Annotated in this window: 80 protein-coding genes (1 of these 80 cut by a window edge); 44 read left to right on the forward strand and 36 right to left on the reverse strand. The window is 55.3% G+C overall.

The window, feature by feature from the left end; translation table 11 throughout:
- The 4 genes from VFO10_RS04145 to VFO10_RS04160 all read left to right on the forward strand — a co-directional run.
- Positions 1 to 240 carry the 3' end of an FAD-dependent oxidoreductase gene (locus VFO10_RS04145; RefSeq protein ID WP_325137413.1) on the forward strand. Its footprint begins 453 nt before the window's first position, so 240 of the gene's 693 nt are visible here — the last part of the coding sequence; its start codon lies off the left edge, out of view; it ends in the stop codon at positions 238 to 240.
- 9 nt (positions 241 to 249) lie between these two features.
- Positions 250 to 2145 carry an exodeoxyribonuclease VII large subunit gene (gene xseA / locus VFO10_RS04150; protein ID WP_325137414.1) on the forward strand — a complete coding sequence of 632 codons (1896 nt, stop codon included), beginning with the start codon at positions 250 to 252 and terminating at the stop codon, positions 2143 to 2145.
- Positions 2142 to 2354, forward strand: a complete 213-nt coding sequence (gene xseB / locus VFO10_RS04155) for an exodeoxyribonuclease VII small subunit (protein WP_141735340.1) — start codon at positions 2142 to 2144, stop codon at positions 2352 to 2354. The genes xseA and xseB overlap by 4 nt, the downstream gene beginning before the upstream one ends.
- Before the next feature lie 185 nt (positions 2355 to 2539).
- Complete coding sequence (locus VFO10_RS04160; protein WP_325137415.1) at positions 2540 to 4132, forward strand: glycoside hydrolase family 44 protein; 1593 nt, start codon at positions 2540 to 2542, stop codon at positions 4130 to 4132.
- 1 nt (position 4133) lies between these two features.
- Here VFO10_RS04160 and VFO10_RS04165 read toward each other — a convergent pair whose 3' ends face one another.
- Positions 4134 to 5165, reverse strand: a complete 1032-nt coding sequence (locus tag VFO10_RS04165) for an acyltransferase family protein (RefSeq protein WP_325137416.1) — start codon at positions 5163 to 5165, stop codon at positions 4134 to 4136.
- A gap of 449 nt (positions 5166 to 5614) precedes the next feature.
- Between VFO10_RS04165 and VFO10_RS04170 the strand changes: the two genes are divergently transcribed.
- The 4 genes from VFO10_RS04170 (at position 5615) to VFO10_RS04185 (ending at position 10968) form a co-directional block, all read left to right on the forward strand.
- Positions 5615 to 6181, forward strand: coding sequence for an HdeD family acid-resistance protein (locus tag VFO10_RS04170; protein WP_325137417.1), 567 nt, complete (start codon positions 5615 to 5617; stop codon positions 6179 to 6181).
- Between the two features lie 119 nt (positions 6182 to 6300).
- Complete coding sequence (locus tag VFO10_RS04175) at positions 6301 to 7785, forward strand: sigma-54 dependent transcriptional regulator (RefSeq protein ID WP_325137418.1); 1485 nt, start codon at positions 6301 to 6303, stop codon at positions 7783 to 7785.
- Positions 7782 to 8093 (forward strand): hypothetical protein, encoded by a 312-nt coding sequence (locus tag VFO10_RS04180; protein ID WP_325137419.1) that lies wholly within the window; start codon positions 7782 to 7784, stop codon positions 8091 to 8093. Before VFO10_RS04175 ends, VFO10_RS04180 begins: the two co-directional genes overlap by 4 nt.
- Positions 8080 to 10968 (forward strand): ATP-binding protein, encoded by a 2889-nt coding sequence (locus VFO10_RS04185; RefSeq protein ID WP_325137420.1) that lies wholly within the window; start codon positions 8080 to 8082, stop codon positions 10966 to 10968. The genes VFO10_RS04180 and VFO10_RS04185 overlap by 14 nt, the downstream gene beginning before the upstream one ends.
- Here the strand turns inward: VFO10_RS04185 and VFO10_RS04190 are convergent.
- Positions 10965 to 11513, reverse strand: a complete 549-nt coding sequence (locus VFO10_RS04190; protein ID WP_325137421.1) for a hypothetical protein — start codon at positions 11511 to 11513, stop codon at positions 10965 to 10967. The two genes, VFO10_RS04185 and VFO10_RS04190, sit on opposite strands and share 4 nt — an antisense overlap.
- Complete coding sequence (locus tag VFO10_RS04195) at positions 11510 to 12484, reverse strand: hypothetical protein (RefSeq protein ID WP_325137422.1); 975 nt, start codon at positions 12482 to 12484, stop codon at positions 11510 to 11512. Before VFO10_RS04195 ends, VFO10_RS04190 begins: the two co-directional genes overlap by 4 nt.
- A gap of 222 nt (positions 12485 to 12706) precedes the next feature.
- Here VFO10_RS04195 and VFO10_RS04200 point away from each other — a divergent pair, with 222 nt between their 5' ends.
- Positions 12707 to 13213 carry a DUF1993 domain-containing protein gene (locus VFO10_RS04200; protein WP_325137423.1) on the forward strand — a complete coding sequence of 169 codons (507 nt, stop codon included), beginning with the start codon at positions 12707 to 12709 and terminating at the stop codon, positions 13211 to 13213.
- A 34-nt stretch (positions 13214 to 13247) separates the two neighbouring features.
- Here the strand turns inward: VFO10_RS04200 and VFO10_RS04205 are convergent, their stop codons facing one another.
- From VFO10_RS04205 to VFO10_RS04215, 3 genes are all read right to left on the reverse strand, one after another.
- Positions 13248 to 14099 (reverse strand): glycoside hydrolase family 16 protein, encoded by an 852-nt coding sequence (locus VFO10_RS04205; protein ID WP_325137424.1) that lies wholly within the window; start codon positions 14097 to 14099, stop codon positions 13248 to 13250.
- 275 nt (positions 14100 to 14374) lie between these two features.
- Positions 14375 to 15730, reverse strand: coding sequence for a DNA recombination protein RmuC (gene rmuC, locus VFO10_RS04210; RefSeq protein WP_325137425.1), 1356 nt, complete (start codon positions 15728 to 15730; stop codon positions 14375 to 14377).
- Positions 15731 to 15739: 9 nt separating this feature from the next.
- Positions 15740 to 17083, reverse strand: coding sequence for a UDP-glucose/GDP-mannose dehydrogenase family protein (locus tag VFO10_RS04215; RefSeq protein ID WP_325137426.1), 1344 nt, complete (start codon positions 17081 to 17083; stop codon positions 15740 to 15742).
- A gap of 231 nt (positions 17084 to 17314) precedes the next feature.
- Here VFO10_RS04215 and VFO10_RS04220 point away from each other — a divergent pair, with 231 nt between their 5' ends.
- The 4 genes from VFO10_RS04220 (at position 17315) to VFO10_RS04235 (ending at position 21598) form a co-directional block, all read left to right on the forward strand.
- On the forward strand, positions 17315 to 18196 hold the full coding sequence (locus VFO10_RS04220) for a GGDEF domain-containing protein (protein ID WP_325137427.1): 882 nt from the start codon (positions 17315 to 17317) through the stop codon (positions 18194 to 18196).
- 19 nt (positions 18197 to 18215) lie between these two features.
- A complete protein-coding gene (locus VFO10_RS04225) occupies positions 18216 to 18773 on the forward strand; it encodes a hypothetical protein (protein ID WP_325137428.1) in 558 nt (185 codons plus the stop codon).
- A 136-nt stretch (positions 18774 to 18909) separates the two neighbouring features.
- On the forward strand, positions 18910 to 19359 hold the full coding sequence (locus tag VFO10_RS04230) for a hypothetical protein (protein ID WP_325137429.1): 450 nt from the start codon (positions 18910 to 18912) through the stop codon (positions 19357 to 19359).
- A 40-nt stretch (positions 19360 to 19399) separates the two neighbouring features.
- Positions 19400 to 21598 (forward strand): hypothetical protein, encoded by a 2199-nt coding sequence (locus tag VFO10_RS04235; protein WP_325137430.1) that lies wholly within the window; start codon positions 19400 to 19402, stop codon positions 21596 to 21598.
- Between the two features lie 16 nt (positions 21599 to 21614).
- Here VFO10_RS04235 and VFO10_RS04240 read toward each other — a convergent pair whose 3' ends face one another.
- Positions 21615 to 22010, reverse strand: coding sequence for a hypothetical protein (locus VFO10_RS04240; RefSeq protein ID WP_325137431.1), 396 nt, complete (start codon positions 22008 to 22010; stop codon positions 21615 to 21617).
- A gap of 20 nt (positions 22011 to 22030) precedes the next feature.
- Positions 22031 to 22402 (reverse strand): hypothetical protein, encoded by a 372-nt coding sequence (locus VFO10_RS04245; RefSeq protein ID WP_325137432.1) that lies wholly within the window; start codon positions 22400 to 22402, stop codon positions 22031 to 22033.
- A gap of 205 nt (positions 22403 to 22607) precedes the next feature.
- Between VFO10_RS04245 and VFO10_RS04250 the strand changes: the two genes are divergently transcribed.
- A complete protein-coding gene (locus VFO10_RS04250) occupies positions 22608 to 22973 on the forward strand; it encodes a hypothetical protein (protein WP_325137433.1) in 366 nt (121 codons plus the stop codon).
- Between the two features lie 3 nt (positions 22974 to 22976).
- Here the strand turns inward: VFO10_RS04250 and VFO10_RS04255 are convergent, their stop codons facing one another.
- Together VFO10_RS04255 and rpoZ are read right to left on the reverse strand one after the other, a co-directional pair.
- Positions 22977 to 24017 carry an LNS2 domain-containing protein gene (locus VFO10_RS04255; protein ID WP_325137434.1) on the reverse strand — a complete coding sequence of 347 codons (1041 nt, stop codon included), beginning with the start codon at positions 24015 to 24017 and terminating at the stop codon, positions 22977 to 22979.
- 243 nt (positions 24018 to 24260) lie between these two features.
- Positions 24261 to 24512, reverse strand: a complete 252-nt coding sequence (gene rpoZ / locus VFO10_RS04260) for a DNA-directed RNA polymerase subunit omega (protein ID WP_325137435.1) — start codon at positions 24510 to 24512, stop codon at positions 24261 to 24263.
- A 190-nt stretch (positions 24513 to 24702) separates the two neighbouring features.
- On the opposite strand from rpoZ, the gene VFO10_RS04265 reads away from it, so the two are divergent.
- From VFO10_RS04265 to VFO10_RS04290, 6 genes are read left to right on the forward strand one after another with little or no spacing between them, the layout of a single operon-like run.
- Positions 24703 to 26343 carry a tetratricopeptide repeat protein gene (locus VFO10_RS04265; protein WP_325137436.1) on the forward strand — a complete coding sequence of 547 codons (1641 nt, stop codon included), beginning with the start codon at positions 24703 to 24705 and terminating at the stop codon, positions 26341 to 26343.
- A gap of 18 nt (positions 26344 to 26361) precedes the next feature.
- Positions 26362 to 26841 carry a hypothetical protein gene (locus VFO10_RS04270; protein ID WP_325137437.1) on the forward strand — a complete coding sequence of 160 codons (480 nt, stop codon included), beginning with the start codon at positions 26362 to 26364 and terminating at the stop codon, positions 26839 to 26841.
- Between the two features lie 3 nt (positions 26842 to 26844).
- Positions 26845 to 27147, forward strand: a complete 303-nt coding sequence (locus VFO10_RS04275; RefSeq protein WP_325137438.1) for a hypothetical protein — start codon at positions 26845 to 26847, stop codon at positions 27145 to 27147.
- Positions 27148 to 27150: 3 nt separating this feature from the next.
- Positions 27151 to 28677 carry an NAD(P)H-hydrate epimerase gene (locus VFO10_RS04280; RefSeq protein WP_325137439.1) on the forward strand — a complete coding sequence of 509 codons (1527 nt, stop codon included), beginning with the start codon at positions 27151 to 27153 and terminating at the stop codon, positions 28675 to 28677.
- A gap of 10 nt (positions 28678 to 28687) precedes the next feature.
- A complete protein-coding gene (locus tag VFO10_RS04285) occupies positions 28688 to 29218 on the forward strand; it encodes a gamma carbonic anhydrase family protein (protein WP_325137440.1) in 531 nt (176 codons plus the stop codon).
- Entirely contained in the window at positions 29215 to 29742 is a 528-nt protein-coding gene (locus VFO10_RS04290) for a rhodanese-like domain-containing protein (protein ID WP_325137441.1), read from the forward strand. The genes VFO10_RS04285 and VFO10_RS04290 overlap by 4 nt, the downstream gene beginning before the upstream one ends.
- Here VFO10_RS04290 and VFO10_RS04295 read toward each other — a convergent pair whose 3' ends face one another.
- From VFO10_RS04295 to VFO10_RS04315, 5 genes are all read right to left on the reverse strand, one after another.
- Positions 29743 to 30333, reverse strand: a complete 591-nt coding sequence (locus VFO10_RS04295; RefSeq protein ID WP_325137442.1) for a hypothetical protein — start codon at positions 30331 to 30333, stop codon at positions 29743 to 29745. It abuts the gene before it with no gap.
- Positions 30334 to 30556: 223 nt separating this feature from the next.
- Positions 30557 to 31324 (reverse strand): DUF4360 domain-containing protein, encoded by a 768-nt coding sequence (locus VFO10_RS04300; protein WP_325137443.1) that lies wholly within the window; start codon positions 31322 to 31324, stop codon positions 30557 to 30559.
- Positions 31325 to 31420: 96 nt separating this feature from the next.
- Positions 31421 to 33904, reverse strand: a complete 2484-nt coding sequence (locus VFO10_RS04305; RefSeq protein WP_325137444.1) for an excinuclease ABC subunit UvrA — start codon at positions 33902 to 33904, stop codon at positions 31421 to 31423.
- A gap of 5 nt (positions 33905 to 33909) precedes the next feature.
- Positions 33910 to 34872 carry a 4-hydroxythreonine-4-phosphate dehydrogenase PdxA gene (pdxA, locus tag VFO10_RS04310; protein ID WP_325137445.1) on the reverse strand — a complete coding sequence of 321 codons (963 nt, stop codon included), beginning with the start codon at positions 34870 to 34872 and terminating at the stop codon, positions 33910 to 33912.
- Positions 34866 to 35720, reverse strand: coding sequence for an HAD-IIA family hydrolase (locus tag VFO10_RS04315; RefSeq protein ID WP_325137446.1), 855 nt, complete (start codon positions 35718 to 35720; stop codon positions 34866 to 34868). Before VFO10_RS04315 ends, pdxA begins: the two co-directional genes overlap by 7 nt.
- Before the next feature lie 70 nt (positions 35721 to 35790).
- On the opposite strand from VFO10_RS04315, the gene folK reads away from it, so the two are divergent.
- The gene (folK, locus tag VFO10_RS04320; RefSeq protein ID WP_325137447.1) at positions 35791 to 36267 is read left to right on the forward strand and encodes a 2-amino-4-hydroxy-6-hydroxymethyldihydropteridine diphosphokinase; all 477 of its coding nucleotides are present in this window, start codon (positions 35791 to 35793) and stop codon (positions 36265 to 36267) included.
- 63 nt (positions 36268 to 36330) lie between these two features.
- Here the strand turns inward: folK and VFO10_RS04325 are convergent, their stop codons facing one another.
- Positions 36331 to 36768 carry an HU family DNA-binding protein gene (locus tag VFO10_RS04325; protein WP_325137448.1) on the reverse strand — a complete coding sequence of 146 codons (438 nt, stop codon included), beginning with the start codon at positions 36766 to 36768 and terminating at the stop codon, positions 36331 to 36333.
- Between the two features lie 276 nt (positions 36769 to 37044).
- On the opposite strand from VFO10_RS04325, the gene VFO10_RS04330 reads away from it, so the two are divergent.
- Entirely contained in the window at positions 37045 to 38220 is a 1176-nt protein-coding gene (locus VFO10_RS04330) for a tetratricopeptide repeat protein (RefSeq protein ID WP_325137449.1), read from the forward strand.
- Here VFO10_RS04330 and VFO10_RS04335 read toward each other — a convergent pair.
- Complete coding sequence (locus VFO10_RS04335) at positions 38217 to 40184, reverse strand: acetoacetate--CoA ligase (RefSeq protein ID WP_325137450.1); 1968 nt, start codon at positions 40182 to 40184, stop codon at positions 38217 to 38219. The genes VFO10_RS04330 and VFO10_RS04335 overlap by 4 nt on opposite strands.
- 95 nt (positions 40185 to 40279) lie before the next feature.
- The gene (locus VFO10_RS04340) at positions 40280 to 41071 is read right to left on the reverse strand and encodes an ImmA/IrrE family metallo-endopeptidase (RefSeq protein ID WP_325137451.1); all 792 of its coding nucleotides are present in this window, start codon (positions 41069 to 41071) and stop codon (positions 40280 to 40282) included.
- A gap of 180 nt (positions 41072 to 41251) precedes the next feature.
- Here VFO10_RS04340 and VFO10_RS04345 point away from each other — a divergent pair, with 180 nt between their 5' ends.
- The 6 genes from VFO10_RS04345 to VFO10_RS04370 all read left to right on the forward strand — a co-directional run bounded on the left by VFO10_RS04345 (position 41252) and on the right by VFO10_RS04370 (position 47500).
- On the forward strand, positions 41252 to 41581 hold the full coding sequence (locus VFO10_RS04345) for a PilZ domain-containing protein (RefSeq protein WP_325137452.1): 330 nt from the start codon (positions 41252 to 41254) through the stop codon (positions 41579 to 41581).
- Positions 41582 to 41779: 198 nt separating this feature from the next.
- Positions 41780 to 42061, forward strand: a complete 282-nt coding sequence (locus VFO10_RS04350; protein ID WP_325137453.1) for a hypothetical protein — start codon at positions 41780 to 41782, stop codon at positions 42059 to 42061.
- Between the two features lie 111 nt (positions 42062 to 42172).
- Positions 42173 to 43288 (forward strand): hypothetical protein, encoded by a 1116-nt coding sequence (locus VFO10_RS04355; protein ID WP_325137454.1) that lies wholly within the window; start codon positions 42173 to 42175, stop codon positions 43286 to 43288.
- 12 nt (positions 43289 to 43300) lie between these two features.
- The gene (locus VFO10_RS04360) at positions 43301 to 44026 is read left to right on the forward strand and encodes an ABC transporter ATP-binding protein (RefSeq protein WP_325137455.1); all 726 of its coding nucleotides are present in this window, start codon (positions 43301 to 43303) and stop codon (positions 44024 to 44026) included.
- A complete protein-coding gene (locus tag VFO10_RS04365; protein ID WP_325137456.1) occupies positions 44023 to 45765 on the forward strand; it encodes an ABC transporter ATP-binding protein in 1743 nt (580 codons plus the stop codon). Before VFO10_RS04360 ends, VFO10_RS04365 begins: the two co-directional genes overlap by 4 nt.
- Positions 45737 to 47500 carry an ABC transporter ATP-binding protein gene (locus VFO10_RS04370; RefSeq protein WP_325137457.1) on the forward strand — a complete coding sequence of 588 codons (1764 nt, stop codon included), beginning with the start codon at positions 45737 to 45739 and terminating at the stop codon, positions 47498 to 47500. The genes VFO10_RS04365 and VFO10_RS04370 overlap by 29 nt, the downstream gene beginning before the upstream one ends.
- Before the next feature lie 45 nt (positions 47501 to 47545).
- On the opposite strand, the gene VFO10_RS04375 is transcribed toward VFO10_RS04370, so the two are convergent.
- From VFO10_RS04375 to VFO10_RS04425, 11 genes are all read right to left on the reverse strand, one after another.
- Complete coding sequence (locus tag VFO10_RS04375) at positions 47546 to 49300, reverse strand: HEAT repeat domain-containing protein (protein WP_325137458.1); 1755 nt, start codon at positions 49298 to 49300, stop codon at positions 47546 to 47548.
- 17 nt (positions 49301 to 49317) lie between these two features.
- A complete protein-coding gene (locus tag VFO10_RS04380) occupies positions 49318 to 51588 on the reverse strand; it encodes a hypothetical protein (protein WP_325137459.1) in 2271 nt (756 codons plus the stop codon).
- Between the two features lie 263 nt (positions 51589 to 51851).
- The gene (locus VFO10_RS04385; RefSeq protein ID WP_325137460.1) at positions 51852 to 53846 is read right to left on the reverse strand and encodes a carboxy terminal-processing peptidase; all 1995 of its coding nucleotides are present in this window, start codon (positions 53844 to 53846) and stop codon (positions 51852 to 51854) included.
- A gap of 361 nt (positions 53847 to 54207) precedes the next feature.
- Positions 54208 to 55164 carry a hypothetical protein gene (locus VFO10_RS04390; RefSeq protein ID WP_325137461.1) on the reverse strand — a complete coding sequence of 319 codons (957 nt, stop codon included), beginning with the start codon at positions 55162 to 55164 and terminating at the stop codon, positions 54208 to 54210.
- 183 nt (positions 55165 to 55347) lie between these two features.
- Positions 55348 to 56793, reverse strand: coding sequence for an MlaD family protein (locus VFO10_RS04395; RefSeq protein ID WP_325137462.1), 1446 nt, complete (start codon positions 56791 to 56793; stop codon positions 55348 to 55350).
- A 164-nt stretch (positions 56794 to 56957) separates the two neighbouring features.
- Positions 56958 to 57707 carry an ABC transporter ATP-binding protein gene (locus tag VFO10_RS04400; protein ID WP_325137463.1) on the reverse strand — a complete coding sequence of 250 codons (750 nt, stop codon included), beginning with the start codon at positions 57705 to 57707 and terminating at the stop codon, positions 56958 to 56960.
- Positions 57704 to 58513 (reverse strand): ABC transporter permease, encoded by an 810-nt coding sequence (locus VFO10_RS04405; protein WP_325137464.1) that lies wholly within the window; start codon positions 58511 to 58513, stop codon positions 57704 to 57706. The genes VFO10_RS04400 and VFO10_RS04405 overlap by 4 nt, the downstream gene beginning before the upstream one ends.
- A 99-nt stretch (positions 58514 to 58612) precedes the next feature.
- On the reverse strand, positions 58613 to 59737 hold the full coding sequence (locus VFO10_RS04410) for an ArsA family ATPase (RefSeq protein ID WP_325137465.1): 1125 nt from the start codon (positions 59735 to 59737) through the stop codon (positions 58613 to 58615).
- Positions 59734 to 60621, reverse strand: coding sequence for an ArsA family ATPase (locus tag VFO10_RS04415; RefSeq protein WP_325137466.1), 888 nt, complete (start codon positions 60619 to 60621; stop codon positions 59734 to 59736). The genes VFO10_RS04410 and VFO10_RS04415 overlap by 4 nt, the downstream gene beginning before the upstream one ends.
- A gap of 92 nt (positions 60622 to 60713) precedes the next feature.
- A complete protein-coding gene (locus VFO10_RS04420; RefSeq protein WP_325137467.1) occupies positions 60714 to 60899 on the reverse strand; it encodes a twin-arginine translocase TatA/TatE family subunit in 186 nt (61 codons plus the stop codon).
- Positions 60900 to 60991: 92 nt separating this feature from the next.
- Positions 60992 to 66397 (reverse strand): protein kinase domain-containing protein, encoded by a 5406-nt coding sequence (locus VFO10_RS04425; RefSeq protein WP_325137469.1) that lies wholly within the window; start codon positions 66395 to 66397, stop codon positions 60992 to 60994.
- 178 nt (positions 66398 to 66575) lie between these two features.
- On the opposite strand from VFO10_RS04425, the gene pyk reads away from it, so the two are divergent.
- Entirely contained in the window at positions 66576 to 68060 is a 1485-nt protein-coding gene (gene pyk, locus VFO10_RS04430; RefSeq protein ID WP_325137471.1) for a pyruvate kinase, read from the forward strand.
- Here pyk and VFO10_RS04435 read toward each other — a convergent pair.
- A complete protein-coding gene (locus VFO10_RS04435; RefSeq protein ID WP_325137473.1) occupies positions 67959 to 69032 on the reverse strand; it encodes a diguanylate cyclase in 1074 nt (357 codons plus the stop codon). The genes pyk and VFO10_RS04435 overlap by 102 nt on opposite strands.
- Before the next feature lie 263 nt (positions 69033 to 69295).
- Between VFO10_RS04435 and VFO10_RS04440 the strand changes: the two genes are divergently transcribed.
- Together VFO10_RS04440 and VFO10_RS04445 are read left to right on the forward strand one after the other, a co-directional pair.
- A complete protein-coding gene (locus VFO10_RS04440) occupies positions 69296 to 71386 on the forward strand; it encodes a PBP1A family penicillin-binding protein (protein ID WP_325137474.1) in 2091 nt (696 codons plus the stop codon).
- A gap of 4 nt (positions 71387 to 71390) precedes the next feature.
- Positions 71391 to 72866, forward strand: coding sequence for an ABC transporter substrate-binding protein (locus VFO10_RS04445; protein ID WP_325137476.1), 1476 nt, complete (start codon positions 71391 to 71393; stop codon positions 72864 to 72866).
- A gap of 14 nt (positions 72867 to 72880) precedes the next feature.
- On the opposite strand, the gene VFO10_RS04450 is transcribed toward VFO10_RS04445, so the two are convergent.
- The 3 genes from VFO10_RS04450 to murI all read right to left on the reverse strand — a co-directional run bounded on the left by VFO10_RS04450 (position 72881) and on the right by murI (position 75522).
- Entirely contained in the window at positions 72881 to 73456 is a 576-nt protein-coding gene (locus VFO10_RS04450) for a hypothetical protein (RefSeq protein ID WP_325137478.1), read from the reverse strand.
- A gap of 86 nt (positions 73457 to 73542) precedes the next feature.
- Positions 73543 to 74535, reverse strand: coding sequence for a pentapeptide repeat-containing protein (locus tag VFO10_RS04455; protein ID WP_325137480.1), 993 nt, complete (start codon positions 74533 to 74535; stop codon positions 73543 to 73545).
- A 162-nt stretch (positions 74536 to 74697) separates the two neighbouring features.
- Positions 74698 to 75522: a glutamate racemase gene (gene murI / locus VFO10_RS04460; protein ID WP_325137482.1), complete on the reverse strand. Its 825-nt coding sequence runs from the start codon at positions 75520 to 75522 to the stop codon at positions 74698 to 74700.
- Between the two features lie 109 nt (positions 75523 to 75631).
- Here murI and VFO10_RS04465 point away from each other — a divergent pair, with 109 nt between their 5' ends.
- From VFO10_RS04465 to VFO10_RS04505, 9 genes are all read left to right on the forward strand, one after another.
- Positions 75632 to 76522, forward strand: a complete 891-nt coding sequence (locus VFO10_RS04465) for a glutamate--tRNA ligase family protein (protein ID WP_325137484.1) — start codon at positions 75632 to 75634, stop codon at positions 76520 to 76522.
- On the forward strand, positions 76519 to 77433 hold the full coding sequence (gene thiL / locus VFO10_RS04470) for a thiamine-phosphate kinase (protein WP_325137486.1): 915 nt from the start codon (positions 76519 to 76521) through the stop codon (positions 77431 to 77433). Before VFO10_RS04465 ends, thiL begins: the two co-directional genes overlap by 4 nt.
- Entirely contained in the window at positions 77430 to 78557 is a 1128-nt protein-coding gene (locus VFO10_RS04475) for a DUF2786 domain-containing protein (protein ID WP_325137488.1), read from the forward strand. The genes thiL and VFO10_RS04475 overlap by 4 nt, the downstream gene beginning before the upstream one ends.
- Before the next feature lie 261 nt (positions 78558 to 78818).
- Positions 78819 to 79541: a BPSS1780 family membrane protein gene (locus VFO10_RS04480; protein ID WP_325137490.1), complete on the forward strand. Its 723-nt coding sequence runs from the start codon at positions 78819 to 78821 to the stop codon at positions 79539 to 79541.
- Between the two features lie 39 nt (positions 79542 to 79580).
- Positions 79581 to 80282: a TVP38/TMEM64 family protein gene (locus VFO10_RS04485; protein ID WP_325137492.1), complete on the forward strand. Its 702-nt coding sequence runs from the start codon at positions 79581 to 79583 to the stop codon at positions 80280 to 80282.
- A gap of 89 nt (positions 80283 to 80371) precedes the next feature.
- Complete coding sequence (locus tag VFO10_RS04490) at positions 80372 to 81151, forward strand: class I SAM-dependent methyltransferase (protein ID WP_325137494.1); 780 nt, start codon at positions 80372 to 80374, stop codon at positions 81149 to 81151.
- Positions 81152 to 81264: 113 nt separating this feature from the next.
- Positions 81265 to 83214 carry a 7TM diverse intracellular signaling domain-containing protein gene (locus VFO10_RS04495; RefSeq protein WP_325137495.1) on the forward strand — a complete coding sequence of 650 codons (1950 nt, stop codon included), beginning with the start codon at positions 81265 to 81267 and terminating at the stop codon, positions 83212 to 83214.
- A 165-nt stretch (positions 83215 to 83379) separates the two neighbouring features.
- Entirely contained in the window at positions 83380 to 83997 is a 618-nt protein-coding gene (locus VFO10_RS04500; protein WP_325137497.1) for a polysaccharide biosynthesis/export family protein, read from the forward strand.
- 44 nt (positions 83998 to 84041) lie between these two features.
- Positions 84042 to 84653: a Spy/CpxP family protein refolding chaperone gene (locus VFO10_RS04505; protein ID WP_325137499.1), complete on the forward strand. Its 612-nt coding sequence runs from the start codon at positions 84042 to 84044 to the stop codon at positions 84651 to 84653.
- Between the two features lie 109 nt (positions 84654 to 84762).
- On the opposite strand, the gene ribA is transcribed toward VFO10_RS04505, so the two are convergent.
- Positions 84763 to 85431 carry a GTP cyclohydrolase II gene (ribA, locus tag VFO10_RS04510; RefSeq protein ID WP_325137501.1) on the reverse strand — a complete coding sequence of 223 codons (669 nt, stop codon included), beginning with the start codon at positions 85429 to 85431 and terminating at the stop codon, positions 84763 to 84765.
- 266 nt (positions 85432 to 85697) lie between these two features.
- Between ribA and VFO10_RS04515 the strand changes: the two genes are divergently transcribed.
- A complete protein-coding gene (locus tag VFO10_RS04515; protein WP_325137503.1) occupies positions 85698 to 86240 on the forward strand; it encodes an Hsp20/alpha crystallin family protein in 543 nt (180 codons plus the stop codon).
- A gap of 182 nt (positions 86241 to 86422) precedes the next feature.
- Positions 86423 to 88513 carry a methyl-accepting chemotaxis protein gene (locus VFO10_RS04520; protein WP_325137505.1) on the forward strand — a complete coding sequence of 697 codons (2091 nt, stop codon included), beginning with the start codon at positions 86423 to 86425 and terminating at the stop codon, positions 88511 to 88513.
- An 8-nt stretch (positions 88514 to 88521) separates the two neighbouring features.
- Here VFO10_RS04520 and rimK read toward each other — a convergent pair whose 3' ends face one another.
- Both rimK and VFO10_RS04530 read right to left on the reverse strand, forming a co-directional pair.
- Positions 88522 to 89406 (reverse strand): 30S ribosomal protein S6--L-glutamate ligase, encoded by an 885-nt coding sequence (gene rimK, locus VFO10_RS04525; protein WP_325137506.1) that lies wholly within the window; start codon positions 89404 to 89406, stop codon positions 88522 to 88524.
- Positions 89407 to 89412: 6 nt separating this feature from the next.
- Positions 89413 to 89901: an ATP-dependent zinc protease gene (locus VFO10_RS04530; RefSeq protein ID WP_325137508.1), complete on the reverse strand. Its 489-nt coding sequence runs from the start codon at positions 89899 to 89901 to the stop codon at positions 89413 to 89415.
- A gap of 225 nt (positions 89902 to 90126) precedes the next feature.
- Here VFO10_RS04530 and groES point away from each other — a divergent pair, with 225 nt between their 5' ends.
- Together groES and groL are read left to right on the forward strand one after the other, a co-directional pair.
- Complete coding sequence (gene groES, locus VFO10_RS04535; RefSeq protein WP_325137509.1) at positions 90127 to 90414, forward strand: co-chaperone GroES; 288 nt, start codon at positions 90127 to 90129, stop codon at positions 90412 to 90414.
- Positions 90415 to 90455: 41 nt separating this feature from the next.
- Positions 90456 to 92096: a chaperonin GroEL gene (groL, locus tag VFO10_RS04540; protein WP_325137510.1), complete on the forward strand. Its 1641-nt coding sequence runs from the start codon at positions 90456 to 90458 to the stop codon at positions 92094 to 92096.
- Positions 92097 to 92220: the final 124 nt, after the last annotated feature.

Raw genomic sequence — 92220 nt, forward strand, 5'->3', positions numbered from 1 at the left:
TTTTACGAAGATCTTCAGGACCTCGCGCGGCAGCATCCTGCATTCCAGCTGCAAATCTATGCGGACCAGATCTCCCAGGGACGGGCTCTTCCCGGTCGTCCTTTGGATCATCTCGATCGCTTCATCTTCGCGAAGGCCGATTATCTTTTATGCGGGCCTCCGGCCTTTATGGAAGCTGCGCGTGGCCTGCTCCTCATGCGCGGCGTGGCGCCGGAAGCCATTCATCAGGATCGTTATTAGGACTCGTCCATGAGCGTCTATTACATTACGCAGTCCCAGAGCATTCTGGTGAGCGGCAAGACCTATCCCTATCGGGAGCTGCTTCGAAACCTCGGCGGTCAATACCAGGCCCAGGACAAGAGCTGGCTTCTGCCTTTAAGCGACGACATCCTGAAAAAAGTCGACGAACTCTGCAAGGGCATCGGTGGTGGCGCGCAGAAATCCCCGCGTCCGGCCGCTCCGCCCCGCGCTCCGGCGGCCATGGCCACCAATGAACCCTTGGTGGCGGATGCAGGTTTTGAGCCTTCCGTTTCCCTTCAGGGTGATGGCGTGACCATAGCCGAGCTGATGCAAAAGATTCAGCTCGCCATCGCGCATAGTTTTCCGCGCAGCCTCTGGGTGATCGGTGAAATTCAAAATTTCCGGCAGACCGCAACCGGCTCCTATTTTCAGCTGGCTGATTTCAAAGAGGGCGCGTCGCGATCCGCAACGATGACCGTCAATGCCACGATCTGGCGAAGCCAGTGGCAGGACATGGAACGCAAACTGGGCCGTGATGCTTTGAAAGAGCTGATGGTCGATGGCCTGCGCGTCAGGATGCTGGTCGATATCTCCCTCTTCAAAGACCGGGGTCAGATCAGCCTTCAGGTGCAAGGGATTGACCCTTCATTCACCAAAGGCAGCCTCGCCCTCGCGCGGGAAAAACTGTTAAGGGAGCTTCGCAGCAAAGGGCTTGATCAGAAAAATAAGCAGCTGCCCCTGCCGGCTTTTCCCCTGCGCATTGGCCTCATCAGTGCCGATGATTCGCGCGCGAAGAGCGACTTCCTCGATCAGCTTTTGGTCTATGGCTTTCCCGGTCAGGTCCTGTTTTATCCCGCGCAGATGCAGGGTGAAAATACTCTGCGCGATGTTGTATCGGGAATCAAGGCCCTGGAAAGCAAGGGCTGCGATATGATCGTCATCACCCGGGGCGGCGGCAGCGCGGCCGATCTTCGCTGGTTTGATAGCGCGGAAATCGCCTATGCCGTGGCCGAAGCCCGCGTTCCGATCGTGGCGGCCATCGGTCACCATGAAGATGTTTGCGTCGCCGAGGAAATCAGCGCCCGCCGCGAAAAAACACCGACGGCCGCTGCTGACTTCTGCGTGCACCTGCTGCAGAAAACCCGCGAGCGCATCGACCAGCAGAGTCTGATCCTTGCGCGCACTTTGGATGAGCGCGTGCGGCTTCAGACCCAGATTCTGGCGAATTTGAAGGCCCGCCTGCACCTGGGCGCCAAACAGGTGACCCATCAGCATGAGTCCCATCTGCAGAGCGTTCGAAGTGAATTGCAGATGCGCAGCGAACGCCGTCTGATGCAATGGATGACCCAGACGCAAAACCTCGCGCAAAGCTTTTTCCAGCGCTGGCAGTTCGTTCTGCGCGAACAGTCGAGCCGCCTGCGACGCCTGAGCGAAGACCTGCATCAGAGCGAAAGACGCCTCGTCCAGTGGACCGCCCAAACCGATAACCTTGCGCAGAGTCTCTGGCAACGCTGGCAATTCGTGGCCCGTGAGCAGACGACCCGTCTGCGTCGCCTGAGCCAGGACCTGCATCAAAGGGCGAACACCCAACTGCTGCCGAAGCGCTATGAAATCGAGGATCAAAAGCGCGCCCTCGGCCTTGCGGCCCGCGAGGTGCATCAAAGGCAGCGGGAAAAACTTCTGCAGCTGGAAAAAATGATCATACAGAGTGATCCCCAACCCTGGATGGCCCAGGGCTGGACACAGCTCTTCGCCGATGGCCACCGGCTGGATCGCGCGGATCAGCTGGAACCCGGAATGAAACTGAAGGCACGCCTCCTGGATGCCCTGCTTGAATTGAAACTGGAGAGTCTGACTCGACTCGATCCGAACAAGTCTGATATAAAGAAGGAGTCCAACCCATGAAGGAATCGCAAACGTATCAAAAGATGCTCGAAGAAGTCGAAGGGCTTGTCCGTGATATCGCAGCGCCCGACCTTGATCTGGATCTTATGGTTCAGAAAGTGGAGCGGGGCTACGAGCTGATCCGCAGCATGAAGCTGCGGCTGGAAGAAACCAAAACCCGTATTGATCAGCTGCATCAGCGCTACGACGAATCGGAGGCCGGCAGCTGATTCGTGACAGCAGGGACCCTTATGGATGAGAAGCCAGGCTTATTCCTACTCCTGGTCGCATGGTTTGGCCTTCTCAGTTGTCCGACCGTGAGGGGTGCAGACGCGTGGCTTTCACGGATTTTCCCAGCTTAAGGTAGGCAACTTTATCGCTCGCTATTTGGATCGTAAACCTTAGAGGGAATCTTATGGCTTCCATGAGTCTTGCCACCATGCTTGCGGTTGCCGCGGCGACCTCGCCCGTCTCGATTCAAATCGAGGACAAGGCAGCTGGGAAACCCATCAGCGATCTGATCTATGGCCGCAATGATTTATCCTTCGGTCGCCACGATACGGACCTCACCTATCCCATCGTTCGCTTCGGCGGCAATGCCACCTCACGCTACAACTGGCAGCAGAACGCCTGGAATGCAGGGAAAGACTGGTACTTTCTGAATATCGTCTTTCCCTATCAGTCACGGGTCGGTTCCCATTCCGGAAATTTTTCCTATACCGATGCCATTATCCTGAAGCAAAGCAGTCTGGGCCAGGACACTCTGATCACCATTCCCATGATCGGCTGGGTGGCGAAAAACAGGGAAAAAAGCTGGGCCTATTCCGTAAAAAAATATGGGAAGCAGCAGGCGACCGAACAGGATCAAAGCCGTGGAGATGCCGGGAATGGCAAACTTCCCGATGGCTCCCCTTTGAAAAAAGGCTCACCCATCGATACCTCGGTGGCCGCTCCGCCTGAATTCATGGGGGAATGGGTGGAGCACAATCGTGCTCTGAGCAGGAAGTATACTCCGAAGGGACCCGGCGTTCGCTTCTATGCGCTCGATAATGAACCGATGCTCTGGCATGACACGCATCAGGATCTGCGGTATGGCGATCCCAAACTCAAAACGCCCGAAGTCGGTTACGACGAACTTTGGGATCGAACCGTGGCTTATGGAACAGCGGTGCGCAAGGCGGATCCGCAGGCGAAGATCCTGGGCCCTGCGGAATGGGGCTGGTGCAGTTATATGTCATCCGCCAGGGATCAATGCAAGTCCGGTCCCGATCGCGCGGCGCATGGTGGCAAGCCGCTGCTCGCCTGGTATCTGAAAAAAGTGTGCGAGCATCAAAAGAAAACCGGCGTGCGCCTGGTCGATTATCTCGACATTCATTACTACCCCATGACCGAAAAATCGCTGGAGGATGAATCGAGCGAAGGGCAGAAACTCCGTTTCGAAGCCACCCGCAGTCTGCATGAAAAAGGCTATAAGGATGGCAGCTGGATCGAGGATGCGATCGAACTCATTCCACGCATGAAGCAATGGATCAAGGACGAATGCCCGGACACCAAACTCGCCATCACCGAATATCGGTTTGGAGCGGCTTCTGAAGGGCTTTCCTCGACTCTCGCGAATGCCGAGGCCCTGGCCATCTTCGGTCGTGATGGTGTGGATCTCGCCACCTTCTGGGGGCATATTCCCAAAGGCTCCAAACTCGAAGGCGCCTTCGCGCTTTATTTGAATTACGATGGAAAAGGTGCGTCGGCACGGGGCGGGCTTTCCCTGCCGACGCAGTCGAGTCGCGCCACCGATATTCCCGCCTATGCGATTCGCACCAAGGATAAACTTCTGGTCTACGTCTTCAATAAGACGAAGCAGGAAGCGAATCTGGATTGGAAGGGTCTGAAGGATTGGAAAATCGAGCGTTCATTCGTCATCAACTCACGCGGTAAGCTCGGCGCTGCGAAAGCCACTGCACAGGTCGAACCCTATGCCGTGACTCTTTTTGAATGGCGCAAAAAATAAGTCAGGCGACTGCACCAAAGCGAAAGATATGCCGAAGCTGAAAGCGACGGCTGATCAAAACCATGATGACGGGAATCGCCACGCCGGCCACCGAAGCCAGGACAAGGTGAAGCGTCACATCCTGAATCTTCAGACCGTGCAATAAAATCGCCCGCATCGTGGCCGACGCCAGCGTATGAACAAGATAAATCTCAAGGGATAAGCGCCCAATCCAGGCAAGGCCTCGGGTCAAACCCCAGGACTGAGGCAGGGTCATGGCCAGAGCAAGACTGGCCGCGACACCAGGGAAGGCCCAAAGAATATTCGAACGCAAAAGCGCATCCGCTTCGGCTATTGCTCCCCAGCTCGTCACCGCAAAACCCAGACCTAAAACGGCAAGACGCGATGCGGTGGAAGCCGACCGCAGCTTTTCCACAAGCGCAGGCGTAACACCGAGCACAGCGCCCGCCGCAAACCAAACCCCATGAATACGAACCAGATCCCACATGGCCCAAAGACCGCTGCCTTCCTGCGTCAGATGCAGGATCAAAGCGATCGCGAGCAAAGCCAAGGCTGGAACACCGGCGCGGCGCAGACCGAGCCACAGAAGGCTGAGCAGCAGCAGCACGTAAAGAAACCAAAATTGCATCACAGGTTTCCAGAGTATGCCGATCATATGCGTCCAGTCATAAGACGAGGACGTATAGCGCGACATGCGGATCTGGACAAGAGTCTGCAGCACCGACCAGACAAGGTAGGGCCAGAGCAGGGTTTTGGCGCGATCTTTCAGTGCGCGATCCAAAGGTCTTTGCACAGCCTTTTCCATGAAGAAGCCGGACAGAAGAAAAAAGAGCGGCATGTGAAAGGAGTAGATCCAGGCGTCCAGAGCGTGCGACCAACCTTCCGTTGGCAGCAGCTGAACATTCTGCAGCCCTCGCAGCGCATGGCCCAGGACCACGAGAAGGATGCCCCAGCCTTTGGCGACATCAATCCACGATTCCCGCGTGGCAGCAGCGGGCTGAACTGAATTTGCGCGACCATTTTCCAATTGCATGCAACGCCTCATCACTAATGGCGTAGCGGTTGTAACCGGAGTCAGGCCTTGCTGTCAAAGCGAATCAGTACGAATGCAAAGCTGCGCGAGCGCGGATTGAATCAAAATTTTGCCGGAAAATTTGGTTTTCACGACTGTAGAAAAATTCGTGCCTGTGATGGGAAATATGGCGAATCAATTTTAACAAGCGGCTCATGGTTTTTTCTCCTCCAAACCTCAGTCTACTCGGGTTCCTGGCTTTATCCTCGGCCAGACCTGAGCGTTGTATTACAGACTTTATGCCAAGCCCCCTTCTTCCGTAATTTTGAGGACTTGCCTTTCCAGGACCGCAAAACCTGTCCGGTTTCGGGACCCACGTTCACGGAATACGAGTGATTGCGTATAGTTCGGCGGGACTCGATCCACTATGGTGAACCCAGAATAAAACCCTTTCGAAAGAGGAGCCTTTTATGGAAACACAGATCAGACAAAGCTGGGGGATGTGGCTCTGGCGTGGAATCGTGTCCCTGCTCTTCGGACTTGTGGCGCTCATTTCACCCTTCGCCACCCTTGCGTCTCTTGTCATGCTCGCGGCCGCCTTCATTTTCGTCGATGGGATTTTTGCCTTTTTTTCCCTGTTTTCTCAGCGCGGTTCACCTTTCTGGTGGACCTCGCTGCTGGAATCCTTGGTCGGCATCGTGGTGGGCCTCGCACTTTTGGTGTGGCCTGGAATTGCGCTTTTGACTTTCCTTTACTTCGTCGCCGGATGGGCTCTGGTCAGCGGCATCTTTGAAATCGTCACCGCCATTCGTCTCCGTAAAGTGATCGAACGCGAATGGGCCCTGGGCCTTGCGGGAGTGGCTTCGATTGCCTATGGCATCGCCCTTCTAGCCTTCCCGGGATTGGGACTGCTCGCCTTGAGCTGGATGCTGGGCGCATATGCTGTAATTTTCGGTCTTTTGATGATCAACACCAGCATCAACATCCGTCGCGAGCAGCACAGACTCGGCGGAATGGGTACGCCGAAACCCGTTTAATCCTGTGCAGTTAAAGCCCCTTGAAGTCTGGCCTTCCAGCAGGTTCGAACCGGTGAAAAGCAATGGACTTTCGTCCCGATTTCGGACATCCTCGCTTTCACCTGCTGGAAGGAGTTCCCATGCTGCAAAAACCTGCCATCCTTCACCTGGATGACGATCCGATTTTTCTCGATCAGGTTCGCGACATCCTGATCCCGATCGGCGTCCAACTGTCCTCGTTCACCCAGGCGCAACAGCTCTTGGAAGCCCTGCCCGCGATGGGCGAGCCCGCCGTGCTGATGCTCGATATCTATTTGGATCGCCCGGGTCCCGATGGCAAGGCTCTGGCTCAGCAACTGCGAACGCGACTCCCCCACACTTTGATCGTGATGTGTTCCGACCTGCATGATGCGTCCACCGTGCGTGACTGCATTGCCCGAGGAGCCGATGACTTCCTCTTCAAGGGCAGTGATATGGAGCAGATCCGTCGCCGCATCGAAGCGGCCATCACCGAGTATCGAAGACGCTCGGAGCAAAGGCAGAAGCAGCGTTCTCTCGCGACCATGCCGCAGGTGGTGGGCCGTACATGCCGCGAACTCTGCGAACGCATCCCGCGCATGATCAATTCCGCGCTGACCTCGGTCCATGTCTATGGCGAGACCGGAACCGGCAAGGAGGTGATCGGTGATCTCTTCGCGCATTTCGTCGGCGAGCGCCTGCCTTTCATTCGCATTCACTGCGGCGCGATTCCTGCGGGACTGATCGAAAGTGAACTCTTCGGTCACGTGAAGGGTGCTTTTACCGGGGCGCAAAATAACAAGATTGGTCTTTTCGAACAGGCCGACGGCGGCTGGGTTTTTCTGGATGAGGTGGCGACGCTCAGCGCACCCGCTCAGGTCGCTCTTTTGCGGGTCCTTGAAAATCAGGAGCTGAGGCCGGTCGGGGCCACGCAGAATAAGAAGGTGCATGTGCGGGTCCTTTCCGCCACCAATGAAAATCTGGAGCAGCTCGTTCAGGAAGGCAAATTCCGCCGTGACCTTTGGCAAAGGCTCTGTGAAGCGGTGATTACACTGCCGCCATTGCGTGAACGCATGGATGAGTTTGATGAGCTTCTGCAAAGTTTTTGTCAGACCATGCGCGGCGGGCCCTATGAAGTCAGTGCCAGCGCCGTGGAAGTTCTGAAGCATTATGATTGGTCGAACGGCAACATCCGCGAACTCCGCAACTGCCTCCGGGCCATGACCGAGCATGCCTATGGCGGCGTGATCGCGCCTTCAGCGATTCCCGCCTTTATCTGGGAGCAGGTGAATAAACCGACCAAATCCGAAGCGCTCAGCATCACGACCGATACCGGACAGCGCCGCATCGTCTTGGAATGGGGCGAGGCTGAAGAATGGACCTATGAAAAGCTGATCATGCGTCTTCTTCTGGCCCTGGTGACGGCTGAATATCAAAAGCTGGGACGCCTGACCCTAAGGCAGCTGGCCAAGAATCTTGGCATTCCGCGCTCCACACTTTCCACCAAGCTGCAGGAGCTGGTGAAGATGGGCCTGACCACGGCGCCGGAACTCAGAAGCATGGTGAATGTCATGGCGGAAACAGAAGCCCCGGAGACGCGTGGATGAGCCAGTATCCTATCCAGCCGCAGATCATTCGCACCGACGCCGGCAGTCAGTTCATTGTCGCAAGCCCCGAGACCGCGGACACCCGTGAAGCCTGGCGCAAGGCCTGGCATGACTACCTTGCGGCCATGCGGAGCCTTCGCTATCTCGCGCAGAAGGGACTGCAAAGCCCCTTTGATACGCCCGAGCAGGCGGCGCAGAAAAAGGAATCGCTCGAACGCCATTTGAAGCATCTTGAGGAATTCGAAAAGGCCGTGGTCCAGCCCCTCCTTCAGGATCTACCGCGGAGCCCGACTGATGTCAGCCCATGATATGCGTACTTTGCGCCTGTTTTTGCCGCGCCTTCCCAGGATGAACGCCGACTGGAAAGCGGATAGCTGGATCGACGAAATTTTGCAGGTGAACTGCGGCGAAACCCTCGGCAGTACGATTGAAGGCACTTCCGATCGCCGCGTGCTCGACTCCTGTTCGATCAGCCGCGAGGGGCTTTCCTATCGTCTTCAGATTAAAAAAGGCTGCGTCTTCGCCGACGGTCAGGAGATGACGGCGGAAGATATCATGGATTCCCTTCTGCGCATGGCCCAGCAGACCTTTCATCCCTCGGGGCTCGGCCGCATCGTTCGCTACAACGGCAGCGAGCTGGGTCGCAGTTTTCGCGTGCTATCCCGCTATCGTCTGGAAGTGCTTCTGAATCGGGCTGTGCCGGACTTTTTGGAAAGGCTGAGCCATCCCTCCTGCTTTCTGCATAAGAAGGCTCAGGTGAATCTGACCAGCGGCTGCTGGCAGCTCATCTCCGAAGATGCGCATGAAATTCGGCTGCACAGCAATTCCCGTTTTTCGCAGGAAGGCCTGCGCTATGATCGGGTTCTCATTCAAAAACTCGATGCCGCGCTTTGGAAGAATGAAGACTTCGACGAGGCCTTCGTCGCGATCTTTCCGGGTGATGCCTTTCCCTCGCCGGCCGGCAATATTCTGAACGGCCGCAGCACGACCATCACCAAGCACAATATGCTGCGGGCGCTGTGGCTCTCTCCGCACGCGAAAGAACCCGATCTCAGTCTGGCCCAGGCCATCACCGACTATGCGCGGCAGCGTTCGCTCTGGCGCAAAAAACCACTGCGCTCCCTCTTTGAGAATCAGAGGTTTCAGCAGGATCTTCCGCTGCGGGATCTGGTGGGTAAGCCGGCGGCCGGATCGCTCAATCTTCACTGCCTCGCGCCCGAACCGGCCCAGGCTTTCCTGGATGATTTCCGCGCGTTTTTAAAGAGTCGCTGGAGCTGGGATTTGACGATCCATCCGCAGCAGCCCGCGGATGCCTTTCTTTTCAGTCTTTTCGAAGGCAGCACCGAGGAAAGCGAAAGCACCCTGAGCACGGCCTTCACCTGCATGGATCAGCTGCATAGGCAGGTCTATGGCTCGCCGCTTCTATCGCTGAAAAAAATCGCGCAGGAGGATGAAGGATTTAGGCGGCAGACGCTCATCCATGAGCAGCTGCACAAGTTTTCGCATAGCCCGGCGCTGATTCCCCTTTATCGGACGCCGATTCTGATTCACAGCAATCGCAATATGCACCGCGATGGTGAAATTTCTCCGCTCCTGCTTTTGCATCAGGTCGGCGACAGCCTCAGGCGTGAACAGACCGATGAACTGCGTCAGGCCTCATTGAGTGCTTTGGGTTCCGCCGTCCAGATGCTGGTGCATGATGTGAAGCGGCCCTTCGCCATGCTGCAGGGTGTTTTGACTTTGATGGCGTCGCATGAGGATCCCGAACGTATTCGCGATTTGGCCAGGAACTGGCTTCCTGAAGTCAAGCGCATGGCCCATACCGTTCAGGAAATGATCAGTGACGTTCTGGAAATGGCCTCGAATCAGGAGCTGATGACCGAGCCTCTGAGCCTTTTGGATGTCGTGCATGATGCCCTCAATCTGCTGACAGCAGCGAGCAAAAGCGTGCAGCTGCGCTTTCATCCGCAGCATTCCCTGATGCTGGAAGGCGATCGCTTCCGCCTTGCCCGTGTGATTGCCAACCTTCTGAATAATGCGATCCAGGCCACGCCGGATCATGGCGTGATCACGATCAGCAGCAGCGAGGAACACGCAGGAACCCGCCGCTGGATGCGGATTCGCATTCATAACACGGGTTCTTTCATACCCCTTGATAAAAGGCAGCGCATTTTTGAAGCCTTCTTCACGGAAGGCAAGCGCCAGGGGACCGGCCTCGGTCTGGCCATTGCGCAGAAGGTCATCGTCAGTCACGGCGGTCAGATCCTTTGCGAATCGCATGAAGAGGACGGCACGACTTTTATCTTTACCGTACCGGCGTCCTATCGCTCCGATCCCAAGCATGCGCTTGAAGCAAGCGACATCAGTCACGTCTTTCATCGACTGCCGTCGGTACCCCAGCCTCCTGCAGCGCAGACCAAGGGCAAGGAGACGCTGCGCATTCTTCTGGTGGATGACGATTACCTTTACACCAGCTTCATGCGCGATGTCTGGCAGACTCTGCGCACCGAAGGTCTTGATCTGCAGCTTTTCACGGCTGAAGATGCGCGCCGTGCGACCGAGCTCGTGACCAAGGACGTCTTTGATTTGATCCTGGTTGACTATGAATTAGGCCGCGATGATGGCGTTGCCTTTCTCCCGATTCTGCGGCGGCATCAGCCTCAGGCCTTGATCGGTCTTCATTCCCATCATTCGGGCATTGAATTGCGCGAAGCGGCCCTGAAGGCGGGCGCGGATATCTTCGAACCCAAGCCTTTGACAGCTTCGCTCGCCCAGCAGCTTTTGACGAAGCTCCTTCAGCGCGAGCGCCCGCAGCGTCCCCAGCTCATTCTGGTCGAGGACGACCCTCTTTATCAGGATATGTGGCGGGATCTTTGTCCGCAGATCACCTGCTTTGCCTTTCCCGAACAGCTCCTGGCGGTCGCGCGGCAGAATCCTGAACTTCTGGCTCAGGCTCAGGCTTTGATCACGGATCGTTTCTTCGTGGGAACGGAGATGCAGGGTCTGCAGCTGGCTGAAGAGATTCACGCCACCTGGCCCGAACTGCCGATACATCTTTGCAGTCAGATCCAGGATCGCAGCAGCCTGCATCCGGCGTTTCAGGGTTTTGTGGCCAAGGATCCCGAGTCGATCCAGGCCTTTTTGAAAGCGCTGGTGGCGCCTTCTCAAACGAGTTCTTCTTAACGAATCATGCGTTCGAAAACGTCCAGCATACGGGAATCTATGACCTCGATCACGAGGGCATCAATCGAAGACTGAAAGACCAGGGGCTCTGAGGTTCCGGGAACTCCGAACAAGGTGGCCACGACCGCGCCGCTGCCATCGCCTAGAACCGGATTTTGTCCCGCAGGCATGCGGAAGGTGTAGACGGCATGGTAAAGGTCCTCGGGTGGACGGATGTCTATGTCGGCCGTGATGTTGCTCTGGGCGCCGGCACGAAAGGTCCATTGCGTGCTCTTCGCAAGGCGTTCCACAGGGACCTTCGATCCCGATTTTGCATCCGTCAGGCGGCAGCCCGCCTTGTGGATCAGCTGACCTTCCGGCTGATCCAAAAGCGGCTGGCAATAAAGGTAGGACCCGGTGATGTTGTTCGGCACATCCACCTTTTCCTCGCCATCATCCGCTGCGGTGGCCAAGGCCTGTTTTTCATTCTGGACGCGGGTGTCCGTCGTTTCCTTACAGGCCAGAAGCGCGAGAAAGATGAAGATGTGCCTGCTGTGTATGTTCACCGCTGAAATCCTATGTCTATCGTTTGAATGTTCGAGGGCATATCCACCATTCTCAACTCAATCTGCCGGCTTGCGGCATCATACTGAAACAAGTCGGTGGGGAAGGTCTGCTGATTGAAACGCAGGAAGGGTTTGCCGCCCTCCACGATCGCTTCGCTCGGCAGCGTGATGCGAGCCACGGCCTGGTCATAGATCACCCGCTTGCCGATCTTGCGGAAACTGCCGTACCAATCCGGGTCGCAGAGGGAGAGTCGCAGACCCTTCGGAAATTGTTCACGCAGACGATCCCACTGCTCGGGCTTCGCCTCGGGAAGACACCAGTCACTGACGGGTGTGATCTCGGGGCTGGCGATCAGATGAAGATAGAGCTGCCCATCAGGAAAATGCTCCTGAAGAAAAGCGCTGAGTTCCTCCTGATCCCCGAGTGGGATGTCGCCGTCGGTCATGATAGTGATGCTGGGCACGGTTTTTTTGGGGTAATCGGGATCCTTTTGCAGCTGTTCATTGAAGAACTGCATGATCTCCGATTTCAGCGTGCCATTGGTCAGTCCCTTGTTGATAATCGTCGTGCGTTCCCCATCCGTGAAAAGCTGCGAGCTGTTGTCGACCACAACAAAAGCATGATCGGCACTGGCAACTTCGAAACCAGTCTGAGTCTGGGTTTTCTTCACCTTAGCCGCTTCCTGCGAAAGGCTGAGAAGACCGAAGGGCAATTCCGTGGACATGGACATATCACTGTCTATGAAGGTGATATTGTGAATCGTGCGCTTTGTTGTCAGAATCGCTTTTTCAGGCACGATCCCGATCCAGGGCAGTACGACTTCGGTCGTGCCGGAACGTGGCGGAAGTTCCCGTTCGATGTTTTGATTCTGATAGGGTGCGGAGTCCGCAGAAGACCTTTTGGATGATCCTGTCGAAGACTCGCAGGCCAGCAAGGGCAACAGTATGCCGATTGTGAAGAACATACGCATGGAAGTCTCCTGGTCTTATGAGACTTATCGGCAGGCACGGCGGCTTGAAAAAATGATTTGTCGAAAGATTGCTTGGGGGCGGTAATGAAAGGGCTTTTTGCGGGATCTCTGGGGTTTCGGGGCGCTTCATTCTGCCGAGCGAGCGAGGCCACCCAAGGAATTTACCTTGCAGAGCTCAGCAGGGTTTGATTAGCTGAGGCGGAATCAAGCAAGGAGTTCCCCATGTTTTATGAAATGACCGTCACGCAGTTCATCAAAATGCTCAATAATCTTTCAGCCTTTATGGATAAGGCTGTGCAGTTTGCCGAAACCAAGAAGTTTGACCTGGATGTTTTGTTGAATGGTCGTTTGGCACCGGATCAGTTTAACTTCATCCGCCAGGTTCAGATTGCCTGCGATACAGCGAAAATCGGCGCATCGCGTCTGACAGGCAAGGAAGCTCCGCAGCATGCGGATACCGAGAAAACCCTGCCTGAGCTGAAGGCCCGCATTGAAAGCACGATTGAGTATCTGAAGACATTTTCGCCCAAGGATTATGTGGAAGCCGGCAGCCGTAAGGTCAGCCAGCCGCGCTGGGAAGGCAAATGGGTGACGGGCGAGGAATTCGCCACGCAGCATATGATACCCAACTTTTACTTCCACCTGACAACAGCGTACGCGATCCTGCGGCACAACGGGGTGGATGTCGGCAAGAAGGATTACCTCGGCGCCATGCCCTTCAAACAGTAATACCCGGTGGGCCTGGGCCCACCTTGTCCGCCGCTCACGGCCACACCACGCTCCCGCTGAATCCTCCGCCGATCGCAACATTCAGGATGACGTGGAACGGCTGATTCTTAAAGCTATCCCAGCTCACCTGCCGGACGTATTGCCCGTCGATGAAAATCTTGGCCCAGCCGCCGTGAAATTCGAGGCGATAGACATGCGCAACATAGGGATTCACCATATGCACCTGCGAATCGTAACGGGCCTGGCCGCAGTTGCTGCCGGTGATGAAATTGGTCATCATGCTCTGAATGGGCATGGCCTGGGGATTGATCACGTATTCAAAAATATCTATTTCCTGCGCACCCCATGTCGGCCAGCAGGACGATCCCGGATTCGGAAATTCCTGGACCTGGGAACCGAGCACCCAGAACGCCGGCCATGCTCCGGCCACGCCACCGCCGGCCCAGAACACCAGCCGGGCTTCCCAGGCGCCGTCGCTGCGATCAATCCTGGACTTCGTGCTGATGCGGCCTGATGTGAACTGTTTCGTTCGTCCATCAAAGGTCCGCGACTCCCTTTGCAGCTGAATATAGAGCGAGCCATTGGCAACCCAGAAATTGTTGCCCACTCCCTCTTCATCCACATACCATTGCTGCTCGTTATTCACCTCGGCCTGGGTACCGACCAGCACATTCCAATGCCCACGATTCAAACGGCTGCCTTCGAATTCGTCGATCCAATCCACCTGCCAGCATCCCTGACCATAGGAATCACCGATCCAGTTTTCATGCTTCACATAATCAACAGTGATCCCGGCGTAAGTGGGGCCCTCAGCGGCCTCCACCGAGGCAACTGTTCCCAGCATCGAACACGCGAATACAAAACCAAACCAATTCCGAGTCTTCATAAAAATCCCCCTCTTATGATCCTGCCTAGCATCTGTTTGTTCTTTCGTAGGAAAATTGGAAAGAGGCAACAACCTGGTAGGCATGATCACAGAAAAAAATTTCATGTAATCCATTGATACGAAATGGAAATTTTGACTTTGTTAACTTGATGAACAAATATAAATTTACGCGCGCTTCACGATAGGCTCCATGAAACCCTTGTGGCTCACGGCTTTGCTTGCTACTGAGTGGTTTGTATTTGCGACGGAACGGTATCCGCCGCAAAGGAAGGTCGTCAGATCAGTTCCTGGCTCTGCAAAAAGCGGGGCTGTTGATCAAGGATGGGGGCCTCCTTGATTTCTTTTTTCGGATCGTCCGCCTTGAGTTCCTGGAAACGACGGGCGCTGACAAGCACACGGCTCTCCACGGTTCCCACCAGGCGATTATAGGCCTGCATGGACGCACCCAGGCTGCGGCCCATATCGGTCAGATGACCGCTCAGATCGCTGATGCGCTGATACAGTTCCTTACCCAGGCGACTGATGTCCTGAGCATTTCGGGCGATATCCTCCTGACGCCAGGAGTGGGCCGCGGTCCGCAGAAGAGCGATCAGCGTGGTCGGCGTGGCAATCAAAACGCGATGATCCGCGCCCACTTCGATGAGCGAGGGATCAGCCTGCAGCGCGGCGCTGAAGAAGGCTTCACCGGGCAGAAAGAGCAGGACGAACTCCGGTGAGTTATCGAGCTGCTCCCAGTAGGATTTCTGACCCAAAAGCTGCACCTGCTTTTTCACCTGGGCGGCATGCTGCTTGTAATACTCACGCCGCTTGTCATCATCGGCGCAATCGACAGCCTCCAGATAGGACTGCAGGGGAACTTTCGCATCTATGATGATCGAGCGCTTGCCGGGCAGGCGAATGACCATATCCGGTCGCAGTTTGCCATCGCCGCTGATATTCGCCTGCTCTTCAAAATCGCAGTAAGGCAGCATACCGGCCAGCTCCACCACGCGGCGCAGCTGAAGCTCACCCCAGCGTCCGCGCGTCGTCGGCGAACGCAGAGCCGTCGCAAGGTTCGAGGCCTCCAGCTGCAGCTTTTGCTGCGTTTCGAGCAGCAGCGTGATCTGATCCTGCAGTCCGTGGTAGGCTCCCACGCGCTGTTTTTCCAGATCCTGAATGCGCTCTTCCACTTTACCCAGGGATTTGTGAATGGGTTCGATCAGCTGATCCACCGCCTGGCGGCGCAGATCGAGTTCACCGGTGGCCTTGGTTTCATGCTGCCTGAAGACGCTGTGGGCGAGCTGCAAAAAAGATTCGGAGCTTTGCCGCAGGGCATCGGCGGATAAAACCTGGAAAGACTGGCTCAAACGCTGCTCGGCTTCCTGCAGCGTTTTCAGGCGCTCTTCATAGGATGATTTCTGATACTGGAGTTCCGCCTCCTGCCGGGTGCAGCGCAGGCTGAAGTCCTGCAGTTTGCCCTGGGCGTCTTTTAAAAGGCTGGCCGTTTCCAGAAAGCGGGTCCTGTGTTCCTCCGCTTCCCGGCGTGCATAATCCAGATCCTGGGCCGCGGTGCGCAGGCGCAGAGTCTGCGCCACTCCAAATGCGGCAGCGCCTGCCGCCGCAATCAGGGACAGTATAAGCGAAACATCCATGTTGTCGTCTCAGATGGGAAGGGATCGCGAATCCGGACGCCCTACGCATTCATAATGAAATCCGCGACTGATGAGATCGTATGATTCGTACTGGTTGCGCAGATCAAAGACTGCGCGGCTGGCCATCAGCTGGCCCACCTTGTCCCAGTTCGGTCTTTTATATTCGCTCCATTCGGTCACCAAAGCCAGGGCATCGGCGCCGCGCAGGGCATCATAGGCGCTCTCTGCATAGGTCAGGCGCTCATGCTCACCAAATTCCTTGGCAAAGTTCGACTGCCCCTGGGGATCGTGGCCCACAACAAAGGCGCCCGCATCCAAAAGGCGTTTGATCAGGACCGTGGCCGGTGATTCCCGCACATCATCGGTGCCTGGTTTGAAGCTCAGGCCCCAGATCGCCACGCGGCGGCCGGCGAGATCGCGGAAGTGATGGGCGATTTTTTGGAAGACGAGATTCTTCTGACGTTCGTTGGCTTCGGTCACAGCGTTCAGAACTTTCATTTCCACGCCGTTGGCCGCCGAAGTTTTCAGAAGAGCCGAAACGTCCTTCGGAAAGCACGATCCACCGTAACCAGGACCGGCATAAAGGAATTTGCGGCCGATGCGTGCATCCGCGCCGATGCCGAGGCGAACCTTATCAATGTTCGCACCCAGGCGCTCGCAGAGCAGGGCCATTTCATTCATGAAGCTGATCCGCGTGGCCAGCATCGCATTCGCACCATATTTGGTCAGCTCGCTGGAGCGGCGATCCATAAGAAGGAGCTTGCCCTGATCATCGAGGATGAAGGGACGATAAAGATCGCGGAATGAAGTTTCCGCCGTGTAATCGTTAAGGCCGACGACCACGCGATCGGGCTTCATGAAGTCGGCGATCGCATCGCCTTCTTTCAGGAATTCGGGATTGGAAGCCACCACGACCTGATGCTTCGCCTGGCGCTTGTCGAGTTCGCGATCGATGATTTCCTCGACGATATCGCAGGTGCCGACGGGAACGGTCGATTTCACGACGACGACCATGTCCTTGCTGATCAGCCGACCCAGGGATTCGGCCACGGCCTTCACATATTTCAAATCCGCGGAGCCGTCTTCACCTTCCGGCGTTCCCACCGCGATGAATACCATTTCGGCCTGAGCCAAAGGTCCGGCAAGGTCCGTCGTGAACTGCAGGCGATCATGCTCCACGTTCCGGCGAATGATGTTTTCCAGTCCGGGTTCGAAAATAGGACATACGCCGTCCTTCAGAAGGCGGATCTTTTGCTCGCTCAAATCAACGCAAGTCACATCGTGACCAACTTCTGCCAGACAGGTTCCCGTCACCAAACCGACATAGCCTGTTCCGACCATCACCACGCGCATGGGCTACCTCAACTCAATAAAATATCCAATCTTCCTTAATTACTAGACGCATTTCACCAAGGCAAGGCCGACTTGCATATCCCGCCAAGGCTGCCTCTAACCCCCCGACTTTACACCAGCGGTCTGAGGAGAAAGGGGCGCCGGATTGCGCCCTTATCCCCATCCGTGTTATCCTCGAAGCAAGACCGCAACCTTGTGCAATGACGCCTAACCATCGAGTGTTCCACTACAATGGCAGACGATAAAACCATAATTGCTGACCCCGGATCGAGCATCTTCAATCCACCCAAGAAGTCGGCTGCCTGTCTTGTCCAATACAGCGGCACCAACCTGGGGAAACGCTACGTTCTTGACCAGAAGGAAATGGTGGTTGGCCGGGCGCCAACGGTCGAGATCGTGGTCAACGAGCAAAGCGTGTCGCGCAGCCATGCCCAGTGCCTGCAGCAGGGCGACGAGATTTACGTCGCGGACCTCGGCAGCTCCAACGGCACCTATGTCAATGACAAGAAAATCAGCACCCGCCAGGTGCTGCGGGACGGCGACATCATCCGTCTTGGCAATATCGTTTTCAAGTTCTTTGCCCAGGGCAATATTGAAAACGTTTTCCACGATAAGATCTATCGGATGGCCACCATTGATGTGGGCACCAACATCTTCAATAAGAAATACCTGGTCGAGGCGCTGGAAACCGAGGTTAAGTTCTCCCGCGCTTACGGCCGCCCGCTTTCCATTATTTATTTTGACCTCGACTTCTTCAAGAAGGTCAATGACACCTATGGTCACGGCGTGGGCGACGGCATCCTGCGCGACTCGGCGACGCTGGTAAAATCCATCGTCCGCAAAGAGGACATCTTCTGTCGGTACGGCGGCGAGGAGTTTGTGATCCTACTGCCCGCGACCGATGCGAAGACGGCCTATGAACTGGCGGAACGGATACGGACCACCTTCGAAAGCCACAAGTTCGATATCCAGGGTCATCAGATCAAGCAAACGCTGTCGATTGGCGTTTCCCAGCTGAATCCCAAGATGACCACGCCTGAATCGCTACTTGAGGACGCGGATAAAAAGTTGTACCAATCCAAGACAGGTGGCCGCAACCGGGTGACCATCTGATCTTAAAAAGGATGCTGACGTGCCAACACGCGGACTCGTACCTCTCTTCTTTTTGCTGACGGCCTGCCTCAGTTCACCTGAACCGGAAGTCAGCTACCCCCTGGAAGCGCGCGAGGATAAGCCTTATTTCAAGGTCTATGAGGACTCCTCGGTTCAGTACGACGTCATTCATAATTTTGAAACCAAATTCAAAGCCCACATCACCCGCGTGACGCCGGCTTTTCAAGACGCGCTGACCCAGCGCTACGCTCGCATCTGGAACGAGCCGCAGCCTTTGATGCAGGAAGCTTCCCAGAAAACGGCTTTTTTTGTCACGATCTATACCGCCAACAGCGAGCTGCAGAACGTGGCCGATACCGACGTCTGGAATATTCAGCTGCTGGTGTCCGGGCAAACCCTGAAGCCTTCCGCGATCAAAAAGCTGAAGCCCAAGGAACGCTGGCAACCCTTCTTTCCCGAGATCAATCTCTGGAGTCTTGAATTTCTGATCCTCTTCGATCGCCAGCCGGACAATGGCACCGATCCGATGGAACTCGTCATGAGTTCGCCGGATGGTTCTGTGCGGGCGAAGTGGTGACAAGCACTCGCCTTTTCATCGAAACTCCTCAAAACCGATCAAAACCCTTATAGGCCAAGGATTTGACAGCACTCGCCCCTCCCTTGATACAATAGACTTGTGAGCAAGTCAGCATCAGGGGAATAAGGAGGCGCCCATGTCACGTTATGATCGCCGGGATATTGTGATGGAACTCATCGAACTGTCACGGGATGTGAAAGCGGAGATCATGCAGCAGCTGAATTACTACCGGGCCAGCGTCTACAAAAGTGAAACCGCAGCGGTCGTGGAAGGCAAGATCGAGCAGCTCCAGCTTGTGGCCGATCTCATTGGTGATGACGAGCTTTCCGATGCCTTCCGCGACTACGAAGCCATGAAAAAAGGCGGCCTTGAGATGGCGCCTCCGGGCGAGTGCCTGCTCAGCCTGCGCACGATGAATCTGATGACGGCGACCGATCGCATCTTTGCAGATCTCATCAATCGGCATCCCGCAAACACTCCGCAGGATGCCCTGCAATTTTCGCGGAATATTCAGAAGCATCGCCGCCAACTTTTATCTTTGTGCCGACAGGGTTCGCGTCAGTGGGCGTTTTTTAGTACACTCTAGGTTCCACTCGTTCTGAGCGTGAACCAACGAGGCAAATCCCTTGACCAAGTATATTCTCGTCCCCATCCTGGCGGCTCTATGCCCCTTGGCTCTGCCGATGGGGCGCAATTTTGAATATGAATATGCGACTCTGAATGCTTACGCCTGCCTTTTGCTGATACCCATCAGCGCGTGGCTCTATCCGACTTTTTTACCTATAAGAAAACGTCTCCTTTTCATGCTGCTCGGCATCCTCGGCAACCTGATCCCGGCGCTTGTTGTCTTCAGTTGGAAGATCTGCCCCTGCGCCAGCGGAGAATTCCGCACCTTCTGGTGGCTGCAGACCCTTCCCCATCTCTGTCTCGGCTTCGCGGTGGCCACCTGGATCGAGCACGCGCGTCGTCAGGGTTTTTCCCGGATGCGATTGGCTTTGATCTGTGGCTTTGTCCTCTCCATCAGCTGCCTCGCCCTCGCCGCTCAGATCTGGTGGGAACCCCAGAAACGCGCGACGCATATTTTCGCCGGTTTTCTGCACGGCGCGATTTATGACAGCTGGATTCCACTCGATGCTGGCGTGGCCTGGATGCGCATGAGTCACATCTGTCTCGCGCTGGCTCTTTTCACGGGGGTGATCCTGGATCGCCACCGCCAGCGCTGGCCCGCTGTGATCCTCTGCTTCATGTCCTGGTTCATTTGCCATTGGCAGGCCCGGCAAAGCCCGAGTCAATCGCATGGACTGGCGGCTTTGATTGAAAGCATGCCGGATACAAGGCTCGGTCCTGGCTTTACGCTGCATTACCTGAATCGGCCCTTGGATGGGGAATTCCAACGCCGGCTGGAAAACATCTACCAGTCCGCGCGTTTTCACAGTCAGGATCTGATGCGGCTGCTGGCTGTACCGAACCCTGATGTTCATATCTTCGTCTATCCCAATCGAGAGGCCAAAAAACTCTGGTTCGGTGGCGACGGGACGGACATTACCGATGTCGTGACGCCCTCGATCCACATCACGCTGGAAGGCTGGCCGCATCCCACGCTGAGGCATGAACTGGTGCATGCGATCGCCTCGCGCTTTGCCTATCACGGCATCGGCTTTCATCCGAACATGGCCTTCACGGAAGGTCTGGCGACGGCTCTCGCGCCGCGTGATGATGATATGAGTCTTCATGAAGGGGCCGCGGACATCATTGAAAATCGCCGCGTGGCCCAGATCGAACAGCTTTTTTCCCCGCTCTTCTGGAGTGAATCGGGTAGCCGGGCCTATACCGTGGCGGGTTCTCTGATTCTTTATCTTCTGGAGCAGGGCGGCCTGGATAAGGTGAAGGCGCTCTATGCAGGATCGAGCTGGGAGGACGCCTTCGGTCAACCCGCGGAGCAGGTGATCGGCGCCTGGCAGGGTTATCTGAAAAAGCACTATACAAGGCAGGGACCGGCGTTGCAGGCGGAAGCGCTTTATCGTTATCCTGGCATTCTGCGCGATGCCTGCCCCCACAGCAAGGCGATGCTTGCGAAGAATGAAGGTTTTCTTTTGAAGCAGAGACAGCCGGGCGGATGGAAGCCGATGCAGGATTACTGGCCCTGGCGCGTGCAGCTGGATCAGGATCCGGGGGCCCGCATTCTGGTTCTGCAGCAGCGTTTCCGGGCTCTGGCCCAGGGTGGCGAAGATTTTGATTTTGATCGCGATCTGAAGGCGCTTAATCCCAAACCACCGAAGATCATGGAAAATGTCGAGGCCTTCATCCTGGCCACGGATCGGCGCATTCAGCTGGGTGATCTGAAGACGGCCGAGCACGAGCTGAAAGAATACATAAGGCTTGTGCAGGATCTTTATATCGGAGACGGCACGCTGCGGCAGCTTTGGGTGCGCTGGCTCCTGCTCCGCGATGTGCCGGAGACCCGCAATCAACCCTGGCTGCGTCTGCTCGGGGGCATTGAACGGCAACTGCCGGATGACCTGGACCCGGATGCGACCTGGATTGAAACCTATCTCTTTTTGCGCAATAAGCCTTCGTCCACGATCGGCATAAAGGTTTTGGATCGGATCGCGCGCACGCCTTTGCCCGCGGAATTGCCTGAAACGTTTCGCCTGGAATGGTGGAAGTTCTTGGGAGAAGCCTATCTGCAGAAAGGGGATATGATGGCCGCGATCGCGATGTATAGTCACGCGGTAAAGATCGCCCCGGAAGGCAGTCACGCCAGCCTTAAGCTTTTGGTGCAGGAGCTGGAATATAGAAAAATGCCTCAGGCGACGACGCACTGAGGCTTTTCGGTTTGGTTCACTCGTTCGTCGGTCTCATACCGCGAATGTTCGAAGCGTCGGCATTGTAGGTGCGGGGCAGGTTCTTGGCCTGACGGATCAGGTAGGCCTGCTGATTGCGCAGATACTGCACGATTTTCTGGTTCTGGGGATCAACCTTCAGCTTGTCTATGTTCTGCTGAATGTCGTTGATCTTCTCAACATCGTTCTCTTTCGTATAAATTTCGTCGAGGATCCCGTTGAACTTGTTCTTCTCTTCCTCGTTCAGTCCCGTGGTGTTGGCGTAACGATGGTACTTGTTTACGGTCATGGGTTCCGTGTCAATGACCACGGTGCCGTCATCCTTCTTCTCTGTCACGACACCCGGATTGGTGTAGATCCCCGCTTTCGGAATAAGATCACCGATATGTGGCATGAACTTCCCCTTTCCAAACCTTAGAGTTTCGATTCGTCGATCTTAAAAATCCTCGGGCTGATGCCTTCGGAATTCATGATGTGAGCCATTTCCCCTTCCAAATAGCGGGTGAGAACCTGCTTTTTGGGGTCGCTGCGCAGCTGTTCGACCACGCCCTGAAGCAGGGCGACCCGTTCTTTCGGGTCCTTGTTTTCCCGGACTTCGGTAATGATCTTGTCGAACTCGCCACGTTCCTGGGGACTCAAGCCATTGATATAGCCAATGTTCCTGGCCCTATCAAAGTTGGGGCCTTCCTTTTCCACGATCAGCTGTTCCGTCTTCTGATCACGGGCAAGAATAACGCCGGGATAACCGTCCCGGTTGAAATAGCTGTCGCCCACTTTGAATCCCATGGATCCTCCTGATAGAGGGGCCTATCGAAAGAATACAAGTTTTTTTAGGGGACCTCAACGAAGCGAAATGATTCATTTTTTCCCAGCTTTCCTGGGTAGAAACTGCCTATAATTTTGGCTAATGCTGTTTAAGAAAAGCTGACAAAGCTCCGATAGAGAAGAGAATCCAGGAGGTTGTTGGTATGCTGTTCAATAGGGTGAGGTCATGGGACAGGTTATCGAGTTAGCAAAATTTCGTTCAGTGAAAAAGCGGTCCTACTTAAAAAAGTACGAGTCGCACATTCACAAATTCGTCAATCATTTCATTCATCGCAACATCCGTTGCAGCTTCGAATCCATCAGCCAGCATTACATCGCGACCAAGCAGGCGGAGCAGGCCACGGCCTGGGATTACTACGATCTGCGGGATAGCCTGAAAGATGCGATCCATGAAGTCTTCGGTGATCAGATCTGGCTGGAATGCAATCAGTTCTACTGGTTCGATTCCCGCTATATCAGCAAGGAAGACCTCGTTGAAAGTTGCATCAGCCAGATGATCCTGGGTGCGGACGTGTCCGTTCAGAAACGCTGACGCTTACTGGCAAACGCCTTCCAGCGACGCGAACTGATTCAGCTCCCGATACGATTCGATTCTTTGCCCACCGAATTTCTTATCGCTGTACTTAAAAAAGTAACGTGATTCCGAGGGAATGCCGGCATTTTCATAGGCCTGGGCATCAGTATCGGTATTGCCGAAGGCATAGGCGATCTCAAATCCCTTATCCACCAAACGATTCAAAGCCTCGGATTTATAGGCCACGGCCTTGCCTCCGGTCAGACCCACCAGCGAGGCGAGGCTGGTTTCAATGCGGCCTTGGGGGAAGGAGCGCTCGGCGACGAATTCCCGGGTTCTTTGCACGGAGAGTTCGGGGCGCGCGGTCAGGTAAACCGGACGGTAACCCTTGGTGACGAGGCCTTTCAAAGCTTCTGCAGCGCCGTCGTTGGCATCCGGCGTGGAGCCGCTGATGGTCGAACCGAGTTCCGCGAGTTCCGAGGTGGTCAGCGTTCCATCAACGTCGCTGACAAAGAGCGGAACGCCTTCTGGCACGACTTCGATAAAGAGTTCGGCGGCGCTGTGGTCACCCGCAACGACAAGGCGCACGCGATGGCGGCCGACGCCGAGCTGCTTGTCAGCAGGAATCGGGAAATAGAGGCGTCCGCCATCATCAGGGATGCCCTCGATGGTATCACCGCCGCCGTTTGTCGTAACAGCGGTACCGAGTTTTTCCCAGCTGTCCCCGCAGCCGCGCAGAAGATAGATGTCGACCTCTTCGCCTTTCAGATCTTTGCGGGCGAGAAGATTTCCGTAATTGAATTTACCGATGATCCATTGCTCCTCACCCACTTTGAAGTATTGGTCATGACCGCGATGCCACGCGTTACCACTTGGTTTTTTGCTGGACCAAGGGCGTAATGCTCCGGGATCAGGAGCTTTGGCATCGCAGGCTGGAATCGGCGCGCAGTTGTAGGTGACGGCGTTTTCATCCTGGAGCTGACTGGAGTCCGAGGGTTGACAGGCGCTGATCAGGGCGGTGAGACCGAGGGCACAGATCATGGAATGGGCGTGAATTCGCATGAATACTCCTTTGTTCGAACCAGTTGTACTGCTTGAAGTTGGAGTACCATAACGCAGAAGACGGAGAATAAAGAAGGGGAAAAGGCTGAAGAAAAATCAACGTCTTGATTTGGCGCTTGGAGGTGATTTGGCGCTTGGAGGTGATTTGGCGCTTGGAGGTGATTTGACGCTCGGAGATGACTTGATGCTCGGAGATGATGGGACGGGAAAAGCAAGGGACCCCAAGGATCCCCCAGAGGAAGATCAGGCCGGGTCGATGGCAGCAGCCACGGAAACCTGGGTCGGCTGGCGCGGAGACACGACGCCTTCGGGCTGGACACTGACAACGAGACCTTCGGCAATTTCACGCAGAGCTGTGACAGCTTCTTTGTTCTTGGTTTTGACCAAAGGAGTTTTGCCTTCCATCAGCTGACGGGTCCGGTGCGAAGCAACGGCGACCAGCGCAAAGCGATTCTCGATATATTGGAGGCAGTCTTCTATGGAAACGCGGGCCATGTACCACTCCTTGGAAATAAAGAAAGGACGAAAGGCTATTATAAACAATCGGCTGAGTCAATCAAGTTGTGTCTGCCGTTTCTGCAAGTTTTTTGAGCACAAATAGGTCAAAAATGCCCAGATTCGCGCATATGCGGCCTCTTTGGTATAATAAAGCGAGACAGGAAAACGTACCATCGAAAGAGGCTTGATGAAAGCACTGATCCAGACCGCTGGTCTTATGACCACCCTCTGGGGGATCCATATCCCTTTGGCGGGGCTTGGTCCGTCGTCTGTGGTCTGGGCCGCCCCGGTGAAAACTCCAGCCAAGAACGCGGTTCTGCAGAAACTCTTCCGCCGCGGCATGGACGCTTACGAATCCAAGTCCTACGAAGATGCCGTCGATCTCTTTTCACAGCTCCTGCAAAAGCAGCCCGATTATATCCCGGCGAAAATCCAGCTTGCGCGCGCACTCTATCAGCTCAAGCGTTTTCCTGAATCGTATAGACTCTTCCAGCAGGTCGAGGATATCAGCATCCTGGAACCGGATCCCAGCTATGAATATGGCCAGGCCGCATTCCGCGCTGATGATTTCACCAATGCCCTGAAAGCCTTTCGCAATGTCCCCAATGGGCATCCGTTCTTCGATTTGGCAGGATACTATGGTGGCATCGCCGCTTTCAAACAGGGCGAATATCAGCTTTCGCTCGATCTTTTCGAGCAGGCCGTCGTGCTCCCCTCCAAACTCTTGAAGTCGCAAAAGCTTTATCAAAAAGAAGCCGAGCGCCTATTGATCCAGCAGCAGAAGCAGGAGCTGCAAAATTCCGTGCCCCCTGGCGCGCGCCCTAACGGGTCCACGGGTGAACCACAGGAACCGCCGAAACCCTTCCGTTACCTCGCCGCTCAGCGGCAGGTGCAGCTCGTCCCGCGCGTCACCATGCAATCGCGTCAGACGGCGGACAACCGCACGACCGATCACGATATCATGGGCGGCACCTTTGAACTCAACATGGGAATCGAACGCAACGGAGCGGTGCATAAGGCTCCGCATTGGATTTTTCAGGCCGATATCTGGGCGCTGGGAATTGAAGGCGGAACCAACGAGGTCCTGGCCCTGCCCACGGCGCGAACCGAACAGGAACGCTTTCTTCTGCAGAAATCGAAGCCACGCTCCCTTTATGGTTTTGGAGCCGAGGCCGCGGTGGAATGGTCGATCGCAACCGGCACGAGTTTGGGCCTGAACGTGGGAGGCCGCGGCCTTGTGCCCGGTGGCTCCGACAATCCTCAGGGCGCGAGCATTCCGCAGCTCGGCATTTTCCTTGCGCAGAAGAACAATAACCTTGAGACAGTCCTGAAGACTGATTTTTACGGCTATCTCTATGATGGGGATTTTCTCTTCTCCAACGCGCGCCAGCTCGGGCGGGTCGAATATGTAGCGATGAATCGCATTCGCTTCGGACTCCAGGGTGAACTTTCCGAATATGCCTACAATGTGGATCGCGTGAACGGACCCGACTGGCAGGGGCGCATCCTCTCCGAAATCGGTTACGGTCAGGATACGGGCTTCCGCGCCGCGATCGGGGCTTTCTTTGAAATCACGGAAGGCCAAAGGTTTCACGACATCGGTGACGTCTCCGTGATCGAATTCGATCACAATACCTTCGGGGCGCGCGCACGTGCGGACGTCACCGTGGTGAAGGCCATAGATCTGGGGCTTGAAGCCTGGGTGATGGATCGCAGCATGACCGGACTGAGTCCCAGCAACGACGATACCCGTGCTGCCCAGCGTGCGATCTTTCCCACCGTGATTTCCAACATCACGTTCCATATCAATATCCACACAGGTTTCTAAAATAAAAGGAGGTCGACCATGGATCGTCAATGGGTCAAGATCCTTGCCCAAGCGAGCCTTGAGGATGGCGCTTGGAAACTCGGCAATCCTGCGGCCGCGCATGAACACAGTCGCGCGACGCTGCAAAAAACCGTCACGCTGCTCTTTCAAAACACCAAGGAAGCCGTGGCGATTTTCAATGACAACAGCCGGAAGGATAAAAAATTAAGCCTCTTTCCCGTCTATGCCAAAGGCCGGGAAACCATGGCCGGCTTCGTTCTGGTCCTGGGGCGCCTGCAGCTGCAGCTCATGCAAACTGACCTGAGTCTTGAGATCCATCTGTCGCGGCTGCAGGGTTTTCATCAGAGCAACGAACTCCTTCATCGCTTCGATCCCCACTGCGACCCTTTCGGCGGAATCTCCTGGATCATGGATCAAAAATCTATTATGACTGATGAAATGATTGTGAAACAGCTTCTCCACGACCTTTGCCGGGAAGCCTACATCAGCGAGTGGTAATCCATGCAGATCCAGTTCTCCGATAACGATCCCCAGGCCATCGTAAAAAAATTGGAAGAGGCCATGGGTGGCCGCGCCCTTGCCAAGATGGTCAATTTCGATATGAGTGGCAATGAACTGATCGTCACTATTTCCAAGCTGGGCACCTCGACCCTTCATTTCAAATGCGACCAGACCCCTAAAGGTTGCCATTTCGCCCTAAGCAAGGAAAAGATCGCTCTGGCTCATCGGCCGCTCAAGGGTGAAGTGACGGAAAAAATCGTGAAAGTTATCCAGAAGGCCGGTGGCCACGTCAGTGGAAGCTGAGCCGTGATCTGGAGCAGCCAGGCCGCTCGCGAGATTGATCAGCTCACGACGACGCTCTACGGTGTGCCCTCTCTGGACCTTATGGAAGCCGCCGGTCTAGGTGTCGCGCGCCTCGCGATGGAAATATGGAAACCCGGCCTCAGCGTACTCGTGGTGGCCGGGGCTGGGAATAACGGTGGGGACGCATTGGTGGCCGCCCGTTATCTCGCGGAAGCTGGTTTTGCGCCCCAGGTTTTCAGTGTCATGGCCGAAGGCGCCACGGAATCACCCGATCGCAAAACGCAGCGCTTGCGCTATGAAGCTTCGGGAAACGTCTGTCATCCCTATCGCAACGCTCAGGATTTTTCCTCTTTCGATTCCCATACGATGATTATGGATGGTCTGCTCGGCCTGGGTCCGAAAGAACCGCTGCGTCCGGGTTTGATTCGGCAGTGCCTGAAGGATTTGGCGGCTTTGAACGCCGAACGCGTGCTCGCCGTGGATCTGCCGTCGGGACTTTTAGCGGACAGCTGGCAGCCGGATGAAGTTTATCTGCGCGCCACGCATACGATCACCTTCGGTGCTGCCAAACCTTTGCATCGAATGGAGCCGGCGCGTTCGGCCTCGGGTGACCTGCGGGTTTATCCTTTGCCCTTTCACCCCGAAGCCATCGCCAGCAGCCTGCAAAAGCAGGGTTTTCTGCTGGAAGAGGACAGGCACGTGCTGCCCTCGCATTCACCGTGGCACGCGCTGCCTGCGGATGCCCATAAGTTTACGCGTGGTCACATGCTGGTGATCGGCGGCAGTCGCGGCAAACTCGGTGCCCCGCTTTTGGCCGCGGAAGCAGCCATGCGGGCCGGAGCCGGCTGGGTCAGCGTCGCTCTTCTTGATGATCATGATCGACCTGCCTTGCCGCGATTTTTAACCTATGAAGACTTTGGAGCAGATCCCGGGAGACTGATCCCCTTTATCCGCGAGCGGCGCGTCAAGGCCCTTGTGATCGGTCCTGGGACCATGCAGAATCCTTTGACTGCTGAACTTCTGAAAGCGCTTCAGAACGAGCAGAAAACTCTGGGCCTTTTTCTCGTCTTCGATGCCGGGGCTTTGAAAAACTGGAGTGAACGGGCCGCGGGACTTCGCTTCGATCCGAGTCGCACGCTGCTGACTCCGCATCCTGGTGAATGGCGCGCGATCGACAAAGCGCATAGCGACTTGAACAATTTGCAAGCGCTCGATCAGGCCTGGAAATTTTGTGAAATTTTTGGTGTCAGTGTCTTCTATAAAAGCGCCACGCCCTTCACCCTGTCAGCGCATCAGGGTCGGCGCCTGCTTCTGAATAGCGACGGGTCGCGGGCCCTCGGAAAAGCGGGCAGCGGTGATGTTCTGGCCGGTGTGGCTGCTGCCTTCGCTTGCGCGGAACCGAAGGCCGAGCTTGTGGGAAACGAAGCGCAAAGAGCAGTGGCGAAGGCAGCCCAAAAAGCGGTATTGCATTGGGGAATGGACGGTCTTGGTCCCGAGGATTTGATTGAGAATCTCGGTGGGGCCTATTAAGGAGTGAACGATGTATTTGATGCCAGGATCCACCCTGCTGCCCTATAAGGGCAAACTGCCCAAGCTGGGTCAGGGTGTTTTTGTTGCCAGCGGTGCGCATATTATCGGCGATACGGAGATTGGTGAACAGAGCAGCATCTGGTTTAACGTCGTGATTCGAGGGGATTGCAACTACATCCGCATCGGCAAGCGCACCAATATCCAGGACGGAACCGTTATTCACGTCACCAACACGTATTTCCCGACATTCATCGGTGATGACGTCACGGTGGGTCACGGGGCCGTGCTCCATGGCTGCCGTATCGGTAATCTCTGCTTGATCGGCATGGGCGCGACTGTCATGGACGATGTAACAATTCCCGAACGTTGCGTGGTCGCCGCCGGTTCGCTCGTTCCTCCAGGGAAAAAATACAACCCCGGAACCCTGATTAAAGGGAATCCCGCGCGCGAAGCTCGACCTTTGACCGATAAAGAACTTGCTGATCTGGAGCGTTCGGTCCAGTATTACCTCGAGTACAAGCGAGGTTATGAGCCAAATTGAGCCTTAGTCACGATCGGACTCTGTCCACCCTTCCCATTCCGCACCTGCCGATGGTCATTGAAGAGGCCTTCTCGGTGCTGTGCTGGCAGTCGGGAGCCAGAGCCGAAGACGTACACCAATGGACGATTGCGGACCTCGCGGAACGCGCCCACACCCCTATCGAAGGAGTCGTAAAAAGATTGGAACAGATAGAAGCGATGGCCAAGGATATCGAAATCAGCGCGACCTCCCTTCAGGATCTTCTGCGGAAAAACCCAGAGCGCGTTTTTCTTTTGGATGTACGGGAACCCTGGGAATTTGAAATATGCCGGCTGCCGGGATCCCATCTGATGGCCCGAATGGATCTGGCTAAAATTTTCGAGGGTTTGAAAGAGCTGACGGTTGTCACTGTCTGTCACCACGGAGTGCGTTCACTCTCGGCGGCTTTTTATCTGCAGGAAGCGGGTTTAAAGCAGGTCAAGTCCCTGAGCGGGGGCGTGGAAAGCTGGGCCACTCTCGTTGAGCCCAGCATGGTTCGCTACTGATTATTTCTTGGCACTCAGGCGATCATCAGCCTGGGTGGCTGCCGGATAATAATAATCCATCGTGGCCTTGATGTTCAGCTGGTCCGCGGTTTTCAGATGAAAACGCTCGGAGTTGGCCAGTTCGTGCAGATAGGCTTCACGCTCCGCCTGCAGCGTTCCATCCAATCCCATAAGATCCTTCATGCGAATCACAGCAAAATTCTGCCGGCAGTGAACTTCAAGTTCATGAGCCAGAGTCGAGCCGAGAAGGGCCCAGCTGGTGAAAGCCGCAGGTCCGATCGTCACATCCAGTTTGCTGCCCCAGCCGTTCAGAGTCGTGAGGCCGCGATCTTCAAGGGTCATATCCAAACGAGGTGCATTGGCATTGGCCGGCACCTTGATATCGAACAGAGTCATGGCAATGTCGATGCTCTCCTGGGTCAAGGCCGGTTTGGTCGAAGGTGGAACCACCGTGACCGCACGCAACTCCTTGGAAAAAAGCTCGCGCTGATCCATCGACTGCTTGGCAAGGAAGATACCGCCAGCAGCGGAAAATACCAGGCTCAGGGCCATGATTCGGAACATCGAGGTGGAGGCAGCTTTCAGAAACATAACAACTCCGCAACAGAAGGAGAACATCACCCTTCCCCTGTTGCAAGCCGAAGGCCAGAGGCAAGTCACCGAATAAAAAACTAAAAATTCCGAACGGCTGCCAGGAAAAAGGGGCGGCTGTCTGAAGGTCTGACACTTACTTTTAAGAAAGGAATTTCAAAGAAAAAAGCGGCGATCCGTGGACCGCCGCCCTATCACAAGGAGTATGACTCAGAGATATTCGTTACTGGCATTTGGCCCAGACGATTTCCATACGATACGGGGACTTGCTGTCGATCCGGATGCTTCCATCCTGATTCCCACCATTGAAATCCATGGACATTTTCGTATCCACGCGCAAGGTCGAATCCCCGCTGCAGCTCGACCAGGCGATGTCCTGATCCGCGACGCTGTATTCCAAACGCACGGGTTTTTCCGAGTAACGGGACTCGATCGAGCGTTCCATCAGCACAGGTTTCTTGCCCTGGACGGTGTAGGACCCCTTAAAAATAGCCTGGGAATTATTGGGAATCGTGGCGATCACGGGAGCGCCGACTTTACGAATGGCAAAGGCATAACCCCGGGTATAGGCAACCCGAATCTGCATGAGGCAGCGGGCGGCATCATTTTTCAAGTTCATGTTTTTCAGGGTCATATCGAGGGAGGCCATGGAATTTTCATTTTTCCGGCCGGCTGTGAAGGAATCGAGGCAGTCGCCGTCATCATCCTGCAGGCGTCCGCCCGCATCAAACTGAGGATTCAGCCAGGAGCTTTTTTTCACAATGCGCAGTTCACCCACAGGAACTGCAGGGTTGCAGCCTGAATTCTGGCTGACGTCACTGTTCTGGCCGACATCATCATCTTCACAGTTTTTCTGGGAATCCAAAGAGGTTTTCGAATCGGAGCTTTGATCGAGGGTCACGGCAGGAACTTTTTTCTCGTCTTTCTTCGTGCCGCAAGCAAAAGCAAAACAAGCGGGAATAAGGGCTGCAGCCATGATCGTGTGTTTCATAGAAACTCCTTGCTGGGTCAAAAATTGTCTCGATGGACGGCTTTATGACACAGCATTATCGACATGGCAACAGTTTTTTTTCTTCAATTCTTTCGCTTACTTGGGTGGACCTTCGGACAGGAGCTGGCCGCCTTGATCACCCGATCCTGGCCCCAATTCCAAAACCCAGTCCGCGGCTTGAATGACCTGTTGATCGTGCTCCACGATAACCAGAGTCGCGCCCTGAGCGACCAGCGACTGCAGCTGATCAAGGAGCAAGGCCACATCGCGGAAATGCAGTCCGGCCGTCGGCTCATCCATCAAAAGCACAGTGCCCGGCACGGTTTTTTTCGCAAGGTAAGGCACGAGCTTCAAACGCTGCGATTCTCCACCGGAAAGACTGGAACTTGGCTGACCCAGTTTCAAATATCCAAGCCCCAACTGAACAGCGGGCTGCAGACGTCTTTGAATCAGACGGTGATTCTGAAACATTTCCACCGCCTCAGCGATCGACAGTTCCAAAACTTCCGACAGATTCAGACCACCATAGCGAACTTCCAAAACCTGCGGTTTATAGCGTTTTCCACCGCAAATGGGACAGGGGACTTCCGCATCGGCGAGAAATTTCATGGTCAGCGTCAGGACTCCGCGGCCTTTGCATTCGGGACAGCGCCCCTCATCATGCGAAAGCGAAAAGGACCCGGCGTCGAGCCCCATGATCTGAGCCTCGGGAACTGTCGCAAAAAGCTGGCGCAATTCGGTGAAGATATCGAGCCAGGTGGCGGGCATGCTGACCGAGGATTTGGCTATGGGTTTCCGCGAAATCAAAGTGCACGCCGTCACAGCCTCGGCCCCTTCGATACGGCTGACGGCAATGGGTGTTTTCCGCGGACCGTCCCGCAGGATCTGCTCCAGATTTCGATACAGCGTTTTCAAAACAAGGCTGCTTTTGCCTGCACCGCTGACTCCCGTGACCACCGTCATGGCCTGCAGGGGAAAACGGGCCTTTTTGATCTTCAGATTATGCAGATTCGGTTCATGAAGTGTGATGTACTGATCAAAACTCTTCCTTTTTTTGGTCTTCGTCGCAGCCACATCCCCATGATCGGCCAGATAACGGGCCGTGAGCGATTCATTCCGGTGCTCGGCCGCATCCTTCGGCGCGAACTGGGCCAGAAGATGTCCGCCCTGGCGTCCTCCATCCGGTCCCAGGTCCACGATCCAGTCACTCGCCTGCATAATATGCGGATCATGATCGACGACCAGGACGGTGTTGCCCTGATCGCGCAGACGCTTGAGCGCGACGTTGATGCGTTCAATTTCGCTGGCGTGAAGGCCCTGGCTGGGTTCATCCAGGACATAGAGCACGCCGCGCAGCTGCTCACTCAGGATGCTGCTGAGCCGGAGTCGCTGCGCCTCGCCATTCGACAGGGACAGGATGCGGCGGCCCAGCCCAAGGTAATCCAAACCAAGATTTTTCAGCCGGTAAAGATGCTGGGCCAGTTGCTCCAGCACAAGTTTTTGCGCGGCGGTATCCGGCGGAAGGCTCCGCAGCGCGTCCGTGAAAAAATTCTCCAGCTCGGCTATTGAACTTTGATACAACCGATGGATGGAGCGACCCCGGAACAGGATGGCCTTCAGGTCGACCAGAAGACCCGTGCCCCCACAGCTGCGGCAGGGATCGGCTTCAAAAAAATCGCTGCTGGTATCCAGTTCATCCTCGTCCTTCTGCAGACCGCGACCATCGCACGCAAGACAGCGGCCGAGGGAGTTGGGCGAAAAATGCCGGGAATCGAGCTTCGGCCAGCTGAACGAACACACCGGACAACCCGCATGCAGGGAAAGATACTGCCGCGTTTTTTTATCCAGCTTGCCTTTGGCATCGGCCTGACACAGGACGGCGGTTCCTTCGCCCAAGGCCAGGGCCGTTTCCAAAGAACGCCGCAGGCGCGCCTCGCGACTGGGCTCGACTTTCGTCACATCAATGACGACATCGATATCGTGCTTTTCCTCTTTGGCCAGCACGGGAATCGGCTCAAGACTGACAAGGTCTCCGTCTATATAGGCGCGGGCATAACCCTTCTTTTGGTAGTCTTCGAGCACCTTGCGAAACTGCCCTTTTTTCTGGTCCGCGACGCAAACCAGAATCGCCACCGTCTTGCCAAAGAGCTGGGCTCTGGCATGGGCGGCCAGATCATCGACCGTGCGCGATTCGGTGGGAAGATCGTGTTTGGGACAGCGTTTCTCGGCAAAACGGGAATAGAGGATACCGAGCAGTTCACCAATATCGGTAAGGCTCGCGACCGTAGCGCGAACCGAAGGCTGCGTTTCATTCTGGGCCAGAGCGATGGCTGGGGATAAACCACTCGCGGACCGCAGGGCGGGCCGGGAGCCAAGATCCAAAAACTGCCGTGAATAGTGCGACAGCGTGTAGAAAAACCGCCGGTTGGCTTCCGCCAGGATCGTATCGAAGGCCAGGGAACTTTTCCCCGAGCCGCTGACCCCGGTGATCACCGTGATGCGGCCCCGCGGAATATTCAGGTCGATATGCTTCAGGTTGTGTTCGAAAGCCCCACGAATTTCAATAGTGCTGCGTTCCATTGCTTTTACCACCCCAGATAATGACGAGCCTGCTGCAAAGCCAAACGGAAACTGTCTGAACGCGCTTCATTCCGGCTGTAAAGTTCCGCGGCCGGACCATGATCGGGAGAAAGACGCAGATGCGCAAGTCCGCCCGTGACGTTGATCGCATCATAAAAATGCAGCGACTTCAAAGGTCCAAGGCCCTGATCGTGATACATGGCCAAAACCCCATCAAACGCCCCGGAATAAGCCCGGAAGAAAATCGTATCGGCTGGCAGGGGACCGACGATGTCAAGCCCCAAACGCTTCGCTTCGGCCACCGCAGGCGCGATGATGCGGGTATCCTCGTCCCCGAAAAGTCCGCCGTCACCACAGTGCGGATTGAGTCCCGCCACCGCGAGTCGCGGCTGGGCCAGACCAAAGATTCGCTGCAGGGAGGCATGCAAAAGTCGGGCTTTTTGCACGATCAATTCCGAGCGGATGGCGCTCGGCACATCACGCAGGGCGAGGTGATTGGTGGCCAGGGCCACCCGCAGCTTCGTGCCCGCGAGGATCATTATTCCCTGCGCGCCCCACAGATCTTCGAAGAATTCCGTCTGTCCCGGAAAGCGAAAGCCCGCCTTCGCGCAGCAGTATTTGTCGATCGGACAGGTCATCACTGCCAAGGATTTCTGATCAGGCGGCAGGGAGCGCAGGGTGGAAAGCGCGGCAAACGCCACCTGACCACGCTGCTCTTCGGTGAGTTTGCGCGGATCCACCGCCGGACAATCGGGGCTGCTGTCATAAAAATAGAGGCCAGGACCATGAACGGCCGACCACTGTTTGACTTCTTTAAAATTGATAGGAGCGGAAGTTTGCTCGCGCCACTGCGCGCGTGAACCGACGACCACCGTCGTGCGGGTGGAGTCCTCGGCCCAAAGATTTTTTTCGCGAACGAGGCACTCCACCGATACGCTCAAGGGATCGCCAAGGGTGATGATCAGCACGCTGAAGTCCTCCATTCCCGTAGTGTATAGCGGGGCTCAGGCACGAGCGGCACGCCTGGCTTGATTCGGGTCAGACCCGTGCCGACCAGCAGCGCATCCATCCCATAATTGTTGGCGCCGAGTATATCCGTTTCCAATTGATCACCGATCATGAGCAGATTCTTATGGCCGGCTCTGCGCTCAGCCTCGGCAAAAATCGGTGCAAAAGGCTTGCCGAGTTTAGCGAAAGGCGGCGCATCTTTTCCCAGACGGAGCTTCAGACCGGCCTCCAAAAGTAGCGCCAGCGATCCGGCGGTGAAGCCGTACACACCCTCCGCCTTCGGAAAAATCAGATCCGGATTGGTCAGAATGAGATAACAAGGCTTGCCGTCCTCGACCCGTCGGCAGACATGAGTCAGCACTGCGTCCAGCGTATCGAGCAGCGGAAACTCGGTTTGGTTGGCCACAATCACGACCGAATAGTCATGCTGATCGAGGGCGCCGCAGGGAATTCCACCGGCTTTTTGCACCAGTTCGAAGGTTGCCGGCGTGCCGAGCACGCAGGTGATCTGACCCCTTAAACCTTCCTCTTCAAAATAACGAGGGAGTAATGAACCTGAGGTAATCACCTCATCCAGGTTCACATCGAGTCCCATCTGCCTGTAAGCGGCGGTCGCCTGCTGAGGCGTACGCGAGCTGCCATTGGTCAGAATCCAGCAGGATTTGCCGCGTTTTCTGAGGTCGTGCCAGACCTGAGCGCCACCCGGAATGAGTCCGGATCCATCCAGGAGGACGCCATAGGCATCAAATAAAAATCCCTGATAGCGGTTTTCGATTTCATCCAAGGAGCTGATATCTTGCGATGCCATTTCTTTTGCCTTCGCGCTGAGCCTCGACTATGATCCCCGCGAGGTTTGGGTCCACGGAGACGGACGTTTTATGCAGGAATATGTGCTGGCCCTGGGGGCCAATCTCGGTGATCGTGAGTATTACATAGGTCAGGCCATCGAAGCTATCCGCACAAGTTGCGGCCCTATCCTGCGCCAGTCAAGGCTGCTGGAGACCGAGGCCATGGGCGCCGCTGATCGTCCCTTTTTGAACGGTGCCTTGGTCATTCAGAGCCCGCTGACACCGGCCGCGCTCCTTCAGGAACTGCTGCAGATTGAAAAGAATCTAGGGCGCACCCGGGAAACGCGCTGGGGTAACCGCACCATAGATCTGGATATTATCTTGTGGAAAGACGAACGCGGAGACTTCCCAAGCGTCAAAACCCCGACGCTGACCATCCCCCATCCCGAACTGCATAAAAGGCTTTTCGTGCTGGAACCAGCGGTGGAAGTGGCTGCTGACTGGCGGCATGAGGAAAAGCAAAGAACGCTGGCCGAACTGCTCAGGGAAAAACAAAAAAGCGGCTAAAAAGCCGCTTTTCCTTAGGACTCCTGCCGGGAAACTTTGTTCGCGGCGCCTGGAGTCTATCAATCAGACCATATCTTTCAGAGCTTTCAGAGCGCGGACTTTGACCACGTTACGAGCTGGCTTGGCTTTGAAGGTCATCTCTTCACCAGTGAAGGGATTGGTGCCTTTGCGAGCTTTGGTGGCAGGTTTACGAACCACAGTCACTTTCATCAGACCGGGAACGGTGAAAGTTCCTGGGCCTTTTTTCAGGTCGTGGCCGATCAGTTCGCCAAGAGTTTCGAACAAGGCGCTGACTTCTTTTTTGGACAGGCCGGTGTTGTCGGAAATCGAAGCCAAAACCTGGCTCTTCGTACGGGTTTTGCTGACTTTATCGAAATTTTTTGGGCCAGTGGGGATAACCCGCGGCTCTTTTTTCTTTTCAGCTTTTACCTTGGTACCGCCTGCTTTTTTCACAGTTTTCTTGCCAGCTGCCTTCTTTGTTCCGGCCTTCTTCTTCGCCATAAAAACTCGACCTCCTAAAAAGTATGAAAGTGCGATGGGTGCATACCCTATAAATTACGTTAAGCCAGCAGGGAAAATCAAGCTTCATTGATAGCGTCTGCTGCAAAACAGAGATGATGCAATACCAAAGAACATCGGAGAGAGGCAACTGTTTTGGGCGTAAAAACACCTTTTTTTTACCGGCGGAGCCCCCGCCCCAGGGTCTCTTCGGGAAAAGCGACTTAATTTTTCCTGATGAAAGCCGAAAAGCTAGGTGGCACTTCAGGGAGAAAAGTCATGAAATCCGGGTTTGGGGCCCGCAATTTCCTCGGGAATCAAAGCGTTCTTATCATAGAGCCTACCCTGAACTATAAAAATTCCATGAAAGGCTTTCTCAGCAATCTGAAGATCACCAACTATAAATTCGTGTCCACGGTTCGCGACGCCAAAATCAGCCTTCTCACGATGGATGTCGGGCTTTTCATCTGTGAATGGAGCCTGAAGGACATGAATGGCATCCAGTTCTGTCGGGAAATCAAAGAAAATCCCCGGCACACGCAGACCCCATTCTTGCTCCTTTCTGTCGAAAACCTCAAGAAAGACGTGATCTTGGCAAGTGAGGTCGGCATCGACGGCTACCTTTTGAAGCCCTTCAGCTTCGAGGAATTCCGCGATTCGGTGATGAGCGTTCTCAGGGTCAAACGCGCCCCTTCCCCGATCAATAGAACCATAGATGAAGCTCAGGAACTCCTCCGGCTCAATGAAACCGATCGAGCCGAAGGGCTGTTTGAGCAGGCGAGGCAGGCCAATCCGCAGTCGGCGCGCGCCCTCACGGGACTGGCCCAGGTCGCTGATATCCGGGGTGATGCCGCGCGGGCCATCATGCTTTTGAAACAGGCGCACCATGCCAATCCCGATTATGTGGACGCGATCCGTTCGCTCGTCGAGCTTTACCTCGTGCGCGGACCCACCCGGGATCTGATCGAGATGGCGGAAAAGGCCCACAAAGTCAGCCCGGAAAATCCCAAATATACCCTGATTCTCGCCAAGGCGTTTTTGGAGGAGGAGGATCTTCCGCAGTCCGAGATCTTCTTCAAAAAGACCATCCGATTATCCCCGAAATTGGCTCAAGCTTATAAAGGACTCGGACGCCTTTACCTGATTCAGGACGACTACGATTCGGCCATGAAGAACTTCGAAAAGGCCCTGGATTTCGATGAAAAGGACGTGAGCGTTCTGAATTCCCTGGGACTGGCCTATGTCAAGCTGGAGAAATACAACGAGGGTATCGAGAAATATATGGCGGCACTGAAGATGCGGCCCAATGATTTCCGCATCATCTTCAATCTAGGATATGCCAAGGAAAAACTGGGCGACCTCGAAGCCGCCCGTTTTTACTATCAGCAGGTTCTGACTCATAATCCTGAATTTGACAAGGCCAAACGGCGTCTGAAGAACCTTGGAGCCGCTTAGCGGAAGCTCTCGTATTCCAGCAAGCATTCCGGATTGACGATGGCCGAGAGGTTATCGAGGGGCTCTCGATGAAGGATTCGGGTCACCGCGAGTTCCAGTTTTTTCCCACTCCGCGTATAGGGAATATCTTTCACCTGGACAATGGCGGCCGGCACATGCCGGGGTGAAAGTTTTTGCCGCAGCTCAAGCTTGATTTTCCGCACCAGTTCGTCATTGAGCGCGGACCCCTCTTTTAATTTTACAAACAGCACCATCTCTGCATCACCGTCTCTTTGCCGTGAAACAGCCAGAGAGTCCTGAACCTCAGGGAATTGCTCGACCTGGCGATAGATCTCGGCAGTTCCAATGCGCACGCCGCCCGGATTGAGTGTTGCGTCGGAGCGACCATAAACGGTGATGCCGCCATGCGCGGTGATTTCGATGAAATCTCCGTGGCGCCACACCTCGACATGGGGATAGAAATTGAAATAGGCCTCCTGATACTTCCGCCCGTCATCCTTCCAAAAGCCGATCGGCATACACGGGAAAGGCTTGGTGCACACGAGTTCGCCACGTTTTTGACGCAAAGGATGCCCGTCCTCATCCCAGCAGTCGACGGCCATGCCGAGACCGGGACCTTGAATCTCGCCCACGTAAACAGGCAGCCAGGGATTGCCGAGCATGAAGCAGGAAACGATATCGGTTCCACCGCTGATGGAAGCGAGATGAATGTCCGGCTTCACGACCTCGTACACCCATTCGAAATGTTCGGGCATGAGCGGGGAACCCGTGGAGAGCATGGTTTCCAAGCGATCCAGGGGGAAGTCGGTCCGCGGGTGAAGGCCGGCCTTCATGCAGCTTGCGAGAAATTTGGGACTGGTGCCGAAACAGGTCACGCCATGATCCGAAACCGCCTGCCAGAGCACGGCGAAATTCTGCCGATTGATGGAGCCTTCGAAAAGAACCAGATCCGCGCCCGTGGCTAAAGCGGACACCATCCAGTTCCACATCATCCACCCGCAGGTTGTGAAATAGAGCAGGCGCTTGCCTGGACCCAAATCACTGTGAAGCATCAGTTCCTTTTTGTGCTGAAGCAGGGTGCCCCCGACGGAATGCACGATGCACTTGGGTTTGCCGGTCGTGCCCGAGGAGAAAAGGATATAGAGCGGATGATCGAAAGGGGTCGCGACGGGTGCGAATGCAGCCAAGGCTTCCTTCGCGCTCATGCCGCCGAGAAAATTTTGCCAGGATACAAAGGGGGCCGGATGCTGTCCAACACCCAAGGGATCGATCATGATGCTCGCCCTCAGGGTCGGCAAACTTCGGCTTACAAGCGAAGCCGTCTCGGCACAATCTATGAATTTATCGCTGTATGTATAGGCCCTCGTAGCGAACAGGACGGTGGGTTCGATCTGGCTAAAGCGATCGAGGATCCCCTCGCTGCCAAAGTCAGGAGAACAGGACGACCAGATGGCTCCGAGCGCGCTCGTCGCCAGCATGGCAATGATGGCTTCGCTGGTGTTCGGACAGATCCCGGCGACGCGATCTCCGTACTTTACACCGGCCTTCTGGAGGGCCGCTGTGCATTGAGCCACCTGGGTTTTCAGGCTTTCACTGGGAAGAACGACGGGGTCCCGCAGACCTTCTATTATAGATATGATCTTGGCGGGATTTTTATCCTGATGAGCTAACAGGTTTCGAGCAAAACTGAGCTGACCGTCGGGAAACCATCGAGCGCCACGCATTTTTCCGGCGGGTGGCGGCACGAGGACCGCGCTCGGGACCTTGTCCCAGATAATCCCCAAATAGTCAGAAGCTGCGCCCCAGAACGCCGCGGGATCATCAACCGACCATTGATGCAGCGCATGATAATTCGAGAAGGAGGCGCCCGTTTGGGCCTCACAATGGCTTTTGAATTTCCACATGTGGCTGGCGTGCAAACGCTCGCGTCCTGCCTGCCACAAAGCATTATCATCCCTGGTCATACTGCCTAACCCCCTTGGCCAGAACCCTCTGTGCCTAGGATTTATAGGCGAGACTCAGTCGTAATGTCAGCAAAAAAGCTCGAAAAGGTGGGATTTTAAGGATCGACTGATTTATCAATTTTCCGCGCAATAGCCCGCAGGCGACTGAGTCCTTCACTCGATTTCGGTGCCGCGGGTTTCGCGCTCGCGGCCGATTCCTCTTCACGGCGATAGTGGGAAGCCGCCACAGATTTTTGCGCCTTCATAAGACTGCTTTGCTGGGGCTTCGGCGCAGGCTTGGGCAGCGGCTCGGGTGCGGGCGTTGGCGCAGCTTCGGTCTTTGTCCTGACGAGCTGAAGCTGCGCAAGTCGCTGCTCCATCAATTCCGGACGCACATTGAAAAACGCAGCCGCGTCGGCGACTGTTCCCAGGGTCGCATAAGCTTTCTTCACCATTCCACGCGGCATGAGGAGGGCAGACGCGAAAGCATCAGCTTGCATCTCTTCAGGTGCAATCAAGGGACGTTTAAGAAAGCGACCAAGCGCACCGCTGCGCTCCCGCACTTCATGCGTTTTCAGTTCACCCCTGGCCATCAGCGGTTGGATTTCAAGCAGGAAATGCCCGAAGAGGTGCGCCAAGGTAAAGTTCAATTCACCCGGATCGCGGAGGCTGGGGGAAACGATCAGCGATGCATGCCAGGCCCCGCGATGGTCGGCTGCGAAGAGTCGCGCCGCGTCCGCGATATCATCCCGCGATAATTCCAAACCGGCATTGATCAATAAGGGTTCCACCCGAAGCCGTGGGCTATAGATGTGCTTATCCGCAAAATATTTTCGAACCAAACACGCCAGAGTTTCCAGATCGCCGCTCGTGACCGTATGAAGAATCTCTGGGAATAAGGCGAGCATGATCGCACTCCTTCGCTGGTTTATTTTATTGTACCAGACTTCAAAAATTCCCGATTTACACCCACCTGGAATGACCTTTCTAATTAATTGAAATTAAAAGATTAATTGGTTCTTTTCAAGTTCCCGCAGGGACCGCCGATAGTGTTTTTAAGTCACCGCTTGCACATGGGGGAAAGCTATATGGGGGATCCGGCATTGGATGAACAGAGGCGATCGCCTCGTCGTGTGCTCACGAAATTGCTCCCTGGACCCTTGCTCGATTCGGAGAATAAGGTCCTGCACTGTCGACCGATTGACCTTTCGCAGGAGGGCTTGTCCATCCTCAGCGAGGCCCAACTGAGTATCGGCACACAGCTGACCTTGAAAACCCATAATCAGACAGTGCCCCTTGAGGTCATCTGGCAAAAGCCCGACTTCGGAAAGCAGGGACTCACTCGTTACGGGCTCAGGTCCAATGATGAGTCGATCGATCTCGAACAAATGTTTCGTTCCGCTGGCTGTCTTAAGTGAAACGGTTGCGGCACAAGCCGCACACCACTTCCTGATCACCCGCCGCTGACCAGCTCACTCCACAAAATTCCACAGCCCCTTCATCGCGCGTCATGAAAAAGAATTTTTTTTCTTCGATAGCGATTGCAATGCGAATTATTTTTCGGTAACACTATACCTAGCACAGTCAAGCGACAGCTCAACTCTTAGGAGAAGACCTTGGAAGAGAACATGAACGCCGAAGAAGGCATGCAAGAAGCGAAGACCACCAAGAAGAAACGTTCCGGCAAGAAGAAAAAAGCTGGCAAGAAAAAAGCCGCTAAGAAGGTGGTAGCGAAGAAGAAGTCGACCAAGAAGAAGGCAGCTAAAAAGGCTACCAAGAAAAAAGCTGCTAAGGCGACCAAGAAAAAAGCCGGCAAGAAAAAAGCAGCCAAGAAAAAAGTAGCTAAAAAAGCTACCAAGAAAAAAGCTGCGAAGAAGAAAGCCAGAAAGAAGAAGTAATCTTTTTGGGTTTCAGTCGTCGGGGCGGTCTGCACGGCCGTTCTTACGAAACAGCGCGGGTTAGGGAGCGATTTTGCCCTCTATTCCGCGTTTTGCTTTTGGGGGCCTCAAGTGCCTAAATGGCAGAGAACTGCATATCTCATATTCCAGCATAATAAACAAAGCTTCACCCGCATCCGCTATGACTGGGGCCGCGAACTGGTTGTGATCGCCAGTACAGGTATCCTCCTCGGGCTTTTCTATTATATGTTCCATGACTTCCTGCAGGACAAGCTGAATGACCTGGAGCCGGCTCTGCGTGAAACCATTGCCACGCGCCTGCGCGCAGCCGTGATGCTTGGGCTTGGACTTTGGGTGGGTGGCCGGCTTTCCAATCTCTTCCGTGATGAACCCGGATGGCCTCAGTTCGCTCTGAGATCCGGTGAAGATCCCTGGGTGATCACGACCTTCCGCTGGGGTCAATCCCTGCTCCTGATCCTCGTGAGCTACGGAATATTCCGGCATTTCTTTGAACCGGGTCCGAAGCTTTTGCTCGGCAGTCTTGGGCTCGCAGTCGCGACCTTCGGCGTGATGCGCGCAAGGAAAGAGAGCACGGGACCGCAGAATCTGAAGCCCATCCTGAGCGACGCCGTCGAGAGTCGATCGCACACGCTGCGCAGCTGGCGCTGGTTTCAGATGGTGCAAAGGAATCGTCTCTGTCGCCTCTGCATCGGGATCAGTCTTCTGCTTCAGCTCTTGATTGGCGTCATGCACGCCATGGCCTGGCCCTTGGTCCTGACCGTTCTGGGCACGATGCTATCGAGTGCCCTCTTAGCCTGGGCTGTCGCCTTTCAACTGGAAGAGGACATGCGGGCGGTTTGGTTTGAACGCCAGCTCGGCTGTTCCCATGAGGAATTCGTCCGTGTCTATGAGCAAATCTGCTGGATCCTGGGCCTGAGCCTGGCCGCGCTGAGTCTCCTGACCCTCCTCGTGACCGGCGTTGCCGGCCGTGAGCCGCTGGGCGAATGGGTTAAACTTCTGCCCATAGCGGCGCTCTTTCCCATGATCACACCAGCGATTATGTTTCAGGTGGCTCCGGAACGCCCCCTCCTTCAAATTCTGATTACAGGATTGATCGGGCTCTTTTTGGGAACTGCGATCTATGCGCACATCCTATCCATCGTTCTGGTCCCGATTGCCATCACTTATGCCAAAAATTATCAGAAAGATAATTTTTACCGTTCCTAGGGAGAACCCTCAATGCTGACACTCGACATTCACTCCCTGAGCAAAACCTTTGCCCAGAGCCAGTTCCGCCTGGGTCCTCTGGATCTTAAGATGGACGAGGGCGACAGCCTCGCCCTCTTCGGCAAAAACGGAGCCGGCAAGTCCACCCTCTTTCATCTGATCACGGGACATCTTCGACCCGATGAGGGTCGCATTCAGGTCTTTGGCGAAACGATGAAGGTCGATGCCTTCGCTTTGAAAAGGCGAATGGGGTATCTGCCGCAGAACCTCGATCTTCCGCGCTGGGTGAGCGGCTTCGACATCATCACATATGCCATGAAATTGCATGGCATGCAGCCCCTCGCCGCAGCCCGCGAACGCGTCCTCGAATACTGGGATTGTGTGAGCTTCGCGCATAAACCCCTGGCCGCCTGCTCCTATGGAATGCAAAAGCGCATTGCCCTGGCGCTGGCCTCGCTGCATAACCCGGACCTTTTGATTCTGGATGAGCCTTTTTCCGGACTCGACCTCTTTCACATTCGCGCTCTGGAAAATCTTCTGGAGGAACGCCGCGGCAAACAGCTGACCATAGTCAGCACCCATGTCGCCGCTCACGCCGCCAAGCTGAGCAATAAGGCCGCGACCATGCGCGACGGTCAGGTTATGGAGCTGAAGGCCTGGGAAAATGCAGACTTTATGACTCGCATTGCCCTGATGGAGGAACAGTTTTTCGTTCCAGGATCCGAGGTCCGGGCATGATCAGTACGAGCCTTCGGCGCTTCACCCGCCTTTTCGCGATCGAACTCTGGCCCTGGTATCTGGGTGGCACCATTTTCCTTGCGGTCACCAACATCATCTCCTTGGAAATTCCCCAGCTGGCCAAGGAAGTGGTCAACGCACTGCAGGCGCCCATCGGCGAGGATGATGGACACCTTGCGCGGGTGGCTCTGGCGATCGTCGGCCTGGGTTTGACCCAGATCATCGTGCGCAGTTTCTCCCGTATCCTGATCTTCTGGCCCGGACGAAAACTGGAGGCCACCTCCAAATCCTATCTTTTCGCTCGCGCTCTGCAGCTGCCGCAGACCTTTTACGATCGCTTCGGAATGGGCGATCTGATATCGCGCCTTTCGAACGACCTGGGTCAGCTGCGGATCTTCTATGCCTTCGCCATCCTGCAGGTCCTGAACCTCATATTCATCTCGGTCTTCACGCTCTATAAGATGCTGAGCGTTCATCAGCAGCTGACTTTGGTGGCCCTGTCCCCGATTCTGCTGATGCTGGTGATCACCCGCTACGTGATGCCACGCATGCAGCAGTTCACCCGGAAAAATCAGGAGGCGATCGGCACCCTGACCAACCGCGTGACGGAAAGCTTCACCAACATTCACGTCATCCAATCGAATGCCGCCGAGCGCAGCTTTCATCGACTGATCGAGGCCGAGAATCAGAAGGTCTTCGATACCGATATGAAGGTTCTGCTCCTCAGGACTCTATTTTTCCCCCTGATCAGCAGCATGACCGGGCTGGCCCAGCTGATTGTTCTTTTTATGGGCGGAACGCTGGTCGTCCGTGGTGAATTATCCGTGGGGGACATTCTCGCCTTTAACATCTATCTGTCCTATATGGCTTTTCCTTTGACCTCGATCGGCATCATCCTCTCGATCTATCAAAGGTCCAAGACCGCACTGGAGCGTCTGGAACCGATGTTCGTCGAACCTTTGGAAGGCCCCGACGCAGCATCCACCAAGCCCCGCATGGACGAGGCCATCCTGAATGTCCGGCAGCTGAACTTTCAGTATCCAGGTACACAAAGAAGCGCGCTGCAGAACCTGAATTTTCAGGTGAAGGCCGGTGAAATGCTCGGCATCTGCGGGCCTGTGGGTTCTGGGAAGAGCACCCTCTTTCAGGTTCTGACCCGCATCTATAATCCACCCGATGGGTCCGTCTTCTATCGCGGCCAGGACATCAACCAGCTGCCGACGGAGCAGTTGCGCCATGAGATTGGCTACGGCCTGCAGAGGGTCCACCTTTTTTCCGCGAGCATTCGGGAAAACCTCGGCTTCGGCATGGATCCCAAACCGGATCAGGCCCAGCTGGATGAAGCGGCCCGCGCGGCTCAGATCGATCGGGAAATCATGGGCTTCGCCCTGGGCTGGGAAACCCAGATCGGGGAAAAGGGCATCCGCCTTTCAGGGGGACAGAAGCAGCGTCTGGCTCTGGCGCGACTTTTTCTGCGCCAGGCTCCCGTGCTCCTGCTCGATGATGTGCTCTCGGCTGTCGATAATATTACCGAGGCCCGCCTGATCCGCGAACTCAGAAAACGGGGCGGCACCATGCTGATCTGCTCGCATCGCAGCTCGGTCCTGCACCTTTGTGATCGCGTGCTCCTGCTCAAGGACGGCCAAATCCAGGACGAAGGCAGCTTTCAGGAGCTGATGCGCCGTCATCCGGAGCTTCAAGAGGAAATTCATGACGAACCCAACCCTGAATCAGTTTAAAAAACTCGGCTCGGATTTTAAGCAGCTGAAAAAACTTTGGCCCTTCCTGGCTCAGCAGAAGCGCATGATCTTGTTCGCCTGTCTTTTGATCCCGCTGATTTCGCTGCTGCAGATGGGCATTCCCTTTATTTTGAAACGCACGGTGGATCAGGGCGTGATGAAGGGGGATCTGACGGCGATCAAGTGGGGGGCGCTGGCCTACCTTGCGGTTGTGCTGCTGGAATATGCGACCCGGGCCACTCAGACCATTTTGACTTCACGCGCCGTCTTTCAGATGGTCCGGTCCATGCGAATGGCTTTGATTGAGCATATTATGCGGCTATCCGCGCGTTTTCATGATCGCACGATGAGCGGGGCGCTCGTCACGCGAGCCACGAGCGACTTTGATAACCTGAATGAATCCTTGAACCAGGGGGTCTTGAGTTCGGTCGTGGACCTTGCCGTCCTGCTTGGGGCGCTGGTGGGTCTTTTTCTTTTGGACTGGAAGCTCGCGTCTGTCACTCTGATCATATTACCGATCACGGTCATGATTATTGTGATGTTCTCGCGGGCGCTCAAGCATTCCATGCTGCTGGCGCGGGTGAAGATCGCGGCGCTGAATGCCTTCACTCAGGAATGCCTTTACGGAAGCAGCACCATCAAGCTTTTGAACGCGCATCGGGACAGCAATCAGCGTTTTCAAAAACTGACCATCGAATATCGGGATGCCCAGATGAAATCGGTGGTGGCGGATGCTGTGCTCTTCGCCATGCTCGATGGGGTGTCATCGGTTACGATTGGTATCATCCTTTGGCTGGCGGTTTCCAATCTGCATGACAGCACGGTCCTGAGCGCCGGCATCATGATCGCCTTCGTGCAGTATGTGCAGAACCTTTTCGATCCTTTGAAACAGCTCGGCAACAAGATTGCGATGCTGCAGGGGGCTTTCACGGCGATTGATCGAATCTTCGGGATCTTCGATACCCAGGATTTCATCCAAGGGGAAAAGCCGGTGAAGAATCTGGACGGGACGGTCGCGTTTCAAAACGTCAGCTTTCAGTACCTGCCGGATTCGAAAACCTTGAATCATGTTTCGTTTCAGCTGCAGCGCGGTCAGTCGCTGGCTATCGTCGGGGCGACTGGCTCCGGGAAATCCACGGTCATCAAGCTTTTAACCAAGCTTTATGATGGCTATGATGGGTCGATCACTGTCGATGGCCTTGAGCTTCGCGACATGAGCGGCCAGGAACTCCGGCGGCATATTGCGATCGTTCCGCAGGACATCGTGATCTTTAACGGAACGGTGGCCTTCAACATTGGTTTGGGGGACGAACAAACCGACCTCGAACGCATCAAGTCCGCGGCGCGTTTCGTGGGTGCGGATCGATTCATTGAGCAGCTGCCAGGAGCCTACGACTTTGTCGTAAGGGAAGGCGGGGATAATCTCTCGCAGGGGCAAAGGCAGCTCCTCGCTTTTGCCCGCGCGATCGCCAAAGACCCGCGCATCATGATCCTCGACGAGGCCACTTCATCAGTCGACCCGGCGTCCGAGGCTCTGATTCAGCAGGCGATTGAACGCATCTTTACCGGCCGCACCCTGATTGTGATTGCGCACCGCCTGTCGACGATTCGCAAGTGCAATAAGATCCTGGTGCTGGAACGCGGTGAGGTGATGGAAATCGGCTCGCATGAGGAACTGCTGGCGAAACGGGGGCGTTATTTCGATCTTCACCAGAAGATGGCGACGGAGGAATAGAGACATTTCATAAGAGCGAGTTCCTCAGACCCTGACGGGAGCCTATCAATCGCCTTCACGGAGTGGAGTGTAAGCCTTAAGAGTAGCGATTTCCCAGTCGTAGAGCTGGGGCAATTGCCGAATCTGTTCCTGAACGCTGATGTTTTCCGCAAATCCGGGCGCCTGGACAATGGCATTCAAGAATTTCTGCTGGCGCGCGTCCCGATAGTGATCGACGATGCGTGCCCATGACTCCGAGGTTTTTTTCATCTGGCTGAGGCATTTCCAGGCCTGTTCCCGCAATTCGCCCGGCTCCCGAGTATCCAGGGCTCGACCGATGAAATAGCTTGCGCTGTCTGGAAAGGGAATAAAGGTTAAAGCTCGAAGGGCTCTCACAGCCACATCGATGTCCGGATCCCGACTAAGGGTCTGGAGTGCTTTAACCGAATTTTCCTGTCGTAGGTTGCCGAGGCCTTCTACGGCCATGACACGTACATGTTGAGCCTTGCTGCTCAGGGCCTGCTTTTGTAGATCCCGCTCCAGACTCGATGCCTGCTGCGTACGTCCCGAAAGAGTGGCCAGAGCCAGCAGGCTCGCGTCCTTGATCGGGGTCCAGGTTTTCTCGCGCTCATAGTAGCGACGAAGGGCTTCGATGGATTCTGCGTCAGGATGCTGGATAAATTGCATCGACGAGATGCTGCGAGGCATTTGATCCGTCCAACCCTGTTCATCCAGCGCAGTTAAAAGCTCCCTCATGACAGCCGAGGCTTCGGAGCCGTCGACATTGCCAAGTAGATCGCTCAAAAGATTCAGGAAACGTTCCTTTCTCTTCTGAACGGCATCACGAATGGCAGGAAGGAGGTCCTGGGCAGCCTCGGGATGCGCGCGCAGAAAGTCCAGGCTTTGGCTGTAGAGGGCATTAATACGGTGACCCTGTTCCGAAGTCTCCGGTCCATCGAGCAATGTCAGCAGCTCCTTGATGCCCTGATGGAAAACCTCGGCACTTACCGGCGCCGTTTGCTTCGCGATACTTGCCTGCACAGTTTCAATCATGGCCTGCCGATAGCGCTCCATTGTCACCGGTATCAGCTTTTGGCTGGCAATCATCTGGGCCGACGATTCGCTTGCACAGGTTTTGCTTTTTGCGCCTGTCCTTTGCAGCTCGAAACTGCTGGATGCTGTGGTTGGATCCTGCTTACGAAAACGTATCTCCAGCCTCTCGCGCCCATCTCCCTGGCTCAGGATTTTACGCCCTCCATGGGGCTCGTAGACTATGTTCATTTGCGAATCCGGCACTGCTATCGACAAACCGGAGTCGTCTGGAAGTTGATAAGCCGTCTTGGTTTTTCGAAGATGCTTTCCATCGAATTGCAGATTTTCCGTATAAATTCCGTTCAGATCCTCACGGGGAACCGCGGTCAAAGAAAGAGGCGCGCCCAGAGACCAGGCGGGCATTTTTTGGAGGCTTCCGTAAATCAGGCGGATCAAATCATCGCTCGGCGGTTCGGAACTGCGAAAGATGACAGCCGAGGTCTGGGGATCGAGGCTGGCATAAAAGGCAATGTCCATATCCTTGCCCTGACGTACCCGCAGGGTCGCGAGCCGTTCATTATCTGCCGCCAGTTCTGTCACGATGATTTCATACTGCTGCGCAGCATCCTGCTGCTGCACTGCGAAAGCTTCCTTCCACTGCAGCGTGAATTCCAGGCAAGCGCTATCCTGAGGCAGGGTGACGTGCGAATTTTTGCGCAATTTATACCAGCCGAAGGCCAATAGCGAAACGAGTGTAGCCAGTCCAATGCCAACAAAAATTTTACGCATCACCCCTTATCCCTCTTTCAGTTTCTAAAAGTCCAACTTTTGGCCGCCGACGTCTGGCAGTTGCCAACGATCAGGCGAGTTCCATTCTGCACATTCGAAGTCGAAGGTTGCAGGCACAGTCCTCGTTGGGTCTTATACTGACCTTCCGAGGTCGACTCGAAGATCTGCTCCAAAGTGCCATCGCAAGGTCTGGAGTTCACCTGATTACCGTCCACCACAGTCAGGCAACGATTATTGGGCGTTCGCAAGTTCCAACCGCTATTGTCCCAGCTCATGTTGTCGCCCGCATAGCAGTCCCAGAGTTGGACATGGGCATAGGTGTTATTTTGATAGTGACCCAGAGGCACCTCCAGACATTTGCCGACGGCGCTATTGAAGAGCTGGGGACCAGAATTCCCTGGTATCACCCGGCAACTCGAATTGTTTTCCCAGCCCCAGCCGTCACCATCGGGATCGGAAGAGGCAGACGCGCATGTGATCTCTCCACTGCTAACAGGCGGAGGAGACAGAGGAGGGGGCGGCGGAAAGTCAGTTTTCACCTGGCAGCTGGTATTATTCTCCCAGCCCCAGCCGTCACCGTCTGGATCAGAAGACGACCATTGGCAAACCGGGATACCAAAATCGGGATTATTCGATCCCGAGGATGAACCTGAACCCGAAGACCCCGATCCGTTGCTGCTGCCATCCGCAGGACAGTCGCCTTCGCCACGGATCAGAAGTTCTTTGTATCCACCATCTTCATAGACCGAGCAGTAGCTGCTTTCAACACTGAGAAGGCGAGACGGCTTCCCGCAGAAACTATTGGCGACTCTGTCGCCTATAAGATCGCCTTGGTAAGAATAGCAGGCTCCGGTTTCCTGAGGATCGTTTTGGTAAACCCGCCAGCGATAATTCAAACCAGAGGATGATCCACCGCTGCTGGAAGAACCACCGCTGCTGGAAGAACCACCGCTGCTGGAAGAGCCAGTTCCAGCTGAACTTCCGCTACCTGGAGAACTGGGTGTGCCTTCAGGCGCCGAAAATGTGGGCGAGAAAGGCATGGCTTCACAGTAGTTACCCCAGTTGCTGCCGGAAGCAATACGTGTACCAGGGAAGCCATGGACTTTATGGGTTTGCTTGTTGCGGGTGTAACCCGAGACGATCGTCCGAATTCGCTTAACGGCCTGGGACTCACAGATGCCGAAAAAATCATAGCTGCAGAGATAGTCAACCACGTCGGTGACTGTCTTTAGAATCGGCAAACTATATTCCAGGGTGGTGGAAATCTCACCCGAGAGGGCTGTCAGTTGATCCACATCGGCCCTCAGACAGCCTTCGGTCTTGTCAGCTGTAGCCGAGAATTTCACCGCCCCCTCCACGAGGTTCACCCGGACGTCGGCACTGACATAAGGCGCCACGATTCCCAGTCGGTTGACCCAGCGATTCAGCTCCGTGATCCCTGGAGACGCCGAACCCGTTACATCAAGGCGGGCGAACGGCACAACTTCAGCGTTCAGAACGATACCGCGAGTGAAATTGGGCAGAGAAACTTCAGCAAACGTCTTACGATAACCCACAGCTCCATTGCCAGTAGCTGTCAGGGTGATCGGAACAGGGCCGATAAAGACGACTGTGCTCCCTTCGAGAAATCGCTGGGTATATTCCTGGTTGTTTAAATCAACACGTCCCTGGAAATTGTTATACTCCTTGTTGAACACGTTATAAGTATAACTCAGAATCTGAATATCGCCTTTGACGGTTGCCTTATCGTCGGAAATCTGCGGCGTATAGCTCGTCGAATAGTCACTGAATACCGTGGCATCGAGCAGTTTGGTTTCGAAAATTCCAAGCAATTGACCGCTCACAGAGCCACCTGCTCGAAGGCTCCTGTAATAGTCACTGAAGGATATGCTGCTGAACCAACCGTAAGTGATGGATGCATCACTGTTTCCCAACCGATGGTTCGAACTGGAGTTGCGGTACCGAATCTGCGAGGAGTAGGAACCCGGTTTGGCGCCGACTGTCTGTATACTGCCGAGCAAAGCCTTTTGCTGACTCACGCGGGGAGCACCGATGTAATTGACTTTTCTGCCAATGTCATCAACTTCGAAGTCGGGCTTATAAACCTGCGACCCGATCTGCTGACTGGGCAGCATTCCCTTGGCCAACAGTCCTGCATAGGTTAGAGCTGGGGCGCTCTGCCGGAACACGTTGAAGTCGTTGACATCATCGTATGTGAAGAATTCTGATGCCTGAGTTGGGGCGCTTGTTACCAGCAAAAGCGCAGTGATTCCAAATAGTTTTCGCATTTATGCGGCTCCTTGATATAGACAGACGAGCCGCAATATGGCAGCAAAAACTTAGTTTTTCCACTGCAAAAACAAATTAACGTACTCAGTTAAGATTCTTGGAAATTCTATGGGTTTCCGGGACCTTCGCCTGACTCGCAGCCTAGGTCCTGGCCGTCATGTATGCTGATATTTCAAGCGAGAGTGGCAAGGGTGGATAATGGCAGATTGGTCACAAAAATGGGGGCTCTAAGGCCCCCGTCATCTGATTGAATTAAACGAAATTATTTCTTCTCAGGCTTCACCGGATTCTTATTGTCGCTCACAGCCTTGTCAGTCTTTCCAGCTGGCTTGGTGTTCTGTGCCGCAATCATCGCGGGCAGCGCAGGATGGGATTCCAGCTTCTGCTTTTTCAGGAGCTGCACGTAATCAGCAGCCACGCGGACGGTTTCCTGCAGATAAACATCGTCCTTGAGCGAGAATTCCGAGGATTCGTTCAGAAGCTCCTCTTCCTTGGCCTCTTTCTTATCCTTTTTCACGTCGTCCTCTTTCTTTTCCTTCAAAGACACCCGTGAACGCTCTTCCTTGTTCTTTCTATACTTCTCGATCTCGTCCTTGATCTTCTTGAACTCAGCATCGGAGGCGATGCGTGCTTCCGAACGCTTCTTCAGCTCAGGCACGAAAGGTTTCGTCAGATTGAACTTGGAATACTTCGCCGTCTTGATCTCTTCGTAAGGCAGCGCGTAGTCGTAATACTTCTCGCCGATTTCCAGCTCATCCACGATGCTGGGCAGAACCAGATCGGAATTCACACCCTTCAGCTGAGTCGAAGCCCCCGAGGCGCGATAGAACTGATTCACAGTCACCTTCACCGCACCCAGCTTTTGAGCCAGATCGTTCAGGTTCTGAACCGTACCCTTGCCGAAGGTGTGGGAGTCACCGACGATCAAACCACGACCGTAATCCTGGATGGCACCGGCGAAGATTTCCGAAGCCGAAGCAGAATGACGGTTGATCATGACCACCAGCGGACCGTCGTACCAGGTGCTTTCATCGGGATCATAGTAGGTCTCGGTCTCGCCGTTCGAGGCTTTGACCTGAACCACAGGACCGGCTCCGAAGAAAAGACCAGCCGTGCTGATGGATTCATCCAGACCACCACCGCCGTTGCTGCGGAGGTCGAGGATCACCGCATCCACACCTTTGTCCTTCAGAGCCTTCAGCTGCTCTTTGGTGTCATTCGATGACGAGCGATAGTTTTTCAGACGTTTTTGTCGGCCTTCGAAGTCGATGTAGAAGGAGGGCAGGGTGATCACACCGACTTTCAGGTGCTTGGTCTTGCCGGCTTCCTTGGTATCGACTTCAATCACATGCGAAGACGCCTGCTGTTCGACCAGCTGAATCTTCTCGCGCACGATGGGCACGATCATCTTCTTCGAATTATTCGATTCTTCACGCAGAACATGCAGCTTGACGACCGTGCCGCGAGCACCGCGAATTTTCTTCACGACCTCCTGCAGATCCATGTCGATCACATCCACCGCTTCGCCATTTTCCTGGCCCACGGCGATGATCTTGTCATTCACCTTCAAAAGCCCGCTCTTTTCCGCAGCGCCGCCCTTCACGAGGTTGGCGACGATGGTAAAGCCGTCTTCACTTCTGAGGCTGGCGCCGATCCCTTCGAGCGACAGGCGCGTGCGAATGCGGAAGTCTTCGAGGTCCTCGGCCGGCATGTAACTGGAGTGAGGATCAAGGGCCGCGGAGAAGGCATTGAGGAAAACCCCATAGACCTTATCCTTGGTCAGATCATTGTGGCGACGAACCAGGAGCTCGTAACGCTTTTTCAGCTTCTCACGAGCCTTTTCCACCGTATCGACGCTCATCTTCAGGTTCAGAAGCTGAAACTTGATCTGCTTGCGCCAGCGCTCGTTCACCTCTTCCACGGTCTTGGGATAGGCCATGTTTTTCCGGTCCACATTCAGGTATTCCTCGATCGTGAAGTCATACTTCTCGTCGATCACCTTGTTCACGAACTGGCTACGCTCGTTGAACCGCTGGGTATACTTATTCATGATCTCGTCGATCACCTGACAGTTCATGTCGCGGCCGATCAGATCATCCAGGCGATTGGCGTATTTGCTGGTGAATTCATCAAAGTCAGACTGATAGAAATACATCTTCCCGGGATCCCAACTCTTCAGGAAGTTGTCGAGAGTCCGACGGGAAATTTCATCAGTGAAGGAGTTGTAAGAAAAGTGCATCTTGAAGTACAAAAGCACGAGCTGCCTCACCTCTGAACATGTCAGGGCAGATGCAGGCCCTGAACTACAGAGCAGTAAGACGGCCAACACTGAATACCGCAAGTACCGTCCGACTCTGTTTGCTTGAATAAGCATTCCGTCAACCTCCCAAGAAATCCCCCAGGCCCTCGCCTGCGAAACCTATTCCACCAGTATAGCAAACCGCTGATTTTTCGTATGGATCATTTTTACACAGCGAATGGGCTAATCGGCAGAGTCTGCCCAGGGTATAGCTCATTTCTTTGTAACAGGAGTCAGGGGATTAGGGTATGGGAAAGTGCAGGGAAATCTTGTGAGAAAGGCTTAAGAGGAGCGGACGGGAAGCCCCGTCCCCATTTGATCACCAGGCAGTTTCCACTGCGGATTTTGCGCGTTTTTTGCGGGCTTTCGGCAGTGACGTTGGTTTCGGCAGCGTCGTTGACACCTGACTTACTGCCAGATTCCAAACATCCGTCACGTCACGGGTTTCCTCTTGAACAGGTGCCTGGGCTACAACCGTTGCAAGACCTGTGACAGAGCTGAACTCTTCAGTCTCGCCAGCGTCATCGCGGTAAAGTCTTTCCTCTTCCACTTCGTACATCTTATGGGCCGAACGACGGCGGAGCATGACGACCAGGAAACCGGAAACCAGCATAAGGCCCAAGGCAGAACCGGTATAGACCAGCTCTTCGTAACGCTTGGGTGCCGTTCCTTCCAACTCGGTGGAAAGCATGGCGTTCCACGCCAAAGTCATGGCCTCTTCGTTACTCTGGAAGGCATCAGCCAGATCCGTATAGGTCAGGAGCGCCGATTTTTTCGAGCCCGAAAGAAAGATATGCATCTGGCTCATGGGAAAGCCGTTCAACTGAAAGGCCGTGTAAAGAAGGATGGCGTCGGCTTTCTGACGATAGTCGATGAAGCGGTGTTCAATGACTTGAAACTCGCGCACACCAGGGGCTGCACCGAAATCAGTCTCCAGTTTCTTACGGAGCGAGAGTGCTTCCGTCTCATCGATGGGCCTTGCTTCGTGAATGACGGCGACCGTGATGTTTCGATTATAGGTTGGCTTGCTGTAGTCTTTGATTTTTTCTTCTTTGCGAACTGGCTGCATCACAAGGGTTTTACCCATGAGGTTGGGTTGGATCTGCCAGCCGATGGGTGGCGTCAACGTCAGACCAACTTCCGGGGATGACCAGGGGCGACCTTCAGCAATCCGAGGGACTTCGCCTGCTCCAAGGGCAACGGCCGCAGGCAGGGCCGCGGTGCCTATCGCACTGGCCAAGACTGTATTCTGAATAAGACGAATTAAGGGCTTCATCGACTTCCACTCCACATCAAGATCCAACAACAGCAAGAGCCCCAGGGGGTCTGGGTGCCTGCAAAATGGCATACAAGAGGATCCATGTCAAGAGATGGATTGTCAAAAAGGCCTAATAAGCCGCGGGGCTAACCGCAGCTTTGGTTTAAGCTATTGATATGATTGATGTTCAGATCAGGCTGGCTACTGTCCGCTGGTGGCGATCGCGGCCATTCCAAAGAGGGCTTTGAGGTCCTGGTCGTTGAAGGTCAAGCCTGCACCCAGGAAGTAGTTCGACTTGGGATCTATGGTCGTGGTGCCGGTTTTAAAGCGCGTAGGATCGTCGATCCCGGCCATGGCCATCAGGTGATCGAAGAAAAGGACGCTGGCGTAGGCCTTGATATGCGCGGTCCGCCGGACTGTTTCATTTTTCTTAGCAAAATCATAGACTTCGGTTGAAAGTCGCAGACGATCGTTCCACAGGTAGACATCCGCGGCCACCCCGCCGGTCGTTTCAAAGAGACCAAGGCGGGCCCCAATCCACTTCCAACGCTTGGCCAGCTGCAGGTTGAAGCGCAGGGCCTTGTCATCCTTGATGGACTCCCGCGTTCGCGTATTGGTGGGCCCCAGGCCATCGTCGATAGTTTCCGTGCGGGTTTCGATCGTGCGTTCCGAATAATCGGTGAAACCGATCAGATAATAGGAATCCGGTCTTGTGGTGAACCGCAGGTTGAAATAGGTCTGACTCGTATCATCGCGTCGCATTTCAGTATGCGTATCCACGGATACCTGCAGCTTCGTCACCGGCGCGAGCACCTGCCGCAGATCTTTCAAAGCGGCTTCGACTTCTTCCAGAGCGGCATCGTCATTCACGAGTTTGCCCAGCGTGCCCTGGCCCTTGTCGATTTTTTCCGAGATCTGTTTGATATTGGTCGTGGCGACTTTGACTTCGGCCATGGATTCATCAAAATTAGCCAGGATGCGATCGATTTTCGCACGGTTTTCGGGATCCGTGATCTCTTTCAGCGAATCGGAGACCTCGCGGATATTCGAAACCATCGCCCGAATATCCTGGCGATTCTCGGCAAACATCTCTTTGGCATTGGCGGTCAGCTGCTCGATGTTATCGACGATGTTGCCGATCTTCTGCTCGCCCTTTTTATCCCCCAGCACAGCCGCGAGGTTCTCGGTGACCTTCTTCACGTCCGCTGCTATCGAACCCACGAGTTTGACGACTTCGGCAATATCCGCGGAATCAGGCGAACGGGGAATGTAACCGTTGGGACCGAGCCGCTCTCCGGCGTTCTTTTCCGGGCGTACGATGTCGATGTACTTATCCCCAAGAAAACCCACGGTCCTGACGGCCACCTGGGATCCGGCAGGAATGGGGACTTCCTCAAGCACTTCCAGCTCGACCTCGGTGGCTGTTTCGCTCAGCTTAATCTGTACCACACGGCCTATATTCACGCCGTTGGTCTTCACATGCGTATTTTCCAAAATTCCCGAGGCATCTTTGAGGACGGTATAGTAGCTGACTTTGGATTTGCGATCGAAGAGTTCCGGACTCACGAAGAATATGGCCACGGCGGTCGCGGAAAGGCCTATAAGCGTAAACAGGCCAACTTTAAATTCCGTTCCCATCCGGCTCATGAACTGTGAACTCCTTTTGATCCGTCTTCGGTAAGCAGCTTATCGTCTGCCAGGGCTGTAACTTAACGAATAGGGGCGCCCCTCGTCCAATGAATAAACTCCAAGTTTTACGCTTTTCCCCAGCTGATCTGTGCGCTTGAAAGCACAGCTGTGCAGCCGGGGCCTCAGAAAAACTCCATGGGTCCGTCGACTTTCCCAGCGAAAAACTGCCGAATCACCGGATCCTTCGATGTTCGGAATGCGTCCGGGGGTCCTGCCAGCTGCACCCGCCCCTTGTAAAGCATCACGCAGTTATCCGCGATATCCAACGCGGCTTTCAGATCGTGGGAGATGACCACGGAGGTCAGCTCGGGATCTCGTTTGGAAACTTCGACGATCAGATTATCGATCATTTCCGAAACCAAAGGATCCATGCCCGTCGTCGGCTCATCGTAAAGAATAATCTTGGGCCGATGCACCAGGGCCCGGGCCAACCCCACGCGTTTTTTCTCGCCTGTGGAAAGGGCATCCGGAAACTTCGCCTGAATGCCGGGCAGCCCCACCTGCTCCAAAACTTCTTCGGCCCGATCCCGCATCTCGGGAAACTTCATCCGGGTATGTTCCCTCAAAGGAAACATGACGTTTTCGCCCACCGAAAGACTATCGAACAGCGCTGCTTGCTGAAAGAGCATTCCGAACTTCTTGCGATATTCAAGCAGCTGCTCCTCATCAAATTCCGTGATGTCGTCCCCATCCACCACCACCCGGCCCGTCGTGGGCTTGAGGAGGCCCATGATGTGCTTGATGGTCACGGACTTGCCTTCCCCGGATTTGCCCAGGATCAGCGTGATCTTCCCCTTCGGTATGTGCAGATCCAGCTGATCCAGCACGCGGAAGGAGCCAAAGATTTTCGTAACCTGATGGAACTCAATCATTTCCAAACGATCTGTAAATAGGTGATCACAAAGTCGACGCCGAGCAGGGTCAGAAGCATCATGACCACCGAATTGGTGGTGGCCTTGCCGACACCTTTCGCTCCGCCGGACGCCACGAGCCCGTAGCGGCAGGCCAGAAGCGAGATGATGCCGCCGAAGACGAAGGCCTTTTGCAGCCCGCTCCAGACGTCACGCCAGCTGACGATTCTCGCCATTTTGTCAAAAAAGATGCCCTGATCTATATCAAAGATCCCAAGCGCGATAATAAGCGAGGCTATCTGCCCTGTCAGGTTGAAGAGAGCCACCAGCATCGGCAGCATCAGAAGACTCGCCACAAGGCGCGGGACGACAAGGTAACTGACAGGATCGACGGCCATGGCTTCCATCGCATCGATCTGTTCGTTCACCTTCATGGTGCTGATTTCAGCAGTGATCGCGGCCCCCGCGCGACCGGCAATCAAAAACCCGGCCATCAAAGGGCTCAACTCACGGGCCAGGGCCTTGGCATTGGCGGCCCCCAGCATGCTTTGCGCGCCGAAGAGGACGAAGATCGTTCCCACCTGCAGGCTGACCGCGGCACCGATGAAGAATCCACAAAGAAGTATGATAAAGGTCGATTCATAACCGATGAAGGCCATCTGCTGCAGGATCAGACGGGTGCGCAGGGGACGGCGGAAGAGTTCACGGAAGGCGCGTCCGCAGAAGACCAGGAACTCGCCCACACCCTCGATGAAGCCCACGACCACGTGACCCAAGCCCGTGATGGTTTGGACCATTAGGTTACTCAAGGTACGTGGAACGGCCATGGACGAGGGTCTCCAAGTAAAGCCCGGGAAGGGCCTGAGTGTAGTGTATCAAGTCCAGAAAAGTTAGCGAATACCGCCAAGTTTTTGACCAGACCCCGCTCACGCTTGATGGGTGCGGGCTTCGAGCAGGGCCTCGCTAAATTGCCACAGACTTTCTTCGCTGTGAATCATCTGCCTTTGTTCTTCCAGAAGTAAAAGAGGAACGTCTTTGCCGAAAAGCTGCTGCGCCTGGGCAGCAAGCTTTCCAGCCTGCGAGGCCGCATAAAGATGGCGGCGGCTGATCACATCGAAACCGGGCTTGAGTTCGGTCCAGTGACGGTCGCTGGCTTCCCAGGCCCGAGCGGCCCCCTGCAGCGCAAAGGGGAGATTGCGATTCATGATGACGGTCAGGAGCGGATACTGATTGTTCTTAAGTTCCTGCAGAAGATAGGACGCCGAGCGCACGGCATTATCCGTCGGCGCGGAGACGAGCACGAAGCCCGTCGAGGTCTGCTTGAGCGCGACGGAGACTTCCCGCCCCACGCGGTTGAAGCCGATGATCACCTCTTCCATCAGCACCAGAAATTCCGCAAGGAGCTTCAGCATCTTGACCCCGGTGATGGACGAGATCCCCGCCATCACCTTGCCGCCGGCTTTGAAAATGGCGCCAGCGCCAAGTTTTTGCGCCAAATGAAAGGGTTTGATCATCCAGCTCATCACGCCGTTTTCGATGAAGCCGTGCAGAATGTTGGGCCGCGCGAGGAAATCGAGGGCATGGGTATCAGGCGGCGTATCCAGGACGATCAGATCATAGCGGCCCTGGCTCAGCATCGTTTCAAGCTTCGCGAGGGCCATGTATTCAAGCGGACCGCCCAGATTGCTCGAAACTTCCTTGTAAATGGAGTTCTCGAAGATCTTCGCCGCGATCTTCGGATTGGGCGCGAAGCGCCTCACCATATCATCAAAGACCGCTTTCTGATCGAGCATGGCGGCTTCGACTGAGCCCGGGATTGTTCTTTTCAGGCGAACCGGCGAAAGTTCACTGCCGAGGGGAATGCCCAGGGCATCCGCCAAACGCTTGGCCGGGTCGATACTCAAAAGTCCGACGCGCAGTCCGAGGCGCGCGCCAAGGAGCGCCAAAGCTATGGAGCTTGTGGTCTTGCCCACGCCGCCCGAGCCCACGGTCACCAGAATACGCGAGCTTTTGATCCACGATTCGAGTCCGGATGGATTCATTGCATTCATACACGCACCGCCGCTTGCATCCAGGCCAAAAGCTCGTCTTTGGGCACAGGTTCGTTAAAGGCACCGACTTCAGGCAAACGATAGAGTGGCAGTTTTCTGCCGAAGCTTTTTTCGAATTGCTCCAGCCCTTCCCGCAGACGATCGATGGCCGCCTCTTCGCCGACCACGCGATCCCGCCAGTAATCAAGGCCTGGCTGCAATTCGGCGGGATAATCCGCGGCCTTGAGAGTCTGCGGCAAAGCCGGAAACGTGCGATTCAGCATCACGGCCGCCAGGGGCGCGGGCGTCTCGCCCTGCAGCTTGTTCACAAAATCCAAGGCCTCGCTGACCACAAGGTCCTCGGCCACGGCCACCAGCACCACGGCTGTTTTCTCCGGATCCGCGATGTAAGCCCGGACCCTTTGCGTTTCCTCGATCACCGGGCCCGCCATGCCTGAGTGCAGAACGGCATCCGGGGTTTTCATGAGGGAATGGAAATGCCCCGAGGCATAGCCATCCAGAATCACGAGATCGAAGCGATCCTCGACATCGAGTTCGGCGAAATAATAAAGGCGGCCCAGCAAAGTCAGCTCGGCAATGCCTGGCATCATCTGGATAAAAGAACGGACGATGGGACGGGTGAACACTTTCTGAAACAGCGTCGCGAATCCGAGATGCTTGATCACGAAATCGCGAAAATTATCCTGCGGATTGAGATTGATGACAGAAATGCCGGGTCTTAGTTCGCGAAGGTTATGACCAATTGGCTCGGAACCAAAGAGAGGAGCCAGCTGATCGTGAGCACTGGACTCGACGAGGCAGACTCGCTTGCCCATGGCGCTCGCCATCTGTGCCAGAGCAAAACTGCTCAGGGTTTTCCCGATGCCCCCCTTGCCTGTTACCATGATAATGCGCTTCTTCAACAGCTCAGAAAACAGATCCTGCAAGAGCACCCCCTCAGACAAGATGAACCCGGCAACATAGACGAGGGTCGCAATCAGCTTTTCTTGTCGTCTTCTTTATTTTTATCAGTCAGCTGTGGCGTATCATCTTTCACGCCCTTTTTAAAATTCTTGATGCTTTCACCAATGGCGCCGCCGAGCTTTGGCAATTTGGTCGTGCCGAACAGCAAAACAATCAAAGCAGCAATAATGCCAATTTCCATCCAACCCAAACCCATCATGTCCCGATCTCCTTTGCTATGATTTTCTGCCGCCTAACCAACATAGGGATGCTGGTTATCATATGCTGAGCCTTTTTCAAAGAACAGTCAATTTATCCTGCCCGATCGAGGCCCGTTTGCGAAGCTGTCGGCTGGCCATTCCAGGCTGCAGCCACAAAATACCTCGGCATGTGGGCATCGATCAAATTTTGTTTCAAATATTCACGGAAGGTGGTCCGCTTCTGCTCCCAGTTCATGGCATCGAAGTTCTGCTCCTTCAGACCCGCAAGGTTCAGGCGATCCAGTTTGCTGGAATCGTGGGCCAGAACGTAAACGCCTTTCTGCATCGAGCTTACATGAACTTTCCAGTAGCGCAGATAGCGGCCGTTGCTCAGATGGATCACGACCTGGTTCTGGGGCGTGACTTCATTCGCGGCCCCCAGAATCATGGGACGGGCGGAACCGAAGTGCCCGCTCCACACTTCGCCCCTTTGCCGATGGATGATGCTGAAGGACAAGTTGATGCTCTCAAGGTTCTGGATGCCTTGATAGGAATGGAATTGACGTTCCACGGCCTCCTGCACGTCCTGTTCGCTGATCTGATCGCGCCCCACCCCGGAAAAGAGCGTGCGGAGGACCAGCATCTCGTGCCAGAGCACGGAAGCCAAGGGGGATCGGAGATCCTCGGGTCCATTGAGGCGGCAGTAAACGATCAGATAGCTCTGCTCGCTCATATTGATTCCAAGGTACCAGACCGATTCGCGGGCGCTGCGCAGATGGCCTTCGGTCCAGACATGCAGCCAGGGGCAAGATTCCAGGTGATAGCTGCCCGGGCCGTAACTGAGAAGAGGCAGGCCGCCGTGCGCGGCTTCACCACCCAGATAAGCGCGCAGCCAAATCCCCATCTGGGCGCCGAAGGTATCCAAAAGCTGCCTGAGAAGGGTCGAGTCCTCATCCTGCAGACGGCTGCGTTCCAAAAAGAGAACACCGAGTCCGCGGTTGGCATAACGGATCGGCACCAGGGTATTCATGCTGCGCTGGGCCAGCCGGTCCCCGATCACCATTTCCGTCGCTTGCGGCCGTTCCCCGGACGTCGCGATCGGTTCCGGGTGGGACAGGACCAGCGTGCTTTCCACATCTTCCGAAGCTTCCGGCATGACCGAAGCTTCGACGGGGGAAGCAAAGGTGGTCGGTGGACGCCTTTCGACTATGGACTGCGTCTGACCCTGCATCCACGGGGCATCGCCGACGGGTATCGTCAAAGAGGAGCGCAGATTCAAATAAGGCCCGACATAGGCGATCATCTGCTGCATGCGATCACTCGGCGGTCGACCGAGGGCATCAAAGGCCGCGACATCATTGGCCGTGATCAGGTGCAGCTCGGCGAAAACCAGACGATCATTGAGCAGTTCATAGACTTTGTTCTTGGCTTCCACGAGACCCATGACGTCCGGTTTCAACTGCGGCAGGAGCAGCATGTGCTGAAGGAGCAGAGGATCGATGGCTTCCACCTGCACGCCAAGTTCCAAGCGGCTGTGGCCAGTCAGATCATCGGCAGATAGGTGGCCGAGGTCCCGCGCGGTTTTGCGGGCCATGGCCACGACCATATCCAGACCGAGCCTTTGCGCCTGCTCGGCGGCTTTCTGCACGTAATCCACCCGCACGACGGCACGCTCCTGGAAGAGGTGGCGGCCGAACCAGAGTTCGGTCAGGAGTTCCACCAGGGGCTGCTGCATGATCTTCGAACGCTTCAAGGCGATGTCGAAAAGCGGCTTGATATCCTTGCCGCCCATGACTTCCTGCAGACGCGCAACGGTCAGAATAGGGATGGCCCGACGTCTTTGCCTGGGTTCTTCCGCGAGTTTCATCAGGCGCAGAAGGGTCGGCTGCACGGATTGCGTCATCAGAAGTTCCTCGCCGTATTCAAAGGCGAAGACTTCGTGGAACAGCGTCACGTACAGCAGGACGAAGTCGATTTCGAAGGGTAAGAGCAGGGGATTTTTCAGATCATCATGGAAGAGGAACAGGGCCTCGTAATAGGCGCCGCGTGCCTTGTCTTTTTCACCTGCGGCGAAGCTCACGATGCTTTCGGTGATGCGGAGGAAGGTATCCGCACGGCGATTGGTGGCCTTGCTGCGTTTTTCGATGAAGCTGCGATAGCTGACTATCAGATCGCGCTGCCCGGAAAGGAGCAGCCAGAACAGGTACATGGCGACCGCCCGCGGCGTCAGCCAATGACGGATGGTCAGAAGGCCAGGCAGACTCTGGATGAGGCGCGTGAGTTCCTTGCCCTGGGCCTGGGTGAAGGCCAGGAAGATGCGGCAGATTTTTTCCTGCATCGCCGGCAGAAGGAAGTCCGGGTTTTCCAGGCCCTTTTGCATGCGTTCCAGGTTTTCACGCGGATCTTCGAACTTGCCCTGATACTGGTCGATGATCAGAGTCTGAATGAAGGACAGGTAACCGAGTATCGCATCCCAGCGCTGATCATAGGCGCGTTCGTGGATCAGATCGAGCAGCTGATAGGCTCGTGCCTTCAGGCCCATGAAGGCCAGGATCAAAGCATGATCGCAGAGGAGTCGCAGAGCCAGATCCTCGGGGACGGGCACCTTGCGGCAGCGGCTCAGAAGAGCGGTATGATAGACAAGGCCAAGGCGCTTATCGTAATTGAAGCCCGCCGACTGTCCTATGAAATAGAGCAGGAAGGGATGGAAGGTCTGCTGTTCGTTTCGATCCGGCACCGCCTCCGCCTGCTTCAGGATCTGAAGGGGAAGGCTATAGGAAAGCGGCATGACCACGGACTTGAACATGACCCACGCGGCTTTGCAGTAGCTCAGGATATTCAGGCGAATGACCGGGAATTTCAGGGCTTCGAAGGCCTGGACCAGTTCGCGCAGGGTCGAGGCCACATGCCCGCTGACAAGGCTCAAATGCAGGAGCTTATAGGTCGCGTACGAATATTCCATCTGGTTCAAACGCAGCTGCTTCAGTTCCTTATAGATCTGAGCCGCTTCCGCATAATCCCTTTGCGCGAAGAGGATATCGGCGAGGCTGTGCAGGATGGTTTTCTGCGCCTGCACCGTGGCTGTGGATTCATTGTGCCAATGACGGACCAGAACGCGGGCGTTCGCATAGTAACGCTGCGCGGTCAGGAAAGCTTTGACCTCGATGGCTTTCGCGCCGGCCCGCATATTATAGACCAGCGCCTTTTCCACCATCTTCTGATCCGATGCCATGTCCTCGGGCAGGGCCTGATAGAAATGATGGGCCAGGGTAAAGATGGTCTGGGCCCGGCCCTCGCTCGGGCTCTGCTCCAAGCGCAGGGCCACCAGCCGATGCAGCTCGCAGCGCCTTTGCAGGGGAATGGTATCCAGGATCATTTCGCGGATGCTGCGATGCGTGAAGGCGAAGGCCCGCGTTTTCGAGCCGGTGACAGGATCCTGGCTGCGGGTCACGAGGCCATTGGTAAGGGAGAACTGCAGCACCTGCATCACGCTTGAGTCATTGAACTGCTGCTGCACGCGCAGGGCATCGGCCGTGAAATGCATCCCGACGATAGCCGCGACTTCGAGGATCCGCCGATCACTGGCTTCCATCTCATTCAAGCGGTTCAGGGTAAGGTCGATGGAATTCGACTGGATTTCCGCCTTTTCGATCTCGTTCAGATTAAAGCGCCAGTAGCCCTCATCATCGAGGCTCAGAAGTTCCTGCGCCACGAGACTGCGATGCAATTCCAGAAGATAGAGCGGATTGCCTCCGGTTTTTTTCTGCAGGAACGCGAGGAACTGGGGATCCATGCTCTGCGAAAGATTGAGGATCGACCGATTCAAGCGTGCGACATCATCCGCCTTCAAGGTCGCAAGCTCGATCTCGGAATAACGGCGACGCAGCTTGCTGAATTTGGCTAAAAACCCTTGGAAATTGGCCCCTTCATCGTCACCGAGGGGTCGGTGGCCGATGATCAGGAAAAAGCGCTGCGAGTTATTGTGGCTGAAAAAGCGATCGATCAGTTCGAGGCTCTTGTCATCCACCCACTGCATATCATCGAAGAAGAAGGCAACCGGCTCCGAGTCGCTCGCAAGGCAGCGGGTGAAATCGGAGAAGGCCTTGGCAAAGTCATTGAAATCGAACTCGCGCTCCTGCTCCAGGCCGTTGCGCACATTCTCGTCGTCCTGCTCTTCATCCAGATAGGGCTTGAGACCCTGAACGATCTGGGCCACCATGGGCGCGGTCGGGCCCAGAAGGGTGCGCACCTTTCGTTTGATTTCCTCCGCTTCCACGGCCTGGGTTTTGTGCACATGAATCAAATACTCATTGAAACCGTTGGCCAGGGCGTTGAAGGGAAGGTTGTTCTCATGCCGCGAAAAGCTGGTGCTGATGTAACGAATCCGATGCCGGGCCAGATAGCCCCTGAATTCCTTGAGCAGTCGGGTCTTGCCGGTTCCCGCGGGACCGCGGATGACAGCGAGCCGGCTGCGGCTGTTTTCCTTGGCGATCGCGTTGTAGTTGCTGACCAGGTTTTCAAATTCCTCCTGGCGGCCCACCATTTCCATGTTGCTCGGCAGGATGTTCAGGCGATCATAACGGCCCAGTTGAAAGCGATGCTGGGTGCGGCCTGAAGCCAGGATCTTCCGCACGCGCTGCAAATCGACGTGCAGTCCGAACGCTGTCTGATAGCGATCTTTGGGATGCTTCGCGACCAGCTTCATCACGATATCATTGACGATAACCGGGATGTCCGGCCGCAGGGCTGTCAAGGGTTCCGGGGCCGCGTGGGCATGGTCGCGCGCCAGCTTTTCCCGCGTATTGCCAAGGAAGGGCGGACGACCGGCCAGCACTTCGTAGAGCATGCAGCCCAAGGAATAAAGATCCGCGCGGTGGTCGATGGGCGCATCCAGGTACTTGCTGTTCTCGGGCGCCATATACAAAGGGGTTCCGGCGATATCCAAAAGACTGTCGTCGCTGGAATAAAGATCGAGTTCGGTGAGGTGCGCGATTCCAAAGTCGAGCACCTTGACGACAAGGCTTTCATCACTGTCCGCCGTGCGTTCGATGATGATGTTCTGCGGTTTGATATCGCGGTGGATGATGTTCTTCGCATGGGTGTACTCAAGGGCGGAGGAAACCTGCAAACCCAGCTGGAAGAAGAACTCCAGGCCTTTGCGACCACCCTTGGTCAGCGATTCTTTCAGGTTGTGGCCCTGGGCGACTTCCATCACGATGTAATAACCGCTGATCGAAGCGTTGCCAGGCGAGCGATCCGGTTGGTAAAGTCCCAATTCGTGGAAGGCGATGATGTTCGGATGGCGAAGACGACTCATCAGGGCGGCTTCCCGCTGGAAGCGCAGAACGTCTTCGTAATCGAGGCTGTCCCGTTCGATGACTTTGATGGCCACCTGCTGCGAGGGGTCGGCAAAAGGAATGGCACTATAGACGCGACCCATCCCGCCCCCACCGATTTCCCCGGTGATGCAGTAGCGATCGGCTATATTTGTACCCACCCAAAGACTATGCCGGCTCACAGATAAATCCTCTCTTTTGCCGAAACGACCTAAAAACCTCCCCGATTGTCACTGGTCCTGACTGGTTTTTCGGCGAAAGGACGAAAGTCCTTAAGGTCGGGAATTTTTCCTGCTAGAAAAGTGTGGACGCTTGTTGCCCCAGTTACTGTTTCTGGATCAAGAACTCGGAAGGAACGCTATGTCAAGTTTGGCAGGTCAATCAGAAGCCCCGGTGAACAAAAACTTTTTTTTGGACAGGCGGCATACCAAGATCATCGGCACGCTCGGTCCCTCGTCGTCGACCTATGAGGTGCAGAAACAACTGATTGAAGCGGGTTTGAACATCGCCCGTTTGAACTTTTCCCACGGCGATCACGATACCCACGCCCGGAATATCGAATCTATTCGACGCGCCAGTGCAGAGCTGGGTCGTCCCGTTGCCCTCTTGCAGGATTTGCAGGGTCCCAAAATTCGTGTGGGCCGTCTGATCGGCGGTCAGATGGAAATTCAAAGCGGCGAAACCTATCGCCTGCGTTATGGCGTCGAGCAGGATGACCCCAAGGTCATTCCCATCGACTACCGCGGCCTGGTTCACGACGTTAAAGTCGGCCAGCGCGTGATGATGGATGACGGCCTCCTGATTCTTCAGGTTCACGCCGTGCATGATGATTCCGTGACGGTTCGCGTGGAAGACGGCGGCCTTTTGAAAAACCGGAAGGGCGTGAACTTCCCGGATTCGAAACTCTCCCTGCCGGCCATGACCGACAAGGACAGCAAGGACCTTCTCTTCGGGATCGCCAATCGCGTTGACTACGTGGCGCTTTCCTTCGTGCAGGATCCTGCGGATATTTACCAGATCAAGGCGATGATCAAAGCCCTCGGTTCGGATGTTCCGGTCGTGGCCAAGATCGAAAAGCTGCCGGCTTTGGAGCTGATCGACGAAATCGCCCGAGCCGCCGACGCCTTGATGGTCGCGCGTGGTGACCTGGGCGTGGAAGCCAACGTCGAACGCGTACCGAATCTTCAGAAAAAAATTATTGCGGCCGCAGCCCGTGCCGGCAAGCCTGTGATCATTGCCACCCAGATGCTGGAATCCATGATCACCAACCCACGCGCCAGCCTTGCAGAAGTTGCGGATGTGGCGAACGGTGTGCTCGACGGCGCTGACTGCCTCATGCTGTCGGGTGAAGTGGCGAGTGGCCGTTATCCTGTCGAAGCTGTGAAACGCATGGCCACCATCATTGAGCAGGTGGAAAATTGGACCTTGAAACGGCCCTCGCGCTTCGACATGGTCGAGGCTTTGAATCAGCCGGAAACCTGGGAAGTGAACGAAACCGTCGCGATTTCCGCCTGTGAAGCGGCTGATACTTTGAAGGCGAAGGCCATCGTGTGTCTGTCCCTCACCGGATCCATCGCACGTTCGATTTCGAAATGGAGGCCGAGCACGCCGATCATCGCGATCAGCCCAAGGGCTGATGTCGCAAGGCGTCTGTCCCTGGTTTGGGGCGTGCACGGCATGCCCAACCAGGCCTTTTACAATACGGATACGCTGCTGCAGAATCTGCCCGTCGTCCTGAAGGAACTAGGCATTGTGGAGTCGGGGGATGTAGTGGTGATCACGGCAGGTATCCCGATCAATCAGATGCGGCCGTCCAATATGATTAAAATCAACCGGATACCGTAATATCATGCCGCTGACCATGTTTCTGCCGTTGCGCTTGCTACGGTAGAGCATGACGTCAGCGCCCTTGATCAGATCATCCGACTTGCCTTCGAATCCAGGATCCACCCAGCACATACCAAAGCTGCCCGTGAGTTTGATCGTGTACTGCTCTTTTTTGAAGACGCTGCGCATGATCAGATCCTGGATGCGTTCGGCTATTTCCCACACCGCGGAGACCGACTGCGAAGGCACGCAGACGATGTATTCATCCCCACCATAACGGGCGGCGACCGCATCTTTTCCCAGCACACCGGAGTGCGCGATCAGGCGACCGACTTCACCGATCACAAAACTGCCCACGAGGTGATTCGCACTGTCATTGATCTTCTTAAAATGATCCAGGTCGAGCATGATCACGCCCAGACCGTAATCACCCTGCCGACAGCCTTTGACAAGCTTTTGATAGTCGATGTTGAAGGCCCGCATGTTGCTGAGGCCGGTCAGCTCATCGGTGAGGCTCAGCATCTTCAGCCGGTGATTCACCGAACGCAGGCGGTCAGTCATCGCTTTGAAGCGGAAGACCGAATTCACCCGGGCCACGAATTCGCGATCCGAGGACTTGCCATCAATAAAATCATCACCGCCGTGATTGAGGACCTGCTCAAACACGCGGTCATCGTTTTGAACCTCCTGACTGAAAAAGACAAAACCCGTGTGTCTGTCTTTTTCCCCAGTGCGAATGTCCCTGCAGAACTGAAGACCTTCTTCACCGCCGTGATCGAGGTCGATGACGACCAGATCCGGATGCAGTTTATGGAAAACCTCAGCCGCCTGTTCACCGCGCGTGGCGCTGACGACGTGATCTATGCGATAGAGCGAATCTGGGTTATGATAGTGACGTGGATCGGCGAAGACCGTCCACAGCCGACTGGGTGTACCCGAAGCCGCTTCGATGATCAGAACTTTCATCGATTTTTTGCCAGGTTGCTTCACAGAATACCTCAAAGTAAAGCTGGGCCACCACCTTTCTTGAGATATCGGCCATGCTGCTATTTGTTTAAGGTTTTTTTAAAAGTTTGAGTAAGTCTTGGAAAGATCATTGGTCTTCCGTCAAATGCTGAAAGGCTTTGCAAGGCTCATCGGATCCTGCTTTCCAGGTCCGCTGCGTTTCGCGCTCTAACCCAGAAAAATAAATGACGAATCCAGGAAAAAAGAAAAACTTACTCCATGTAAGAAGCCGAAAGCTGTGGCAGCGCTTGAAAAACGGCTGGGCCGCGCTCCGTGACCGCGCGGGCGCCAATGAATGGCCCGCCTGGCTTGCTCTGGGCGGCGGCAAAACCCGCCGGAATCTGCTCCTGGCCCTGGGGGCCGTCGGGCTCGTATTCCTCGGTACGCTGGTCTGGGTTGGCCTTTGGCTGCAGCAAACCGGGGTCCTGCATCTCGATCAATCACGCCTTACCGTAATTATTGATTACAAGCATTCGGATAACTCGCTGGTCTATGACCGCAAAGGCGAGAAGATCGGTGAGTTCTTCAGCGATTATCACGTTTTCGTGCCTTATGAAAAAATCCCGAAGCAGCTGATCGAAGCGGTCTTGGCTGTCGAGGATCGGCATTTTTTTGAGCATCACGGCATCGATTTTCGCGGCATTCTGCGGGCGTTTTTAGCGTCGATGCGCAGCGGCGGCTTCACGCAGGGGGGATCGACTCTCACCCAGCAGGTCGTGCGGAACTTTCTTTTGAGCCCCGAGAAAACTTTTGAACGAAAGATCAAGGAAGCCATCCTCGCGATTCAGTTGGAACGGCATCTGAGCAAGGAAAAGATCCTCGAAATCTATCTCAATGCTCTTTTTCTGGGACAGGGCGCCTATGGAGTGGGCGCGGCTGCGGAAAGGCATTTCGGCAAGTCTCTGGATCAGCTGGAAACCCATGAATTGGCCCTGATCGCAGGGCTTTTCCAATCCCCGAGCCGCTATAATCCGCACAAGGCTCCTGAACAGGCCAAGCGCCGGCAGAAGCAGGTTCTGAAAGCCATGGTTCACGCCGGCTTTATTACCAGCGAGCAGTTCAAGGTCGCCCGCAAAAAAAACCTCGTTTTCAAGTCCCAGAGTCAGCTGAACACGACCTTCGCCCCTTATTTCATCGATGCGGTTCAGGAGCAGACCGAAAAGCTTCTGACGGGCGACGTGCGGGGGCGCGGACTTCGCATTTACACGACCCTGGATGTGAAACTGCAGGAGGACGTGAACAAGGTCGTCGATTCATCGAGCGACATCTTCAACGGGGCGGTTAGCAAACTCGTGAATGTTCCGACAGGCGCTCCGAAAATCGTGGAAACCGCGGCCGTCGTGCTCGATCACAAAAGCGGTGATGTGCTGGCCATCGTCGGTGGACGCGACTATGGCCGCTCGCAGTTCAATCGCGTGCTGAAGGCCAAGCGGGCTCCGGGCTCATCATTCAAACCCGTGGTCTATGCCCTGGCTCTGCAGTCCGGCATGAAATGGTCAGATATGTTTTATGTCGGGCCGGTCGTGATCCAGGACTACCGTCCGCGCAACTATGCGGGTGAATATCTGACGGAAGCCACGCTTTATAGTGCATTCTATCGCTCCATCAATTCCCCGGTTATTGAGATCGGCTATCGACTCGGCACCAAACGCGTGATCGAACTGGCCAAAAAAATGGGTGTGAAGACCGAACTGAAAAATCAGGCAGGAACCCTGCTCGGTGGATCGGAAGTGACACCGATGGATATGGCCGCTCTGTATGCAACGATCGGCAACGGCGGCGTCCAGGTGGATCCGCGCATGATCCTGAAGATCACCGATCGGGACGGCACTGTGCTTTATGAGGCGCCGCCGCCTCCGAAAAAACCCAAGCGCGTTCTGCCCGAGCAGGTCAATTACCTTCTGACCGATGCGATGCGCGCAGTTTTCAAATACGGAACAGCCAATAAGTTTGCCGAGATGGGAGACTTTGCCGGTGGCAAAACGGGAACGACGGATGACGCCAAGGATAACTGGTTCTGCGGCATTACCTCGAACCTGACCGCCATTGTCTGGGTCGGCACGGATAATAACCTCGCTTTCAGTGGAACCGTGGCAGCCAACACGCTGGCGCTTCCGGTCTGGGCCCGGATCGTGCACAAGGCGCGGCAGCGTTATCCAGGCGAGGATTTTGTGGTGCCGGAAGGCATCACGACGGTGAAGGTGAATTCGCAGTTCGGATATCTGGATCCGGGCGGCATTGATATGAGTTTTATCGAAGGACGGGAACCCAAGCGGATGGAATCAGCCCTCTCGGTGGTCCGGGAGACAGGCAATTTCCGCGATTTTTTGGATCGCTAAACACATGCCGGTTCGCTTCTTGCTGCTTCTGTTCGCCTGCTGGAGCTGGCCGCTGGCCGCCCAGAATAATGCCGCTGAACAAAGCGCTGTCAGTGATGATAGCGAACTTTGTCTGAAACTGTTTCAAAAAACGGTCATGGCCTTTCAGGAACTGAATCGCAAACTGCCGCCGAACACCATGGTGCCCCACAATTCCCCTTTGGTGCCGCTGCTCGGTCTGCAGCCTGATGATTGCAGTCAGCCGGGAACCATGGCGCTGATTGAAAAAGCCCTCGGTCAGCACAGTGGCCGCGTGGCGCTTCTTCTGCCCTTCACCAAAATGCCGAAGGCCGTCGGCCAGGAGCTTTTACGCAGCGTTCACAGCTGGATGCAGAGCAAAGGTTTGAACCCGGGCCGCCTTATCATCTGGCGTGATACCGAAGGCAATCGCGAGAAATTGGAAAGGCAGCTGGCGCAGGTCGTCTGGCAGCATGGGGCCTCGATCATCATCGGCGGTCTTTTTCAGAATGAAGCGCCCTTTCTGACCCAATGGGCGGATCGTCTGCGGATTCCTGCGATCATACTCAATCGCAAACCGGAAGGCATCGTCAGCAAATATACCTTTTACATGGGGCCCGACTATAAGCTCCTGGCTTCGGGTTTGACCCGCTATGCCCTGAGTCGCAACATGAAACGCATTGCGATCATGAGTCCCCAGTTTTCCCATGATGAGGCGCTGGTCGCCGCCTTTCGCGCCCAGGCGCAGCATCTGCAGATCCAGATCACTGGGCCTTTGATCTATAATCCTGCGGATTACGCGTCGATTGATGGCATTCTGCGCAAGCTCTTCCACATAGATGATGAGGCTCGGAATCAGGAGCTTTTGGACCTTGTGAACAAGAGCAAGGAAGCCGCCGAGGAGCTAGGCGTTCCCTTTGATCCGAAGACTCTGGTGCTGCCGCCCGTGATTGATGTCGATGCGATCCTGATTGCCGATCATTTCAAAAATGTGCGGCACCTCAGCAAGGTACTGGCCTTTTACGGTGTGAAGCGGCTGCCTCTGCTCGGCATTCCCAAGTGGCGAGCTTATGAATTGATTGATCCGCCCGATGAAAACCTCGTGGGCTCCGTCTTCGTCGATTACCTTGGGAGCTATAAGCAGCTTCCCTATGGTATTCAGGCTCCGACTGTGGACAAGGAATACTTTGCAGAAGGACCCGCGGCGGGTTCCGTCGACCTGCGACTTGTCGTTCATCATGCTTTATTCTCGGCGCTGCAGGCGCTGGCCGGTCCCCGCAGCCCGCGCTTTGCGATCTATAAAAAGCTCGAAACGAGTGCCGGGCCGCGCGAGAGTTTTCTGTCCGGCCCTCAGATTTTCCGCAGCGATCACAGCGCGAACTGGCCTACATTTCTATTCGGAGTCGGCGCCGGTTCCATCTCCATCCTGCAAACCTGGAACCCTTTAACAGGTCCGGCCCGCACCAGCTCTACGCGCCCCTGAAGCATAACCTGAACTCAGAGCTGAAACAGAAGGTGGAGATTCGCCGTCCCACCGCGCAGATCCTCGCTGCCGAGGCCGAGCACCTGAAGGCCATTCAGATAGCGATAGGAAACACCGGCGCCGATCTGCATCCAGGGCGTGATATTCACACCGACACCAACTTCAGGTTCGATCACAAATAGAAGGCGGCTCGTGTGGGAACCCTGGGCCGTTTCCACCTTGGCCTGTCCGGTTCCGACCAGCATCTGAAAATAACCCTCCGTGATGCGATCGCCTTCCGGTGGATCACCGAAGACCACGCCGCCGTAACTCAATTCATAGGAAATATTCGAATCAAACTTCGTCGATCCGCTGCGATAGTAGGCCAAAGCCAGCTGCCGCTCGCCGCCCTCGCTCAGACCAAAACGGAAACCGTGAAGACGCAAAGTTTCGTCCCCCGGATTGGAATACTTGCCGGTCAATTCCAAAAAAGGACTCAGGCTTCCGCGTGCAAGCCCTTCACTGATGGACCCGGAACGGGCCTCATCTTCAGCGAATGCGGTTCCATTCAAAAGTCCTGTCAACAGGAAGACACAGGTCAAGAGGCGCATGGTGTTTCATCTCCCATAAAGAAACAGCCCCACGATAGACGTGGGGCCGGCTCTTTGTCAATGACGGGGATTTTCCACACAGCGTATCAAAGATCATCCACATCCGTGATGAAGCTGGCTTCGGCGCAGCTGCCCTGCTTTTTCACGGCGGGCGGCAGGTCCGAATCGCATACGGAGGCCCCCTTCACGAGAGATCCTTCAAGATTGGCGTTACGAAATTTCGCCTGCGTAAGGTCAGCATCCAGAAGTCGCGCGCCACGCAGATCAGCGTTGACAAAAGAAGCGCCCAGAGCATTGATCCTCTGCAGGTTGGCCTGCGAAAAATCCGCCTTATCACAGCGGGCACTCATAAGATTGGCATGACTAAGATTGGCGCGTGTCAGGCGCGTGCCTTCCAGCTGAGCGCCGGAAAGATTCGCTTCCAAAAGCAAGGCCATTGTGAGGTTGGCTCCACGCAGATCCACCGAATCCAGGTTGGCTCGATTCAGGTTGACCCCGGTAAGGTCCGCGCCTTTCAGTATGCTGCTGGTCAGATCGAGTCCCGTCAGAACCTGGCCTTTCAAATCCGTCCCGGAAAGATCGGTTTCAAAGAAGTTGGCTTCGCGCAGCTTGGCTCCGGAAAGCTTGGCATTCATCGCCTTGGTTCCATTCAGCTGCGCGCCCTTGAGGTCCGCATCGCGAAGATCGGCCTTGATAAGTTTAGCGTCCGTGAAAATCGTTCCACGCAGATTGGCTTTTTGCAATTTCGTGCCGGTAAGATCGGCTTCGGAAAAATCGGCCTCAGCAAGGTTCGCGCCGGTGAAATCCGCGCCGATCAGATTCGCGCCTTTGAAAACGGCGTGACTCAGATCACGACCGGCGAGGCGCACGCCGCGCAAATCCGCCTGTTCAAAGAGCACGCTGCGCAGGTCAAGGCCGGTCAGAGCTTCCCCTTGGAGCTTGCAGCCCTTGCAGTTGCGGGTATCCAGTATGCGGGATTTGGTTTCGGCATCAAGGGCAAGAGTGGGAAAGGCCCATGCACTTATTATTAGGCCCAGCAGTGTCTGCACCCATTTTTGGCTGCCTGTTTGGGCTTTCATCATTGTGTCCTCAGCTTCTCTAGTTCGGGTTTTTGGCCCTATGGCCGCTCATGCCTCCCTATCGGCGTCCGAACGGACCTGTAAAAAAAATCCGGGGATCCTCCTTTTTTCCGGCTTTTACGCGCCGGATTAAAGTTTTGGGAAATTTTCGCGACAGAAGAATTATTTCGGAGAAGCAGATTCTTTCGCGACGTCCAGAGCCTGCGTCTTCTCAAGACCCAGGCTTTTCAGGTAAGGCCGCAGCTGATCAATGCTGGCATCCAGCCTTGTAAAAAGAATTTTTCGCAGAGGCTGCGGCGCTGTCGCTTCCGTTCCCAAAAGGCTCATGACCCGCTGGGCGATAGCGGAACCCGAATCGACAAGGGTGATGCCAGGCAGCACGGCTTGCAGTTCGTCAGGGACCAGGGGAAAATGCGTGCAGCCCAAAACGATGGTATCCGGGATCGGCGTCGCATCCAAAAAAGGCTGGCAGATGGTTTTGAGTTCACCCAGGGGCAGCGCCTCGCCGCGCAGTTTACGCTCGACGAGCTCCACCAGCCGCGAACTGCCTACGCGCACGACATGGCAATCCTTGGCAAAGTCTTGAATCAAGCCATCGGTATAAACGCGTTTCACGGTTCCCGGCGTCGCCAGAAGTCCTATGACCCGATTTTTGCTCAAAGCCGCAGCGGGTTTGATGGCCGGAACCACACCGACAACGGGAAAGGAGACTTCCGAGCGAATCTGCGGCAGCACGATGGTACTGGCTGTATTGCAGGCGATGACCAAAATCTTCGGTGTATAAAGCTGCAGGGCCTCGGCAATCACCGCGCTGACGCGCTGCTGAAGCCATTCTGGAGTTTTGTCGCCATAAGGCAGGCCGGCGTTATCCGCGACATACACAAAACTCAGCTGCGGACGCAGCCGCAGGATTTCATGAAGGACACTCAGTCCCCCCACTCCGGAGTCAAAAATAAGCGCATCGATCGCGTGTTTGGTCGGGTTCATGAGTCTCACTGCGCAAAAACGTCATTGCCCTTATCATACGTAAAATCCGTTGCTCTTGGAAGGCAAAGTCTCCAGAATGAAGAGCGGATCAACCCCTTGTGAGGCGCATGTGCTGGCGGAAATTCGCCAACAACTCCGAAACTTGCCCCCCGGACTGCGCACACGTTTCGCGCCCAGTCCGACCGGCTATCTGCATCTCGGCCATGCAGCTTCGGCGGTTTTTGTCTGGGGCATAGCCCAGGCCATCGACGCCGAAATCGTTCTGCGCATCGAGGATCACGATCGGGGCCGGGTTCGCCCTGAATACGAAAAAGCCATCATCGAGGATCTGCTCTGGCTCGGCCTGATCGCAAAGCCGACGTTTTTCCGCCAGAGCGATCACTGGGATCGTTATCAAAATAAAATGGAAGACGCGCGCGCCCGCGGGCTGGTGTATGCATGCACCTGCAGTCGGCGTGAGATTCAGGAGCGCACAGGGGAAGATTCGCGGGAAGAGCTGCGCTATGACGGTCATTGCCGTGACCTTAACCATCCCGATCATCAGGCGGGCCTTAGAATTCGAATGGAACCGCAGGATCTTTCCTTCACTGATCTTTGGACCGGACCTCAGGGGCAAAAACCCAGTGAGCAATGCGGGGATGTCTTGATTCGCGATCGCGACGGCTATTGGACTTATAACTTTGCCGTGAGCATCGACGATGCCGCCGAGGACATCGACCTTATCATCCGGGGTCAGGATCTTTTATCCGCCACAGGACGGCAACTCCAGTTGCGTTCGATTTTTGCTATTACAAAACCGCTTCGTTTCATACATCATCCTTTGATCTGGGAAAGTCCCGAACGGAAATTATCCAAACGCAACGGTTCGACCAGTCTGCGCCACCTGCGCGAGCAGGGGCATTCCGCCGCGATGATTCTGGGCCAGGCCGCCCATTCCGTCGGTCTTTTGCCAAAGCCCGAACCTGTCGCGGCCCACGAACTGAAAGGGCTCTTCGCATGAAAGAAAATAAAATCATTGAGCAGCTGACTCGCCAGTGCCCGGATAATGCCAGCGTCAAGCTCGGCATCGGTGATGACAGCGCGGTCCTGCGTCCGAGCGAACGCGACCAGCTTGTCTGTGCGGATATGCTGATGGAAGGCGTGCATTTTCTGATCGACGCTCATAACATCGAAAAGATTGGCCATAAGGCACTGGCGGTGAATCTTTCCGATATCGCCGCGATGGGTGGAGAAGCGTTGTCCGCTTATATCTGCCTCGCGCTGCCACGGGCACGGGCTGAATCACGCTTTATCGAGCGGCTCTATACGGGCTTTGCCCAGCTCGCTCAGAGATTTCAGGTCGCCATTGCTGGTGGGGATACGAATATCTGGGAAGGCCCGCTGGTGATATCGGTGACGGTGGTCGGGGCCGTTCATGAAAAAGGCGCGATCACCCGCCGCGGTGCGCAGATCGGTGATGTGGTGATGGTCACGGGTGAATTGGGCGGCAGCATCGAAGGGCATCATTTGGATTTCATGCCGCGGCTTCATGAAGCCAAGGTTCTGATGGATGGCTGCACGCTGCACAGCATGATCGATGTTTCCGATGGGCTGGGAAAAGACCTGCGCGATATCTGTCGACAGAGCGGTGTGGCTGCGGTTTTGGAAGCCGAGCGTCTGCCTTTGCGCGCGCCGCTTCGGGCCATGCCTCAGGCGGAAGCCCTGCATCATGCCCTGGCCGATGGTGAGGATTTCGAACTCTGTTTCACCTTGAGTGAGAAGGAAGCCGAGCGTCTGGAGGCGCGAGCTGATGTCCGCTGTTATCGCATTGGCCGCATCACTGCGGGCGAGGGACTTTACTGGGGGCATGGGCTGCAGAAAGGTGAAGCCATTCATGCCGTAGGCTATGAGCACGGAAAGGGGCCGGCATGAAAGGTCCCGGACTGCACGAGAGTTTCGAGGATTACCTGGAGCGCTGCTGGACGCAGCAGCTGGTGCGCGAGGCGCATGAGGCGCTGTCCTATTACCGTATCCGCATACCGATGCCGGTCTTTTTTTTGACGCGTGATAGTCAGCGCTATGGAGTGTTCGATCCGCTGCATTACAGCATCGGCATGAGCCGCGTCCTGATTGAAAAGCATCCTTGGGATTTGGTGCTGGAAGTCCTGAAGCATGAACTCGCCCATGCCCTGGTGTTTCAACAGTACGGGCATGATGATAGCGTGCACGGGGAATTTTTCGCCAAGGCCTGTGAACGCCTTGGCGTTGCACCGTGGGCCCGTCATGCGACGATCGAATTGGATCCGGCGGCGGCCATGGCCGCGCATCGCGAGCTGGATCCTGAAGAGGAAAAACTTCTGAGGCGGGTCGAAAAACTTTTATCCCTGGCCGCCAGCGGCAATGAAAACGAGGCCAGCCTTGCCATGCAAAGAGCGCGGGAGCTTTGCGCGCGGCATCATCTGGAGTCCCTCGCGGCGCATAAGAAGCAGGACTACACCTATGTGGTCGTGCATCATCGCAAAAAGCAGATCGCGACCTGGCAGTGGAGCATCTTCAATCTTCTGAATGAATATTTCTTTGTCAGCTGCATCTCGCGGAATCTTTTCGATGCCAAGGACCTGACGCATTATAAAGTCGTCGACATCATGGGCACGCGCGAGAACGTGCAGATGGCCGAGTATGCCTATTGGTTTTTGTATCAGCAGCTGCCCTTGCTCTTCGATCAATTCCGCAAAGGCAAAGGGATTCAGCCCCGGAATGCGCGCAACTCCTTTTATATGGGGGTCCTGCGCGGCTTTGCGGAGAAGCTTAAAAAACAGCAAAAGGAAATGGCCCAGAACACTGAAGCGCGGAAGCAGACCGAACTCGTCCTGGTCGCCGAGGCCGAACTGCAGGATTTCGTACGCGTGCGTTTTCCGTCCATCACCGGCGGCAGCGGCCGCAGCGTGAGCGTTTCGGAAGAGGCGTATAATTCCGGGAAGGATCGCGGCCGCGAACTCACTCTGCATCGTGGTATTCATCAGCAGCACTCAGGTGGTGTCAGGCTGCTGCGCTGATTATCGCCGTCCGCATCAGCAACACACTGGTGCCAGGGCTGCTGCGCTGATTATCGCCGTCCGCATCAGCAACACACTGGTGTCAGGGCTGCTGCGCTGATCACTGCCCATGCTCTGGACAGACAGGCCGGAGCGCTCTTTTCCGTTTTACCAGCCAGCCTCATTCCTTAGCGCCCCTTTTTCCGTGGAACAACTTTTGTAAGCTCATGCACCAAGCCTCAAACATTTCACGAATTATTTCCCCAGGTAAGAGGAGTGGGCATGAGTATCGCGAAAGTTCCAGCCGGTCGTGGAGCAGCCTGGATTGGTCAATCCATCAGTCTTGTCACCGCCCGCCCCGTCGCATGGATCGGCGGCACAGCGGTGGCGATTGGTTTGAACTTCACCCTTGGCTGGATTCCTGTCATAGGCTGGATCTTGAACCAGCTGATCCAATTCCTTGTGATCATCCTCGCCTTTCATTTTGCGCAAGCGCAGATGCGCGGCGAAGACTTTGACCTGGATACCGCGCTCGATCATACGAAAAGCCGGCTCTCCCGCCTGGTCCTCATGATGGCGATCAGCACGCTCCTCTTTTTCATCTGTGCCCTGCCTGTCCTGGGCGCCCTCGTGGCCGCAGGCGGCATCGACTTTCTGATGCAGCAGCAAACCCATATGCCCGAACTGTCCTGGACCTCGAGCCTCATCATCGCCTTCGGTGGCCTTGTGAGCGGCATCGCATCCACGGTGGCCTTCGCGGCGACCTGCTTCACGACGCCTTTGATCCTGTTTCAAAATCAAAGCATCGGCAATGCCCTGCGCTTAAGCCTGAATGCTGTCCGCCGCAATCTCGGGCCGCTCCTGATTTTCACTGTCCTGATCGTCCTCTTCCTGGCGGTCTGTGCGATACCCCTTGGACTGGGGCTGATCTTCGGTTTGCCGACCGCCCTCGCATCTCTTTACGTGGTCTATGAAGAGCTTTTGGGCAAGGCCGAAGCCCTGTGATACAATGAGTTTTCAGCGCAAAAAGGAAAGCCACCGGCGATGAAAACTCTCGGCAAGATTCTGCTCGTCCTGACCTGTCTGGCTCTTTTCCTGGCCTTCGTCCGCTGGCAGTTCCGTGATTTTTCCTGGACCAGCTGCTCGAATGTCCGCCTTTATTTTCTCGGCATGGGCTGGACCGCACCGCTTTTAATCTATCTCGGTTTCGTCAGCTCATCCTTCGCCCTGGTCCCCGGCACGCTTTTGGCTTTGCTCACTGGCCTCATCTACGGCTGGGTCTGGGGCTCGGCTTTGGCGTTGGCCGGCATCAGCAGTGGGGCCATACTCGCTTTTTTCATCAGCCGAACCCTGGCGCGCGAGCCTTTCGCCAAACTTTTGCAGCATCGCAGCTGGTACATCCGCCTGCAAAGCATGCTCCGTGATAATGGGCTGGGCTTCATCATGCTCGTACGCCTTGTTCCGCTTTTTCCCTTCACAGGCCTCAATTTCGCCTGCGGACTCCTGCCGATCCGCGTGACCGATTATGTGCTGGGTTCCCTGCTCGGCATGCTGCCTGGCACCTTTGTTTACAACTATCTGGGCCATACCGGCTGTCAACTCGTCGAACCTTTGATGCGCGGGAATTTTCGCGAGGTGCATATCCCCGTCGAGCTACGCTGGCAGCTCGGTACAGCGCTTGCCTGTCTTCTTCTTTTGAGTAGCACGCCTCTTCTTTGGCAGCTGCGAAACCGCAGAAAACGCTAGTTTCATAGTGAAGATTCCAGCATAATCGCCCCCGACGGTTGGCCCAGGACTGGCAATCGTGACGTGGCGTTTGGAAAGGAATTCTCAGCATGGCTTTTGACAAGTACCTCTATTATGCGCGCTCGGTTCAATCACCCGATGTGGATGCAGCGTTTTTGGATCGTGTGTATCGCGAAATTCGTGGTCAGGAAGCCAAGGTTTTGGGCGAGGATTTCTGTGCCGCCTTTTCTCTTTGCTGCGAGTGGGCCAAACTGAATCCGGAAAAAATCGCCTATGGCATCGATCTGGATCCTGAGCCCTTGGAATATGGCCGCGCTCATTATTTGAATCTTCTGACCCCTGAGCAGCAAAAGCGCGTGCATACGCTGCAGATGGACGTCATGAATCCTGAGCTGCCGCGCGCCGACATCATCGCGCCGCTGAATTTTTCCTATTTCGGCTTTAAAAAGCGCGAGGACCTCAAGCGTTATTTTCAGGCCGCCTACAATCGCCTGAATGACAAGGGTCTTCTGATCATGGACTGCTTCGGCGGTCAATCCTGTATGGAACCCAATGAGCATGAAACCGAGTATGATGATTTCAGCTACTATTGGGACCAGGACACCTTCGATCCTTTGACCAATGAAGCGATGTTCTATATCCACTACCGCCCGAAAGGCCAGAAGAAGATGAAGAATGTCTTCACCTATGACTGGCGCCTCTGGAGCCTGCCCGAGCTGCGGGATCTTCTTGAGGAGATCGGCTTCAAGAAAGTGCACTACTACTGGGAAGGCACCGATGAAGACGGTGAAGGCGACGGCAATTTCAACAAGATCGAAAAAGGCGAGATCTGCGACAGCTGGGTCGCCTATATCGTCGGCGAAAAATAAGCTTTCCGGCAGCCCAGGTCCGCTGGGCATTATTTTCCCTCTTGGATAAACCGCATTCGGTCGATTACGAGCCTGTGGAATTCAATTCTTGACCAGGGCCTGTGATGACCGTTTTGCGCTTATGGCTCCATCGTCTGATGATGATCCTCGTCCTTCTGGTGCCATGCACCGGATGGGCCATAAGCCAGCCTTTTGTCATTCAAAAAGGTCACATGGACCTTACCGTCTGGTCCCAGCTCGAACATGCCGACTCCGTCGCGCTCATGGGGGAATGGCTGTTCTATCCGAGCCAGCTCCTTGGGCCCGGTGAGCCTTCTCCGCCGGCCACCCTGCGTGAAGTCCCCGGCGTGTGGACGACCGATGTTGGCCTGAATTATGGGACGTATAAGCTGAACATCACTCTCGGCAAGGCGCGCAAGGTGGGGCTTATCGTCCCGCGCTATACCTCGTCCTGTCGCATCTTCGTCAACGGTCAGGTCGTCTTTGAAGGCGGCACGGTGTCCACCACCCCGGCCAGCACGCAGCCCGCGCGGCAAATCGCAGTTTTACCCCTGGATCCTGCTACGAACTATGAGGTCATCATTCAGGTTTCGAACTATCTGCATGCCCGCGGCGGACTCTTTGCGCCGCCGATTTTTGGTGACTATAAAGCCCTGGTGAAAGAGGAAAACCGTCGCGCCATCACCGAGTCGGTCATCGCCGGCGGGTTTTTGGCTATAGGCGTCTATCACCTGATCCTCTTTGGTATCCGGCGGCAGCGCCTTGTGTTCTATTTCGGTATGGCCTGTATGGCGATCGCCGTTCGCATCGCCTTCACCAACTCCATGCCGGTTCGCAATTACTTCGACCTTGATTACACCAACTCCGTGCGCATTGAATACATCAGCCTCTTCCTTCTGAATCCTTTGATCGAACTCTACCTGGCCCGCATGTTTGAAAATGAATACCCCTGGAAACTCTTTAAATTCAGGCTTTTCTGCTTTGCGGCCGTGCTCGCGACCACGCTCCTTCCCATCTACTATATGACCCATGTTCTGCGATACTGCCATATGTCGCACATCATGGGGATCCTGATCTGCGTCTATACCGTGACACGGGCGAAAGCGAATGGACGCCTCGGGTCGAGTCTGATCGCCTCGGGCATCGTGATCTTCGCTTGCTTTCTACTCTGGGATGTCTACGTCTCGCTGCATGCGGGACTGACCTCCACCTACATCTTCCATTGGGGTTTTCTCATCTTTATCCTGAGTCAATCCGGGGCGATCGCCCAGGCTTATGATGATACCTTTCATAAGCTGCTCGCATCGGAAGCCGAGAAGCATCATTCTCTGGAGCAGCTCGCGAAGGTGTTCTTTCCCCATCAGATCGCGGCCATTCGTCAAAGCAGGCAGCTGGAAGAAACCATGCCCACCATCCCCGGCCAGGGCTGTGTGATTTCCTTTGATATCGTGGCCAGCTCGCGGATCAAGCACATCAAAGCCAAGGATTTTTTCCGCAAGGTTTTTGCCCGCTGTAACCAGGCCATCGCGGAAGGTTATGATGGCATCAATCTGAAATCACGCGCCTATCGCATCAAGGAAATGGGTGACGGTTTTCTCTGCTCCATCGGCTATCCCTTTCAGTCGATGACGGATAATCCCGCTCATGACGCCATCGATCTGGCCAAGGACTTCATCCGCATCCTGGCCGAGGAATCCGCCATGCTTCATACTGCGACCCCTGTGGCCTGCGGCATCGGGATCGCGCTTGGACCGATGACCGGATTTTTTCCCGAGTCCGGGACCAAGGAATATGACATCTATGGTCTGCCCATCGTCCTTGCCACGCGCTATGAAAGTCTGCGCAAGAGTCTTTTTGAAACCGATCCTTCGGGCAGCGTCATCATCATTCAGGAGCTGGTCTATCAGAGTCTGGATCCCTCGCATCGCGACGGCTTCGTCGCCATGAATCTGAAGGAAAGCGGCTTTGTCGTTCGGGATGATCCCGCCGCCACGCATCTTTATTACCAGATCGTTCAGACTCCTATGATGGGAGCGCCCGAAGTTTCACTGAAAGCCCTTTAGGTCTTTTTGCGAATGTCCTGCAAAACCCGGCTCGTCTTCCGCTCTTGCCTTTCTGACAAATTCCTAAACTGGCGATTTCCTGGACGCATTTCCTCAGGTTTTTTTTCATTCTGCCGAAGGCCCTAGGGCAAGGGGTTTTGTGTGATGTCTGCTCCTGGAGGAACCATGTACGCGCTGAACATAATCTTGTTGCTGATCGCTGCGGTCATGCCAGGTGCATGCAAGCACAGCACGCCTCAGGCATCAGGGACCATGCAGGATCTCAGCTCGGCGCCCAAAGGCAAGACGTATAACGACTACGGTGACTACCTGATCGATGTGAACGATCTTCTGATCATTCATGTGCAGGGGAACAAAGATATCTCGGGCCAGTATCGCGTCTCGCCCTCCGGCTACATCTCGCTGCCACTGGCCGGCATGGTACGCGCCAAGGGTCTGTCCGAGATGGCTCTGCGCGATTCGATCATGATTAAGCTGCGTCCGCATATCAATGGCCCGCGCGTGTCGGTGGCGGTCGCTGAAGCCAACAGCTACGTCGTCTACTTCGCAGGACTCGTGCAGAAACCCGGCACCATTCTTCTGGGTGGCCGCACCACGCTCTTGCAGGGACTTTCGCTGGCGGGTGGCTGGACGGATCAGAAAGCGACCCGGGTGGTTATCGTCCGCGAAACTCCGGAAGGCGTGAAAAAGCGCTTTGAATCAGACTTGGACAACGTCAGGGGCGGCAACGCCTATGTGGATAATTTTTGGCTGGAACGCGGCGATTTGGTGATCATCGAATAGAAATCGCTGGAAAGGATAGGCCTGTGAAGGGGACACATTTTTCCATGAAATTTTTGCTGAGCAGCATCCTGATGCTTCACAGTCTCACGGCTTTGGCTCAGGGCGAAGCGGATGGTGACCTGGGAGTCGATCCCGGCCTTCCGTCCGAAGCGCCTGCGACTCAGGCTCCAGCCCCAACGCCCCCGACGAGCACAAGGCAAGCGCCGAGCGCGACCCTGCCGGCTCCGGCCCAGGAAGGATTGGTGCAGCCTTATGAAGGCACCACGCCGCCGGCCACGGTCCCAATGCCGAAGACCGCACCGGCACCGAAGGCGCGACCAGCGATTAGCGGCAAGCTCGCAGAACTGAATCTGAGTGCTGAGCAGACCCAGCAGATCATAGATATTCGGCGTCAGTGGAGGCCGGATGCAGAAAAACGTCTGAAGGAGGATTTTGCCTTTCTGAAGCAGAATCTCGCCCAGGCCATGGCGGATAATTCGTCAGGCGAGGAAGTCCGTCGGCGTTTCGAACTCATGCAAAGAAAATATCTGGAGCTGCAGACGATGAAGTTTGAAAAGCTTCTGCGCATCAGGGAAGTGCTCACCCCGGATCAAAGAAAGAAATTCGCTGAACTTCGTTCACGTCCGAGCCGCAATAATAATAACGATAATGATTGAGTTTCGAAGCCTCGCGCCTGCGAGGCTGAATCCGCGGTACTGAAGCCTCGCGCCTGCGAGGCTGAATCCCCGGCGCCGAATCCTCACCGTCCGAGGGGATGAAGCCACATCAGTGAAAAAGCCCGTTCAGCTGATGCCCGAGTTTCTTCATCTTCGTCTTCAGATAATCTTCATTGAATTTATTCACCGCAGCCAAAGATGGCACGCGTTCGCGGATGACAATGCCAAGGTCCGTCAGGGCCTGGATCTTATCTGGATTGTTGGTGTTCAGAATCACTTCCTTGATCCCGCGTTGTTTCAGGATCAAAGCCGCCGCCTCGAAGCTTCTGAGGTCCGTTTCAAAGCCGAGCTGATGGTTGGCCTCGATGGTGTCGGCCCCCTGGTTCTGCAGGTGGTAGGCGCGTATCTTATTGCCGAGCCCAATACCCCGGCCTTCCTGACGCAAATAGATGATAGCGCCAGAACCACGCTTTTGAATCTCGGCCAAAGCGAGGTTCAGCTGGTCACGGCAGTCGCATTTCAAGGAACCCAGGACTTCCCCGGTAAAGCACTCGGAGTGTACGCGGACAAAGGGACAGGAATCCGGCGCAAGGTTATAACTTATTAGAATTGCTGACTCTTCCTGATTTTGATCGCGGTAGACGGTGGTCACGAAATCACCGAATACGGTCGGCAGGTTGGCTTCAGCGTACTGTGTCAAAACCAGTTGAGTTTTCAATCCCATCTTCTTCCCAAGATTGGTGAGAGCGCGGCCTAGCCTATGCAGCAGCTTGATCATTACCCCACCTCGAGTGGCCGAACGCCCGGAGCACCCTGTATAGCAGGATGGCGCTGGAACGTCAATCTTAGGCGAACCCTTGATTTTCAAACAAGGATGATTATCCCTTAACGATTCTTACACGGAAGTCATAGGCAAAAGTTGCTCAAAAAAATTTCTGCGTCACACCTTGACCCCGAAACCATCGCTCTTAAATTCCAAACAGAAGGAGCGGTGAAGCTCCATGAAAACCAAGAGAAGATAAGCATATATTAAGGAGATTGTTTATGGGCAACCTTGAGCTTTGGCGCACGGATCGCGGTCCTTTCTCCCTTCTGAGAAACTGGGACAGCATCACCAAAGAACTGGATAGCTTCTTTAACGATTTCGAAAAAACCGCAGGTGAATACCGCAGCGGTGTAAAGGATACGATGTTGAACCCAGCGTGTGACGTGCAAGAGGACGAAAAAGGTTTTCTTCTGAGCTTCGATCTGCCCGGCTTCAAAAAAGAGGACGTGAATATTGAAGTCAACGGCAATCGGCTCCTGGTCAGTGGCAAGCGCCAGCGCGAGACCAGTGCGAAGGATGCGAAGTTCCATCGCGTGGAACGAAGCCATGGCGAATTCCGCCGCGTATTCGAACTGCCTGAGAATACCAAAGGCGAAGGCGTGGAAGCGAGCTATGAGAACGGCGTTCTTTACCTCATGATTCCGAAGGCCGAAATCGAACGCCCTAAAAAGGTGGAGATCACCGAGGGCAAAGGCGGCTTTATGAAAAAGCTGGTCGGCGTGAAGACGGATGAGGAGGGCAGGAAGGCCGTGAATTCCTGATATCCCGATGAGCAGGGCGCGGCAAATGCCGCGCTCTTGTTTTTTCTGCGGCTTTCTGTCTGTTTTTACCCACAACCCCTTCCCTATCCTTTCGGCAAAATCATATTGTTCTGCGTTTAACCGCTTGAATGGACTGCAAAGACACCGATACGCCCCTTGAGACGAATTTCAAGGAGCCGGACATGCGTTACAAGGATCTGTCCATCCGATCCAAACTGCTGCTGATGACAGGGCTTACGTTGGCCTTTATCATGGCGGGCATGCTTGCAGCCTTCGCGGGAACGAAGACGCTGCAAACACGCTACAACGCGATGATTCAACAGTACGACTATCTGCAGATCCTGATCTCCAATATCAGCGATGGCATTCATAACGCGGCCCGCCACGAGCTTTCCTACATCTATACGATGAACGAAGGCAACCTGCAGGCTCGGGATTCGTCCTTCGGCAAAGTCGATCTTTACATCATGGAGATCGACGGCGTGAAGCAGGACTTCATCAAGGCCGAGGACATTCAAAAGTTCAAGGACATGGTGAACAGCTATCGAAACTCCTTCGCGCCCCTGGTCGAACGCATCAAAGCGCAGGGCGACCCCACTCTGGGCCTCAGAGGCCAGCTGGAACAGATCACCGATAGTCTCGAAAAATTATTGGCATCAGGCGGAACCGATGGCAAGGCTATCATGTACTTTGAAAACATGATTCGCTATCACGGGAACCTCGTTGCGACCCGCGAAAAAACCTTCGGCGACAAGGCCCTGGAATCGGCCCGCCTTCTGAATGCCCAGATCGCCAAAAGCGGGGTCTATGGCAGTACCCAGCGCAATAACCTGAAAGCTCAGGTCGACAGCTACATTCAGCTGGTGGGCTCGCTGTCCGCATCATACACCGAGCTTCTCGACCTTCGCGCCAAACAAAAAGGGATGCTGACCGACCTGGAAGGCGTCATGGAATCTTTGACCAATCAAATCCTGGCTCATAACGATACCGAGATCAAGGATCTGGATAAGCTCGCGCACCTGGCCGGCTGGCTCTTCCTCGCGATCTTCATCGTCATCACTGTGATCTCGGTGGGCTCCATCGTTGAATTCACGGAAATTTCCCGCTCGCTGATCGCCATCTCGCGCAAGGTCAACAAAACCGCGCTGGGCACCAAGAAAACCAGTGATTCCCTGCAAATCGCCTCGGAAAAAGTTTCGGCTGCCACCACCGAGCAGGCTTCCGCCATCCAGGAAACCGTAGCCACGCTGAATGAAATCACGGCCATGGTCAATAAGAGCGTGGAAAACGCCTCGTCCTCGGCCGAGAAAGCCACCATGAGCTTTCATATAGCCAGCGAAGGCAAGGAAGCGGTCAATCAGATGCGCTCGGCGATGAAGGAAATTCAAAGCAACATCAATGATATGACCCGGCAGGTCGATCAGAGCAATAAGCGCATCGAAAGCATCGTTCAGATCATCAACGAGATTTCAAGCAAGACCCAGGTCATCAACGACATCGTGTTCCAAACCAAACTCCTCTCGTTCAATGCCTCAGTGGAAGCCGCCCGCGCGGGTGAGCACGGCAAGGGTTTCGCCGTGGTCGCCGAGGAAGTCGGCAACCTCGCCCAGATGAGCGGTTCCGCGGCCAAGGAAATCGGCGATCTACTGTCGCGCAGCCGCGTGGATGTCGAGCAGATCATCAAGGATTCGAAGCAGCAGATGGACATCCTCGTCCGCAAAGGCGGCGAGAAGGTGAACGTCGGCGTGGATATCGCCAACCGCTGCGAAGAGATCCTTCAGGAAGTCGTGGAAAACGTCAACGGCGTGAAAAAGCTGATGGAAGAAATTTCGACCGCGGCCAAAGAGGAAGCGGAAGGCGTCAGCAACATCACGATCGCCATGAACGAGATCGACGCCACCACGCACGCCAACTCCGATATGGCCCATCAAACCATGGGCTATGCGGAAACTCTTTCCAAGCAATCGAATCAGCTGCGCTCCATCATCCGCGAACTCGACCTTCTGGTGACAGGTACGCGCGGCCTGCAAAATGCCCTGGAAAACAAGGCTCAAACCCAGCCTGTTGCCGAAGCGGCTCCAGCGTCCGAGGAAGTCAAAACCGACGAGGCGGAAACGCCATCCAACGTTGTGAAATTATCGGCGAGTCGGAAAAAGACCGGCGCGGCGACGCCCGAGGATTTTGAAAGCATGCCGATGGCGGCAGGCAGTGAGGCGGATAGCCCGGCCACCGCCCAGGTGGATCCGAACGATCCCGGTTTCGGCAAGGAATGAAAGGAGCCTCAGGGCTCCGTCCCGACGCGGGACTCGATGAATTCAATGATGGCCCCGGCGACATTCACGTCGGTGGTCTTCTCGATCCCCTCCAGACCCGGTGACGAGTTCACCTCCATCACCACAGGTCCGATCTTCGAGCGCAGTATATCGACGCCGGCCACGCCCAGACCCAAAAGCTGGGCGGCGCGAACGGCCATGGACCGTTCCTGCTCGGTGATCTCGACCTTGTGACCGCTGCCCCCGCGATGAATATTCGAGCGGAATTCCCCTTCCGCAGCCTTGCGCATCATGGATGCCACGACCTGATCCCCGACGACGAAGCAGCGAATATCACTGCCCGCGGCTTCGCGGATGAATTCCTGGACGATGATGTTCGCGTCCAGACCGCGAAAGGCTTCGATCACCGATTCTGCGGCCTTTTTCGTTTCCGCCAGCACCACGCCGATGCCCTGCGTGCCTTCCAGGAGCTTGACGACCAAAGGCGCGCCGCCGGCGATTTCGATCAGTCCCGCCACGTCCTTGGTGCTGTGCGCGCAGCCGGTCACCGGCAGATCAATATTGTCCTTGGCCAATTTCTGCAGACAGTGGAGTTTATCGCGGGAACAGGCGATCGCCGCCGAGTCGTTGACGACATAAGTCTTCATCAGTTCGAACTGGCGAACCACAGCGGTACCGTAGAAGGTATAGCTCGCGCCGATTCTGGGAATCACGGCATCGATGCCGGTCAGGATCTGATGGCCGTAGATGATCTTGGGATCCGTCGAGGTGATATTCATGTAGCAGCGGAGATAGTCGATCACGCGGACGGAATGTCCACGTTCCTCGGCGGCCTCCACCAGACGACGCGTGGAATATAGATCCCTTTTACGCGACAAAATGACAATCTTCATGAACCCTCACCCTTCCTTGCGCTTGCGGGTACCCAGGATAAATGACTTTCCGGGATGCACCAGAAGATGTTTACGAATGGCCTGCCTGCCGATCAACATACGAAATCCCATCTTGTCCCGATTGGTCAGAGTCAATTCAATATCCCAGAAACAAGGGCCAACCTGGAGTTGAGTCATGATAACAGGTCGCAGGGAAGAATGCCCGGACGAGCTGCGTACAATTCGTTCATCGTAAAGGTCGGCCTGACAAACGATAATCTTGCGACTTTGCCGTTGCAAGGGATGGACCTTAAACCGGACGACCTCGCGCCCACGGTGTTTGATCACTTCGATATCAAACGCGTGAAGGGTTGAGGTCCGGGCTCCGGTGTCGATTTTCGCCTTGATACGGTCGATGCCAAGAGCTGGCATACATACCCACTCCCGCCAGCCGACGACAAGGAGATTTGGAAACGTTTTGCTGTGTGGCAGCAGCCCTGCATGCTGTTCGAGCATGGCTTGTCTTATCCTCTCGTCACGACGATAGGTTCGGTATAGTATGGACCCCACTTTGGAAAGTCCGCAGCTTTGTCCCAATACCTTCAGTATCCCGAAATGCGTAATTTATGCAACCCGGGGAAAAATTTTGAAGGGGGACGTTGACAGTGCCGGTATTCATCTTAACTTATGAGCTGAATTAGAGAACATTCGGGCTCCGTTTTTTTCTGGGAGGAAAGTTCGATGAAAGTTAGACCTTTGCAGGACCGAGTCGTTATCAAGCCCTTGACTGCTGAAACCAAGACAGCCAGCGGCATCATCATTCCCGACAATGCGCAAGAAAAGCCTGTCGAAGGCCAGGTCATCGGTGTCGGCAACGGCCGCGTTCTCAAGGATGGCAGCGTGGTGAAACCCGACGTGAAAGTCGGTGATCGCGTCCTTTACTCGAAATATGCCGGCAACGAGATCAAGATCGACGGCGTTGATCATCTGATCATGCGCGAAGAAGATATTCTGGCGATCGTTGACTGAACCCTTCACACCACCATCACATAGATACTCAAGGAGTGCTGATGAGCGCTAAAATGATTAACTTTGGAACTGCTTCCCGCGAAGCCATGCTGAAAGGCGTGGATACGCTGGCTAACGCTGTCAAAGTCACCCTGGGCCCCAAAGGTCGCAATGTTCTGATTCACCGCTCTTTTGGCAGCCCCCTTATCACCAAGGACGGCGTGACTGTAGCCAAGGAAATCGAACTCGAAGGCAAATTCGAAAACATGGGCGTTCAGCTCGTGAAAGAAGTCGCCTCCCGTACTGCTGACGCAGCAGGTGACGGTACGACCACCGCTACAGTTCTTGCTCAGGCTATTTTCCGTGAAGGTTCCAAACTTGTGGCCGCTGGTCACAACCCCATGGAACTCAAGCGCGGTATCGACCAGGCTGTCGCGGCTCTGGTGAAACATATCGAAGGCCAGGCCAAGCCCTGCGACACCCGTGATGCCGTGACTCACGTCGGCAGCATTTCCGCGAACAACGACAAGGAAATCGGCACCATCCTCGCCGATGCCATGGAAAAAGTCGGTCGCGACGGCGTTATCACTGTCGACGAAGCCAAGGGCACCGAAACTGTCCTGACCGTCGTGGAAGGGATGCAGTTCGATCGCGGTTATCTCTCGCCTTATTTCGTCACCAATGCCGAGCGCATGACTGTGGAATTGGAAGACGCCTATATCCTCATGAGCGAGAAAAAAGTCTCGAACATGAAAGAACTCCTTCCTGTTCTGGAAAAAGTCGCGCGTCTGCAGAAGCCCCTCGTCATCATCGCTGAAGATATCGAAGGCGAAGCCCTCGCCACCCTCGTGGTCAACAAACTCCGCGGCGTTCTGAAGATCGCAGCTGTGAAAGCACCTGCCTTCGGTGATCGCCGCAAAGCCATGCTGGAAGATATCGCGGTTCTGACCGGCGGCACCCTGATCGCTGAAGACCTGGGACTTAAGCTGGAAAACGCTGGCCTGGAAGACCTCGGCTTTGCCAAGCGCATCACGATCGACAAGGACAACACCACGATCGTGAACGGTAACGGCAAAAAAGAGCTGATCGATGGCCGCGTGAAGCAGATCAGAAAGCAGATCGAAGAAAGCACCAGCGATTACGACAAGGAAAAACTGCAGGAACGTCTGGCCAAGCTGGTCGGCGGCGTTGCGGTGATTTCCGTCGGCGCGGCTTCCGAAGCTGAAATGAAAGAAAAGAAGGCCCGCGTGGAAGATGCTCTGCATTCGACCCGCGCTGCTGTCGCAGAAGGCGTCGTAACAGGCGGTGGCGTGGCTTTGCTCCGCGCTCAGTCGGTACTTGAGAACCTCAAGACCCACACGGTCGAGCAGCTTCACGGCGTGAAAATCGTGTCGCGCGCGATCGAAGAGCCCCTGCGTCAGATCCTTTTGAACTGCGGTCTGGAGCCTGCTCCTATCGTCGATAAAATCCGCGCTGGCAAAGATGGCTTTGGCTTCAACGCGCACACCGAAACCTATGAAGACCTCTTCAAGGCCGGTGTGATCGATCCCGCCAAGGTTACCAAAACCGCCTTGACCAACGCGGCGTCCGTAGCCAGCCTCCTTCTGACAACCGAAGCCATGATCACCGACAAGCCCGAGAAAAAATCCAAGGGCGGCGGTGCGCATGCCGGTCATGATCACGATGAAGGCGGCTATATGTGAGGTCGGGGATTGTGAAAGCCGGGGACGCAAGACCCGGTATTTTACGATCCGGTATTGCAAGACCCGGCACTGCAAGACCTGGTATTGTACGACCCGGTATTGTACGACCCGGTATTGCAAGGCC

The organism is Oligoflexus sp. (genome assembly GCF_035712445.1).
Classification (GTDB): Bacteria; Bdellovibrionota_B; Oligoflexia; order Oligoflexales; family Oligoflexaceae; genus Oligoflexus.

Coding starts and splice junctions, on each gene's coding strand:
- xseA (WP_325137414.1), top strand. CDS start 250: ATGAGCGTCTATTACATTACGCAGTCCCAGAGCATTCTGGTGAGCGGC.
- xseB (WP_141735340.1), top strand. CDS start 2,142: ATGAAGGAATCGCAAACGTATCAAAAGATGCTCGAAGAAGTCGAAGGG.
- VFO10_RS04160 (WP_325137415.1), top strand. CDS start 2,540: ATGGCTTCCATGAGTCTTGCCACCATGCTTGCGGTTGCCGCGGCGACC.
- VFO10_RS04165 (WP_325137416.1), bottom strand. CDS start 5,165: ATGCAATTGGAAAATGGTCGCGCAAATTCAGTTCAGCCCGCTGCTGCC.
- VFO10_RS04170 (WP_325137417.1), top strand. CDS start 5,615: ATGGAAACACAGATCAGACAAAGCTGGGGGATGTGGCTCTGGCGTGGA.
- VFO10_RS04175 (WP_325137418.1), top strand. CDS start 6,301: ATGCTGCAAAAACCTGCCATCCTTCACCTGGATGACGATCCGATTTTT.
- VFO10_RS04180 (WP_325137419.1), top strand. CDS start 7,782: ATGAGCCAGTATCCTATCCAGCCGCAGATCATTCGCACCGACGCCGGC.
- VFO10_RS04185 (WP_325137420.1), top strand. CDS start 8,080: ATGTCAGCCCATGATATGCGTACTTTGCGCCTGTTTTTGCCGCGCCTT.
- VFO10_RS04195 (WP_325137422.1), bottom strand. CDS start 12,484: ATGCGTATGTTCTTCACAATCGGCATACTGTTGCCCTTGCTGGCCTGC.
- VFO10_RS04200 (WP_325137423.1), top strand. CDS start 12,707: ATGTTTTATGAAATGACCGTCACGCAGTTCATCAAAATGCTCAATAAT.
- VFO10_RS04205 (WP_325137424.1), bottom strand. CDS start 14,099: ATGAAGACTCGGAATTGGTTTGGTTTTGTATTCGCGTGTTCGATGCTG.
- rmuC (WP_325137425.1), bottom strand. CDS start 15,730: ATGGATGTTTCGCTTATACTGTCCCTGATTGCGGCGGCAGGCGCTGCC.
- VFO10_RS04215 (WP_325137426.1), bottom strand. CDS start 17,083: ATGCGCGTGGTGATGGTCGGAACAGGCTATGTCGGTTTGGTGACGGGA.
- VFO10_RS04220 (WP_325137427.1), top strand. CDS start 17,315: ATGGCAGACGATAAAACCATAATTGCTGACCCCGGATCGAGCATCTTC.
- VFO10_RS04230 (WP_325137429.1), top strand. CDS start 18,910: ATGTCACGTTATGATCGCCGGGATATTGTGATGGAACTCATCGAACTG.
- VFO10_RS04240 (WP_325137431.1), bottom strand. CDS start 22,010: ATGCCACATATCGGTGATCTTATTCCGAAAGCGGGGATCTACACCAAT.
- VFO10_RS04245 (WP_325137432.1), bottom strand. CDS start 22,402: ATGGGATTCAAAGTGGGCGACAGCTATTTCAACCGGGACGGTTATCCC.
- VFO10_RS04250 (WP_325137433.1), top strand. CDS start 22,608: ATGGGACAGGTTATCGAGTTAGCAAAATTTCGTTCAGTGAAAAAGCGG.
- VFO10_RS04255 (WP_325137434.1), bottom strand. CDS start 24,017: ATGCGAATTCACGCCCATTCCATGATCTGTGCCCTCGGTCTCACCGCC.
- rpoZ (WP_325137435.1), bottom strand. CDS start 24,512: ATGGCCCGCGTTTCCATAGAAGACTGCCTCCAATATATCGAGAATCGC.
- VFO10_RS04265 (WP_325137436.1), top strand. CDS start 24,703: ATGAAAGCACTGATCCAGACCGCTGGTCTTATGACCACCCTCTGGGGG.
- VFO10_RS04270 (WP_325137437.1), top strand. CDS start 26,362: ATGGATCGTCAATGGGTCAAGATCCTTGCCCAAGCGAGCCTTGAGGAT.
- VFO10_RS04275 (WP_325137438.1), top strand. CDS start 26,845: ATGCAGATCCAGTTCTCCGATAACGATCCCCAGGCCATCGTAAAAAAA.
- VFO10_RS04285 (WP_325137440.1), top strand. CDS start 28,688: ATGTATTTGATGCCAGGATCCACCCTGCTGCCCTATAAGGGCAAACTG.
- VFO10_RS04295 (WP_325137442.1), bottom strand. CDS start 30,333: ATGTTTCTGAAAGCTGCCTCCACCTCGATGTTCCGAATCATGGCCCTG.
- VFO10_RS04300 (WP_325137443.1), bottom strand. CDS start 31,324: ATGAAACACACGATCATGGCTGCAGCCCTTATTCCCGCTTGTTTTGCT.
- VFO10_RS04305 (WP_325137444.1), bottom strand. CDS start 33,904: ATGGAACGCAGCACTATTGAAATTCGTGGGGCTTTCGAACACAACCTG.
- VFO10_RS04315 (WP_325137446.1), bottom strand. CDS start 35,720: ATGGCATCGCAAGATATCAGCTCCTTGGATGAAATCGAAAACCGCTAT.
- folK (WP_325137447.1), top strand. CDS start 35,791: ATGCAGGAATATGTGCTGGCCCTGGGGGCCAATCTCGGTGATCGTGAG.
- VFO10_RS04325 (WP_325137448.1), bottom strand. CDS start 36,768: ATGGCGAAGAAGAAGGCCGGAACAAAGAAGGCAGCTGGCAAGAAAACT.
- VFO10_RS04330 (WP_325137449.1), top strand. CDS start 37,045: ATGAAATCCGGGTTTGGGGCCCGCAATTTCCTCGGGAATCAAAGCGTT.
- VFO10_RS04335 (WP_325137450.1), bottom strand. CDS start 40,184: ATGACCAGGGATGATAATGCTTTGTGGCAGGCAGGACGCGAGCGTTTG.
- VFO10_RS04340 (WP_325137451.1), bottom strand. CDS start 41,071: ATGCTCGCCTTATTCCCAGAGATTCTTCATACGGTCACGAGCGGCGAT.
- VFO10_RS04345 (WP_325137452.1), top strand. CDS start 41,252: ATGGGGGATCCGGCATTGGATGAACAGAGGCGATCGCCTCGTCGTGTG.
- VFO10_RS04360 (WP_325137455.1), top strand. CDS start 43,301: ATGCTGACACTCGACATTCACTCCCTGAGCAAAACCTTTGCCCAGAGC.
- VFO10_RS04365 (WP_325137456.1), top strand. CDS start 44,023: ATGATCAGTACGAGCCTTCGGCGCTTCACCCGCCTTTTCGCGATCGAA.
- VFO10_RS04370 (WP_325137457.1), top strand. CDS start 45,737: ATGACGAACCCAACCCTGAATCAGTTTAAAAAACTCGGCTCGGATTTT.
- VFO10_RS04375 (WP_325137458.1), bottom strand. CDS start 49,300: ATGCGTAAAATTTTTGTTGGCATTGGACTGGCTACACTCGTTTCGCTA.
- VFO10_RS04380 (WP_325137459.1), bottom strand. CDS start 51,588: ATGCGAAAACTATTTGGAATCACTGCGCTTTTGCTGGTAACAAGCGCC.
- VFO10_RS04390 (WP_325137461.1), bottom strand. CDS start 55,164: ATGAAGCCCTTAATTCGTCTTATTCAGAATACAGTCTTGGCCAGTGCG.
- VFO10_RS04395 (WP_325137462.1), bottom strand. CDS start 56,793: ATGAGCCGGATGGGAACGGAATTTAAAGTTGGCCTGTTTACGCTTATA.
- VFO10_RS04400 (WP_325137463.1), bottom strand. CDS start 57,707: ATGATTGAGTTCCATCAGGTTACGAAAATCTTTGGCTCCTTCCGCGTG.
- VFO10_RS04405 (WP_325137464.1), bottom strand. CDS start 58,513: ATGGCCGTTCCACGTACCTTGAGTAACCTAATGGTCCAAACCATCACG.
- VFO10_RS04410 (WP_325137465.1), bottom strand. CDS start 59,737: ATGAATGCAATGAATCCATCCGGACTCGAATCGTGGATCAAAAGCTCG.
- VFO10_RS04415 (WP_325137466.1), bottom strand. CDS start 60,621: ATGGTAACAGGCAAGGGGGGCATCGGGAAAACCCTGAGCAGTTTTGCT.
- VFO10_RS04420 (WP_325137467.1), bottom strand. CDS start 60,899: ATGATGGGTTTGGGTTGGATGGAAATTGGCATTATTGCTGCTTTGATT.
- pyk (WP_325137471.1), top strand. CDS start 66,576: ATGTCAAGTTTGGCAGGTCAATCAGAAGCCCCGGTGAACAAAAACTTT.
- VFO10_RS04445 (WP_325137476.1), top strand. CDS start 71,391: ATGCCGGTTCGCTTCTTGCTGCTTCTGTTCGCCTGCTGGAGCTGGCCG.
- VFO10_RS04450 (WP_325137478.1), bottom strand. CDS start 73,456: ATGCGCCTCTTGACCTGTGTCTTCCTGTTGACAGGACTTTTGAATGGA.
- VFO10_RS04455 (WP_325137480.1), bottom strand. CDS start 74,535: ATGAAAGCCCAAACAGGCAGCCAAAAATGGGTGCAGACACTGCTGGGC.
- murI (WP_325137482.1), bottom strand. CDS start 75,522: ATGAACCCGACCAAACACGCGATCGATGCGCTTATTTTTGACTCCGGA.
- thiL (WP_325137486.1), top strand. CDS start 76,519: ATGAAAGAAAATAAAATCATTGAGCAGCTGACTCGCCAGTGCCCGGAT.
- VFO10_RS04475 (WP_325137488.1), top strand. CDS start 77,430: ATGAAAGGTCCCGGACTGCACGAGAGTTTCGAGGATTACCTGGAGCGC.
- VFO10_RS04480 (WP_325137490.1), top strand. CDS start 78,819: ATGAGTATCGCGAAAGTTCCAGCCGGTCGTGGAGCAGCCTGGATTGGT.
- VFO10_RS04485 (WP_325137492.1), top strand. CDS start 79,581: ATGAAAACTCTCGGCAAGATTCTGCTCGTCCTGACCTGTCTGGCTCTT.
- VFO10_RS04490 (WP_325137494.1), top strand. CDS start 80,372: ATGGCTTTTGACAAGTACCTCTATTATGCGCGCTCGGTTCAATCACCC.
- VFO10_RS04500 (WP_325137497.1), top strand. CDS start 83,380: ATGTACGCGCTGAACATAATCTTGTTGCTGATCGCTGCGGTCATGCCA.
- VFO10_RS04505 (WP_325137499.1), top strand. CDS start 84,042: ATGAAATTTTTGCTGAGCAGCATCCTGATGCTTCACAGTCTCACGGCT.
- ribA (WP_325137501.1), bottom strand. CDS start 85,431: ATGATCAAGCTGCTGCATAGGCTAGGCCGCGCTCTCACCAATCTTGGG.
- VFO10_RS04515 (WP_325137503.1), top strand. CDS start 85,698: ATGGGCAACCTTGAGCTTTGGCGCACGGATCGCGGTCCTTTCTCCCTT.
- VFO10_RS04520 (WP_325137505.1), top strand. CDS start 86,423: ATGCGTTACAAGGATCTGTCCATCCGATCCAAACTGCTGCTGATGACA.
- rimK (WP_325137506.1), bottom strand. CDS start 89,406: ATGAAGATTGTCATTTTGTCGCGTAAAAGGGATCTATATTCCACGCGT.
- VFO10_RS04530 (WP_325137508.1), bottom strand. CDS start 89,901: ATGCTCGAACAGCATGCAGGGCTGCTGCCACACAGCAAAACGTTTCCA.
- groES (WP_325137509.1), top strand. CDS start 90,127: ATGAAAGTTAGACCTTTGCAGGACCGAGTCGTTATCAAGCCCTTGACT.
- groL (WP_325137510.1), top strand. CDS start 90,456: ATGAGCGCTAAAATGATTAACTTTGGAACTGCTTCCCGCGAAGCCATG.